Consider the following 114,576-nt stretch of genomic DNA (forward strand, 5'->3'; position numbering starts at 1 on the left):
CGTAGGGCGACATTTCAATCGTGACCCGGTCGCCGGCCAGCGTCTTGATGCGGTTCTTCTTCATCTTGCCGGCCGTGTAGGCGACAATCTCGTGTCCGGTGTCGAGTTGCACGCGATAGCGTGCGTCGGGAAGGATTTCGGTCACCAGCCCTTCGAACTGGATCAGCTCTTCCTTAGCCATGTGGTTCTCCAGAATCGATGACGGCTAGTGCTGCGTTTGGTTGTTGCGGTTGGGTTTCGGTTTGGCTCGGCTTTCGCGATGCAAAAAAGCGACGCCTTGAATGCCGCCTTGGTTGCCCTCGCTCTTGCCGATCTGCGGCGGACGCGGCGACTCGCCACGGCCCACCTGCGGCGCGCCACTATTACCACCTCGACGGCGGCGGCGGCGAGGCCCTTTTGCAGCCGGCGGCGATTCATTTCCCCTGGCCGTATGGGCCCGCGGCGCCGATCGTCCAGCCCGGTGGTGCGGAGCGGCGGCAGCGGCAGGCGCCTGTTCGCGGCTGCCCGGTGTGCGGCGGTCTTCCCGCGGCAGCGCCATACGGATCAAACGCTCGATGTCGCGTAAGTATCCCATCTCTTCTGCGCCCGCGACGAGCGAGATCGCGACGCCGTCGGCGCCGGCGCGTGCCGTGCGGCCGATGCGGTGCACGTAGGTCTCCGGCACGTTCGGCAGGTCGTAATTGACGACATGGCTGATGCCGTCGACGTCGATGCCGCGCGCGGCGATGTCGGTCGCGACCAAAGTGCGGATTTCGCCGGAACGAAATGCCGCCAGTGTGCGTTCGCGGTGATTCTGCGACTTGTTGCCGTGGATCGCGTTGGCCGCGATGCCGGCCTTCTCCAGCCCCTTCACCACTTTATCGGCACCGTGCTTGGTGCGGGTGAACACCAGCGCGCGGTCAACCGGCTCCTGCTTCAGCAGTTGCGCCAGCACGGCGGGCTTGGCGGCGAAATCGACCTGGAGGATGCGCTGGCTGACCCGCTCGGCCGTCGATGAGACCGGCGTCACCGCCACGCGGGCGGGATCGCGCAGCATCGCCTCCGCGAGTTCGGCGATGTCCTTCGGCATCGTCGCCGAGAAGAACAGCGTCTGCCGCTTCACCGGCAGCTTGGCGACGATCTTCCGGATGTCATTGATGAAGCCCATGTCGAGCATGCGGTCGGCTTCGTCGAGCACCAGGAACTCGACCTGGTTGAGCTTCAGGCCATTGCTCTGCACGAGATCGAGCAGGCGGCCGGGAGTCGCCACCATGACTTCGACGCCCTGCATCACCGAGCGGACCTGCCGGCCCATCGGCACGCCGCCGATCGCCAGCGCGGAAGAAAGGCGGATGTGGCGGCCATAGGCATTGAAGCTGTCGAGGATCTGGCCCGACAATTCGCGGGTGGGCGAGAGCACCAGCACGCGGCATGACTTCGGCTGCACCTTGGTGCGGTGCTGCAGCAGCCGGTTGAGGATCGGCAGCGCAAACGAGGCGGTCTTGCCGGTGCCGGTCTGCGCAATGCCGATCACGTCGCGGCCTTCGAGCGCGAGCGGGATGGTCTGGGCCTGGATGGGGGTAGGGGTGACGTAGTTCTCTTCCCGAAGTGCGCGGGCGATGGGATCGGCAAGGCCGAAATCCTGAAAGGAGGTCAAAAGGGAGGTCTTTCCATCAAAACGTCAAGCGCGCCGGCGATGTCGGCCGGGCGCGTGAGGGCATCAGTGATACCCGCGTGTCTGGGGCATCGGTGCTGTTGGCTGATCAAGGGCAAGCCAAAAGCCGCCGTGGCCGGTTGGAACCAAGGCGGCTTAGAACACGCAAGCTTGCGCCGACCCGGCGATTCGCGCGGGTCACACCCCTCATATGGAACATGAACGCGGCGCTTTCAAGGTAAACTGTCGCTGCGTCCCCTTTTCCGCTTGCGGGGGAGGGGCTGGGCGGGGGTATCTCCACGATTCACCCTGTCACCACGTGCGGAGAGAGCCCCCACCGGCGCTGTGCGCCAACCTCCCCCGCAAGCAAGCGGGAGAGGTGAACCCGGATGTCGCGACGTCGTCACAATTCAATGCCGGAAATTTAGCCAAACTAGGTTATTTGCTTATAAACTAGACTGATTGCCACTTTGGCATACATCTTTGATGCTCAATAATTAGGCGGTCATTCCATTTGTTCTCCTCAGAACGCCAAATTTCCCTTCGCCAGCAGTGACTTAAAGGGTGCCTCGACCGTGGCATGGTTCTTGCGATTCCTTTTGTCGCAGGCGGCCGTGGGGCCGTTTCGCATGCGTTCACGCCTGCGTCAGGGAGATGACATTTCATGCTTACACAGCTTACTCACGATAGAGCGACGCTGAGCCGCCGCGGCTGGCTCGCGGCCGCCGCAGGCCTGGTTTTGGGCCTGGCGTCCTCGCCATTTTCTCCGGCCAAAGCCGCCGACGACACCATCAAGGTCGGCGTCCTGCATTCCCTCTCCGGCACCATGGCCATCAGCGAGACCACGCTGAAGGATACGATTCTCTTCCTGATCGACGAGCAGAACAAGAAAGGCGGCGTGCTCGGCAAGAAGCTCGAGGCTGTCGTCGTCGACCCCGCATCGAACTGGCCGCTGTTCGCGGAAAAGGCGCGCGAGCTCATCACCAAGGACAAGGTCGCGGTCGTGTTCGGCTGCTGGACCTCGGTGTCGCGCAAGTCCGTGCTCCCGGTGTTCAAGGAGCTGAACAACATCCTGTTCTACCCCGTGCAGTATGAGGGCGAAGAGTCCGAGCGCAACGTGTTCTACACCGGCGCGGCGCCAAACCAGCAGGCGATCCCGGCCGTCGACTACCTGATGAAGGACGAAAAGGTGAAGCGTTGGGTGCTGGCGGGCACCGACTACGTCTATCCGCGCACCACCAACAAGATCCTGGAAGCCTACTTGAAGTCGAAGGGCGTCAAGCAGGAAGACATCATGATCAACTACACGCCGTTCGGTCATAGCGACTGGCAGACCATCGTGGCCGACATCAAGAAGTTCGGCTCGGCCGGCAAGAAGACGGCGGTGGTCTCCACCATCAACGGCGACGCCAACGTTCCCTTCTACAAGGAGCTCGGCAACCAGGGCATCAAGGCGACCGACATCCCGGTGGTCGCGTTCTCGGTCGGTGAGGAAGAGCTCGCCGGCATCGACACCAAGCCGCTGGTCGGCCATCTCGCCGCCTGGAACTACTTCGAGTCGATCAAGACGCCGGCCAACGAGAAGTTCATCAAGGACTGGCAGGCCTACACCAAGAATCCGAAGCGCGTGACCAACGACCCGATGGAAGCGCACTACATCGGCTTCAACATGTGGGTGAAGGCGGTCGAGAAGGTGAAGTCGACCGACCCGGACAAGGTGATCGACGCGCTGCCCGGCATCGAGGCGCCGAACCTGACCGGCGGCGTCTCCAAGATGCTGCCGAACCACCACATCACCAAGCCGGTGTTCATCGGCGAGATCAAGGGCAACGGCCAGTTCGACGTGGTGTGGAAGACCCCCGGCCTCGTCGCGGGCGATGCCTGGTCGAAGGAGCTCGAAGGCTCCAAGGACCTGATCGGCGACTGGGTCGGCAAGAAGTGTGGCAACTGGAACACCAAGACCAACAAGTGCGGCGGTCAGGGCTCCTGATCTGATCCGTTCATCCAGAAGAACTTCCAAGAGACTGGAGAAGGCGGCGGACCTTGCCGCCTTCTCCTCACCACTCCTGCCGGGGTCGTCACGTGTTTGGCCATTTTCCTAAGCGTTTTTGCGCGCTCGTTCTTTCAGTGTTGCTGATTGCCTGCTTCGCGCTGCCGGCCTTCGCTGGAACGTTCGAGGACGCGGTCGCCAAATTCGCCAATGACGAATTTTCCGACACCGCGGAAGCGATCGAGGCGGTCGCAAGCTCGGGCAATCCGCTCGCTTTCCCGATCATCTCGGCGCTCCAGGAAGAGCGGCTGTCAGCCGATCCCGAGAGCAAGAAAGTCTTCATCACCCAGGCAGACGGCAAGATCATCGATGCCGCCACCGGCGCTGCCGTCGACAAGCTGCCGGACAGTGCTGCCTCCGTCCGTCTCAACAATCGCCTGCGCCGGACGGTGGAGGCTGCGCTCGGCAGCCTGACGCTGCTTTCGCCGGATCCGGCGAAGCGCGTCGCCGCCGCGCAATCCGTCTTCAAGAGCCATGATGAGAACGCGCTCTCCGTGGTCGAGGGCGCGCTCGCAAAGGAGACCGACAAGGCGGCAAAGCAGGCGTTCACCGAGGCGCGTGCGGCGATCATCCTGTTCAAGTCTGACGCCTCCGACAACGACAAGATCGAGGCCGTCTCGGTCATCAAGTCGCGCGGCGACCAGGAAGCGCTGGCGCTACTCACCAGCGCCGGCCCCGATCAGCCGCCGCTGGTGGCGCAAGCCATCACGGGCGCGATCTCCTCGATCCAGAGCAATCTGGCGATGTGGTCGGCGGTGCAGAATGCCTGGTACGGCCTGTCGCTCGGTTCGGTGCTGCTGCTGGCGGCGATCGGGCTTGCCATCACCTTCGGCGTGATGGGCGTCATCAACATGGCCCATGGCGAGATGGTGATGCTGGGCGCCTACACCACCTTCGTGGTGCAGGAGGTGATCCGCACCCGCTATCCCGGCCTGTTCGACTATTCGCTGCTGATCGCCGTGCCGCTCGCCTTCCTGGTTGCCGGCGGGGTCGGCGTTGCGATCGAGCGCAGCATCATCCGCTTCCTCTACGGCCGCCCGCTGGAAACGCTGCTGGCGACCTGGGGCCTGTCGCTGGTGCTGCAGCAGGCGGTGCGTACCGTGTTCGGCCCGACCAACCGCGAAGTCGGCAATCCCTCCTGGATGAGCGGCGCCTTCGAGCTCGGCCAGATCACCATCACCTATAACCGGCTCTGGATCCTCTGCTTCACGCTGGCGGTGTTCGCGATCCTGCTGGCGATGCTGCGCTACACGGCGCTCGGGCTCGAGATGCGCGCGGTGACGCAGAACCGCCGCATGGCGGCCTCAATGGGGATTGCCACCTCCCGCGTCGACGCGTTGACCTTCGGCCTCGGCTCGGGGATTGCCGGCATCGCGGGCGTCGCGCTGTCGCAGATCGACAATGTCAGCCCCAATCTCGGCCAGAGCTATATCATCGACAGTTTCATGGTCGTCGTGTTCGGCGGCGTCGGCAATCTCTGGGGCACGCTGGTCGGCGCCTTCACCCTCGGCATCGCCAACAAGTTCCTAGAGCCCGTTGCTGGCGCCGTGCTCGGCAAGATCGCCATCCTGGTCCTGATCATCCTTTTCATCCAGAAGCGGCCGCGCGGCCTGTTCGCGCTAAAGGGGCGGGCGGTGGAAGCATGAGCGCGCATATCCTCACCCGCTCGCTGGACCGCGCCGCGACCGCCTTCATCCTGATCGTCGCGGCCGTCGGCATCCTGATCCCGCTGTCGAACCTCTTGCTGCCTCAGGGCTCGTTCCTGCAGGTGCCGACCTATCTGGTCGCGCTGTGGGGCAAATATGTCTGCTACGCCATCCTGGCGCTCTCGATCGATTTGATCTGGGGCTATTGCGGCATCCTCTCGCTCGGCCATGGCGCCTTCTTCGCGCTCGGCGGCTACGCGATGGGCATGTACCTGATGCGCCAGATCGGCAGCCGCGGCGTCTATGGCAACCCGATCCTGCCTGACTTCATGGTGTTCCTGAACTGGGACAAGCTGCCCTGGTACTGGTACGGCTTCGACATGTTCCCCTTCGCGGCGCTGATGGTGCTGCTGGTGCCGGGCCTGCTCGCCTTCTGCTTCGGCTGGCTCGCCTTCCGCTCCCGCGTCACCGGCGTCTATCTCTCGATCATCACGCAGGCGATGACCTATGCGCTGCTGCTGGCGTTCTTCCGCAATGATTTCGGCTTCGGCGGCAACAACGGCCTGACCGACTTCAAGGATATCCTGGGCTTCAACGTCCAGGCCGACGGCACCCGCGCCGCTTTGTTCGCGCTGAGCTGCCTTGCGCTGATCATCGGCTTTTTGATCTGCCGCGCGATCGTGACCTCGAAACTCGGCAAGGTGCTGATCGCGGTGCGCGACGCCGAAAGCCGCACCCGCTTCCTCGGCTACCGCGTGGAATCCTACAAGCTGTTCGTGTTCACGCTGTCGGCCTGCATGGCCGGCGTCGCCGGCGCTCTCTATGTGCCGCAGGTCGGCATCATCAATCCAAGCGAATTCGCGCCGGGCAATTCAATCGAGGCCGTGATCTGGGTCGCGGTCGGCGGTCGCGGCACGCTGGTGGGCGCAGCCCTCGGCGCCATCGTCGTCAACTATGCCAAGACGTTCTTCACCTCAGGGCCGCTCGCGCCGTACTGGCTGTTCATGCTGGGCGCGCTGTTCATCCTGGTGACGCTGCTGCTGCCCAAGGGCATTGTCGGCACCTTCAATGCCTGGTGGGAGCCATGGACGGCGCAGCGCGTCGCGGCCGTGGAAAGCGCCGCACGCGAGGACGGCATCAGCGAACCCAATCCGGCGGAGTAGGCGCAATGAACGTGATGGATACCCGTGCCACTTCAGCGATGCTGTATCTTGACGGCGTGCACGTCTCGTTCGACGGCTTCCACGCCATCAACAATCTCTCGCTCGCGCTCGAGCCGGGGGAGATGCGCGCCATTATCGGCCCGAACGGCGCCGGCAAGACCACGATGATGGACATCATTACCGGCAAGACCAGGCCGGATGAAGGCACGGTGCTGTTCGACGGCGTCACCGACCTGACGCGGCTGGACGAGACCCGGATCGCCGAGCTCGGCATCGGCCGCAAATTCCAGAAGCCGACGGTGTTCGAAAGCCAGACCGTGCAGGACAATCTCCTGCTCGCGCTCAATGTCGATCACTCTGTCCACGGCACGCTGTTCTGGCGCGAGAGCAAGGCGGAGACCGAGCGCATCCAGAAGGTGCTGGAGACCATCCGCCTCACCGACGCGCGCAACCGGCTCGCCGGCAGCCTGTCCCACGGCCAGAAGCAGTGGCTCGAGATCGGCATGCTGCTGGCGCAGGATCCGAAACTGCTGCTGGTCGACGAGCCCGTGGCCGGAATGACCGATGTCGAGACCCACCAGACCGCGGAGTTGCTCAAGGAGATCAACAAGGACCACACCATCATGGTGGTCGAGCACGACATGACTTTCGTGCGCGAGCTCGGCGTCAAGGTGACCTGCCTGCACGAAGGCGCGGTGCTGGCGGAGGGGAGCATCGACCAGGTCTCGTCGAACGAGCGGGTCGTCGAAGTATATCTGGGGCGATAGGCGATGCTGAAGGTCGAGAACATCAACCTCTTCTACGGTGCGGCGCAGGCGCTGCGCGGCGTCTCGCTGTCGGCGGAACCCGGCAAGGTCACCTGCGTGCTCGGCCGCAACGGCGTCGGCAAGACTTCGCTGCTCCGCGCCATGGTCGGCCAGTATCCGATCGCGTCAGGCTCGATCGAGTTCGACGGCAGCGACATCACCGGCCTGAAGCCGTATGAGCGCGCGCGACGCGGCATCGGCTTCGTGCCGCAGGGCCGCGAGATCTTTCCGCTGCTCACGGTGGAGGAGAATCTCAAGACCGGCTTCGGCCCGCTCAAGCGCGAGAATCGCTTCATTCCCGACGACGTATTCTCGCTGTTTCCGGTGCTGCAATCGATGCTCGGCCGCCGCGGCGGCGACCTCTCCGGCGGACAACAACAGCAACTCGCGATCGGCCGCGCGCTGGTGATGCGGCCGAAACTTCTGCTTTTGGACGAGCCGACCGAGGGCATCCAGCCCTCGATCATCAAGGATATCGGCCGCGCCATCTCCTATTTGCGCAATCTCGGCAACATCGCGATCGTGCTGGTCGAGCAATATCTCGATTTCGCCTGCGAGCTCGGCGACAGTTTTGCGGTGATGGACCGTGGCGCGGTGAAATATGCCTGCGACCGTTCCAGCCTCGATCCCGCTGAAATCTCCCGCCAGATGGCGCTATAAGGGACGCAACCGACCAGACGGGGGGACGGATGCGCACCGAGATTGCACGCGCTGATGCAGCGACCTTTGCGGCCAACCGTGCCCGTGGCGCGGTGAGGTTCGGCGTGCATATGCAGGACGGCGTCACGCGCCGCGGTGACTTGCACGAATCCGGCTCGCTGCGCGTGCGTTTCCCTTCGCCGGAGGGCGAGGGGCTTTCGGCCGTGTTCGTCAATACCGCCGGTGGTGTGGCCGGCGGCGACCGTTTTGACATCGATATCGCGGCCCGAGAGGGTGCGCGGCTGACGCTGACGACAGCGGCCGCGGAGAAAGTCTATCGCGCGGCCGGCCCCGCCGCCCAGCTCAACATCGCGTTGAAGGCCGAAGCCGGCTCGCATCTGTCCTGGCTGCCGCAGGAGACCATCCTGTTCGACCGTGCCCGGATTTCGCGGCGGATCGACATCGATCTGGCGGAGAGCGCTTCGCTGCTGCTGTGTGAGATCGTGGTGTTCGGTCGCTCGGCTATGGGCGAGACCATGCGCCATGGCGAATTCGTCGACCGCTGGCGGATGCGCCGCGCCGGCAGATTGGTGTTTGCCGAGACCATCCGGCTCGACGGCAATATCGGCGAGAAGCTCGCCCAGCCTGCGGTCGCCAATGGCGGCGTCGCTATCGGCACCGCGCTGATCGTGCCCGGCGATGACGCCCTTGTGGAGCGGATACGCGAGGCGCACGACTCCTTCGGCGGCGAAGTCGGCATCTCCTGCTGGAATGGGTTTGCAATGGCGCGCTTCTGTGCCCAAGATGCGATGAGGCTGCGCGCCGACATGATGACGGTGCTCGGCCGCGCCTCCGCCGTCCCGCTGCCGAGGCTGTGGCTCAACTAGAATCCTTTAGAACCATCAGAGTGCTCGCATGAATTTGTCTCCCCGCGAAAAGGACAAGCTCCTGGTCTCGATGGCCGCCATGGTGGCGCGCCGCCGGCTCGAGCGCGGCGTCAAGCTGAACCATCCCGAGGCCATCGCCCTCATCACCGACTTCATCGTCGAGGGAGCGCGCGATGGCCGCACCGTTGCCGACCTGATGCAGGCCGGCGCCCAGGTCCTGACCCGGGCGCAGGTGATGGAGGGGATTGCCGAGATGATCCACGATATCCAGGTGGAGGCGACGTTTCCGGACGGGACCAAACTCGTCACCGTGCACGAGCCGATCCGGTAAGGAGCGCAACATGATCCCCGGCGAACTCTTCATTCAGGACGGCGAGATCGAGCTCAATGCCGGCCGCAAGACCGTGACGCTCACGGTCGCCAACACCGGCGACCGCCCGATCCAGGTCGGCTCGCATTACCATTTCTTCGAGACCAACCCGGCGCTCAAATTCGACCGCAAGAAAGCCCGCGGCATGCGCCTCGACATCGCCGCCGGCACCGCGGTCCGCTTCGAACCGGGCCAGACCCGCGACGTTCAGCTCGTCGCCCTCGCAGGAAAACGTGTCATCCACGGCTTCCGCGGCGAGGTGAAGGGCAAGCTGTGATCCTTGGTGCCACGATCGCGCTCGCCCGGCCATCGTCTCTTTCGCGGGACAGGAACGGAGCGCGCGGCAGCGCGGTTGAGGCGAAAGGGAGTTTTCTGCCATGCTGCAGCCGATCCGCCTCATCTCCGAAGCCGCCGAACTCGCCGCCCGCCGCCACAACGGCATGGCGCGCAAGGGCCGTGGCGATGAGCCCTACATCAACCACCTCGCCGAGGTCGCAAACCTGCTCGCAACAGCGACCGATGACGCCGACGCCGAGCTCGTGGCGGCCGGTTGGCTGCATGACATCGTCGAGGACACCGACACCACGCGCGAGGAGCTGGCGCAGAAATTCGGCGAGCGCGTCGCCGCGCTCGTGGTCGAGGTGACCGACGACATGTCGCTTCCCAAGCCACAGCGCTGGCAAAAGCAGATCGAGGACGCCCCGCACAAATCGCCCGGCGCCAGGATGATCAAGATCGCCGACAAGATCAGCAACACCCGCGCCCGTATCGGGTCGAACCTGAGCGAAGACGAACGCGAGGATCTCGCCGCCTACGTCATATGGGCCGAAAAAGTTGTCGCTGGATGTCGGGGCGTCAACCCGACGCTCGATGCAAAATTCGATGAAGCCGTCAAAGCCGCGAAAAGCGTCTTTGGAGGCAAGTGAAATGGGGGGCCTGCGGTGTCCGTGACAATCAAACGTTCCGTCTATGCCGACATGTTCGGGCCCACCACCGGCGATCGTGTGCGGCTCGCCGACACCGATCTCATCATCGAGGTGGAGAAGGATTTCACCACCTATGGCGAGGAGGTGAAGTTCGGTGGCGGCAAAGTGATCCGCGACGGCATGGGGCAATCCCAAGTCACCAACGCGCAAGGGGCGGCAGATACCGTCATCACCAACGCGCTGATCGTCGACCATTGGGGTATCGTGAAAGCCGACGTCGCGATCAAGGAGGGCATGATCTCCGCGATCGGCAAGGCCGGCAATCCCGACATCCAGCCCAATGTGGACATCATCATCGGCCCCGGCACCGACGTGATCGCGGGCGAGGGCAAGATCCTCACCGCAGGCGGATTCGACAGCCACATCCATTTCATCTGCCCGCAGCAGATCGAGCACGCGCTGATGTCCGGCGTCACCTCGATGCTGGGCGGCGGCACCGGCCCTTCGCACGGCACGTATGCTACCACCTGCACGCCGGGGCCGTGGCACATGGGCCGGATGATCCAGTCGTTCGACGCGTTCCCGGTCAATCTCGGCATTTCCGGCAAGGGCAACGCCTCGCGTCCCGCCGCGCTGGTCGAGATGATCAAGGCCGGCGCCTGTGCGCTGAAGCTGCATGAGGATTGGGGCACGACGCCGGCGGCGATCGACAACTGTCTTTCGGTCGCCGACGATCACGACATCCAGGTGATGATCCACACCGACACGCTGAACGAATCCGGCTTCGTCGAGGACACCGTGAAGGCGTTCAAGGGCCGCACCATCCACGCCTTCCACACCGAGGGCGCCGGCGGCGGGCATGCGCCTGACATCATCAAGATCGCCGGCTTGAAGAACGTGCTGCCGTCCTCGACCAATCCGACGCGCCCCTTCACGCGCAACACGATCGACGAGCATCTGGACATGCTGATGGTGTGCCACCACCTCGATCCCTCGATCGCCGAGGATCTCGCGTTCGCCGAAAGCCGCATCCGCAAGGAGACGATCGCGGCGGAAGATATCCTGCACGATCTCGGCGCGCTCTCGATGATGTCCTCGGATTCCCAGGCCATGGGCCGGCTCGGCGAAGTCATCATCCGCACCTGGCAGACCGCGGACAAGATGAAGAAGCAGCGCGGATCGCTGCCGCAGGACAAGGGGAAGGATAACGACAATTTCCGCGTCAAGCGCTACATCGCCAAATACACCATCAACCCCGCGATCGCGCATGGCGTCTCGAAGCTGATCGGCTCGGTGGAGAAGGGCAAGCTCGCCGACCTCGTGCTGTGGTCGCCGGCCTTCTTCGGCGCCAAACCGGACCTGATCATCAAGGGCGGCTCGATCGTGGCCGCCCCGATGGGCGATCCCAACGCCTCGATCCCGACCCCGCAGCCGGTGCACTATCAGCCGATGTTTGCGGCGTACGGAAAATCGCTCACCGCGTCCTCGATGGTCTTCACGTCCAAGGCGGCGGTGGCCGGCGGGCTGGCGCGCAAGCTCGGGATCACCAAGAAGCTCTATGCAGTCCAGAACACCCGCGGCAAGATCTCCAAGAAGAGCATGATCCACAATGACGCGACGCCCAAGATCGAGGTTGACCCCGAAACCTATGAGGTGCGCGCCGACGGCGAACTCCTGACCTGCGCGCCGGCCGAGGTGCTGCCGCTGGCGCAGCGCTATTTCATGTTCTAAAACCTCTCCCGGCAAATACGCCCAGAACCAAAGCCGGGAGGAAATTCCGTGATTTACGTCGTTGCTACGCTGACCGTGAAACCTGAAACGCGCGCCGAATTCATTGCGGCCGCCACCGCCTGCATCAAGGAGACGCGGAAGGAGCCCGGCAATATCGCCTATGATCTCCATGAGAGCGTCACCGATCCGACCAGGATGGTGTTCGTCGAGCAGTGGGAGAATGCCGAGGCGCTGGTGCCGCATCGCACCGCCGATCACATGAAGGCCTTCGGCCGCGTCGCGGTGAAGTGCTTCTCGGCCCCGCCGAAGATCGAGGTGATCACGCCGGAAAAGGTTGAAGTCCGCTGACCGAAGGAAGGTAGACTCGCATGATCCGCGCGACGTCCGTCAAGCCGCAGCATCGCTGGAACGAGCAGCCGGCCGATACCGTCGTGCTCGACTTCGACGACCGCCACCGCCGGCGGATGGCGATGACGGGCACGCGCGGATTGGAATTCCTGCTCGATCTCGAGAACGCGATCGCCCTGCGCGGCGGCGACGCGCTGGTGCTGGAGGACGGCCGGCTGGTCGAGGTGGTCGCCGCGCCCGAGCCGCTTCTCGAGATCCGGGGCGCCGACCCGCACCATCTGATCCGCGTCGCCTGGCATCTCGGCAACCGCCATCTGCCGACGCAGATCATGAAGAAGGGGCTGCGCATCCGCCGCGACCACGTCATCGAGGCGATGGTGAAGGGGCTTGGTGCGCGCGTGATCGAGATCGAGGCGCCGTTCGATCCCGAAGGCGGCGCCTATGCCGGCCATGCGCATGAAGGCGAGGCGGCTGCGCATCACCACACCGGCCATGACCATGCGCACGCGCACGGCCACGACCATCACGATCACCACCATCACGGTGATCACGATCACGATAGTGATCACCATCACCATGACGAGCATTGCGACCACGATCATCACCACCATCACGACCATTCCCATGCTCATGACCACAAATGAGCCGCCGCGAAGCGAGGCGTGGGGCGGGATGACGGAGAGCGAGGCCGCCTCGCTCTACCGCTTGATGACATGGCTGTCGCCGTCGTTCCCGGTCGGCGCGTTCTCCTATTCCAGCGGCATCGAATGGGCGGTGGAGGCCGGCGACATCAGGGATGCCGCCTCGCTGCGCGACTGGCTCGCCGCTGTCCTCAGCGAGGGCTCTGGCTTCTGCGACGGCGTGTTCCTCGCGCACACGCATCAGGCGACAACGGCGCGCGACCTTGCACGGCTGCGCGAGATCGCCGAGCTCGCCGCGGCCTTCGTGCCCTCGCGCGAGCGTCAGCTTGAAACCACGACGCAGGGCCGCGCCTTCGTCGATACCGCACGCGCGGCTTGGTCTTCACCCGGCCTCGACGAAATCATCGCGGCCTGCGACGGCGCCATCGTCTATCCCGTCGCGGTCGGCCTGGTGAGCGCCGCGCACAACATTCCGCTTGCGCCAGTGCTGCACGCGTTCTTCCATGCGGTGGTCTCGAACTGGATCTCCGCCGGCGCCCGCCTGATCCCGCTCGGCCAGACCGACAGCCAGCGCGTGCTCGCCGCTCTCGAACCGGTGGTCAGTGCGACCGCAACGCGTGCGGGCGCCGCTTCGCTCGATGATCTCGGCAGCGCCACCTTCCGCGCCGATCTCGCAAGCCTGCGCCACGAGACGCAATATACGAGGCTGTTCCGGTCATGATGTCTTTGTCGTCTCAGCTCTCCCCGTCGTCCCTGCGAAAGCAGGGACCCATAACCACAGGCGTTCGTGGTTATGCTGGGCTTGGGCCACGGCGCGTCGCAACAATCAACTCCGGTGGTTATGGGTCCCTGCGTTCGCAGGGACGACGAGGGCATTGATATGGCATCTTCTCACGGCCCGCTTCGCGTCGGCGTCGGTGGTCCGGTCGGATCCGGCAAGACCGCGCTGATGGACCTGCTCTGCAAGTCGATGCGCGAGCGTTATGACATCGCGGCGATCACCAACGACATCTACACCAAATGGGATGCCGAGTTCCTGGTGCGCTCGGGCTCACTGACGCCGGACCGCATCGCCGGCGTCGAGACCGGCGGCTGTCCGCACACCGCGATCCGCGAGGACGCCTCGATGAATCTGGCTGCTGTCGCCGACATGCGCGCGAAATTCCCCGGTCTCGATCTGGTGCTGATCGAGTCCGGCGGTGACAACCTGGCCGCAACTTTTTCGCCTGAGCTCGCCGACCTCACGATCTATGTCATCGACGTCGCCGCCGGCGACAAGATCCCGTCCAAGGGCGGCCCCGGCATCACCCGTTCCGACCTGCTCGTGATCAACAAGATCGACCTCGCGCCCTATGTCGGCGCGTCGCTGGAGAAGATGGAGACCGATGCGAAACGGATGCGCGGTGAGCGTCCCTTCGTCATGACCAACCTGAAGACGAGCGACGGGCTGGAGCGCATCATCGCCTTCATCGAGGCCAAGGGCGGCCTCCGCCCGAACGCCTCTGCCAAGAACAGGGCGGAGGACAAGGCGAAAGCGGACTGAACGATTTGTTAATATGATATCCCGTTCGTTAATATTTTAACGGCGGCGAGACCCGCTCTGTCCAAGGCTTGATGTCCCGTCACGCGGGAGAGGCAAGGCAAATGGCGGGGTGCGACGAAATATTCCATGCCGCAATGGGAACAAAATCCAGCCACTCCCATTAGCCAACTCTGACGCTGCTTTCGCCTGACGGCTGTCGGCGCCAGCCGTCGTTCACGTTAATTGCCGCCTTCCGTTGCGTACCGATGATCTCCACTCCATATTTCGCCGCGGTTGGCGTTCACCTCGTATCCAATCGTTGCCGGTCACGCAGACGTCAGATGTCCGCTCATCTTCGCCAACCCGCCGTCTCAGAGTAACAGCGTGGTCCGGCTGGGTTTTATTATCGCCTTCATCGCGCTGATCGGGGTGCTGCTCTCCGGTCTCGCGGCCTATCGCGTGCACGAGCAGGAGCTGACGCTCGACGGCATCGCGCTGGCGCGGGCGATCGATGTCCACGCCAGCCTGGTGCAGGACCGCCTGACCGAGCGCGAACTGCTCGCCCGCGTCTCCTCGGGCCTGTTTCGCGCGCCGTCGGTGGTGAAGGCCGACATGCTGCAGCCGCTGCGCTCCTCGATCTATGCCTTCAAGACCGATTTCGTGATTGCCGCCTGGATCGCGCGGCTCAGGCCCGACGAGCTCAATGCGGCACAGCAGGAGCTGAAGAAGGCAGGCTTCCCCAACCCGACGATCCGGGATTTCGACGATCAGCCGCTCGACCTCAAGGCGATCGACAAGCCCATCAACGTGATGATGGATCTCGAGCCGCGGACGCCGGAGACCATCATCCTGCCGGGCCGCAGCTTCGACCACCATTCCGTGATCGGGCCGATGCTGGCGCGGGCGATGGCGGATGGCAAGCCGGTGGCCTCGGATCCGATTCCGCTGTTGCGCCAGAACGGGCCGATCGGGGTCGCGCTCGCCGCGCCGGTGTTTCAGCAGGGCACCTCCGAGCCCGCGGGATTCGTCACATTTTCGTACGAGCTCGGGCCGTTGATGTTGACGAATGACGATCTGTCGCTGTTCTCGGTGGTGCTGAAGGACCCGCGCGATTCCAACGACGAGCTGGTCGCCAACGACCAGGGCGTCATCACCTCGCGCGCGGTGCGGCCGGATGGACCGGCGCCCTCGATGGTCCGGACGGTGACGTTCGGCGGCCGCGACTGGTCGCTCGCCTATTACGCCAAGACCTCCGCCGCCGCCCGGGCGAACCAGACCGCCGCGATCGTGGCGGCGATCGGCCTGGCGCTGACCGGCATCGTCTGCGGCCTGTTCGGCTATGTCGCCTACAACAACCTTCGGCTCAGCCGCGAGATCGAGGTGCGGATCGGCTTCGAGCGGCGGCTGACGGCGGTGATCGACGAGCTCAACCACCGCGTCAAGAACATCCTGGCCGTGATCCAGTCGATCGTCACCCGCACACTGCGCCATGGCTCGGATATCGATGCCGCGCGCGATCTCTTGATCGGCCGCATCCACGCGATGTCGAACGTGGTCACGCTGCTCAGCGAGAGCCAGTGGCAGGGCGTGAAGCTGAAGGGATTGTTCGAGGCCCGCGCGATCCCGCATGCCGAGCGCATCGCGATCTCCGGCCCCGACATCGCGGTCTCAGCGCGCGCCGCGCAGTCGCTGTCGCTGTTGTTCTTCGAACTCGCCTCGCATTCCGACGAGGGCCTGTCCCTGGTCGGCAAGCATCCGCACATCGTCGCGAACTGGGAAGTCAACGGCAAGGATCCGGAAGCGATCTTTCATTTCCGCTGGGAGGAGTTCAACACCAGCGAAGCCACCCGCCGTCCCGATTCCGACTTCGGCCTGATCCTGCTCGACCGCGTCGCCCCCGAGGCGCTCGGCGGCACCGCCAAGCGCTACTTCACCGACATCAGCTACGTCTACGAATTGACCGCGCCGATGGAAACCGTCGTCGACATGAACGAGCGCGACCGCACCGAGAAATTCTCGGCGCCGGTCAGGCCAGCGCGGTGATTGCAGGCACATGGCCTACGGCGCCGCGCTGTTTCCCCTCATGGTGAGGAGCGCGCAGCGCGTCTCGAGACGATGCTGCGCATCGCTCGGAGAACCATGAGGCCCCCGCCGGTGGCCTCGCCCTTCGAGACGGTCGCTGGGCGACCTCCTCAGAGGGTGAGGGGATAAGTTGGAGCGCGCGGCAGGAATAGATCGGTAGGCTGGGCAAAGCTGCTCACCTGCCGTGCTCCAGCCACACGTCACGACGGAAGCGTGCCCATCATCACGAGCAGAACGCTGAAGGTGGGCACGGCGCTGGCGCGCCTTTGCCCACCTTACAACGACGCTGCAGCATCAGCCGCCATTGCCGCCGATCACGGCGCGCACGGTATCATCGGGGCCGAAATCTTCCGCGCCTTCGACATAGAGCAATGCGCTCAATTTCGATCGCGCGCGGTTGACGCGGCTCTTGATGGTGCCGACCGCACAGCCGCAGATCGCAGCCGCATCCTCGTACGAGAAGCCGGAAGCGCCGACCAGGATCAGGGCTTCACGCTGGTCTTGCGGCAGCTTGTCGAGTGCTGCGCGAAACTCCTCGAACTCCAGATGCGCGTTCTGCGCCGGCTGCGTCTTCAGCGTCTTGGCATAGTTGCCCTCCGCGTCCTCCACCTCGCGCCGCCGCTTGCGATAGTCGGAGCGAAACAGGTTGCGCAGGATGGTGAACAACCATGCCGGCAGGTTCGAGCCGGGCTGGAACGAGTCGATGTTGGCGATTGCGCGCAACAAGGTCTCCTGCACCAGATCGTCGGCGCGGTCACCATTGCCGGAGAGCGAAATCGCGAACGCGCGTAGGCTTGGCACCGACGCCAAAATATCGTCGCGAAGTTGGTCGGTGAGAGGCATTAGTCCCTCCCGTCATTTTTTGCTGCTTGCTGGTCGTCAGTTTCTGCCAAATGCTTGGCGGCCTCCGCGGGATCATCGAGCTTGCGGATAAGCTCCGCAAAGCGGTCCGGCACCCCCTGTCGCACCACGTCATCGTACATGGCGCGAAGCTGGTGGCCGATTCTCGATTGGATCTCAGCGTTGAGACCGCCCTGCTTCTTGGTTTCCTTCATGATCTGATCCACGTTTCCCCGAGAGGTTAAGTCCCTGTGTTTCAAGCAGTTTCCTCGAAATTTCGGTCTTGGCCGCGTTTGCTGTCGGTCGTACGCTAATGCGAAGTTCGACCGAAAGTTCCGAATGTCCGGAACTTTTTATGGAACTTTATCCACGCTCGGGCGTAGTCCGGCATAGCAGGGAAGGCGGGTCGCCCCACGGACGAATGTCCCGACCCGAGAGATGAAGGCGTTTCAGGCAGTTGCCTCAAACACAAGGATGGAGTGGGAATGTCCCGATCGCAGCTCGTTGCTGAACACTTGCCATTGTTGCGGCGCTACGCCCGCGCACTGACCGGAAACCAGGCGTCGGGCGACGCCTATGTCGCGGCCATGCTGGAGGCCCTGCTTCAGGACCCCTCGCTTCTGGACGAAGCGCATGGGCCGCGCGCCGGCATGTTCCGGCTGTTCACCCAAATCTGGAATTCGGTCTCCATCAACGACAATGCCGACGTTGCGACGTTGGCGCTGCCGCCGGAGCGCCGGCTTTCCAACATCACGCCGCTGCCGCGGCAGGCCTTCCTCCTGCTGTCGCTGGAGGGCTTCTCGGAAGAGGAGGTGGCCTACATCCTCAACACCGATATCGCTGAGACGCGGAAGCTCACGGATGTCGCCGGCCGCGAGATGGCCGCCGAGATCGCGACCGATGTCCTGATCATCGAGGACGAGACCTTCATCGCGATGGATCTGGAAAGCCTTGTGCGAAATCTCGGCCACAACGTGATCGGCGTCGCCCGCACCCACTCGGATGCGGTGGCGCTGGCCAAGAACAAGAAGCCCGGCCTGATCCTCGCCGACATCCAACTCGCCGACGGCTCGTCGGGCCTGGACGCGGTGAACGAGTTGCTGCGCGTGTTCGAGGTGCCGGTGGTGTTCATCACCGCCTATCCCGAACGCTTCCTGACCGGCGAGCGTCCGGAGCCGGCGTTCCTGATCTCAAAACCATTCCAGCCGGCAATGGTCTCGGCCGTTGCGAGCCAGGCCCTGTTCTTCCAGCGCAATTCGCGCAACCGTGCGCCACGCGCCGCCTCGGCGTGAACTGGCTCTCTGGTTAGGTCGACTGATCCGGCGTGCCGCACGGCGCGCCGGTTTTTTCACCGAGACATCCTCCTTTCATGTGAGCCTTGCTCCGGATGAGGTGGAGCCGCCGTTGCGTAGCTGTTAAGCGAAAGCATGAATGCTGCGCGGCGCGACAGACAACTCGGTTTTCTCTGCCTCGGCGTAACGGCGGCCGGATGGGCGCTCAACTGGCCGCTCATCAAGCTCTTGCTGCAGCAATGGCCGCCGCTGTTCGCCCGGGGTCTTGCCGGCGTCTGCGCCTCGCTCATCCTTGGTCTCATCGCCGTTGGAAGCCGCCAATCGCTCAAGGTGCCGCGCGAAGCCGTCCCGCGGCTGTTGTTCGCATCCTTCACCAATGTGTTCGCCTGGATGGGCTTTGGCACCATCGCCATGAAATTCGTGACCGTCGGCGAGGGTGCGCTGATCATCTACACGATGCCGATCTGGGCGATGCTGTTCGCCTGGCCTTTCCTGCATCAGCGCCCGACCCTCCGGGATGTCGCCGCACTGGTACTGGGCGTGGCTGGCGTTGCCCTGCTTCTCGGCGGCAATGGTTATGCCTTCGATCTGGGCAAGCTGATCGGGATCGCCCTGTCGCTGTCGTGCGCGATCCTGTTCGCGCTCGGCAACGTCCTCAACCGCAAACCGCTGCCGATGCCTCCGCTCGCGCTCGTTGCCTGGCAGGTCGGCCTCGGCTGCCTGGCGATGCTGATCCTCGGCATCCTGTTCGAGCGCCCGAACTATGCGGCAATATCGCCGGGCGGAATTGCCTCCTTCGTCTACATGACGCTGGTGCCGATGGGGATCTGCTATCTCACCTGGTTCGAGACCCTGCGCCGCCTGCCGCCGGTGTCGGCTTCGACCGGCATGCTGCTCGTCCCCGTGCTTGCCGTGATCGCGGCGGCCGCGATCCTCGGCGAGCCGCTGGGTCTTAGGGAAGTCGTCGCAATGGCGCTGACGCTCGGCGGTGTCACGCTCGCGTTGCAGAAAGCGTGACCGGCACAAAAAAGTAGAGCGCGACCGGCATCACCACGATCGCGCCCTACGTCGCCGGTCAATGGGGCAGGGGGAATAACCGGCTGCCACAACGACGCGGCGCGCGAAGAAACGTTCCGAGATTTCGAAAATAATTTTGAACACGGTTAAGTGATCCGAAGACATACGAACTGGGGGCGTTTCGTTCGAGTTGTGTTCGTGATCGCCATGGGGCGAGGGATGAATCGCCATGTCACAGATATTGAAGGGAATTTTAGGTACGCTCGCGGTCTCTTTGACCTTCGGCGCCGTGCAGTTTGCCTCCGGGCATGATCTCATCGGGGGCCAGAGCCTGACCACCCCCACCAAGGCGGAACATGACGTCAACCGTACCGCGAAGGCCGACCGGGCAACAGTTCCGGCAGCCACCGGCAAGACCGAAACCATTTCGCTGAAGCTGGACAGCCTGGCCGAGACCTCGGTCGTGATCCGCGTGCCCGTCGTCAGGGAAGAAGCGCGCAGCCGCCCGAAACCGCCCGAACTGATCAAATCCGGCGAGCGCAGGATGACGGTCGCCTGCGAGCCCGTGGTGAGCGTGCTGACCGAAGTGGCAAAGCGCCTGCAGCCCGGCCGCTGCGTCACCTGAGCTGATCGCTCTCTCTCTTCTCCACTCGTCATTCCGGGGCGCGCCTCTTGGCGCGAGCCCGGAACCCATCGGGCCACATGCACGCGCGGGGAGAAATGGATTCCGGGCTCGTCCTTCGGACGCCCCGGAATGACGGAGAAAAATTCGCAAGCGATTCCAACGCGGTTTTCTCTGTCCCGCGACTGCTGCGGTCACTCGTCTCGTGCCGTCTCGCTCGCCGCGCTTCGGCTGGCCATCAGCCCCAGCGCCAGCCCGCCGATCGCCAAAATCGGGACCAGCCGTTTCACGCCGATGGCGCGTACAAGCTGCAGGCCGGTTGCGATCACGGCCGGGTTGGTGAGGATGGATTGGCGCGCGGCGCGGGCCATCTCCTCGGCGCGCAGCCGCATCTGCCGCTTGCGCGTGACATAGAAGGCGGCGGCGATCAGCGCGACCACCACGAAGAGCGCGGCGCAGGCAAGGCATGCCCATATCGGCCCATAGGTCTGCTGCACCCAGACAAAGAATGCCGCGCACAGAAAGGCGAGCGCGATCAGCGCGGTTGCGCCGATCACGACCGCAAGCGACGTCAGCCGCACGGCATTGCCGGCCTGCTCCTTGACGTCACTGACCAGTCGCTGCAGCATGGGGACGCGTCCGCCGCTACCTCCGCCAGGCCATGCCGATCAGGAAGCCGAGGCCGAGCGCCAGCCCGACGGTTGCCAGCGGGCGCTGGGTGATGACGTCCTCCAGCGTCTCCTCGACCGAGGAGTACGCGTCCTGCGCGGCGTCCATCATCGCGCTGCCGCGCTCGGACATATCGTCGACCGTGGATTCGGCGCGGTCGCGCGCCTGGTCATATCCGCGGCGCGCCTGCTTTCGGGCGCTGCCGGCGAACGAGTTGAGCGCCTCGGTGATCTGGTCTGTCAGCGCCGCGATGTCGTTCTTCACGGCGGCGACGTCCTTCTGCAAGCGTTCATAGGTTGCTTTGTCTGTCATGTTCTTCAATCCGAAATCGCTGGTCGCCGACATCGAAGAGCTCCCGAACCAATGTTGCTAATTGGCAAAACGCCGCGTCGGGAGCGAAGTTCCCGAGGCGAGATCTGGTTCACTCCTCCGGCAGATGCGGCGAATTGACAGGCATCAGATGCTCCTTGAGGATCAGCGCGACGATCAAGAGCGGCGAGGCCAGGAAGGCGCCCATCGGGCCCCACAGCCAGGTCCAGAACGCCAGCGCGATGAAAATGGCGAGCGCATTCAGGGCAAGCCTTCGGCCGACGATGGTCGGGGTGATGAAATGCCCCTCGAGGAAGGTCAGCACCGTGAAGCAGGCCGGCGCGATCAACCCGGCGCTGATCGTTGAAAAGCTGACGAGACCGACCAGCACCAGCACCACGAACATCGCAACCGGCCCGATGATCGGGATGAAGTTCAGTGTGGCGGCGAGCGCGCCGAGGCCGGCCGGGCTGGGCATGCCGGTGACGGCACAGATGAGCCCGGTCGCGATCCCGACGCCGATATTGATCATGGTCACCATCAGCAGGTAGTTGCCGAGATGCTCCTCGATCTCGTTGAGGATCCGCAAGGTGCGGAGCCGCCAATCGCGATCGCCGAAGGCCATGACGAGCGCCCGCCGCAGATCCTTCCAGCTTGCGATGAACAGGATCAGGGTTGCGATGAACAGCAGGAATTCGGCAAAGGTCGGCGACAGGAATTCCACCGTCGGCTGCACCCATTCGATTTTCGGCAATTGCAACGGAGTAAGCGTCTCGGAGCCGCCGAGCATGCCCTGCAATTCCTGCCACAGCGCGAGCGGCCGGTCGAAGATGTGCATCTTCTCCTTCAGCGCCGCTGCGAGCTCCGGCAGCCGCGCGCTCCATTCGAGCGCCGGGGCGGAGATAAGCCCGATGACGAAAGTAGCGGCAGCGCTGACGGCGGCCACGATCAGCACCGCACCGACCGGTCGCGGAACGCGGTAGCGCTCCAGGAAGCTTGCCGCCGGCGACAGCATGGTGCCGACGATGAAGGCCATCGTGATCGGCAGGAAGAACGCCTTGGCCAGATAGAGCACCGCGACGACGGCGATGACCAGGAGCCCGACCAGCGACAAGGCGACGAGTTCGGTGCGGCGGATGATCGGCGGCAGCTCGGCGTGGCCATTGGGTGCGGGCGTGCTTGCGGCGCCATTGGCGAGGAGACGCTCACTGGGAAGGACACGCACGCTGGTTCTCTCCCGCACGGGCGCTCATCAAGGTGACGCACAACGGTGGGCGCGTCCCACGACCGCAAATTGTATGGCCCAACTCCCGGTCAGCCTGTGGGTTCCATCGCGTGATCGTGAGCGCTTGTGTTCTTGACTGATGCGACTCGGTCACGGCGGGGGCGGAACCGCGACGCGTCGGCGCGCGTTTGTTCGGGCACAGCATCAGCGTGATGCGTATCCAATGGGGCAGCACATGACACCGTCATCCGCCTTATCCCGCCGATCGTCGCGCGCGGCGAACGCGCTTGTCTTCGCCAGCCTGCTCGTGGCGCCAATCATCCTCTCGAACTCGGCAAGTGCCCAGTCGCTGGGCTATGCCTCCACCCAGCAGAACGCCTTTCCGTCCGATGAGGCGTTGACGCCGGAGGCAAGGGACGCGGAAGCCGGCGTGCTGCCGGAGCGTCTGCGCCGCGCCGTGGTGCCGTTTGCGAGCAGCGAGGCCCCGGGCACGATCATCATCGATACCGGCAACACCGCGCTCTATTACGTGCTCGGGCAGGGCCGCGCGATCCGCTACGGCGTCGGCGTTGGCCGCCAGGGTTTCACCTGGTCGGGCGTGGAGACCATCAGCCGCAAGGCGGAATGGCCGGACTGGTATCCGCCGGCCGAGATGATCAGGCGCCAGCCCTATCTGCCGCGCTTCATTGCCGGCGGTCCGGGCAATCCGCTCGGCGCGCGTGCGATGTATCTCGGCTCGAGCCAATATCGCATCCACGGCACCAACGACCCCTCGACCATCGGCAAGTTCGTGTCTTCCGGCTGCATCCGGATGACCAATGAGGACGTCACCGATCTGTTTGGCCGCGTCAATGTCGGCACCAAGGTCGTGGTGCTGCCCAAGAGTGCGCCGGTGCTCGCCCGCGGTTCGGATACCAGGACCACGATCAGCGTGCGCCCGGCGCCGCCGCGCCCGCAGCCGGCGGCGACCACGCTGCCGTCCGGCCAGCACGCGATGCGACTGAACGTGTCGTCGGTGAATTGAGGCGAAGATGGCCCTGATCCCGCACAGGCGATGGGTGTTCGGTGCGACGGCGCTCTTCTTCGCCGTCGCCGCGCCGGCGGCGCAGGCCCAGGATTTCTTCTCGCTTCTGTTCGGCGGCTTCGGCCGGCCCCCGATGATCCGCCCGCCGTTCGATGACGGCCCGCCTGTCGTGCGGCAACGGGTTGAGCGGCCGCGCGCCTATGACCGCGCTTACAGTGGCGACGGTCAGGCGTTTTGCGTGCGTACCTGCGACGGGCGCTACTTCCCGCTCCCGGGCTCCGACAATGCCAGTCGCGCGCAGAGCTGCAACAGTTTCTGCCCGGCGAGCGCGACCAAGCTGGTCTATGGCAGCAGCATCGACAGCGCCGAGACGGAGGACGGAAAGGCGTATTCGGAGCTGCCGAACGCGTTCCGCTTCCGCAACGAGCTCGTGGCGGGCTGCACCTGCAACGGCAAGGATCCCGGCGGACTGGCGCAGGTCAAGATCGAGGACGATCCTACCTTACGCAAGGGTGACATCGTCGCCAGCGACAATGGCCTGATGGTCGCGGGCCGCCCCGACAAACGCGGCGCGTCGCTGCAGTTCTCGCCCGCGCCAGACCGCATCCGTGCCAAGTATGAGCGCGTGCCGGTGATGGCGCGGGAGTGAAGGTCAGGCGGCGCGGATCTTGCCGAGGAAGTCGGTGACCTGGTCGCCGAGCTCGCGGCTCTGCGTCTCCAGCGTCTCCGAGGCGAGGCGAACGTCATCGGCGGCGACCGCCGCGGTATCGGCATCGGCCTTCACGCCGGTGATGTTCTCGGACACGTTTTTGGTGCCCTGCGCGGCAAACTGCGTGCTGCGCGTGATCTCCTGGGTCGCGGCGCCCTGCTCCTGGACGGCGGCGGCAATCGCGGTCGCGACTTCGTTGACCTCGCCGATAATGCTGCCGATGCCCTTGATGGCGTCGATGGCCTCGCCCGCGACTTTCTGGATGTCGGCGATCTGCTCGGAAATCTCCTCTGTCGCCTTCGCGGTCTGGCTCGCCAGCGACTTGACCTCGGAGGCGACCACGGCGAAGCCGCGTCCGGCCTCGCCGGCGCGGGCGGCCTCGATGGTGGCATTCAGCGCGAGCAGGTTGGTCTGCGCCGCGATGGTGTTGATCAGGCCGATCACCTCGCCGATGCGGCCGGCGGATTTTGCAAGTCCCTGCACGGTGCCATCGGTGTTGCGGGCCTCGTTGACGGCACGGCTGGCAATGCCGGCCGCATGCGCCGCCTGCTGGCTGATGTCGTTGATCGAAGCGCTGAGTTCTTCGGAAGCCGCGGCGACCGTCTCCACGCTCATCGACGCCTCGCCGGAGGCCTTCTCGGCGACCTCGACCCGCTCATTGGTCTGGCGCGACACGGCGGAAAGATTGGCGGACGTCGCCCGCATCTTGCCCGAGGCATCGCCGAGCTGTTCGAGCGTCTGGCGCACCAGATGCTCGAACTCGCCGACATGGTTTTCGATCGCCTGCTGGCGGGCGACCGCGCCGGCATTGCGCTCGCGCTCCTGCGCTTCGATGCGAAGCTTGTCCTTGGCCTGTTGCTTGAAGGTTTCGAGGGCACCGGCAAGCGCGCCGATTTCGTCCCTGCGCCCGGCACAGCCGCTATCGACATCGAGGTCGCCGGAGGCAACCTTCAGCATGGCATCGCGGATGTTGTGCAGCGGCGTGATGACGCGGCGGCCGATCGCGATCATGGCGCCGACGGTCAGCGCGATCGCGCCGGCGAGCAGCGTTAGCTGTATGATCAACGAACGCTGCGCCAGCCCATGCTGGGCCGTGGCGTGATCCTTTGCGGCATCGAGCGCTGCTTCCGCGACCGCCACCGCCGTTCCCATCCGGCCCACGGTGACCGGGCTCCACTGGTTCGCGGTCATCTCGGGCTTCTCGCCATTGGCCAGCGTCGTCATCAGCCGGTCGCGCAGGCTTTGATATTCCGGATCGAAATAGGCGGTCTTGGAGGCGGGGATCGCGGCCGCGAGCTTCGCCGGCAATTGCATGCCTGAGGTTGCCACCTCGAGCGCCTTCCAGGCGGCATCGATGCCGCCGACGAATTTGGTGTAGCTGTGGCGGGCTTCCGGCGTGACGCGGCCGGCGGCCAGCGCATTCGACACCAGCACCGAGGCTTCGCCGGCGGTGTTGCGCAGCAGCCAGGCGGTCTGCTTGATGCTGAGCAATTGGTCGATTACGGCGTCCTGATGATTGACATCGGCGGCAAGCGTTGCCGACAATTTGTCGAGCACGTCGAGCAGCGCCTGTGTCGTTGCCAGATACTCCTTCGGCAGTTCGGCGCGGCGCGCCTCTTTCGGCTTGGCCATCTCCTGCCAGAATTCCTTCTGCTCGGCTGTCAGCAACGCGAACAGCCGCTCGAATTCCGCCACCAGGGTCTTCTGCTGGGTCAAGTCCATGGTCTTGAGCTGGGCGAGGCCGTTTGCCATCGCCGGCATTTCGGTATCGCGAAGATCGCGCAGGTATTTTTCGATCTCGGCGTCCATGGGAGCCGCGCCGGTCAGCAGGCGATTGGTGGAGGCGCGATCGGTCCGCAGACTGTGCATCGCCTTGAAAAGGTTGGCCGAGACATCGGCAATCGTCGAAATCCGGCTCGCCACCTGCAGCCGGCCCCAGCTATCCCACGCATTCAGCGAGAAACCGACAACGATGCAAAAGGCAGTGGATAGAATAACAATCTTCAGTAATGCGGATACGGAAAGACGATTCAGCATGTGGCTCCCCCAAAGCTGTCGCCATTTGGAACAATAAGGGTAAAAACTTCCGGAAATGCTGCTGCCGTATATTTACGGGGCACGTTGAAATAACTGAGCTTTCGCAGGCGCCGCTGGGTTCCCTGTCAGGAACCACGCGGCCTTCCAGTCGTTAAGAAAAGGCTAACACGCCATTCACGACGTCCCTGGGGGCCGCATGCTCGTCAGCATACTCATCACGTTTCTTGTCGTTATCCTCGTCCTTTACCTGATCAACCTGCTGCCGCTCGACGGCCGCGCCAAGCAGATCGCACGTGTCGTCGTGATCATCCTCGGCGTGATCTCGCTGTTGAAATACATCGCGGTGTTCTGAGAGCGCACAGAACAAAAAGCCCCGGCGTTGGCCGGGGCGTTTTTGGATGAGTGCCTATCGCAAGCTTCGGAACCAGTCGTCCACATCCTTGTGGATCTGGTCCTTGGCGAAGCCGTAGCGCTGCTGCAGCTTGCCTTCGAGCTGCTCGCGGCGGCCTTCGATCACGTTGAGATCGTCATCGGTGAGCTTGCCCCATTTCTCCTTGGCCGCGCCCTTGAACTGCTTCCAGTTGCCCTCGATCCGGTTCCAATCCATTGCCATCTCTCCGATGCTTCAGTTGAGATGGCCTTCAAACGGATTGATGCCGCACGGGTTCCCTGGAAATCGTGCGGCATCGTGACGGAGAGCCCAAGGATGTCAGTTCAGCCGGCGGCCTTTGCTTCGCGGCGGCGCGCGGTGAGGATGAATTCGGTGTAGCCGTTCGGCTGATCGCGGCCCTTGAAGATCAGGTCGCAGGCCGCCTTGAAGGCGACGCCGTCGAACGAGGGTGCCATCGGCTTGTAGAGCGGATCGCCCTTGTTCTGGCCGTCCACGACCACAGCCATGCGCTTCAGCGACTCCATCACCTGATCCCTGGTGATGACGCCCTGGTGCAGCCAGTTCGCGAGATGTTGGCTCGAAATGCGCAGCGTGGCGCGGTCTTCCATCAGGCCGACGTCGTGAATGTCAGGCACCTTGGAGCAGCCGACGCCCTGATCGATCCAGCGCACGACATAGCCCAGGATGCCCTGGCAGTTGTTGTCGATCTCCTGCTTCACGTCATCCGGCGCCCAGTTCGACTGCGACACCGGAATGGTGAGAATGTCGGAGAGTTTTGCGCGCGGCCCGCCCTTGGCCAGCTCCTGCTGCCGCGCGATCACGTTGACCTGGTGATAGTGCAGCGCGTGCAGCGTCGCGGCGGTTGGCGACGGCACCCAGGCGGTGGTGGCGCCGGCCTGCGGATGGCCGATCTTCTGCGCCAGCATGTCGGCCATCTTGTCGGGCGCCGCCCACATGCCCTTGCCGATCTGCGCATGGCCGGGCAGGCCGTCGATCAGGCCGATGTCGACATTCCAGTCCTCATAGGCCTTGATCCAGGGCTGCGCCTTCATGTCGTTCTTGCGGATCATCGGACCCGCTTCGATCGAGGTGTGGATCTCGTCGCCGGTGCGGTCGAGGAAGCCGGTATTGATGAACATGACGCGCTTGCCCGCATTCTGGATGCAGGCCTTGAGGTTGACCGTGGTGCGGCGCTCCTCGTCCATGATGCCGACCTTGAGCGTGTTCTCCGGCAGCGCGAGCAATTTCTCGACCTCGCCGAACAGTTCACAGGTCAGCGCGACTTCGTCGGGACCATGCATCTTTGGCTTGACAATGTAGGCCGAGCCGGTGCGGCTGTTCTTCACCTTCGACTTGCCCTTGAGATCATGGATCGCGAGCAGGCCTGACACCGCGGCGTCCAGGATGCCTTCCGGGATTTCCTCGCCCTTCGCATCGAGCACGGCGTCGGTGAACATGTGATGGCCGACATTGCGCATCAGGAGCAGGCTGCGGCCGTGCAGCGTCAGATCCTTGCCATCGGGCGTCTTGTAGACGCGGTCGGCATTGAGCGAGCGCGTCATCGTCTTGCCGCCCTTCTCGAAATCGGCCGACAGCGTGCCGGTCATGAGACCAAGCGTGTTGCGATAGACCAGCACCTTGTCCTCGGCATCGACAGCGGCGACGCTGTCCTCCATGTCGAGGATGGTGGAGACCGCCGCTTCGAGGATCATGTCGGCGACCCCAGGCGGATCGTCCTTGCCGATCGGATGATTGCGGTCGATCGTGATATCGACATGCAGGCCATTGTTGACGAGCAGCACCGAGCTCGGCGCTGCCGGATCGCCCTGATAGCCCGCGAATTGTGCGGCTGATTTCAGCGCGGTGGTGTTGCCGTTCTTCAGTTTCACCGCGAGCTGCCCACCGCTGACGCTGTAGGAGCTCGCGTCGGCGTGGCTTCCAGTTGCAAGCGGTGCGGCGGAATCCAGGAATGCCTTGGCTTTCGCGATCACCTTGTCGCCGCGCGCCTTGTTGTAGCCCTTGCCACTCTCGCTCGGGTCATGCGGAATCGCGTCGGTGCCGTAGAAGGCGTCATAGAGACTGCCCCAGCGCGCATTCGCCGCATTCAGCGCGTAGCGCGCATTGGTCAGGGGCACCACGAGTTGCGGACCGCAGATCTTGCCGATCTCTTCGTCGACATTGGCGGTCTCGACCTGCCTGGTCGGCGGCTCCGGGAGCAGATAGCCGATTTCCTTCAGGAAGGCGGTATAGGCGTTGAGGTCGAACTTCTTGCCCTTGTGGGCACGGTGCCAATCGTCGATCTTGGCCTGCAGCGTGTCGCGGAAGGCGAGCAGTTCGCGGTTCTTCGGCCCCAGCTTGGCGATGATGGCGGCGAGCCCCGCCCAGAAGGCATCGGGTGCGATCCCGGTGTTGGGGGTCGCCTCCTTGGCGATGAAATCGAACAGGACAGGGGCGATCTTCAATCCGTGGGCTTCGACACGCGTCATGCTGGGCTTTCCAAGAGAAATGGCGTTTACGGACTGTTTTCGGGACGAAAACAGCAAAAAACGCGCCAAAAGGCGGGCGGTTCAGCGCCCTTTTAGCGCTAAAGCCACGGCCATGAGAAGGGCCCTCCGGCGGGGCCGTTTTAGCCACGCCTGTCATGCCCCGCGCAGGCGGGGCATCCAGTACGCCGCGGCCTCCCGGCTCAAGTAACCGCCCTCTCTGGAATACTGGATCGCCCGGTCGAGCCGGGCGATGACGGCGAGTAGAGCTCGCGGCCTAAATATTCGCCGCGAGGTCGGCGACTTCCTCGAACAGGATGCCGGTCTGGGCCAGCATCCGCTCGATCGCGTCGACTGCGTCCGCGACTGTCCGGCTGGACGTATCGATCGTCAGTTCGCTCGCGCTTGGCGGCTCGTAATCATTGGTGATGCCGGTGAAGGAGGGCAGGCCGCCGGCGCGGGCCTTGGCGTAATGACCCTTGGGATCGCGGCTCTCGCAGATTTCCGCTGGCGTCGCGACATAGATTTCGCGGAACGCGCTGTCGGCGATGCGGCGCGCCGCAGCGCGGTCGGATGCGGCGGGCGAGACCGCGGCGACGATCGCGATATGGCCGTTACGTGCCAGATGCGTAGCGATCTCGGCGAGGCGGCGGATGTTTTCGCTGCGATCCGCCTGCGAGAAGCCGAGATCGCTGTTGAGGCCGGCCCGCAAGGTGTCGCCATCAAGCAGGATCGGCGAGCCGCCACTCGTGAACAGCCGCCGCTCCAGCGCCAGCGCCAGCGTCGATTTGCCCGAGCCGGGCAGCCCCGTGAACCAGAGCACTGCGCCGCTGTGACGATACCGGGCCGAACGCTCGTCGGCGCGCAGGGCGGATGCCACCGGCACGATGTCGACCGGGACGGCGCGCTGGCCGGCATCGACCGACAGCACGAGGCCGCCGCCGGCGATCCGGCCGTTGACCTCGATCACCAGCCGCCCGGTGCGCGGGCTTTCATGATAGGGATCGGCGGCGATCGGTTGCGCCAGCGCGACGTCGATCTCGCCGACGTGGTTGCGTGCGATCGAATTGGTCTCCTCGTTGGAGAGCGCACCGGGATCAACCGCCTTGTCGATCGCGACCACGCTGGCGCGGGTCTCGCGTGTGCCGAGCCGGATCAGGATCTGGTCGCCCTTCGACAACGGCTTGTCGTGCAGCCAGAATATCCGGGCGTGAATGCGGCGGGTGTCGCGCGGGCTCTGGTTTACATGGCCGATGACGTCGCCGCGCTCGATGAAGAGCTCGCGATCGAGTGTGATGCCGACCGAGCGGCCGGCCGTTTGCGGCGTGGTCAGCGGTGTCGCCGGCCAGCTCTCGACCGTCTTGATCTTGGCGATCTTGCCGGCCGGCATGATCACGATCTCGTCGCCGGCCTTCAGGCCGCCGGATTCGATGCGGCCTGCGATGATGCGGCGGTCGTCGAACTTGTAGATCGCCTGCACCGGCAGCCGCAGCGGCAAAGTTTCCGCCGGCCGGGCCGGCTCCAGCGCATCCAGCGCCTCGACCACGCTCGGCCCCTTGTACCAGCCGCTCCGCGGCGTGTGCGCGGCGACGCCGTCACCGTCGCGCGCGGAAATCGGGATCACCGCCGATGGCTTGACGCCAAGGCCAACCAGATGCGCCGATATCTCGTCGCTGATTTCGTTGAAGCGCTCGGCGCTGAAATCGACCCGGTCCATCTTGTTGACGACGACCGCGACCTGCTTGATGCCGAGCAGATGCAGGAGATAGCCGTGTCGCCGCGTCTGGTCGCGCACGCCTTCGAGCGCGTCGATGATCAGTACGGCGCCGTCGGCCTGCGAGGCGCCGGTGATCATGTTGCGCAGGAATTCGGCGTGGCCGGGCGCGTCGATCAGCACCACGTCGCGCGAGCGGGTACGGAAGCGGATTTGCGTGGTGTCGATGGTGATGCCTTGGTCACGCTCGGTCTGCAGCGCGTCCAAGAGGAACGACCATTCGAAGGGCATGCCGCGCCGCGCGCTGACGGCTTTCAGCATTTCGAGCTTGCCGTCGGGCAGGCTGCCGGTCTCGTGCAGGAGGCGGCCGACGAGGGTGGATTTGCCGTGATCGACATGGCCGACGATGACGATGCGGACCTGCGGACGCGTGGTGCCGTTCGGGGTTGCGGAAATCGCGCTGGGAAGAACCATATTCATGGAGGAACGCCTTAGCTCGCTTCTCAGAGATAACCGGCGACACGCAGCCGCTCGAACGCATCCTCGGTCTCATGATCGAGCGCACGGCCGGCGCGCTCCGGCACCTTGGTGTTTTCGAGCTCGGTCAGGATTTCATCGATATCAGAGGCGGTCGACGCGACGGGGAAGGTGATATCGGCATCGCCAAGCGAACGATAGCGCTTGCCGTCCTTCGCCAGATAAAGCGGGATGATCGGGATGTTCTCGCGCCTTGTGTAGGCCCAGATGTCAGCCTCGGTCCAATGCAGGATCGGGTGGATGCGCAAATGCGCGCCTTGCGGTGGCGAAGCGTTGAAATGATCCCAGAATTCCGGCGGCTGGTCGCGCACGTCCCATTCGCCCTCGAGGCCACGCGGCGAGAACACGCGCTCCTTGGCGCGCGTGGCTTCCTCGTCGCGGCGGATGCCGGCGATCAGTCCGTCGAAGCCGTGCTTGACCAGCGCGAGCTTCAGGCCCTCGGTCTTGCGCGCAGCGGAGCGCGCGGCGGGCGGCAGCGTCGGGTCGACACTGTCGATCGGCGGGCAGGGCTCGAGGCGGAGATCGAGATCCCATTCCTTGGCGTAGCGATCGCGGAAGGCATACATCTCCGGAAATTTCTTGCCGGTATCGACATGCATGGCAGGGAAGGGCACGCGGCCGAAGAAGGCCTTGCGCGCCAGCCAGATCATCACGTTGGAGTCCTTGCCGAGCGACCACAACAGCGCGAGCTTCTTCAGTCGCGCGAACGCCTCGCGCAAGATGTAGATGCTTTGTGCTTCGAGCTCGTCGAGATGATCCATCGAGGAGACTGTCGCGGGTGCTTCGACGAGGATTTTGCGCGACGCCTTTATTCCCTCTTGAGGCTCGGAAGCGCGCAAGCGTGCTGTGCCGGATTCATTGTCGAGAAGATGCATCTCTATGCCTTGGCGTTTAGAGGCGAAAATTCTACAGTCGCGAGGCAATAGAGAAGTAATAAATTTCTCTTTGCGGGCGCTTGTCGACACATATATAGAATAAAATTCCAGTCAACCTATAAGTTGAGGAAGCGAGTGGCGCATGCGGTTCTTGCCGGTGTTCCTCGATCTGCAAACGGGCGTGGTGCTATTGATCGGCGCCGGCGATCTCGTGCGCGCGAAATTGCGGCTGCTCGCTGCAGCCGGTGCGCGCATCCGCTGGTTCGCGACCGACGGCAATCATGATGTGAGCGGCATCGATGCGACGCGCGTCGAACTCGCGAAAGGCGATCCGCTTGCTGCCGATCTCAGCGGCGTCATCGCGGTGCTCTGCGCGGGCGCTGGCGATATCGGTGCTGCGATGGCGGCCCGTGCCAAGGCTGTCGGCCTGCCCGTCAATGTGATGGACGATCTCGACCATTCCACCTTCATCTTTCCGGCGATCGTCGATCGCGGCGATGTCGTGGTCGCCGTCGGCACCGGTGGCGCGTCGCCGGTGGTGGCACGCCGCGTGCGCGAGCGGATCGAGGCGGTGCTGCCCGCCCGCATCGGCGATCTCGCGTCTTTCATCGGCCAATTCCGCAAATCTATCCACGCGCGCATCGGCGAATTCGCGCTGCGCCGCCGCTTCTGGGAGCGCATCGTCGACGGCCCGATCGGCGCGCTGGTGCTGGCCGGCAAAAGGGGCGAAGCGGAAAAGGCCTTGCTGCAGATTTCCGATCCCTCCGGCTATGCCGGCGCGACTGCGCTTGGCAAGGCAAAGGGTCATGTGACGCTGGTCGGCGCTGGACCTGGCGATCCGGATCTTCTCACCATCAAGGCACTGCGCGCGCTGCAGGACGCCGATGTCGTGTTCTACGACGAACTCGTATCGCCGGAGATTCTCGATCGCGTGCGCCGCGATGCCTCGCGCATTCCGGTCGGCCGCCGCGTCGGCAAACCGGGCATCGGCCAGGACGCGATCAACAAACTGATGATCGAGGCTGCGAAATCAGGACAGCGCGCGGTGCGGCTGAAGGGCGGCGATCCCTTCGTTTTCGGCCGTGGCGGCGAAGAGATCGAGGCACTGCGCCAGGCCGCCGTTGCCTATTCGGTGATCCCCGGCGTCACGGCGGGCCTAGGTGCCGCCGCGCAATTCGAGACGCCGCTCACCTTCCGCCACGAGGCGCTGCGCATCACCTTCCTCACCGCGCACAAGGCGCGCGACGCCGAGAATGTCGACTGGTCGGCGCTGACAGACAAGAAGATGACTGTCGTCGTCTACATGGGTATGACCGCGGCGCCGACGATCCGCGCCGGCCTGCTGGCCGCCGGCCGCTCGCCGCAAACGCCGGTCGGCGTGTTCGCGCGGGTGACGCGACCGGATGCCAAGGCCGCGGTCGGAACGCTCGAACATCTTCCGTCGCTGGTCGAGAAGATCGATGGCGGCCCCGCAATCCTCATCATCGGTGACGTCGTCTCCCACTCCGCGCCGTGGCGTCATGCCAACCTGAACCAAGTGATCTCGGAACTTTTGGAAGCTGCCGAATGACCTCTCCGCTTGAACAGAAGAAAATCAGAATTACCGGGCCTTCGGTAGTGACCGCCAATCGCACTCATGACGGCGTGGTGATCTATCGCACGCCGCAGCATGGCTGGTCATCGCGGCTAGCGGATGCCGCGATCGTCCGCACTTCCGATGATGCGCGAGCGCTGCTTGCCGAAGCCGTTGCCGACGATGTCGGTGCGATCGGCGCCTACATCGCGCCTGTCGAAATCAAGGACAGCGGAGAGATTGCGCCCGGCAATCTCCGCGAACACATCCGGTCGGAAGGCCTCACCATCGAGCTTCCGGTTCCGGCTTAAGGTTTTCTCTCATGTACGCATATGACGAACTTGACCGCACGCTCCTTCACGAACGTGTCGAAGAATTCCGCGACCAGGTGAAGCGCCGCCTCTCCGGCGAACTCACCGAGGACGAATTCAAGATGTTGCGGCTGCAGAACGGCGTTTATCTGCAGCTCCACGCCTACATGTTCCGCGTCGCGATCCCCTATGGCACGCTGTCAACGAAGCAATTGCGCGCGCTTGCTCACGTCGCGCGCCGCTACGACCGCGGCTACGGCCATTTCACGACGCGGCAGAACATCCAGTTCAACTGGATCAAGCTTGCCGAGCTTCCGGATGCGCTCGCCGATCTTGCGGAAGTCGGCATCCACGCGATGCAGACCTCCGGCAACAACATGCGCAACGTCACCTCCGACCAGTGGGCCGGCGTTGCGCCCGGCGAGGTCGAGGATCCCCGCATCTGGTCGGAGTTGCTCAGGCAGCACACCACGCTGCATCCGGAATTCTCGTTCCTGCCGCGCAAATTCAAGATCGCGATCACCGCGTCCGAGCACGACCGTGCCGCGATCAGGATCCACGACATCGGTCTGCGACTGCACAAGAACGCCGATGGCGAGACCGGCTTCGAGGTGCTGGTCGGTGGCGGGCTCGGTCGCACGCCGTTCATCGGCAAGACCATCAAGCCGTTCGTCCACGGCCGCGACATCCTGAGCTATGTCGAGGCGATCCTGCGCGTCTACAACCAGTATGGCCGCCGCGACAACATCTACAAGGCGCGCATCAAGATCCTCGTGCACGAGCTCGGCATCGAGAAGTTCGGCAAGGAGGTCGAGGAAGAGTGGCAGCAACTGCGCGACAGCGCGCTGACGCTCGATGACGGTGCGATCGAGGAAGTGCGCTCGCGCTTTTCCTATCCTGCCTACGAGAAGCTGCCGCATATGCCTGATGAGCTGAAGCAGGCGGCGCATGATCCGCTGTTCGAGCGCTGGCGCAAGAACTCGGTGTTTCCGCACAAGGTGCAGGGCTATTCGATCGTGACGCTGTCGCTGAAGCCGGTCGGCGGCCCGCCGGGCGATGCCACCGCCGAGCAGATGGATGTGATCGCCGATCTCGCCGATCGCTATTCCTTCGGCGAGATCCGCGTCGGCCATGAGCAGAACCTGGCGCTGCCGCATGTCGCCAAGCGCGACCTGCCGGCGCTGTGGAAGGCGCTCGACAAGGCCGGTCTGGCGACGCCGAATGTGAACCTGGTCTCCGACATCATCGCCTGCCCGGGGCTCGACTACTGCTCGCTCGCGAACGCACGTTCGATCCCGATCGCGCAGGAGTTGACGCGGCGCTTTGCCAATCATGACACCGCGGGCCTGATCGGCCGGCTGCACATCAATATCTCCGGCTGCATCAACGCCTGCGGCCACCACCATGTCGGCCATATCGGCATCCTCGGTGTCGAGAAGAACGGCGAGGAGTTCTATCAGATCACGATCGGCGGCCGTGCCGACGAGAGTGCCGCGCTCGGCACGCTGATCGGCCCCTCGGTGCCCTATGCCGAGGTCGCCGACGTCGTCGAGGACATCGTCGAAGCCTATCTGGCGCTGCGTGACTCCCCCGATGAACTCTTCATCGACACGGTCAAGCGGCTCGGCGTCGAACCTTTCAGGGAGCGGGTCTATGCCACTCGTTAAGAACGGAAAAATTGCGACCGACATCTACACCCACGTCGCCGATGGCGCGGAGATTCCGGCCGACGGCGCGATCCTTGTGCCGGCGGCACGCTTCCTTGAGGATCCCGAGGCGCTGCTGCGCCGGCCGGGCAAGGTCGGCGTGGTCTGGCCGAACAACCGCGATCTCGACGATCTCGTGCCGTATCTCGACCGGCTCGCTGCGGTCGCACTGGTGTTTCCGTCGTTCCGCGACGGCCGCGCCTACAGCCAGGCACGGCTGCTCCGCGAGCGCTATCGCTTCCACGGCGAATTGCGCGCTACCGGCCAGGTGCTGCGCGACCAGTTCGTGTTCATGCTGCGCGCCGGCTTCGACGCGCTCGACGTGAAGAAGGAAAAGGATGCAGACGCCTTCGCGGAGACGGTGAAGCGCTACACCGTGTTCTATCAGCCGACCGGCGACGGCCGAACCACGGCGCTGAGCCGCCGCACGCAATTGCGCCATTCCGAAAGCGCCAGCCCATGAACGCGCTCGCGCCCGAGATGCCGGTGGAGGCGCGAGCGGCGTTGCCGTCGGCGCAGGAGCTCAATCGCGTTCTGCGCGCAGCGACGCCTTACGAAATCATCGAGACGGCGCTGAAGGCGGTCGGCCGCGGGCGCTTGGCACTGGTCTCGTCCTTTGGCACGGAATCGGCGGCGCTGCTGAAGGTGATGGCCGATGTCGATGCGGCCATCCCCGTGATCTTCCTCGATACCGGCTGGCTGTTTGCGGAGACGCTCGCCTATCGCGACACGCTGACCGATGCCTTGGGCCTGCGTGATGTTCGCTCGATCAAGCCGCTCGAGGAGACGCTGAGCCGCGAAGATCCCGAGCGCGATCTCTGGTTCTCTGATCCCGACGCCTGCTGCCGCATCCGCAAGGTCGAGCCGTTGGCGCGCGCGCTGGCGCCGTTCGCAGCGTGGCTCAACGGGCGCAAGCGCTTCCAGGGCGGCGCCCGCGCCGACATTCCCGCGGTCGAGGAAGATGGCGTCCGCCTGAAATTCAATCCCTTCGCCAATGCGACTCGCGAAGAGATCGAGGCGATCTACCGGGACGGCAAGCTGCCGCCGCATCCGCTTGTTACCTCCGGGTACATGTCGGTCGGCTGCATGCCCTGCACCAGCCGCACCGCGCCCGATGAGGATGCGCGCGCCGGCCGCTGGCGCGGCCGCGCCAAGACAGAATGCGGCATTCATACGATGAAGACTTCTTAGGACAATGACGCTGCCGCGCCGCAAACAATGAAATGCGGTTCCGTTGACTAAAGCGCTCTCCGCCGCGAGTTATGTTCCGCGTGCTCCGGTGCTGCTTCATCCGATTTGAATGGAGATAGAGATGGTCCGTCGTATCCTGCCGCTCGTCGCGGGCTTGCTGTGGGCGGGTTCGGCCTTCGCTGCCGATTACTCGATCCTCAACGTGTCCTATGATCCGACGCGTGAGCTCTATGCCGATTTCAACAAGGCGTTTGCCGCCGCCTATCAGAAGGAGACCGGCAAGACCGTCGAGATCAAGCAGTCGCATGGCGGCTCCGGCTCGCAGGCGCGCGCCGTGATCGACGGCCTGCAGGCCGACGTGGTCACGCTCGCGCTCGCTTACGACATCGACGCGGTCGCGGCCAAAGGCCTGATCGCGCCGGATTGGCAGAAGCGGCTGCCGCAGAACGCCGCGCCCTATACCTCGACCATCGTCTTCCTGGTGCGCAAGGGCAATCCCAAGCGCATCAAGGATTGGGACGATTTGATCAAGCCGGGCGTTGCCGTCATCACGCCGAACCCGAAGACCTCGGGCGGCGCGCGCTGGAATTATCTCGCAGCCTGGGGCTACGCACAGAAGAAGTTCGGCTCCGCCGACAAGGCCAAGAAGTTCGTCGCCGATCTCTATCAGAACGTGCCGGTGCTCGACACCGGCGCACGCGGCTCGACCGTCACCTTCGTGGAGCGCGGCGTCGGCGACGTGCTGCTGGCCTGGGAGAACGAGGCGTTCCTGGCCCAGCGCGAATTCGGCAAGGACAAGTTCGAGATCGTCTCGCCGCCGCTGTCGATCCTTGCCGAACCGCCGGTCGCGGTCGTCGATGCGGTCGCGGACAAGAAGGGCACCAAGGCGGTCGCCGAGGCCTATCTGAAGTATTGGTATACCAGGGAAGGTCAGGAAATCGCCGCGCGCAATTCTTACCGTCCGCACGATCCGGAGATCGCCAAGGAGTACGAGAAATCCTTCGCCAGGGTTGAACTTTTCACCATCGACGACGTTTTCGGTGGTTGGACCAAGGCGCAGAAGGAGCACTTCGCCGAGGGCGGCATTTTCGATCAGATATACAAGAATTGATCTGGAGCATGATCCGGAAAGCAGGTTTGCCGCTTGGCGGTTGGAAGCAGGGGGATAGGTGAGCACAGCGGTTGCACGGCGCAGCACTTTGCCGGGATTCGGTCTCACCATGGGACTGACCCTGACATGGCTTTCCGTTATCGTCCTGATTCCGCTCGCCGGCCTCTTTCTCAAGACGCTTGACCTGAGCCTTGACCAGTTCTGGGGCATCGTCACCAGCCGCCGCACCCTGAGCGCGCTCAGGATTTCGTTCGGCCTGTCCTTTGCCGCGGCCTGCGTCAATCTGGTGATGGGCACGATCATCGTCTGGGCGCTGGTGCGCTACCGCTTTCCGGGAAGGCGGCTGTTCGACGCGATCGTCGACATCCCCTTCGCGCTGCCGACAGCGGTTGCCGGCGTCGCGCTCACCCAGCTTTTTGCGCAGAAGGGCTGGCTGGGGGCGCCGCTTGCCGAGCTGGGCATCAAGGTCGCGTTCACGCCGATCGGCATTTTCGTCGCCATGGTCTTCATCGGCATTCCCTTCGTGGTGCGGACGGTGCAGCCGGTGCTGATCGATCTCGATCCCGAGATCGAGGAGGCCGCGGCAAGCCTCGGCGCCAACCGCTGGCACACGGTGTTCCGCGTGATCCTGCCGAGCCTGATCCCGGCGCTGCTCACCGGCTTTGCGCTCGCCTTCGCACGCGCCGTCGGTGAATACGGCTCGGTGATCTTCATTGCCGGCAATCTGCCGAATGTCTCCGAGATCGCGCCGCTGTTGATCGTGATCCGGCTCTCCGAATTCCGCTATGCGGATGCCACCGCGATCGCGGTGGTCATGCTGCTGGCCTCCTTCGTCATCATCTTCGCGGTCAATCGCCTGCAGCGCTGGGCGCAGACCCGCATTCCAACCCATTGAGGGCCGGATCGATGTCGCTGCAATCGAATCTGGCTTCCTCCACCACGCAGTTGCGGGCCTATGCCCCGACGGCCGACCTCAATGTCGCCTCGCCGCCGTCGCAGCGGGAGAAGGTGCGCCCGCACACGGCGGCCTCGAAGCGGGATCTGCGCACCGAGCCCCGGCCGATCCGCTTCCTGATCGTCGCGCTGGCGGTGATCTTTCTGACCGTGTTCGTGGTGCTGCCACTGGTCGTGGTGTTCGCGTCGGCGTTTTCGCGCGGCGTCACGGCCTATTTCGCCGCGCTCGCCGAGCCGGAGGCGCTCTCGGCCATCCAGTTGACGCTTCTGATCGCGGCGATCTCCGTCAGCCTCAACCTGATCTTCGGCGTGATCGCGGCCTGGGCGATCTCGAAATTCGACTTCGCGGGCAAGACTTTCCTGATCACGCTGATCGACCTGCCGTTCTCGGTCAGTCCCGTGATTTCGGGCCTGGTGTTCGTGCTCCTGTTCGGCGCGCAGGGCTTCTTCGGGACCTGGCTGCAGGCGCACAACATCCACATCCTGTTTGCGGTGCCCGGCATTGCGCTCGCCACCATTTTCGTGACCTTCCCCTTCGTTGCACGCTCGCTGATCCCGCTGATGCAGGAGCAGGGCACGCAGGAGGAGGAAGCGGCGATCTCGTTGGGCGCGTCAGGATTGCAGACCTTTTTCCGCGTCACTTTGCCCAACATCAAATGGGGCCTGCTCTACGGCGTGCTTCTGTGCAATGCGCGCGCGATGGGCGAGTTCGGCGCGGTGTCGGTGGTCTCGGGCCATATCCGCGGCGAGACCAACACCATGCCGCTCCTGGTCGAAATCCTCTATAATGAATACCAGTTCGTGGCGTCATTCGCGATCGCGTCGCTGCTTGCGATGCTGGCGTTGATCACGCTGATCGTGAAGACGATCCTCGAACGGCGTCTGGACGAAGGGCAGATAGTCAGTGACGATTGAAGTCAAAAACATCGTAAAGAAGTTCGGCGATTTCACAGCGCTCGACAATGTCAGCCTGAAGGTCGGCGACGGCGAGCTGTTGGCGCTGCTCGGGCCGTCCGGCTCCGGCAAGACCACGCTGCTGCGGATCATTGCCGGCCTCGACTGGCCTGAGGCGGGCGAAGTCACGATCGACGGCGAGGATGCGCTTGGCCGCGGCGCCAGCGAGCGTCATGTCGGCTTCGTGTTTCAGCACTACGCGCTGTTTCGCCACATGACGGTGTTCGAGAACGTCGCCTTCGGCCTGCGCGTGCAGCCGCGCACGATCCGCAAGGACGAGAAGGCAATCCGCGCCCGCGTCAAGGAGCTGCTCGATCTCGTGCAGCTCGATTGGCTGTCCGACCGCTATCCCAGCCAGCTATCCGGCGGCCAGCGCCAGCGCATCGCGCTCGCCCGTGCGCTTGCGATCGAGCCGCGCATCCTGCTGCTCGACGAGCCCTTCGGCGCGCTGGATGCCAAGGTGCGCAAGGAGCTCAGGCAATGGCTGCGCTCGCTGCATCAGGAGATCCACGTCACCTCGATCTTCGTTACCCACGACCAGGAAGAGGCACTCGAGGTCGCCAACCGTGTGGTGGTGATGGACAAGGGCCGCATCGAGCAGATCGGCACCCCCGGCGAGGTTTATGACAATCCGGCGACGGCCTTCGTCCACGGCTTCATCGGCGAATCCATCGTGCTACCGGTCGATGTCAGCGACGGCGCGGTGCGGCTCGGCGGCAAGCCGCTCAACATCGCCGCCAACGGCGCGGCGCCCGGCGCCTCCAAACTGTTCGTGCGCCGCCATGACATGCAGATCGCCCCGGCGGGAGGAGGCTCGCTGGAAGGGGCGGTGCGTCGCGTCCGCTCATTCGGGCCGATCCAGCGTGCCGAGGTCGCGCTTGCGGACAGCGAAGGCAAGACCGTGATCGAGATCGATGCGCCGCGCGATCGGGAACTGCAGGCCGGCGAAATCATCTCGCTGGAGCCCCGTCGCTACCGCATTTTCGCGGAGTAGGATCGGCCGCCTTACCGTTGTCGTCCCGGCCTTGAGCCGGGACCCATAACAACAGGTGCTTGTTGTTGCAGCAGACTTTGGCAACAGCTCTACTCCTTCCAAACGGCGGTGGTTATGGGTCTCGGATCGGCGTTCGCTGGCGCTCGCTTGTCCGGGACGACGGGGAGCAAGAAACGGCAAAAAATCGTCCCCTGTTCACCATTCAGCCACGGTTGGTATGCAACAACGGCAGACCAACCTTGGGGGAATCCTTTCAGTGAAACGGACGACCGTCGCCCTTCTTGGGCTTCTGGTGCTGGGCGGCTGCGCGACAGACACTCCACTTCCGGAACAGCCAGCCATGTATGTCAACATGGCCGCACCCGGCGCCGTCCTGGACACCCAGGCCGCCGCGACCATGATCTCGCAGTATCGCCGGAACAACGGCCTCGGCGCCGTGGTGGTGGACCCTGCGCTCACGAAGCTCGCCGAGCAGCAGTCGCAGGCCATGGCGGCCCGCAACAAGATGGATCACGACGTGAAGGCCCCGCTCGGCAAACGCCTGGAAGGCTCCGGCTATCCGGCGACGGTGGCGGTCGAGAATGTGTCCGCCGGCTATCACACGCTGGCGGAAGCGTTTTCCGGCTGGCGCGATTCGCCGCCACACCGGGCCAATATGCTGAAGGGCGGTGTCACAAAATTGGGCATCGCGGCGAGCTATGCGCCGAACACCAAGTACAAGGTGTTCTGGACGCTCATCCTGGCGTCAACCTAACTCTGCGTGATCGCCAGTCTCGATCAGACCGATTGACGCGGCCCTGAACTGCGGCCACGGTGCGCGACATTATGCTCCACTGATTGACGGTCACGATGGATACTTCCGATCCCGCGCCCGCCACGACGCCCGCGAAGGCGCAGCGCGTATTGGTCCTGCAGGGCGGCGGCGCGCTTGGCTCCTATCAGGCCGGCGCGTTTCAGGCGCTCTGTCACGCCGGCTTCGAGCCCGAATGGATTGCCGGCATCTCGATCGGCGCCATCAATGCCGCGATCATCGCCGGCAACGAGCCGGTCAAGCGCGTACCGCGCTTAAAGGAATTCTGGGAGATGGCATCGTCTCCGGTATCCTGGAATCCGGTAACGCCCGGCGACCGCGCCCGCACATTGTTCAATGAGACCAGCGCCGCCATCATCGCGACGTTCGGCGTCCCCGGCTTCTTCAGCCCGCGGATTCCGCCGGCGCCGTTCTGGCCCATGGGCAGCTCTGAGTCGCAAAGCTATTACGACACCGCGCCGCTGAAGAAGACGCTGGAGCGGCTGGTCGATTTCGACCGCATCAACGACCTCAAGACCCGGCTTTCGGTCGGCGCGGTCGGCGTCACTTCGGGCAATTTCAAATATTTCGACAATTACGCGTTCAAGAAGCTCGGCAAGAAGATCGGTCCCGAGCACATCATGGCCTCCGGCGCGCTGCCGCCGGGCTTTCCGTCCGTGCTCATCGAGGGCGAGCATTACTGGGACGGCGGCATCGCCTGCAACACCCCGCTCGACTTCGTGCTGGACGAGGAGACAAGCCGCGATCTCCTGATCTTCCAGGTCGACCTGTTCAGTGCTCGCGGGCCGTTGCCGGTATCCTTGCTGGAAGCCGCCGAGCGCGAAAAGGACATCCGCTATTCCAGCCGCACCCGGATGAACACCGACAAGAACAGGCAGATCCACAATGCGCGCATGGCGGTGCGTGACCTCATCGGCAAGCTGCCGGATTACCTGAAGAACGATCCCTCCGTTGAATTGCTGCGGCAGGCCTCGAAGGAGAACACCGTCACGGTGGTGCATCTGATCTACCGGAGCAAGAACTACGAGACGTCGTCGAAGGATTACGACTTCTCCCACGTCGCCATGGTCGAGCACTGGGACGCGGGGGTCCGCGATGTGCATTTGTCGATGCGTCACAAAGAATGGCTAGAACGGCCGCAGTCCGGGCAAACCATGGTGACTTACGATCTCACGGGGGACGTCGATCCGTTCCCCGCAGGCAAGAAGGAGTGAAGCAGATATGGCAACGTTGACAGGCAAGACCGCCGTCGTAACCGGCTCTACCAGCGGCATCGGATTGGCGATTGCGCGCAAATTCGCCAGCGCCGGGGCCAATGTCGTCATCAACGGCATGGGCGTGCCCGCCGATATCGAGCGTGAGCGCTCCGGCATCGAGACCGACTTCAAGGTCAAGGCCGCCTATTCGCCGGCCGACATGACCAAGCCCGCCGAGATCGCCGAAATGATCGCGCTCGGCGAAAAGACCTTCGGCTCGGTCGACATCCTCGTCAACAATGCCGGCATCCAGTTCGTGTCCCCGATCGAGGAATTTCCGATCGAGAAGTGGGATGCGATCATCGCGATCAACCTGTCGTCGGCGTTTCACGGCATCCGTGCCGCGGTGCCGGGGATGAAGAAGCGCGGCTGGGGCCGCATCATCAACACCGCGTCCGCGCATTCGCTGGTTGCTTCGCCCTTCAAGTCCGCCTACGTCTCGGCCAAGCATGGCATTGCCGGCCTCACCAAGACGGTGGCGCTCGAGCTTGCGACCTTCAAGATCACCTGCAACTGCATCAGCCCCGGCTATGTCTGGACACCGCTGGTCGAGCACCAGATTCCGGAGACCATGAAGGCGCGCAACATGACCAAAGAACAGGTCATCAGGGACGTGCTGCTCGAGGCACAGCCGACCAAGGAATTCGTCACCTCGGACCAGGTCGCCTCGCTCGCCCTGTTCCTGTGCAGCGACGACGCCGCGCAGATCACCGGCTCCAATTACTCCATCGACGGCGGCTGGACCGCGGAGTAGGGCGTCACGCATCGCTAAACGTACTCGTCATGCCCCGCGAAGGCGGGGCATCCAGTACGCCGAGACCTTCCGGCTAATTTCTGACAGCAGTGGTTACTGGATCACCCGCCTTCGCGGGTGATGACGGCGGAGGCGGGTGATGACGGCGGAGTATGTAGCTGCTTCCCGAACGCCAGCACGTGCAGTCCGAGCCGCCGGCGGACGATCCAGAACAACAGCACGCTCTCGAAGCTCAGCGCGATCGACATCGCTATGGCGGCGCCATGGCCGCCGAAGCGCGGCACCAGCGCGACGCACAACACCAGGTTCGTGATGAAGGCGAGCGCGTAGGCCAGCGCGCAGATCTTCTGGTGTCCGAGCATGTTGAGGAGCCGCTCGACTGGGCCGATCGCGGCGCGCACCACGAGGCCGATGGCTGCCAGGAACATGATGTCGTAGCCGACCACGAATTGCGGCCCGAACAGCCACAGTAGGGGCTTGCCGAAAGCGAGCAGCAGGACGGTCGCGGCCAGCGAAGGCCAGAACGTCCACTGGATCGCATGCGCGACATAGGCCGACAGCCGCGCCTTGTCGCCGATCGCGTTGTATTCGGCAAAGCGATGCGCCGTTGTTGCCGACATCGCGTAGTGGATGAAGGACACCAGCGCCAGCGTCTTCACCACGGCGAAATAGACGCCGACCTCGTCGGAGGAGCGGAACTGCTGCAGCACCAGCACATCGGTATAGGAGAGCAGGAGATAAAAGCTTTCGACCAGCAGGATCGGCAGCGAGACCGCAAGCCAGCCGGTGACATCGTAGGCCTTCTCGCCCGGCTCGACATGGGCCGCGAGCCTGCGATTGAGCACCAGCATCTGACCGATCATGGCGATCCACACCGCCGCGGCGCTGGCAAGCATGGCGGCGGTGGCGCCGAGATGGAAGCCAAGCACGACCGCGCCGGCGGTGAAGCCGATGATCAGCGCCTGGCGCACGATGAATTGCGGCATCAGTCCGAGCCGCATCCAGTCATGCGAACGAGCGATGCCGTCCTGGGTATTGGCGACCACGAAGGCCGGCAGCGTCAGGCAGCCGATATAGAGCGGCACGACCGTGTCTATGCCAATCCATGGCGACAGCAGCTTTACGAGGCCTGCGAGCAGCAGCGAGACCACGCTCGACACCGCAAGAGTCAGCCAGCGGCTGCCAGAGAGAAAACCGCGCAGCAGCGCGTGCTCGCCTGCCGTGCGATATTCCGGAATGAGCTTCTGCGCGGAGGCCGAAATGCCGAAATCCATCATGCTGCCGAGCAGCAGCACCCAGGTCCAGACATAGACATAGACGCCATAATCCGAGCTGCCCATCCAGCGCGCGAGCAGGATCTGCGAGAGATAGGCGACGACGGCGCTGATGACGCGGATGACGAAGATCGTGCCCGCCAGCCGCCGCGTGACGGACGCCTCGCCCGAGCCGCCAACGAGGCCGCGCAGCCGCGCAATCCTGCCCATGGGCGAAGCGGTTGCGGATTGGGTGTCCATCACGGCCAAGGCGAAGTTCCGGAAAGCGGGGCGAGGGCCGTGGAGTATCAACGAAACGTTAAGAATGGGTTGGGTGTAAACCCCACCACCCGCGTCGTCCCGGCGAACGCCGGGACCCATACCGCGTGATCTATCGATAAGGCGCGGTGGTAATCACCTTCCGCAAAACCAAATCCTGTGGTTATGGGTCCCGGGTCAAGCCCGGGACGACACAGTCACTCCAGATTGGTGTTGAATTCGTAGGCGCGGTCGCCACCGACCAGGGTGAATTTCAGCGCGGCGCCGTCCGGATTGGCGCCGGGTGGCAGGCCGTCGAGCTCGAAGGAGAACCGCTTCACCCCGGGCGGGGAGTTCGGCTCGAGCTTCGGCACCGGCAGGGCCCAGTCCGGCGTCGGTCCCTCGACGAACAGGCTGACGTCCTTGCCTTCGGGCGCGGCGACGTCGACTAGGACGGTCGACTTGCCGCTGCGCTTGACGTCGCGGATCGTGACCGGATTGGGATCGCCGATATTGGCCGGCTTCGGCACCGTGTCGAGCGCGGATGACAGCGCGCCGTCCTCGGTGGAGGCGACGCTCGCAAAGGCGAGCTCGACGCTGGTCTCGACGGGAATGCAGAGCTTCTCGCACACCGCATAATTGATGTTGGCGCGCAGCATCAGCGGCTTGTCGGCATTCTTGGCGACGATCCGAAGCGGCAGCACCACCTGCTGCTTGTAGCCGAGCGAGGTGCCGCCGGCGCCGTCGTCAAATTTCATCGGCGCCGGCCACAACACCGTCACCGCGTCGACATTTTCGGACTTCGAGAAATCGAAGCGCGGCGGTACGCCGGAATCGCCGGGGGTACGCCAATAGGTTTTCCAACCCGGCTCAAGCTGGATGGCTATTCCGCCAAGCAAAACCGCACCGCTGCGCGAGCCTGCGAGCAGCCGCACCGCCGAATGGGCGTCCCGCTGCCAGGGCGAGGAATCCTCGGCGCGCAGCTCCGTCGCAGGCCAGACGACGGAAAGAGTGGCTAGCAGGCCGAGCGCAACCCGCATGGGAACTATGGCGATCATGGAACGTCTTTACCGGCTGGTTCGTTCGTAAACCATTGAATTGCGTGTGATGGATGGCGCGAATGCGGCGCTCTGCTTGATTGACAGAAGCCTCACCCAATATCAGGATGTCAAATCAGCATGGAGGCCTTTCAGATGACTCCTGAAGGCAAAGCACCAAAGTCCGCCCGCGGCAAGGTTGCCGGTGTCGGCGACAATTCGTCGGGCAGCGGTTATCTCGACGGCCAGATCCTGATCGCCATGCCGGTTATGAGCGATCCCCGTTTCGAGCGCTCTGTCATTTACATGTGTGCGCATTCCGCCGAGGGGGCGATGGGCATCATCGTCAACCGTCCGGCCGGAAGCATCGATTTCCCCGGGCTCTTGGTGCAGCTCGACATCATCCAGAAGGCCGACCAGATCAAGCTGCCGGAAAATGCCGAGACCATGAAGGTGATGAAGGGCGGCCCGGTCGATACCGGCCGCGGCTTCGTGCTGCATTCCAGCGATTTCTTCATCCAGGATGCGACGCTCAATATCGACGACGATATCTGCCTGACCGCGACCGTCGATATCCTGAAGGCGATCGCCAAGGGCTCCGGCCCCAAGCATGCGATCCTGGCCTTGGGCTATGCCGGCTGGGCTCCGGGGCAATTGGAAAACGAGATCCAGCACAATGGCTGGCTGCATTGCGACGCCGATCCGGATCTGATCTTCGGCGACGATGTCGAGGACAAATACTCGCGCGCCCTGCGCAAGATCGGCATCGACGTCGGCATGCTCTCGAACGAAGCCGGGCACGCGTAAATCTCCCGCGCTCTCCACGTCGTCCCCGCGAAAAGCGGGGACCCGTAACCACACGGCTTTGTGGCTATACTCGATCGTCGCCAGAGTCCTCACAACAGCGCAGATCGGTGGTTATCGGTCCCGGCTCAAGGCCGGGACGACAGGACTACTCCGCAGCCTGCTGCGCGACGGTCGGCTCGGTGCCGGCCACGGTGGCGCGGCGCATGTCGCGCGGCTGCGACTGGTCGTAGCGGCGGACGCGGTGCATGGTCTGGCGATTGTCCCACATCACGAGGTCGTGGACCTTCCACTTGTGGACGTAGACGAATTCCGCCTGGGTCGCGTGTTCGGTGAGGTCGCGCAGCAGCAGACGGCCCTCCGGCATGCTCATGCCGCGCACCGCGCCGGCATGCGATGAAAGATAGAGCGACTTGCGGCGATGCGCCGGATGGGTGCGCACCAGGCGCTGCAGCACCGGCTTGAACATCTCCTTCTCCTCGTCGCTATAGTCGAGGAAGCCGAGCGAGCCGCGCGAATACATCAGCGAGTGCTCGCAGATCCGGTCCTCGATCTCCGCCTTGGTCTCCTCGTCAAGCGCGTCGTAGGCCGCGCGCATGTCGGCGAATTCGGTGTTGCCGCCCTTCGGGTTCACCACCCGCGCCGACAATAGCGAGAATTTCGCCGGGATCGGCCGGAACGAACTGTCGGAATGCCACAGGCAGTTGCCGAGATTGAACAGATGGGTGCGGTGATCCTTGGGCAGCGGCTTGCCGTCCTTGCCGAGATTGGAGACATCGTTCAGCCCGGAGGAGAGGCGATAATCCTCCTTCTTGGTCACGGTGCCGCCGCGCGCGTTCTCGCGCTCGCCGAAGTTCAGCGCAAAGGCGAGTTGCTGCTCGTCCGAGATGTCCTGGTCGTGGAAGATGAGCACGGCGTATTTGTCCATCGCCGCCTCGACCTCGATCGCTTCCTGCCTGGTCAGCGGCCTTCGCAGATCGAGGCCTGTGACCTCACCGACAAAATGCGGGTGAAGCTGCCGGATTGCGATAGCCATGGCGTTCTCTCCTCGTGTCCAGGCGGGTTTTTCCGCTTCGTTTGGGGAAAGGCTATCCTGTGACGGTGCCGTGTCAACGCGGCGCCGGCGCATGGCCCCTTGCGCGAGGCGGCGTGAAGACGCTGCACGCATCACGCATTCCGCGCCATCAGCCCGCCATCCACCGGGATCACCGCACCGGTCAGGAAAGACGCTGCCGGCAGGCACAGGCTCAAGGTCATGTGCGCGACCTCCTCCGGCTCGCCATAGCGGCCGAGCGCGGTGCGGCGCTTGGCATAGATCGTCTTGTGCTCTTCCGGAATCCGGTCGGTAATGCCGGTGCGGATCGGGCCCGGGCAGATGCAGTTCACGGTGATGCCCTCGCGTCCCAGTTCCACGGCAAGCGAGCGTGTCAGCCCGGTGACGCCAGCCTTCGCCGCGGAATACGGACTGTGCAATGCGGTAGCGCCGAGCGCTTCGGTGGAAGCGATGTTGACGATGCGCGGGCATGTCGATTTTCGCAAATGCGGCAAAGCGGCGCGGATGATGCGCTGGTGCGCAGTCAGCATCACCGCGATCGCCTTGGCCCAGGCCTCGTCATAGCCGTCGTCGTCGATCGCAACCCGCACGGAGATACCGGCATTGTTGACGAGGATGTCGAGCCCGCCGAAATGCGCGGCGACGTCGTTGACCACAGAAGAGATTGCGTTGCGATCGGCGACGTCGAGCACCCACGCCTTGGCCTTTCCGCCGTTGCTGCTGATCTCCTGCGCAACCGCCTCGGTGCCTTCGGCGGTGATGTCGGTGACGGCGACATTTGCGCCCTCAGTGGCGAATACCAGCGCGGTGGCGCGGCCCATGCCGCTGGCGGCGCCGGTGACGAGAACGGTCAAGCCTTGCACCGAGCGGCTGAGCTGTTTGAAGTCGGACATCGCGTGACTCGTGGAATGGAGGGAATAGGTTGCAGGATTGACAAGGCTGGCATCGATCCGCAGACAGGTCAAACAAGCAAGAAGCAAGGGAGGAACGCGCGATGAACGAACTGGATTTCAGCGGCAGGCAGGTTCTCGTGGTGGGCGGCTCCAGCGGCATCGGCAACGGGATCGCACAGGTATTTCGCGCCAAGGGCGCGCGCGTGCATGTCTGCGGCACGCGCGGCCAGGCGAGTGACTATTCAGCCGAAGAAGGTTCGCATCTGGAAGGGTTGGAATACTCGCAACTCGACGTCGGCGACGCTCGCGCGATCGAGCAATTCAAACCGACCTTCGACCGGCTCGATGTGCTGGTGCTGGCGCAGGGCGCGGTGATCTATCGCCGCGGTGAGTTCGAGATGGAAGGCTTTCGCAAGGTCGTCGAGGTCAACCTCATGAGCTTGATGGCATGCGCGACCAAATTCCAGGCGATGCTGAGCGCGAGCAGGGGCTCGCTCATCATCGTCAGTTCGACGGCCGCCTATCATTCGACGATGGGCAATCCCGCCTACAACGCCTCGAAGACCGGCGCGGTCGGATTGACGCGGACGCTTGCCGAGGCCTGGGCCGAGGATGGCATCCGCGTCAATGGCATCGCGCCGGGCCTGGTCGACACCAAGATGACCAAGGTGACGACGGCAAATCCGAAGCGGCTCGAAGGTGCGTTGGAGCGTATCCCGCTGAAGCGCCTCGGCACGCCAGAGGACATGGCGGGTGCCGCACTGTTCCTGGCCTCGCCGCTCGCCGCCTACATCATCGGCCAGACCATCGTCGTCGACGGCGGACTGATCCTCTGACCACAGGAACCGCCGCCCGGCTCGCCAGTTACCTTCTCCGACCAAGGAGAGGAGTGAGGCGATGGACACGGATCGGATCGCTGGTGCCACCAAGGATTTCGCCGGCAAGGCGGAAGGCGCCGTTGGTGAAATGACCGGTGACAGCACGACGGAAGCATCAGGTCGCGCGCGCGAAGCGGCCGGCACGGTGCAGAATCTCTACGGCCAGGCCAAGGATGCCGCGCGTGAAGCCGCGGACACCGCGGTCAACTATGCCAAGGATGCTTACGAGAATCGCGGCGAGAGCATCCGCAGCGGCCAGCAGGCGCTGACCAAGACCGTGCAGGAGAATCCGCTCGGCGCCTTGCTGGTTGCCGGCGGCATCGGTTTGGCGCTCGGGCTGTTGCTGACGCGCCCGCCGCGCCGTCCACCACCGCGCTGGCGCTACTAGGGCAATCGCCCATCAGCGGCGTAGGGTGGGCAAAGCGAAGCGTGCCCACCATTAAACATTCCGCTCGCGATGGTGGGCACGCTTCGCTTTGCCCACCCTCATATGGGGCTTTGTGAGTCAAGGCTCTTGAACCGGTGCGGGTTGGGTTTTTGCAGTGAGAGGGCGGCGCGCGGAGCCATGCGTAGCGCAGCGCGACGACCGGGCCCCGGGCGAGGATTGGCTTCCGAAGATTTCTGCAGCTCACTGCATCACCTCATATCCGGTCGGATCGGCTGATCCGTACCCACATTCCGCATGCTTGCGGCGAGGAAGCCAAGAGGATGAGACCCATCTACAAAGCGGCCTGGTTGGGCCCCTGGGTGGCACGGTCATCATCCATCCTGTACGGGGCGCGCGGCGCGGAGCCGCCTCGCCCTGGTGGCGTGGTCCGGTGCTAGGCCTTCATCACGGCCTGCTCCGGAACAAGGCCGGTGGTGAGATAGCGCCACAGCGCCACGATCAGCTTGCGCGCCAGCGCGACGATGGCGATGCGCTTGGCGCGCTTGCCGGCGTTTTCGGTGCGGGTGCGGAACCAGCGGCTGAGCGCGCTGTCCGGCTGATGGCGCAGCCAGAGCCAGGCCAGTTCGATCGTCTTGTGGCGGGCGCGCCGGTTGCCGGCCTTGCTGATCCCCTGCTCGCGATCGATGCTGCCGCTTTGCCAGGGACTGGGCGCCAATCCGCAATAGCTGGCGACCTCGCGCCGGTTGCGGAAGTCCTTGTAGAACACCTCGTTCACCAGCGTCGCGGCAAACGCCGGGCCGAGCGCCTTGAGCTGCTGCAACTGATCCCGTCGCTTCGCCATCGGCGCCGGCGCCGCGGCGGCTTCCGCCGCGACTTCTGCCGCGACTTCTGTAGCGACTTGGGCCTGCTCCAGCGCCTTGAGCTGGTCGCGCACCAGCATCAGCCGGGCATGCTCGCGCTTCACTTCGGCCAGAAGCTGCGGCGGCAGCGGCTGCCCTTGCCAGTCCCGCTGCTGCTCCAGCCAGGCGAGCCAGGTCCGTCGTCGCAAGGTGCCGGCCGCCATGCCCAACAGGCGCAGCAGCGCCTTGATCCGGTTGGTGTGCCCCGTCTGCTCCTTCACCAGTCGTTCGCGTTCGCGGCTGGCGCGCCGGGCGTCCTCCTCGGCCACGCTCGGCACCCGGACGATCCGCACCACCCGCGGCTCGCCTCGCAAATGAGCCATCAAGGTGCGCAGCAGAAGCTCGCCATCGATCCGGTCTGTCTTCGCCCGCCGCGCCCGTTGCTCCACCGCGATGCTCGCCGGGTCGAAGATGAAGTTGGTGATCCCAGCCGCCGCGAGCAGCCGGTGCAGCCAGAAGCCGTCATAGCCAGCCTCGTAGCAGCTCACCACCCGCGGCGCCGCTCCAAGCTTCGCAGTCGCCCGGGCCTTGACCTGCTCGATCAGCGCCAGCAGCCCGGCGTGATCGCCGCCTTCCAGCTTGTGGCGCGATATCCGGTCCCGATCCGGACTGTGCAGCGTCACCAGCCACGTCTTCTGACTCAGTTCGATCGCAACGAAAATCGTGCCACAATGCCCGGCGGTGGGCGTGTTCTTGGTCAATGCTTGCATCAGACTCTCCGATGGTTCGAGTGTGGAAACCCAAACCTACCGGAAAGGGCGCGCTCACCGCCCCATGGAATCTACCGCTCTGCTGTCTTCACCATCGCAGGAAATTGCCGAAGGGCGCTTCGGCCGAGCGTCCGACATTCGCCGGCGGACGCGGCACGATTGGCGTCGGCGGACGCGGCGGCGCCGCCTGCTGACGTGGCCCGGGGGCAGGCGGCTGGCCAAAGCCGAAGAAATCGCCAGAGGTCGAGGCGGGCGGATTGGTCTGCGCCGGCCGGAACAGGCGCTTCTGCGGTGCCGGCTTCGGCGGCGCGGGAGCTGCGGCCGTCGGCGCCGGCGCTGCGCCAGCTCCTGTGCCTGTTCCCTCGGGAGTGGTGGCGGCAACCGGCGTTTCACCCTTGGCCTGCTCGCGACCGATTTCGCGGCGCGGCCAGGCGAAATCGTCGGCGCGGCCCGCGGGCGGTGCGAGCGGTTCGCCCTTCACCAGGGTGCGTGCCGCGAGCGGATCGACCGCGGCTGGACGCGAGCCGGGGCCGCCGAGCAGTTGATCGGTGCCGACGGAGGAGGCGACCAGCGGCACGATTGGTCCGGCCAATGGCCGCGCTGGCTGGCCTGGCGGCGCACTGGCGTCAGGTGTCGCCGGCTCGGTCGGCAGCGCGATCGGCGTGGACCGCGCGAGCAGCCGCGTCACCTCGCGCTCCACATAATGCGCCAGCTTGCGCGCGCCGGGCTTGGTGAAGAAGACGCCGTCCGAGGTGCGGAGCTGGCGGATCTGGCCTTCGAAATCCGGGCCCTTCTGCATGAAGCGACCGGCCTCGTCGACGAAGCCGTCCCAGACATCGACATAGGTGATGCCGGCCTTGGCCGCGCTTTCCCGGTATAGCGAATCCAGGAACAGCATGTCGGACGTGCCCTTCTGGCCGCGGATCGCCGGCAGGCCGACCCACAACACGGGCACGCCCTTGCTCTTCAGCACGCCGATCAATTCATCGATCTTCTTGTTGTAGAGCTCGACCCAGCGTTCGTCGCGGAATTCATAGACGCCGTTCGCGGAACGCGCACTCCGCTCGGGCGTCGCGGCCTGCGGCGCATCGGCGGCATCGTCTGGCGACAACTCGGTATCGACCGGCTTGTCGTCCGGCTTGGCGGCGCCATCCGAAGGCTTGGTGTCCGAAGGCTTGGTGTCCGAAGGTTTGGCGTCCTTGGCGCGAGCGTTCTTATCGTCTTTCTTCTCGGTTTTCTTGTCGTCCTTCTTGTCGACGACGGGCTCGCGGATCGAGACGCGGTCGTTGAGGCCGAGCATCACCACAATGGCATCCGCCTTCTCGGTGGCGATGATGCTCCGCGCGGCGGCGGCCCAATCGGAGGGCTCGCCCTTGGGCTGGTATTTGATCAGACCGGAGACCGTCTTGTGCTTGCGGATCACGCCCATGTCGGGCTGTTCGGAATAGGTGTCCTCGAGGCCGTAGGCGAGCCAGTCCGCCATGGCATCGCCAAGCACCAGCACGTTGCGCTCCGGCACCGTGTCGCGCTTTGCCGGCGGCGGCGCCCGCGAAAAGTCCTGACGCGGCGCCTGTTGCTGCTGTTGTTGCGGCGGCGCCTGCTGGTAGGGGGCGAAGAAATCCGAGCCGAACCAACCGCCGCCGCCCCGCGGCGCCGGCCGCTGCTGTTGCGGCGGACCGCCGAAGCCCGGAAAGCCGAAGAACTGCGCCGAGGCGGGACCGGCGATCCCGACCAGGAGCGCGATCGCAACCGCGAGCGCGACCAGGGGGCCGGTCTCGGTGAATACCCGCAGGAAGGACTTTGGCTTCGGCATCAAAGCTCGGTCGAAATGGATTTTGAAGACAACGCCATACTAGCGGAATCGGGCCGCAAGCGGGCATATTTTCCAGCATGGATCGGCCATCCGCCGCAGTCGTCAAGGCGGCGGCGAAATAGCGGTATTTAGGTCGTTTTTGGAGCCTTATCGCCCTCTCAGCCGTTCCAGCATGTCGGAGGTGGCAAATCCGTCGGCCGGCGTGCCGATCGAGGCCTGGAAACTGCGCAGCGCTTCCCTCGTCTGGCCGCCGATCTGGCCGTCCGGCGTGCCGCGATAGAAGCCGCGCTGGGCGAGGAGCTGCTGCAGTTCCAGCCGCTCGGCGCGCGACAGCACCCGTTCCTGGCGTGGCCAGGTCTGCACGAAGGGCGGCCCGCCGCGCAACCGGTCGGCGAAATGGCCGATCGCCAGCGCATAGGCCTCCGCCGGGTTGTACTTCATGATCACCCGGAAATTCTGCAGCATCAAGAAGCCCGGACCTTCGGCGCCGGCGGGCGCGAGCAGATAGGCCTTGTCGGCCGGGTGCGGGAACGGCTGGTTGTTGGCGCGGCGGAGCCCCTGTTGCTGCCATTGCGTGAGTGTCATCGCCTTGGCGCGGTCGGCCAGCATGTAGTTGAAGTCCTTGGGAACGACGACCTCGTAGCCCCAGCTCTGGCCGGTCTGCCAGCCGTCTTTCCTAAGGTTGTTGGCGGTCGAGGCGATCAGGTCGGCCGGGTCGTCGACGACGTCGCGCCTGCCATCGCCGTCACCATCGACTGCATAGCGCTTGAAGGCGGTGGGCATGAACTGCGTCGGCCCGAAGGCGCCGGCCCAGGAGCCGCGGAGCTGCTCGGGGCGGAGATCGCCGCGATTGAGGATCTCCAGCGCCGAGAGGAATTCGTCCTTGAAGTAGGCCTGGCGGCGGCCGATGCAGGCAAGCGTGGCGGTCGACTGCACCACGCTGCGGTCGCCCATCTGGGTCGAATAATTGGATTCGATGCCCCAGATCGCCGCGACCGCGTAGCGGTCGACGCCATAGGCTTCTTCCGCAGCGTCGAATTGCGTCTTGTATTTGGCGAGGATCTCGCGGCCCTTGGCCAGACGATTGTCGTTCACGAGGATGTCGAGATAGTCCCAGATCGCCTTGGTGAATTCGGGCTGCGAGTCCAGCAGATCCATGATGCGCAGGTCGGGCGTGAGCCCCGCCGTGAAGCGCTCGAAATTCTCGCGTGTGACGTTGCGTCGCGCCGCATCGGGCCACATCGAGGCGACACAATTGTCGAAATTGGCCGCCGCCTGCCGGATCGCGGCCGCCGTCATCAGCGGATGGCCGGAAGCGCCGTCCTCGCCGCTCCATGGCGGGGCCGAGCCGTCGCCGGTGGCGGCTGCCGGCGGGGGTGAGGAGTTCGATCCCGGGAACAGGTTGCCGAACAGATCCGCGAGCCCGCCCTGCGACTGGGCCAACGCCTGAGTGGAAACAAGCAGAACCGCCGCGATTATCATCGCGCTGGTTCGGCTCCTGGTCGCTGTTCCCGTCCGCCGCATGGCTCGATCTGCCCGTTCCAACGATTGGTTCAGAAGGCCTTGTGACGGTTTCCAACAGCTTAACAAAGGCGAGATTTTGTTTTGATCTGTCACAACGACAAAAGCGACGCGGCATCACACATCCGCCTTTGTTCCCGGCTGCAAACCAGATAGCAAGGTGGGATGCCCGTCTCACACATTTCAAGGCGCCCGACATTCCCATGAAAATCCGTAAAGCCGTCTTCCCCGTCGCCGGTCTCGGTACCCGCGTGCTGCCCGCCACCAAGGCAATGCCGAAGGAAATGCTGACCATCGTCGACAAGCCGCTCATTCAATACGTGTATGACGAGGCGAAGGAGGCCGGGATCGAGCATTTCGTCTTCGTCACCGGACGCAACAAGGCCGTCATCGAGGACCATTTCGACCGGATGTTCGAGCTCGACACCACGCTTGTCGCGCGCGGCAAGAAGGCGGAGATGGACGTTCTGGCGCAGAACCAGCCCGAAGCGGGCGCCGTCAGCTTCACCCGCCAGCAGGCGCCGCACGGGCTCGGCCACGCGGTGTGGTGCGCGCGCGACATTATCGGCAATGAGCCGTTTGCCGTGGTGTTGCCGGACGAACTGGTGCTGAACACGCCGGGCTGCCTCGCGCAGATGATCGAAGCCGCGGGCAAGCTCGGCGAGAAGTCAAACCTGATCGCGGTCGAGGCCGTGCCCGACCATCTCACTCACCAATACGGCATCTGCGGCGTCGGGCCGCGCCACGCCCATCCCACGATGTTCGAGATCAACGGCATGGTCGAGAAGCCGCCGAAGGGCACGGCGCCGTCCAACCTCTCGATCACCGGCCGCTATATTTTGCAGCCCGAAATTTTCGAGATTCTCGAAACGCAGGAGCGCGGCGCCGGCGGCGAGATCCAGCTCACCGACGCCATGATCGGGCTGGCGAAGACGCAGAAATTCTACGGCGTGGAGTTCGAAGGCGAGCGGCACGATTGCGGCTCCAAAGCCGGCTTCCTGCGCGCCAACATCGCCTACGGCCTGCGACGCCCCGAGCTGCGCGACGGCCTGCTCGCGGAGATGAGGAAGTATTTGGAGAAGTGACGGCGAGGAGTTCACTCGCGCTGTCATCATCCGCGAAAGCGGATGAACCAGTATTCGGCGACGCTAGCGATTGATCTCTGAAAGTCGGGCGTACTGGATGCCCCGCCTTTCGCAGGGCATGACGGCTGTGGCGTCTCACGCCACCAGCGACAGCGCCTGCAGGCTTGCGACCACGCTCTGGTTGCGGCCATTGGCCTTGGCGGCATAGAGCGCCCTGTCCGCGGCTTCCACCAGATCGGCCCAGTTCTGGCCGGCCAAAGGCGTGAGACTCGCGATCCCAATGCTGACGGTGGTGATGGTCTCGCCGTCAGACCATTGCTCGACCTTGCGGCGGATCATCTCGGCCACGGTGAACGCTTCCACGGCGGAGTGGCCGGGCAGCAGCACCGCGAATTCCTCGCCGCCCAGGCGTGCCGCGCAATCGCCGGCCCGCCGGACCGAATCCGAGATGCAGATCGCGATGCCGACCAGCACCTGGTCGCCGGCCTGGTGACCATAGGTGTCGTTGAACGCCTTGAAATGGTCGGCGTCGATGATCAGCAGCGCGAGCGGTGTCTCATGGCGGCCGGCGCGTCGCCATTCCGTGTCGATCTCGGCATCGAACTTGCGCCGGTTTCGCAAGCCGGTGAGGGAGTCGGTGGTCGCGAGTTCCTCGAGCTTCTCCTCGGCCTCGGCGCGGCGTCCGATCTCGCGCGCCAGGAACGCCGTGGTGCCGAGCACGAACAGGACCAGTGCCGCCATGATGGCGCCGATCCGGATCGCTTCCTTGCGCCAGAGACTGAAGACTCCGTCCAACGGCTTCCCGACCACGGTGAACAGCGGGCCGTTTCCGCTGCGGCGAACGTAGAGCCGCGGCGTCGGGTCGATCGGGCCGGCACCGGAATAGGAGCCGTTCTCCTTCAGATTGTTCGGCGTCCAGTTGCGACGCTCCGCCAGATTGGTGCCGATGACATCGAGATCGAACGGCGTGCGCATGATGATCGTGCGGTCGCGACGCAGAACGGTGATGGTGTCGCCGGGGTCAAGCGTCAGCCGGCCGAACAGTTCGTGGAAATAGCTGAAGCGGATCGAGCCTGCGACGACGCCCAGAAAGCTCCCGTCCTCGCCGCTGATGCGCCGGCTCAGCACGATCGCATAGGCGCTGCGGTGGAGCATCGGCTTCGAGATGTAGAGGCCGGTGTAGGGCTGGTCGCGATGTATGGAGAAATATTCTTCGTCGCTGCGGTTCTCCGGCAGGGGATCGAGCGTCGACGCATCGACCACCAACTGCCCCGTGCTGTCGAACGCCTGGATTGCGCCAAAGTGCTTTGCGGTGGCGGCGTGGTCGAACAGGATCAGGTGCCGGACCTCCTTGCTGACTTGCTTGATCTCCGGCATCACCATGGCGCCGGCGACCGCGCGCAGCGACAGGTCGAACAATTCGATGTTGCGGCTGATATCGGCGTCGATGCCGGCGGCGAGGTTTTCCAGCGTCTGCCGCGCCAGCTCTTCCTCGCCGCGGCGCATGTCGAGCATGACGCTGGTGCAGACGGTGGAAAAGCCGATCACGGTCGCGACCGAGGAAGCGATCAGGAGCTTCGTCGATAGCCGCCAGCGTCGCCTTGCTTGTTGTCGCCGTTCGTGTGGCATGTTTGGTCCCGGGCCACCCTTCATGCACCGGAAACATTGTTGCTGCCTTAAACGGCGACAGCGAACCGCGAATGGGTTAACGGTTGGTTGGTTCGACTGACGATTTTCGGCAATGGTGTGAGTTTTTGAGGACCTGACGTGAACGATTACGGCCCGTTGCGGGATTACCTGAAGAAGCAGACGCTGCCCGAACTGGTTCTCAGCTTCGAGGAGATCGAGGCTATCATCGACGCGCCGCTGCCGCGCGCGGCGCAGCGCGCCTCCTGGTGGGACAGCCTCCGCAGCCCGCAGGAAAGGATGCCGCAGCGCGAAGCCTGTCTCGAGGCCGGTTATGTCGCCACGCGCCAGGCTGACGGCAACGGCGTGAAGTTCAAGCGGCTGCCGCGCGATACCCGTCGTCCCCGCGAAAGTGGGGACTCATAACCGACGACGGCGGCGCTACGAGGTGCGGGAGTGAGGCGTCAACCATCTCTACCTCGTCGTCCCGGCCTTGAGCCGGGACCCATAACCACAGGGCATTATTGTTACACTGAGCCGTCGTTCCGGAGTGCTCAACAACTCCATCCTGTGGTTATGGGTCCCGGGTCAAGCCCGGGACGACGGCGGAAGATCAGCTCGCGGCTTCGAGCCGTTCCTCGGTGAGCAGTCGCATCGCGGCCTCGGCGTCCATCGGCTCGCCGAAGGCGAAGCCTTGCGCGTATTCGCAGCCGAGCTGGTAGAGCTCGACCGCATCCGAATCCGTTTCCGCGCCTTCCGCCACCACGTCCATGCCGAGATCATGGGCGAGCGCGATGATCGATTTCAGGATCACGGGCCGCGTGCCGCGGCTCGTGGTGCGGACGAAGGACTGGTCGATCTTGATGGTGTCGAACGGGAAACGCTGCAGGTAGGACAGCGAGGAGTGGCCGGTGCCGAAATCGTCCAGTGACAGGCCGGTGCCGAGCTCGCGGATGCGTGCCAGCATCTGCGCGGCGTGCTCCGGATTCTCCATGACAAGCGATTCCGTCAATTCCAGCTTCAGCGTGCCGCGCGCGACCGAGGAGCGCGACAGCACGGTCCTGATGTCGTGGATCAGATCGTGGCGCAGCAATTGCCGCGAGGAGACGTTGACGGAGGCAAAGATCGGCTCGCGCGCGCGCATCGCGCGTTGCCAGATCGAAAGCTGGCGCGCCGTCTGGTCCATCACGAACGTGCCGAGATCGACGATCAGGCCGATCTCCTCCGCGATGGAGATGAATTCGGACGGCGACATCCGCCCAAGTTTTGGATGGTCCCAGCGCGCCAGGGCCTCGAAGCCGGCGATCGAGCGGTCTTCGAGCCGCACGATCGGCTGGTAGAGGATCGTGATCTCCTGCCGCTCGATGGCGCGGCGCAGCTCGCTCTCCAGCGTCAGCCGGTCGGTCTTGCGCGCGCGCATCGCCGGCTTGTAGACGTCGATGCGGTCGCCGCCGATGCGCTTGGAATGATACATCGCAAGCTCGGCGTCCTTGATGATCTCGTCGGTGAGCTGCGTCTGCGGGTCGGAGAGCGCGAGCCCGATCGAGGCGGTCAGGAAGATCTCGCGGTCGTTGAAGGCGATCGGCGCGCGGATGGTCTTGCGGATGGTCTCGGCAAAGGCGGTGATCCGCGCCGGATCCTGCTCCGACAACAGGATCAGGCCGAACTGGTCGCCGGCCAGTCGCGCCAGCGTATCCTGGGGTTTGAGGATGCGGGTCAGGCGGCGCGCCAGCGTCAGCAGGATGGAATCGCCGACCGCCATGCCGACGGAGTCGTTGACCTGCTTGAAGCGGTCGAGGTCGATCACCATCAAGGTCGGCCGCAGCGTCGGCACCGTCTTTGCGAGATTGGCGACCGCGTTGAGCCGGTCCATGAACAATTTGCGGTTCGGCAGGCCGGTCAGATTGTCATGGACCGAGTCATGCAGCATCCGCTCTTCGGAATTCTTGATGTCGGTGACATCGGTGAGCGTGCCGACCACGCGCGAGACCTCGCCGTCGGAGCCCACGACAGGTCGCGCCTTCAGCGCAAACCACATGAAATGGCCGTCCGGCGTGCGCAGCCGGAAATCCTGCACCAGGCGGCCGCGGCGCTGGTCGAGCACGCTGTCGAGCGCGGCGCGGAAACGGTCCTGGTCGAGCGGATGCAGCACCTCCAGCCATTTCGCCGCCGGCCCTTCCAGGGTGCCGCGCTTCAGGCCGAGCAGGGCCTCGGTCTCGGGGCTGGTGAACACCTTGTCGGCGGAGACGTCCCAGTCCCAGATCAGGTCGCCCGAGCCGGTCAGCGCCAAGGCCCGCCGCTCGACGTCGGAGACGACGCCCGTGGTGGCGCCGCCGCCGGCAAAGGCATGCTGCATCACCGTGAAGCCGATCAGCATCACGATCAGCACGAGGCCGCCGAGCAGGGCAGGGCCGACAATGTCGTTGGTAACGCTGCCCGCCACCGTCATGCCCGCCGCGACCACCCAGACCACCAGCAGGAACCAGGTCGGGATCAACAGCACCGCACGGTCGAAGCCGTGGGTCGAGAGATAGACGATCAGTGCGAAGCCCGCGAAGGCGATCATGACAAGCGACATGCGCGCGATGCCGGAAGCCACCGCCGGATCGAACAGCGCGAGCGCCACCAGCGATCCCAGGAACAGCAGCCAGCCGATGGTGATGTGGGAATAGCGCACATGCCAGCGGCTCAGATTGAGATAGGCGAACAGGAACACGAGCAGCGTCGCTGCGAGGATCGCCTCGCCCGCCGCGCGCCAGACGCGCTCGGCGTTGTTCGACATGTCCAGCACCTTGGCCCAGAAGCCGAAATCGACGCCGATATAGACCAGCACCGCCCAGGCGAGCGCGGCGGCTGCCGGAAACATGATGCTGCCCTTGACCACGAACAGGATCGTCAGCACCAGCGCAAGCAGGCCGGAAATACCGATCACGATGCCCTGGTAGAGCGTGAACGAGTTGACCTTGTCCTTGTAGGATTCCGGCTCCCAGAGATAGAGCTGCGGCAGCTTGTCGGTGCGCAATTCCGCGACATAGGTGACGACCGCGCCCGGATCGAGCGTGATGCGGAAGACATCCGCAGTCGGGCTTTCCTGCCGCTCCGGGCGGTCGCCGACCGACGGCGTGATGGTGGCGATGCGCGACAGGCCGAGATCCGGCCAGAACAGGCCTGACGACACGATGCGGTAATGCGGCGCGACGATCAGGCGGTCGAGCTGGTCGTCGGTGTTGTTGGCGAGCGCGAACACCACCCAATATTGTCCGCCCTCGCGGGCGCGCACCTCGATGCGGCGGACGATGCCGTCGGTGCCGGGTGCGGTCGAGACCTGGATGCGGTCGGTGTCGCTGCGCTGGTGATCGAGAACGGCGGTGAGATCGATCGCGGGCGCGTCGCTGCGGACGCTGACGGCGTCAACTGCGCGCGCCGGGGACGCGCCGACAACCATCATGAGGGCCAGCGCAAGCGGCGCAAGCCACCTGATCAGACGCAATGTCAGTACTCCGCGCTTTCACGATTCATGCGGGCGAACCGGCGCCCCGCCGCTCCCGGATAAATGCCACGAAAGCGAAGGAAATCAAAGGGTTTCCGGTTGAACTGGGCAGTGGAAGCGTTAGACGACCAACACAATTTTGCCAATATGCGCGCTGGTTTCCATCCGCCGGTGGGCGTCGGCAGCCTTTTCCAGCGGGAAAGTGCTGTCCATCAGCGGTTTTACGCGCCCTTCGCGGAGTAGCGGCATCACCTTGGCCTCGATCGCCGCGACCATTGCCGCCTTGTCCGCATGACTACGGGGGCGGAGCGTGGAGCCGGTATGGTGCAAGCGCTTCACCATCAACTTTGCGAAATTGGCGCTCGCTTTCGGCGCCCCGGCCAGGAAGGCGATCTGCACGATTCGCCCTTCGACGGCGGCCGCGTCGTAGTTGCGGTCGATGTAATCGCCGCCGACCATGTCGAGGATGACGTTGGCGCCGGCGCCGTCGGTTGACGCCTTCACCTCGGCAACGAAATCCTCGCTCTTGTAGTTGATCGCGCGATCGGCGCCGAGCTTGAGACAGGCCTCCGCCTTGTCCTGTGAGCCGACGGTGACGATCACCTTGGCACCGAATGCCTTGGCGAGCTGGATCGCCATGGTGCCGATGCCGGAGGAGCCGCCATGGATCAACAGCGTCTCGCCCTTCTGCAGAGCGCCGCGCTCGAACACGTTGTGCCACACCGTCATCAGCGTCTCGGGAAGCGCGCCGGCTTCCTCGATCGACAGCGACGGCGGCACCGCCATCGCCTGCGCATCCTGCGCGATGCAATATTGCGCATAGCCGCCGCCTGCGACCAGCGACATCACGGTGTCGCCGACCTTGTGCCTGGTGGCGCCGGGCCCGACCGCAACCACTTCGCCTGATATCTCGAGCCCGGGCAGGTCGCTCGCGCCGGGCGGCGGGGGGTAGGAACCGGAACGCTGCGCCACGTCAGGCCGGTTGACGCCAGCCGCCTTCACCTTGACCAGGATCTCGCCTTGCCCCGGCACCGGAACCGGGCGGTTCTCCGGCAGCAGGACTTCCGGCCCGCCGGGCTTGCTGATGCCGATGACGGTCATTTGCGCGGGCAGCTTTTCCATGGTTTTTCCTTGGCAGAATGCGAGGATTCCAGACGCGGCACGTTGATTACCGAGCCCCGATCGGGCTGGCAACTGCCGCAACGGGATCGTGACAGAGCTGAAGCAAAGCACGGAGGACGCGCATGGCGATGGAAGATGACGACCGGCCGCGGAAGAAGATTTCGCACGAGATCGGGCAGGACCTGTCGCTGCTCTCGGTCGAGGAATTGACCGACCGCATCGCGATGCTCTCGGCCGAAGTCGAGCGCTTGCGCGAGGCGGTCACCAAGAAGCGTGCCACCAAGGAAGCCGCCAACAGCTTCTTCAAGTCGTAGCGCTTACGCAACGATGCTTCCATCCGTCGTCCCGGACAAGTGAGCGAAGCGAACGCCGATCCGGGACCCATAACCACCACTGGTCGGGAGGGGCCGAGCTTGGCCCCAGCCTGCCGCAACAACGAGCGCCTGTGGTTATGGGTCCCCGGGTCAAGCCCGGGACGACAGCGCTATTGTCCCAAACTAGGCCAATGGCCGATATGGCAAACGAAGCTTAAACAAAATCGCTCATTTACGATCAATTAAGCTTTCTCGTTTATGACTGCATCGTCCTCGTTTGGACACCGAGTGGCTCCTGTCCACTCTGTTTGACGCCTCCCTGTTATCAACTTCAAAGCCGCCGGAAACGGCGGCTCTTTTTTGACTTTGTCACAGGCTTGTCGTCTCGCCATGCGGCCGGAAACCATAAATCCGGATGCGTCTGGACTCTTCGTCCCACAAGCGCAATGATTTGTTCACCATAGGCTGGCGCAAAGGCCGGCGGCGGGGAAAGGCATGATCCAAAAAAGATCATGCTCAAACAAAGATTAAAAGTGGCGTGAGGGCGTTAACCATGCTGGAGCGGTCGCAAAGCGATTCCGCACTTGTTCTGTTCAGTGAGCGGCTGACCAATTCTGCGGCGTTCGGAACCTTGTTCCGCGAGGGCATGGACCTGGTCGAGGAGACCGCGGCCTATCTCGATGGCGACGGCCGCAGCCAGGCCAAGGCGCTGGAACGTTCCGTCAGTCTGACCTATGCGACCGAAAGCATGCGCCTGACCACCCGCCTGATGCAGCTTGCCTCATGGCTGCTGCTGCATCGCGCGGTGAAGGAAGGCGAGATGACGCTGACCCAGGCCAATCGCGAAAAGACCAAGGTCAAGCTCTCCGCGGCCGATCCGGGCCCGGCGGAACTGATCGAGAAACTGCCGCAACCATTGCAGGAGCTGATCGCCCGCTCGATGAGCCTGCAGGCGCGCGTACGCCGGCTCGACAGCTCGATCCACGCGCCGCCCTCCGACCGAGCCGCGATCGGCAACCCGCTGGTGCCGCAGCTCAACCGCCTGAAGGCCGCGTTCGAGCAGTAAGCAGAAACTTCATCCACATGTCATTGCGACCCGTTGGCTCGCAATGACGGATGGAAACAAAAAACGCCCCTGAACGAGCAGGGGCGTTTTTGTTGGACTCGGAAAGGAGCGGGCGAAGCCGCTCACTCCTTTTTCAAAAAGCCCGAAAACTTCTTGTGGAACCGCGACACACGGCCGCCACGGTCGAGGATCTGCTGCGAGCCGCCGGTCCAGGCCGGATGCGACCTGGGGTCGATATCGAGCTGCAGCTTGTCGCCTTCCTTGCCCCAGGTGGAGCGGGTCTGGTACTCGGTGCCGTCGGTCATCACGACCGTAATCGTATGATAATTCGGGTGAATATCGGCTTTCATGGTAGTTCCTTCGGGGCGCCGGCGCCCGTCGCAAGTGGTCCAAAGATACGGGATTTGGGCGGCTCTATAGCGTAAGGGGACCCCTAAAACAAGCCATCGGAGGTTACCGGATTAGGACTCTTCCGGATTTGCCAGCCGCTGCGGCGGGGCCTATCTGGAAAAAGTAAAAACTGGTCCTTGTCCCGATGAGCGCAGCCGAACAGCTTGACCACCCGCCCAACACGATACCGCCGCGGCGCGACGCGCTGCTCGAAGGCGAAGCGCTGGTCGAATCCACCTTGACCGAGACGGAAACGAAGAGCCGCGCCAGGCTGAAGCCGCTGCTGGCGCTGGCGCCCTATGTGGCGCGCTACCGCGGACGGGCAATCCTCGCTCTGATCTCCCTGACCGTTGCGGCGATCACCACGCTGATCGTGCCGGTCGCGGTCCGCCGCATGATCGACTTCGGCTTCACGGCCGAAGGCATCGCAATGATCAACAGCTATTTCAGCGTGATGATCGCGGTGGTGGCGGTGCTCGCCGGCGCCAGCGCCTCGCGCTACTATCTGGTCATGACCATCGGCGAGCGCATCGTCGCCGATCTCCGGCGTGACGTGTTCGCGCATCTGATCTCGTTGTCGCCTTCCTTCTTCGATTCCGCGCGCAGCGGCGAGCTGGTGTCGCGCCTCACCGCCGATACCACCCAGATCAAGTCAGCGGTCGGCGCCTCCGTGTCGATCGCGCTCCGCAACATGATGCTGTTCCTCGGTGCCGCCGCGATGATGGTGGTGACCAGCCCGAAACTTTCCGGCTTCGTGCTCCTGGCGATCCCGATCATCGTGATCCCGCTGGTCGCGTTCGGGCGCTGGGTGCGGCGGTTGTCGCGCAATGCCCAGGACACGCTCGCCGAAGCCAGCGCCTATGCGTCCGAGCTGGTCGGCGCCATCAGGACCGTGCAGGCCTTCACCAGCGAGCGGCTCGCCGCCACGCGCTTCGGCCGCGAGGTCGAGCAGGCCTATGAGGCCGCGCGCAATTCCACTCGCGCTCGGGCCGTGCTTACGCTGATCATCATCTTCATCGTGTTCTCGAGCGTGGTCGCGATCCTCTGGGTCGGTTCGCACGACGTGCTCGCGGGGGCGATGACGCCGGGACGGTTGAGCCAGTTCATCCTCTACACCGCGTTTGCCGCCAGCGCCCTCGGCCAGCTCAGCGAGGTCTGGGGCGAGATTTCCGCCGCTTCCGGTGCGGCCGAGCGGCTGTTCGAGATCCTGCGGGTCAAGCCGGAGATCACGGCGCCGGCTACGCCGCGCGCGCTGCCGCAGCCCGCCCGCGGCGACGTCGCGTTCGACAATATCAGCTTCGCCTATCCGATGCGGCCGAAGGTGAAGGCGGTCGACGGCGTCTCGTTCGCCGTGCGCTCGGGCGAGAAGGTCGCGATCGTCGGTCCCTCCGGCGCCGGCAAGAGCACGCTGTTCCATCTCCTGCTGCGCTTCTACGATCCCGCCTCGGGCACGATCTCGTTCGACGGCGTGCCGATCCGGCAGGCGAACCCGAACGACGTGCGCTCGCGCATGGCGCTGGTGCCGCAGGATACCGTGGTGTTTGCGACGTCGGCGCGCGAGAACATCCGCTTCGGCCGGCCTGATGCGTCAGATGCCGAAGTCGAGCGCGCCGCCGACCTTGCGCATGCGACCGAGTTCCTGCGCCGCCTGCCCGGCGGTTTCGAGGCCCAGCTCGGCGAACGCGGCGTGACATTGTCGGGCGGCCAGCGCCAGCGCATCGCGATCGCGCGCGCGATCCTGCGCGACGCACCGCTGCTCTTGCTCGACGAAGCGACCTCCGCGCTCGATGCCGAAAGCGAGACGCTGGTGCAGACCGCGCTGGAGGAATTGATGCGCCACCGCACCACGCTCGTCATCGCGCACCGCCTTGCGACCGTGCTGTCCTGCGACCGCATCCTGGTGATGGAGCACGGCAGGATCGTCGAGCAGGGCACCCACGCCGAGCTGGTCGCCGCGAACGGGCTCTACGCCAGGTTGGCAAGATTGCAGTTTGAAGGCGCGTAAACTCGCCTCGTTCTCCAACCACAGGTGTTATCACCCGCGAAGGCGGGTGATCCAGTATTCCAGAGACAGTCGTGGGACACGGAGAAGCTGCGGCATACTGGATGCCCCGGCCAAGCCGGGGCATGACGGCGACGTTTGTGGAAAGCAATTGCCCGTTACGGCTTCCATTCCAACTTCAGCACAGGGCGTCCTGACGTCGGGTTGACGTCCTCGCCGGCATGCACAAAGCCGTTTCGTTCATAAAAACGGATGGCGCGCGCATTGTCCTTGTTCACGAGCAGCGTCACGCCATCAGGCGAAAGGCGCTTGGCTTCATCGACCAGAGCCGACGCGAGCTTCGAGCCCCAATGCACCGGATCGACCACGAGCTGGTCGAGATAGCCGCTTCCATCGATGGTCACGAAGCCGACCAGCGCATTCGCCTCTTCGGCGACGATGATGGTTGCCTTTGGCACCAGTTCGCCGCGCCAGCGCTCGCGCCACCACGCCACACGCGCATCGAAATCGATCGAGGGATAGGCCTGCTGCCAGGTGCGCCGCCAAAGCTCGATTGCTGCGTCCTCGTCCTCGGCGCGGTAGGGGCGGAGATTAAAAGGATCGCTCAAGCGGCCACCATCGCCGTCATGCCCGGGCTTGTCCCGGGCATCCACGTCCCTCCTGCTCGCGGCGCCAAAGAACGTGGATGGCCGGGACAGGCCCGGCCATGACGCTGTGGCGGCAGCCACGCCAACATTGCCGTTACCGTTCCGTCAGCTTCAGTTCGATGCGGCGGTTGCGCTTGTAGGCTTCCTCGGTCTGCGCGGCGTCGAGCGGCTGGAATTCGCCAAAGCCGGCGGCGACGAGCCGCTGCGCTGGCACCCCGAGCGAGACCAGATATTGCACCACCGAGATCGCGCGAGCGGCGGAGAGATCCCAGTTCGACTTGAACACCGGGCTGTTGATCGGCCGCACGTCGGTGTGGCCGTCGACGCGGAGCACCCAGGGGATCTCGCTTGGGATCTGCTTGTCGAGGTCGATCAGGGCGGCCGCGAGCTTGTCGAGTTCGGCGCGGCCTTCGGGCAACAGCGTGGCTTGTCCGGTGTCGAAGAAGACTTCCGACTGGAACACGAAGCGGTCGCCGACGATGCGGATGTCCGGCCGGTTGCCCAGGATGGCGCGCAGGCGGCCGAAGAACTCCGAGCGGTATCTCGACAGCTCCTGCACCCGCTGCGCCAGCGCCACGTTCAATCGCTGGCCGAGATCGGCGATGCGGCCCTGCGATTCCTTGTCGCGTTTCTCGGAGGCATCGAGCGCTTCCTCGAGCGCAGCGAGCTGGCGGCGCAATGCGCTGATCTGCTGGTTCAGCACCTCGATCTGCGCCAGTGCCCGCGAGGAGACCTGTTTCTCGGAATCGAGCGCCTTGGTGAGCTCGGTGGCACGGCCCTGCGCATCGCTGCCGGCATTGGCGAGGCCCTCATAGAGTCCCTTGATGCGGTCGCGCTCGCCTTCGGCCGACGCAAGCCCGGCGCGGAGCTGGGCTATCTGTTCGCCGAGGCTGAGCTTGCCGAGCTTTTCCAGCGACAGCATATCGTTGAGCTGAGCGATCTTGGCGTTGAGCTGCTCCAGCGCCTTGTCCTTGCCGGAGACTTCCTGCGACAGGAAGAACTGCACCACCAGGAACACCGAGAGCAGGAACACGATCGACAGCACCAGAGTCGACAGCGCGTCCACAAAGCCCGGCCAGTAGTTGAAGCCGGATTCACCGCGGCGGGCACGGGCAAGGGCCATTTTGACTCTCTTCTAGCCAGTAATTGTACTTCGACAGCAGCCCCGGGTTACACCTCTCCCGGAGGGAGAGGTCGGATCGCATTGGCGATCCGGGTGGCTCTCGTCCGTCTTCAAATCGGCACCGTCTCTCTAACTCTTCTCGGGCTGGCGCGCGAGGCGTTCGAGCAGGCGCTTGATCTCCCGGTTCTGCTCGCCCTGGCCGTCGGCCCATTCCCGGATCATCTGTTGCTCGGTGCGCATATGCGCAACCAGCCCCTGGATCGCTTCAGCGAGATTGGCCATCGCCGCCGTGGTGCCGCGGGTTCCGGCGCCTTCCTCCACCGCGACGCGCAGCCGCTCGATCGCGTGCTGCAGGTTGCCGCCGGCACCTGCGACTGCGACGCCGTCACCGCCGCCATATTCGCGCACGGTGGTGGCGAGCCAGTCCTCGAGGTCGGTGTAGAAACGGTTCTGCGCCTGGCTCGATTGCAGGTCGAGGAAGCCGAGGATCAGGGAACCGGCGAGGCCGAACAGCGAGGACGAGAACGAGATGCCCATGCCGCCGAGCGGCGCGGCCAGGCCTTCTTTCAGTGTGTCGAACAGTGCGCCGGCGTCACCGCCGACCTTCAGCCCGTCGATCACCTTGCCGACGGAACCGACGGTTTCGATCAGGCCCCAGAAGGTGCCGAGCAGGCCGAGGAACACTAGCAGGCCGGTCATGTAGCGCGAGATGTCGCGCGCCTCGTCCAGGCGGGTCGCGATGGAATCGAGCAGATGCCGCATCGTCTGCTGCGAGATCGACATTCGCCCGCTTCGCTCGCCGCCGAGGATCGCCGCCATCGGCGCCAGCAATGTCGGTCGCCGATCAATCGCGAGCCCTGGATCGGCAATCCGGAAATTGTTGACCCATCGCACCTCGGGATAGAGCCGGATCACCTGGCGGAACGACAGGATGATGCCGATCAACAGCACCGCGCCGATCAGCGCGTTCAGCCCCGGATTGGCGAAGAAGGCGACGACGATCTGCTTGTAGAGGACGATGCCGATCAGCGCGCACAGCACCAGAAATACCAGCATCCGCACCAGGAAGATCCGTGGAGAGGACAATTTGCTGAGTTCGGTCTCCATGTCGGAGCGGGGAGAGGAGGGCATTGCCGGCATGTCCGTTGCGAAAAGCCGCGTTGGGCAGCCAATATGGCACAGCGGCCATGGGAAGAAAGATCGGAAACCGGAGTGTCACCAGAACTCCGACTGATGTGGCGTGATCGGCTGCTTCAATGCGACCGGAAATGCTGCCCTGGATGCGAGGTTGCGGAACCTAGGCTCGTGGTTGGGGCTCTCGGAATGGAGTAGGCCCGTCATGGGGCACGAACTCGCGTGGTGAGTCGGTAGTCGGCGCAGCTCTCGATCGGCGTAATAAAATACCTACAAGCTTCGATAGAATTGATGTCACAATCCGGTGAATCGAAGAAAGCTTTTCTAACTCAAGGTGTTCCCGTATGTGACATTGAGCCGCCCGCCCGATGTATTGCGTCGCAGCACCCTGCTCTTATCCTAATCACCGTGGATGGCGTGGAGTCGGCAGCGACGCCGCGCTTGGACTTGTGTTCAACAACTCAAACTCGGGGCGACGCTTTCAATGTCCGGACTACGCGCGCGAACGGCATGCATTCTCCTGATGCTGGCCGCCACGGCGCCACTACTAGCCGGCTGTGACGAGCCGACTGCCGCGACCGCTGCGGCGGAGGCTCCCTTACCCGAGGTCAGCATTGTCGTCGCCAAGCCGCAGCCGCGGGCGGTGCTGCGCGAGTTGCCCGGTCGCGTCGCGCCGACGCGAGTCGCCGAAGTCCGCCCGCGCGTTTCCGGCATCGTCGTCGAGCGCCTCTTCCACCAGGGCACCGAAGTCAAGGCCGGCGATCCCCTGTATCGTATCGATCCGCGGCCGTTCGAGGTCGAGGTGCAGTCGAATCAGGCCGCGCTCGCGCGGGCCAAGGCCGTGCTCGATCAGGCGGTTCAGCACGCGCATCGCGTCACCACGCTGTACAGCCAGAAGGCGATGCCCGAAGCCGAAAACGAGAAGGCGATCGCCGCGCAGCGCCAGGCCGAAGCCGATGTTGCGGCGCGTGAGGCCGATCTCGCGCGCGCCAAGCTCAATCTGGATTATGCAACCATCCGCGCGCCGATCGACGGCATTGTCGGCGCCGCCCTGGTCAGCGAAGGCGCGCTGGTGGTGCAGAACGATCCCACTTCGCTTGCGACCATCCAGCAGATCGACCCGATCTATGCCGACTTCACCCAGTCGGTCACCGAGCTCAACCAACTGCGCCGCGCATTCGAGACCGGCGAGCTTGACCGCATCGCGGCCGACGCGATGAAGGTGCGCCTCGTGCAGGACGATGGTGCGCTCTATCCAATTTCAGGCAAGCTCCTGTTCTCGGACGCCAAGGTCGACGCCTATACCGGGCAGGTGACGCTTCGCGGTGAGTTCCCGAATCCCAGGCGCGAATTGCTGCCGGGAATGTATGTGCGTGTGCTGATCGAGCAGGGCATCGACTCTGACGCGATCGCCGTGCCGCAGCAGGCGATCCAGCGCAACGGCGGCGGCGGCAGCGAGGTTTTCCTGGTCAAGGACGATGGGCACGTCGCGGTGCAGGCTGTGCGCACCGGTTCGCTGCAGAACGGACAGGTGTTCGTGACCGAAGGTCTGAAGTCCGGCGACCGTGTCGTGGTCGAGGGCTTCCAGAAATTCGCGGCAGGCGACAAGGTCCGGCCGCAGGCGTTCACCGAGTCGGCGGATGCTTCGATCGGTGGGCAGGGTGAAAATAAAGCCGCGCAAGCGCTGCGGTGATCGGAGATGCCGAGCTTCTTCATCGACAGGCCGATCTTTGCCTGGGTCGTCGCGCTCTTCATATGCCTGATCGGCGCGATCTCGATTCCGCTGCTGGCGATCGCGCAATATCCGATCATCGCGCCGCCCTCGATCTCGATCTCGACCAGCTATCCCGGCGCCTCACCGGAAAACCTCTATAACAGCGTCACCCGGCTGATCGAGGAGGAACTGAACGGCGCCAACGGCATCTTGAATTTCGAATCGACCAGCGACTCGCTGGGCCAAGTCGAAATCATCGCCAATTTCGTGCCGGGCACCGAAACCAGCCAGGCCTCCGTCGAGGTGCAGAACCGCCTCAAGCGCATCGAGGCGCGCCTGCCGCGCGCCGTGATCCAGCAGGGCATCCTGGTCGAGGAAGCCTCCAGCGCCGTGCTGCAGATCATCACACTGAACTCGACCGACGGCAGCCTCGACGAGGTCGGCCTCGGCGATTTCATGATCCGCAACGTGCTCGGCGAAATCCGCCGCATTCCCGGCGTCGGCCGCGCCACGCTCTATTCGACCGAGCGCTCCTTACGCATCTGGCTCGACCCGGCAAAGCTGGTCGGCTATCGGTTGACCGCCGATGACGTCAACAAGGCGATATCAGCGCAGAACGCGCAGGTCGCATCGGGCAGCATCGGCGCCGAGCCGGCGACGGACGCGCAGCGGGTCTCGGCGCTCGTTCTGGTGAAGGGGCAGCTCTCCTCGCCGGACGAGTTCGGCGCCATCATCCTGCGCGCCAACCCGGACGGCTCGACGGTGCGCCTGCGCGACGTCGCACGGATCGAGATCGGCGGCCTCAGCTACCAGTTCCAGACGCGCCTCAACGGCAAGCCGACGGCGGGCCTCTCGGTGCTGCTGTCGCCGACGGGCAACGCGCTGGCGACCGCAAGCGCGGTGGAAGCCAAGATGAAGGAGCTGTCGCGCTTCTTCCCGGCCAACATCTCCTACGAGATCCCCTACAACATCACGCCCGTGGTCGAGGCGGCGATCGAGAAGGTGCTGTCGACGCTGGTCGAAGCCGTGGTGCTGGTCTTCATCGTGATGTTCCTGTTCCTGCAGAACATCCGCTACACCATCATTCCGACCATCGTGGTGCCCGTCGCGCTGCTTGGGGCCTGCGCAACGCTGATGATCCTCGGCTACTCCATCAACATGCTGACCATGTTCGGCATGGTGCTCGCGGTCGGCATCCTCGTCGACGACGCCATCGTCGTGGTGGAGAACGTCGAGCGCATCATGGCCGAAGAGGGGCTGTCGCCGAAGGAGGCGACGCGCAAGGCGATGTCGCAGATCACCGGCGCCATCATCGGCATCACGCTGGTGCTGGTCGCCGTGTTCATCCCGATGGCCTTCTTCCCGGGATCTGTCGGCATCATCTATCGGCAGTTCTCGGTCACCATGGTCGCCGCCATCTCGTTCTCCGCGCTGCTTGCGATGTCGCTGACGCCGGCGCTGTGCGCGACGTTGCTCAAGCCCGTGACTGCCGGGCACGGCCATGCCCGCAGGGGCGTGTTCGGCTGGTTCAACCGTGGGCTCGATGCAACCCGCGGCGGCTACACACGCACGGTCGGCGCGACGCTGAAGCGTACCGGGCGCCTGATGCTGATCTATGTCGCGCTCCTGGTCGGGTTGGGCTGGGGTTTCGTGCGGCTGCCCGGCGGCTTCCTGCCGGTCGACGACCAGGGCTTCATCACGACCGACGTGCAGACGCCGTCCGATTCGTCCTACGCCCGCACCGAGGCCGCGATCGAGAAGGTCGAGAAATATCTCCTGGCGCGCTCCGCCGTCGAGAACGTCACGTTCCTCACCGGCTTCAGCTTTCTCGGCCAGGGCTTCAACACCGCGCAGGCCTTCATCACGCTGAAGGACTGGTCGGAGCGTGGTCCGAAGGATTCGGCGGCCGCGATCGTCGCGGACATCAACCGCGACCTGTCATCGATCCGCGACGCCAGGATCTCGGCGCTGCAGCCGCCGCCGATCGACAATCTCGGCAACTCCTCCGGCTTCTCGTTCCGCCTGCAGGACCGCGGGCAGAAGGGCTATGCCGCGCTCACTGCCGCCGCCGACCGCCTCGTCGCGGACGCCAATGCCAGCCCGGTGCTGCAAAAGGTCTATATCGAAGGCCTGCCGCCGGCGCCGCAGGTCAATCTGGTGATCGACCGCGAAAAGGCCGGCGCGTTCGGCGTCACCTTCGAGGACATCAACAATACGATCTCGACCAATCTTGGCTCGAACTACATCAACGATTTCCCGAACCGCGGCCGCATGCAGCGCGTCGTGGTGCAGGCGGACAAGTTCACCCGCATGAATGCGGATGACATCCTGAACTACAACGTCAAGAACAACCGCGGCCAGCTCGTGCCGTTCTCATCGTTCGCCTCGATCGAATGGCAGAAGGGGCCGACCCAGATCGCGGGCTTCAACTATTATCCCGCGGTGCGCATCTCAGGCGAGGCGCGCCCAGGTTACACCTCGGGCGATGCCCTGAACGAGATGGAGCGGCTCGCCGGCCTGTTGCCGCGCGGTTTCGGCTACGAGTGGACCGGCCAGTCGCTGCAGGAAAAACTCTCGGGCTCGCAGGCGCCGTTCCTGCTGGCCTTGTCGGTGCTGGTGGTCTTCCTGCTGCTCGCTGCACTCTATGAAAGCTGGACGATTCCACTCGCGGTGCTCTTGACCATCCCGCTCGGTGTTACCGGCGCTGTGATAGCCGCCACGATGCGGGGACTACCGAACGACGTCTATTTCACCGTCGGCCTGATCACCATCATCGGCCTTGCCGCCAAGGACGCCATCCTGATCATCGAATTCGCGAAGGATTTGCGTGCCCATGGCAAGCCGCTGATCGAGGCGACTATCGAAGCCTGTTCGTTGCGCTTCCGCCCGATCCTGATGACCGGCCTCGCCTTCGTGTTCGGCGTGTTCCCGATGGCGATCGCCACCGGCGCCGGCGGCGCCAGCCAGCAGGCGCTCGGCACCGTCGTGATGGGCGGCATGATCGCGGTCGTGATCCTGGCGCTGCTGATGGTCCCGGTGTTCTTCGTCAGCGTCCAGCGTGTGCTCGCCGGCGACCGCGAGCCGAAGGACGCCAAGGCACAGCAGCCGCACGGACCGCCGGCACCGGCTCCCCAGAAGCCATAAGCACAATCGATGTCATGCCCCGCGCAGGCAGGGCATCCAGTACTCACCGGATCGGAGAAGGCGCACCACTGGCGCCGCGGATTACTGGATCATCCGCCTTCGCGGATGATGACGGCGAGTGTGGTGGTGCGAGCGGAAGCGCCGGTTACCCCAGCGGCTTCAGAATCTTCACAAGCTCGCCGTGCACGAATTCGTTGCCGCACACCACGTGCCCCGTTTTCAGCGGATCGTCATTGCCCGCGATCCCGCTCACGGTGCCGCCGGCTTCGCGCACCATGATCTGGCCGGCGGCGATGTCCCAGGGCTGCAGGTTGCGTTCCCAATAGCCGTCGAGGCGGCCGGCGGCGACGAAGGCGAGGTCGAGTGAGGCGGCGCCGAAGCGGCGGAAGCCGGCGACCCTGTTCTGCAGCGCGGTCATCTCCTTCAGTGCCAGTCCATGGTCGCCGCGGCCGATATGGGGCAGCCCGCAGGCAACCACGCATTCGTCGAGCTTGCGGCGGCCGGCGACGCGCAGCCGCTGGTCGTTGAGGAAGGCGCCCTTGCCGCGCTCGGCGATATAGAGCTCGTCATTGGCGGGGTTGTAGATCACCCCGGCAATCACCGTGCCCTCGCGCGCCAGCGCGATCGAGATCGCGAATTGCGGGATGCCGTGCAGGAAGTTGGTGGTGCCGTCGAGCGGATCGACGATCCAGCTATGGCTCTTGTCGCTGCCCTCGCGGGTGCCGCCTTCCTCGCCGATAAAGGCATAGCCCGGGCGGGCTTTGGCGAGGTCGGTGTAGAGCATCTCCTCGGCGCGCTTGTCGGCCAGCGAGACGAAATTCGCCGGCCCCTTCAGTGACACCTGCAGGTGCTCGATCTCGCCGAGATCGCGCTTGAGGCTGCGGCCGGCGCGGCGCGCGGCCTTGACCATGACGTTGATGAGGGCGGAATAGAGCATGATGGAGGCTTGTCGGGTGGGGGGACGGCCCAATGTCGTCGGAGATTTCCGATCTGCGTGCCCTCTCGGAATGGCGCCGTCAAGGCGTCATTTGCCGGTGCCGAGCCATTTGCGCGCGGCCTCCTCGGCCTTGGCGCGGTCCTGCGGGCTCATGTCCAGCAATATCTCGTCCAATTCCGGATCGCCCTTGCCGGCGGTCTTGGCGACGGTGTGCCATTTCAGCGCCTCGACCTTGTCCTGCGGCACGCCCTGGCCGGTGGCGAGCAGGCGGGCGAGGCGGTTCTGCGCGATCGGCGAGTTCTGTCGGGCGGCCTTTCGTAACAGCGCCACCGCCGCCGGCTGGTTCCGCGGCGTGCCGGAGCCGTTGTAAAGCGCGATCGCATATTCGACCTCGGCATCGACATTGTCGGCGAGCGAGGCCGCCTGCAACAGCCGCACCGATTTCTCGAGATCCTTGGGCACGCCGGTGCCCTCCTTGTAGAACGTCGCGAGCGCGTATTGCGCTTCGGGACTGCCGGCGTCGGCCGCCATGCGCAACAATTCGGCACAGCGCTTGAGGTCCTGCGGCAGCGTCTGGCCGTCGAGATAGAGCAGCGCCAGGTTATAGGCCGCCTTGGGATTGCCGAGCTTGGCCGAGGACGCCAGCAGCTTCACCGCCTCGTCTTTGTTCACGGGGGCGCCGCGGCCCGCAAGCCGCATCATCGCGAGCGCGAACATCGCCTCGCGGTCGCCGGCATCGGACGCACGCTGGTACCATTCGATGGCCTTGCCATAATCGCGCTTGATGCCAAGCCCGTTGGCATAGAGCTCGCCCAGCATGGTCATCGCCTTGGGGTCGCGGGCGTAGTTCGCGCGGTTGGTGGCGAGGTCGAAGGTGGTCTTGTAGAGGCCGCGCTGATAGGCGCCGTAGACGAGATCGACGTTGGGATCGTCGAACGGGTGCGTCGGACTCGGCGATGGTGTCGGCGAGGGCGCCGGCTTCGGCGCAGCCTGCTTCTTCTCTGCAGCGGCCTTCGGCTTTGGCGTGTGCTTCGGCTCTTCCTTCTTCGGAGCCGGCTTGCTGGCCGGCGCCTGCGCCGCGGGCGGCGTCAGCGAAACCTGCGCGACCGCGCCCGTCGTCGTCAGCACAGCGCAGCCGAGCACCACCGCTATCGGACGCAGGAGGCTCATTCCGGCGTCAGTCCTGCCCGTGCTTTCTCGGACGCGCTGGCATGCGCTTCCTGGATGGTCGCGCCGACCTCGGCGAGCGCTGTGCCGGCGCCGCGCGGATCGGCGAAGATGAAGTCGCCGACCAGGACGAAGTCTGCGCCGGCGGATGCAAATTCAAAAGCCTCTTCGCGCGAGGTGGCGTAGCCGACGCAGGGCGGCTCGAACAACTCTTCCCACCAGCTCAGCCGCTCGGCAATTGCCTGCGCCGACGGCCGCTGCCCGCGCGCGTCGGGCTCGCCGAACAGCACGTAATCGGCGCCGAGCTCGCCCGCGGCCATCGATTCGTGCCGCGTCGGCAGTCCGCCGACGCCGGCGATGCGGTCCGGCTTCAGCGACGGCAGCGCCTCCTCCAGCGCGGCAAGGCCGGTGAGATGCGCGCCGTCGGCGCCGGCACGTGCGACGAGCTCGACATGGCCGTCGATCAGGAGCGCGGCGCCGGAGTTCTGGATCACCGGCGCCAGCGCCTTCACGCGCGAGATCATCGTGCGCTGGTCGGTCTCGCGCAGCCGCACCAGCACGGCCGCGACGTCGGCCGCGGCAAGCAGGAGAGGCAGGCTTGCGACGAGTTCAGAGGGATCGTCCACTATCGGCGTCGCGAGATAAAGGCGCGGCGCCGGGCGCGGCGGAACGGGCTTTGCGGCCAACTATGCCACCTTCTTTTCCAGGCCGGTCTCCCACTCACCCTTGCTCGCGAGCGCGTTCATGCGCGCGCGGTGGGTGAAGGCGCGCTGGCCGGCCGCGACATTCTCGGCCTTGCCGGACCATGCCTTTTGCGGCGCCGCCTGCAGCGCGCGACCGTAGGAGAAGGTGAGCTTCCAGGGCAGGCCGCCGATCCGGTTCATCGCGTCAAGATGCGCGGTCGCCTCTTCATCGCTCTGGCCGCCGGAGAGGAAGGCGATGCCCGGCACGGCCGCGGGCACGCAGGCTTTCAGCAGGCGGATGGTCTTTTCCGCGACCTCCTGCACCGGTGCCTGCTTCGGGCTCTTCTTGCCGGATATAGCCATGTTCGGCTTCAGCACCATGCCTTCGAGTTCGACGCGCTGCGCGAACAATTCCTGGAATACGGTGTGGAGCACGTGTTGCGTCACCTCATAGCAGCGGTCGATGTCGTGGCCGCCGTCCATCAGCACTTCCGGCTCGACGATCGGCACGATCTGTGCAGCCTGGCACAGCGCGGCGTAGCGCGCCAGCGCATGCGCATTGACATGGATCGCGGTCGTGGTGGGGATACCCTGGCCGTCAGTGCCGCTGCCGATGTCGATCACCGCGCGCCATTTCGCGAAGCGCGCGCCGCGCTCGTAATATTTCTTCAGGCGCTCGGCGAGCTTGTCGAGGCCGACGGTCACCAGTTCGCCGGGGCAGCCGGGCAGGGCTTGCGTGCCTTCGTCCACCTTGATGCCGGGGATGCTGCCGGCCTGCTCGATCAGCTTGACCAGCGGCGTGCCGTCCTTCGCGTTCTGCCAGATCGTCTCGTCATAGAGGATGACGCCGGAGACATATTTGGTCATTGCCTCCGTCGAGCGAAACAGCATCTCGCGGTAGTCGCGACGGTTCTCCTCGGTCGATTCCACGCCGATCGCGTCGAAGCGCTTCTTGATGGTCCCTGAGGATTCGTCGGCGGCCAAAATGCCCTTGCCCGGGGTGACCATGGCAAGCGCGATCTTGTTGAGGTCAGCGAGATTCATGGAACGTCCTCCAGATGGTTTCATGCCCTTGCAAACCAAAATAGGCGGTTATCGGGCAATTGCCTAGAAAACGTTCGCCGCGGCGGATGGTTTGCGGCCGGTCAAAACAGGACGAGATTAACGCAAGTAGTACCACAACGTGCGCTGCCCTCCCTCTCCCGCTTGCGGGGGAGGGAGGGGTGGGGGTGCTTCCGCAATGAACACTCCCGGTGGGGAGAGAGCCCTCACCCGCTGCGCCAAGGGCGCAGCGACCTCTCCCGCAAGCGGGAGAGGTGAAACGAGCCACGCGGCCTCACGCCACCTTCGGATCGAGCTCGCCCTTTGCGTAGCGCTTGGCCATTTCCGCCGTGGTCAGCACCTTCTTGATCTTGCTGGCCTGGCCGGCGGTATTGAACTCCTGCAGCCGCTGCTTGCACAGCTTGGTCATCGCTTCCATCGCGGGCTTCAAATATTTGCGCGGATCGAACTCTTCCGGGTGCTCCTTGAACACCTTGCGGATCTGCCCGGTCATCGCCATGCGATTGTCGGTATCGATGTTGATCTTGCGCACGCCGTTCTTGATGCCGCGCTGGATCTCGGAGACAGGCACGCCCCAGGTCGGCTTCATCTTGCCGCCAAACTCGTTGATGATGTCCTGCAGATCCTGCGGCACCGAGGAGGAGCCGTGCATGACCAGATGCGTGTTCGGCAGCTTGCGGTGGATCTCCTCGATCACGTTCATGGCGAGGATGTCGCCGTCCGGCTTGCGGGTGAACTTGTAGGCGCCGTGCGAGGTGCCCATCGCGATCGCGAGCGCATCGACGTTGGTCTCCTTCACGAACTTCACGGCTTCGTCAGGATTGGTGAGGAGCTGGTCGTGGGAGAGCTTGCCTTCGGCGCCGTGGCCATCTTCCTTGTCGCCCATGCCGGTCTCGAGCGAGCCGAGCACGCCGAGTTCGCCTTCCACCGAAATGCCGCCGAGATGGGCCATGTTGGTGACCGTCCTGGTCACCCCGACATTGTAGTCCCAGTCGCCGGGCGTCTTGCCGTCGGCTTTCAGCGAACCGTCCATCATCACGGAGGTGAAGCCGGCCTGGATCGCGGTCATGCAGGTGGCGGGCTCGTTGCCGTGGTCGAGATGCACGCAGACCGGAATCTGCGGATAGATCTCGGTGAGGGCGTCCATCATGTGCTTGAGCATGACGTCATTGGCATAGGCGCGGGCGCCGCGGGAGGCCTGGATGATGACGGGCGCGTCGACGCTCGAGGCTGCCTCCATGATCGACAGCGCCTGCTCCATATTGTTGATGTTGAAGGCCGGCACCCCGTAATCGTGCTCAGCCGCATGGTCGAGCAGTTGCCGCAAGGTAATGCGAGCCATCCGGATTCTCCCTGTATTTACAGCGCGTTCGCGCTTCAGCTGGTCTCAATTGCGCATGATCTGATCGGAAAACCGGTATCCACTTTTCCGGATCATGCGTTAGCGGATCTTCAAGACTTCGACGCCCGGCAGCGGCTTGCCTTCCATCCATTCAAGAAACGCGCCGCCGGCGGTCGAGACATAGGTGAAATCTTGCGCGACGCCGGCCTGGTTCAGCGCCGCGACGGTGTCGCCGCCGCCCGCGACCGAAAGCAGTTTCTTGGCCTTGGTGCGCTCGGCGGCGTGCTTGGCTGCCACCATGGTGCCGCGGTCGAACGGCGTCAGCTCGAAGGCGCCGAGCGGGCCGTTCCACACCAGCGTCGCCGCATCGTCGATCGCGGCATGGATGCGGGCGATCGATTGTGGGCCGACGTCGAGGATCATGCCCTCGGCCGGGATCGCGTCCAGGCCGTAAGCATGCGACGGCGAATTGGCCGCGAAGTGGAAGGCGACGACAGCGTCGACCGGAAGGATGATAGCGCAGTTGGAGGCCGCGGCCTTGTCCAGGATGCGTAGCGCCGTCGCGGCGAGATCCTTCTCGGCAAGCGACTTGCCGATGCCGACGCCCTGCGCGTGCAGGAAGGTGTTGGCCATGCCGCCGCCGATCACGAGCGCGTCGACCTTGGTCACGAGATTTTCGAGAAGGTCGATCTTGGTGGAAACCTTGGCGCCGCCGATGATCGCGATGACAGGCTTGGTCGGCGCTTCCAATGCCTTGCCGAGCGCATCGAGCTCGGCCTGCATGGTGCGTCCGGCATAGGCCGGCAGCTTGTGGCCGAGGCCTTCGGTCGAGGCATGGGCGCGGTGCGCCGCCGAGAACGCGTCATTGACCCAGATGTCGCCGAGCTTTGCCAATTCAGCGACGAAGGCCGGATCGTTCTTCTCTTCCTCCTTGTGGAAGCGCGTGTTCTCCAGACAGAGGATATCGCCGTCCTTCAGCGCCGCCACGGCCTTTGCCGCGGCCTCGCCGATGCAGTCGTCGGCGAAAGCAACCGGCTTCTTGATCACCTTCGACAGCGCTTCGGCGACCGGCTTCAGCGACTCCTTGGGATCGCGTCCCTTGGGACGCCCGAAATGCGCAAGCAGGATGACCTTGCCGCCCTTGTCGGAAAGCTCGGCAATCGTCGGCGCAACGCGCTCGAGCCGCGTGGTATCGGTGACGCGGCCACTTTCCATGGGCACGTTGAGGTCGACGCGGAGCAGCACGCGTTTGCCCTTCACGTCGACGTCGTCGAGGGTGCGGAATGATTTTGTCATTGGAGTGTCCTCTGCGGCCATCCCTCAAGACGCCGCACCAGGCGCGGCTCCTTAAGGATGAGGTCTCTCCCTCATGGTGAAGGCGCGCGCTTTCGCGCGCGTCCCGAACCAAGAGGCCGAGAAATCAGAGCAGCTTCCCGATCGCGACCGCGGTGTCGGCCATGCGGTTGGAGAAGCCCCACTCGTTGTCGTACCAGGACATCACCCGCACCAGGGTGCCGTTCAGCACCTTGGTCTGGTCCATGTGGAAGGTCGACGAATGCGGGTCGTGGTTGAAGTCGATCGAGACATTGGGCGCGGTGGTGTAGCCCAGGATGCCCTTGAGCTGCTGCTCCGAGGCGCGCTTCATCGCCTCGTTGATTTCCTTGGCGTCGGTCGCACGCTTGGCGACGATCTTCAGGTCCACCACCGAGACGTTCGGGGTCGGCACGCGGATCGCGACACCGTCGAGCTTGCCTTTCAGTTCCGGCAGGACCAGGCCGATCGCCTTGGCCGCACCGGTCGAGGTCGGGATCATCGACATCGCCGCCGCGCGGCCGCGGTAGAGATCCTTGTGCAGCGTGTCCAGCGTCGGCTGGTCGCCGGTATAGGCGTGGATCGTCGTCATGAAGCCGGTCTCGATGCCCACAGTGTCGTTCAGCACCTTCGCCACCGGCGCGAGACAGTTGGTGGTGCAGGAGCCGTTGGAGATGACCAGGTGATCCTTGGTCAGCGTGTCATGGTTGACGCCATAGACGATAGTGGCATCGGCGCCATCGGCAGGCGCGGAGACCAGCACGCGCTTGGCGCCGGCCGTCAGATGCGCGGACGCCTTGTCCTTCGCCGTGAAGATGCCGGTGCATTCCAGCGCGACGTCGACGCCGAGTTCCTTCCAGGGCAGCTTGGACGGATCGCGCTCGGCCGACACCTTGATCTTGCCGCTGCCGAGATTGATCGTATCGCCATCGACGGTGACGGTGCCCGGGAAACGGCCGTGCACGGAGTCGAAACGGAGCAGATGGGCATTGGTCTCGACTGGGCCGAGATCGTTGATCCCGACCACTTCGATATCCTTGCGGCCGGCCTCGGCGATGGCTCGAAGCACATTGCGGCCGATGCGGCCGAACCCGTTGATCGCGACCCGGACTGCCATGCTGTTTCACTCCTCTAATAGCTGTTGCCGTCCCCGCTGGCGCGTGCTCCAGCGAGGGTGTTACGGCGGATCGCCCGGTTCGGCCGGACGAGGACGGATTAGATAGAGGTTACCTAGTCCTTTTTCGGGGCAAGCTCAACCGCTAGCCAACGCGCTTCAGGGCAGCGTTAACGGCGGCCTCGGCGGTAATTCCGAAGTGCTTGAAAAGGTCCTTGGCCGGTGCGCTGGCGCCGAAACCGTGCATGCCGATGAATTCGCCGTCCTGGCCGATGACGGCATCCCAGCCCCACCGCACGGCTGCCTCGATCGCGATCTTGACCGGCGCATTGCCGATGATGGCCTTTTTCCGGTCATCCGGCTGCGCCAGCAACAATTCGAGCGAGGGTACCGACACCACCCGCGACGGGATGCCGCGCTCGCTGAGCTGTTTCTGCGCGTCGACGGCGATCTGGACCTCGGAACCTGACGCGAAGAATGACACTTTTGCGTCACCTTGCGCCGCGACCAGCTCATAGGCGCCGTGGCTGCACGGACTATCGGCAGGCGCGGTGGTTCGAAGCTGCGGCAGGTTCTGTCGTGTCAGCGCCAGCACGGTCGGGCCGTCGATCCGGTTCAGCGCGAGCTCCCAGCATTCTGCAACCTCGACGGCATCGCAGGGGCGGAACACGCGCATGTTGGGAATGGCGCGCAGCGCGGAGAGATGTTCGACCGGCTGGTGCGTCGGGCCGTCTTCGCCGAGCCCGATCGAGTCGTGAGTCATGACATAGACGACGCCGGTACCCATCAACGCCGCAAGCCGCATCGCCGGCCGCGCATAGTCGGTGAACACCAGGAAGGTGGCGCCGTTCGGCGCAAAGCCGCCATGCAGGAAGATGCCGTTCATCGCCGCCGCCATGCCGTGCTCGCGGATGCCGTAATGGATGAAGCGGCCCTTCGGCGTCTTGGCGGAGAAGTTGGTCGCCGATTTCGCCTTGTTGTTGTTGGAGCCGGTGAGGTCGGCCGAGCCGGCCAGAAACTCCATCGGCATCGCAGCCGCGATCACCTCGATCGCGGCCTCCGATGATTTTCGGGTCGCGACGTTGAGCGGGTTTTCGAGCAGCGCCTTCTTGTGCCCCTTCAGCGCCTTTGCCAGCGAAGCCGGCCGCTCGTGCCGCAGCCGGCGCTCGAATTCGGCACGCTTGCGGCTGCCGAGTTCGGCATAGCGTGCTTCCCACTCCTGGCGCTCCGCGGCGCCGCGCGCGCCGGCTTCGCGCCAGGCCTGCAGTACATCATCCGGCACCGAGAACGGTTCGAGCGAGATGCCGAGCTTTTCCTTGGCGCCCTTCAGTTCGTCGGCGCCGAGCGCTTCGCCGTGGACTTTGTTGGTGCCGGCCTTGGTCGGCGCGCCATAGCCGATCGTGGTCTTGCAGGCGATCAGCGTCGGCTTGCTCGATTTCTGCGCGCGCGCGATCGCGTCCGCGATCGCTTTCTGATCCTGGCCGTTGATGTGCTCGGCCGCCCAGCCCGCCGACTTGAATCGCTTCACCTGGTCGACGGAGTCGGCGAGCGATGTCGGGCCGTCGATCGAGATGCCGTTGTCGTCATAGAGCACGATCATCTTGTTGAGCCGCCAGTGGCCGGCGAGCGCGATCGCTTCCTGCGATACGCCTTCCATCAAGTCGCCGTCGGAGGCGAGCACGTAGGTGTGATGGTTGACGATCTTCTTGCCGAATTCGGCGGCGAGCATCTTCTCCGCCACCGCCATGCCGACCGCGGTCGAGATGCCCTGGCCGAGCGGGCCGGTGGTGGTCTCGATGCCCTTGGTGTGGAAATTCTCGGGATGCCCCGGCGTCAGCGAGCCCAGTTGACGGAAGTGCTTGAGCTGGTCGAGCGTCATGTCCTTGTTGCTGCCAGTAAGGTACAGCAGCGAATAGAGCAGCATCGAGCCGTGGCCAGCCGAGAGCACGAAACGGTCGCGGTCCGGCCAGGCGGGGTCGGCCGCATCGAATTTCAGAAACTGTGTAAACAGGACCGTCGCAACGTCCGCCGCACCCATCGGCAGCCCGGGATGGCCGGATTTCGCCTTCTCGACCGCATCCATTGCGAGCCCGCGAATGGCGTTGGCCATACGGGTGTGATCGACCTGCGTCATGATGAAAATCCGTCTGAAATGAGAGGCTTGGCTTGCATGTGCGCCGCCCGGAGGGCCGCCATATGCGGGTGGTAGGTACGGGATGAGGGGGCTGGATAGCACCTGAATCCCGGAAGTCCAAGGGAGGTCCAAGGCACGGAAACGCGCTTTCGGCCGCAAAAGTTGCCTTCGGCGTGGCCTGGCCGAAGGTGCATGAACCCGGTTTTCCGAGGGGAAGGGGCCTGGGTAAACCGACAGGTGCGGCCGCCGGACCAACTCCATCTATCGGTGCATAGTTTTGCGGCGGCGTTGCGCCGGCCTCGCTCAGCACGTAAATTTCGACGCCTAAGCGCTTGCCGAACCGCAAGGATTCGCGGACGGCCACGCCATCGAGGATCTACCTTGTCTCGTATGAGCGATCGTTCCACCAACGCGGCCGCCAGTGCCGAGCCCGCTATCGCCGACGTCGATGCCGCCACGCGGCGGCTGATGGCGGCGCTGGATGCGCTGGAAAGCGCCGTCGAGCGGCGGCGCGAGGCTGACCGCGACGAGAACGAACTCGCGAGCCGGATCCAGGCGCTTGGCGCCGATCGCTCACGGCTTGCAGACGAACTCGATAACTCGCTCGTGAAGACGCGCAAGCTCGAGCGCACCAATCGCGAGATTGCTGAGAAGCTGGATACCGCAATCGGCACCATCCGCGCCGTGCTCGATGGCGGGGAGGATACGCGATGAGCCACATCAACGTCACCATCAACGGCCGGCAATACCGGATGGCGTGCGAAGAGGGGCAGGAGGTTCGTCTCTTGAAGCTCGCGGAGAACCTGGAATCGCGCATCGAATCGCTGCGCGGTAAGTTCGGCGAGATCGGCGATGCCCGCCTCACCGTGATGGCCGCGCTCACCGCCTGCGACGAACTGGTCGATGCCGGTGCACGCATTCGCAGCCTGGAGCAGGAAATCGAATCCCTGCGCAACTCTGACGCCGCCGCGGTTGATCGCGCCCGCGCCACGCAAGTCGCGATCTCAAACGCACTCAACGCCGCCGCCGAGCGGATCGAGAAAACCACGCAAGTGCTCAACCGCACCATCGGCGGTGGTATCGCGATCGGCTGACTCGCTATTTACCCTCCCCTGAAAGGGGAGGGTCGGTTCGCATGCAGCGAAGCGGAATGCGAATCGGGGAGGGGTCAACTCTCTCCATTCGGGCAGTGTCGCTGGCGGAGAGACCTGACCCCTCCCCGCCGCTCATTTCATTCGCGTCGACCCTCCCCTTTCAGGGGAGGGTATAAGCGCGGCCTGAAATCCCTTCCCGCTGGCGAAACCCTGCGCTCATCGCTACATTACCCCCTGCGAAGCTGCGTCGCGCGTCAGGAGCTATATATCCCCGGGGCCTTATCGATCCTTTAGGGAACTGTCCCTGGCCGGGTCCGTGGACCCGGACATATGGTGCCCACCTACTTTCGTAGGGAACTCCGGGATCGAACGCTTCAACGGCCTCTGCGGCTTCGCGCTCTGTTTTTTGTGCGGTGTTCACGGGCACCCGCGCGTCGGTCATACCCCGCGAAAGCGGGGTATCCAGTACGCCGCGGCTTCGCAGTTTGATCACCAACGGCTCTGGAATACTGGATCACCCGCCTTCGCGGGTGATGACCGTGGAGCAAGACATGATGCGCGCCATCTCTCCGAAGGCTGAGCTCCGCAGCGCCGCGCTCACCCGACGTGATGCGCTGAGCGATGAGCAGCGCACTGCTGCCGCCGCGAAGATCGCCAAGCGCGGCCTGCCGTTTGAGATCGCGCGCGGCACGATCGTCTCCGGCTATTCCCCGATCCGCAGCGAGATCGATCCGATGCCGCTGATGCTGGAGCTTGCGGCGCAGGGCGCGCAGCTTGCGCTGCCGGCGGTCACCGCGCGCGGCCACTCCCTGGTCTTTCGCGCCTTCGCCAAAGGCGATCGGCTGACGCTTGGTGCGCTCGGCATCCCCGAGCCGTCGCCGGCCGCGGCCGAGCTGATCCCCGACATCATGCTGGTGCCACTCGCCGCCTTCGACCGGGTCGGTCATCGGATCGGCTATGGCGCCGGCTATTACGACTTCACCTTCACCCATCTGCGCAAAGCCAAGCACGTGATCGGCATCGGGCTTGCCTTCGCGGTGCAAGAAATCAAGGCGGTTCCGGCTTTGTCGCACGACGTCGCGCTTGATTATGTGCTAACGGAGCGCAAGACGTTCGATTTCCGGGAGTAGCTGAATTTGCGTATCCTCTTCGTCGGTGATGTCGTCGGCAGGACCGGCCGCACCGCCATCTCAGAACATCTTCCCCGCATGATCCGTGACTGGTCGCTCGATCTCGTCATCGTCAATGGCGAGAACGCCGCCGGCGGCTTCGGCATCACCGAGGCGATCTACCAGGAATTCCTGGACGCCGGCGCGGACGCGATCACGCTCGGCAACCACGCGTGGAATCAGAAGGAAGCGCTGGTCTTCATCGAGCGCGCGCCGCGGCTGATCCGCCCGCTCAACTTTCCGCGCCACGCGCCGGGCCGTGGCGCCACGCTCGTCGACACCAAGAACGGCAAACGCGCGCTCGTCCTCAACGCGATCGGCCGCGTCTTCATGGAGCCTTCCAACGATCCCTTCACCGCGGTCGAGCGCGAGCTCGAGGCCTGTCCGCTGCGGCAGGCGGCGGACGCGATCGTGGTGGATTTCCACGGCGAGGCCACCTCCGAGAAGCAGGGCATGGGCTTCTTCTGCGACGGCCGCGTCAGCCTGGTGGTCGGCACCCACACCCATGTGCCCACCGCCGATCATCAGGTGCTGCCGGGCGGCACCGCCTATATGACCGACGCCGGCATGACCGGCGATTACGATTCCATCATCGGCATGCAGAAGGAAGAGCCGCTGCAGCGCTTCCAGACCGGCATCCCCTCGGGCCGTTTCGAGCCGGCCGCCGGCGAAGCGACGCTGAGTGGTGTGGCGGTCGAGACCGACGATGCCACCGGCCTCGCGCTCCGCATCGCGCCGGTACGCGCCGGTGGACGTCTCGAACCGGCGGTGCCGGGATTTTGGGTGGGCTAGGCCGTGTACCCGTAAACCCGTTGATGACGCGACGAAGGCTATGTCCGCTTCGCCCCCGTTAGCGACCAGGCTCGCGCGGTCGCGAAGAGCGAACAACGGATGTGACGGCCCTCGCACGCGATTGGAGGGGATCGGCTGGCCGACGTGCCTTCAATCGGGTAGCCATTCCGTCTTGTAACAAACCCCACCACAGAAGGATTACGGTGCTTCGGGCCTCTCGTGAGCATTGCGCGCGGAAAAAGGAATCCGGCCTCGCCCCGATTCGGGCGGCCACCAAGCAACGCGCGCGCCTCCCTAATCGGCGGCGATGAGCGCGGCGGCAAGCTCCAGCGGCCGGTCAATCATCACGTCGTGGCCGCAGGCGAAGCTGACGAACTTCCAGCCAGGATCATCCTTGAAGCGTGCGCCGAATTGCTGGAACGGCGACGGCTCCCAGCCGGCGGCAAGCATGTACACGCGCTTCGGCACCTGCCGGCCACCGACTTCGAGCTTCTGCTCGAATGTCGCGAGCGGCTGCTTGACGCACATCGCGTCGACCCAAGCGGCGTCCTGGGCGTTGACGGCGAAAGCAGCCGCCGGAATGGGCGTGATCTTGTAACCTTCGCCTTTCTGCGCGGCGTCGTCACGCATCTGTCCCGATTGCTCGGCCGGCAGATAGTCGAACAGAGACTTGCCGTTCTCCGGCACGAAGGCGTCGAGATAGACTAGGGAACGGATCTTCGCCGCGATCTGCTCGGCGACGCCGGTGATGACCATGCCGCCGTAGGAATGGCCACACAGCACTACGTCCGACAATTCCTCGCAGCGGATGACACCGACGATGTCCTGAACGTGCGTGTCGAGATCGATCGCGCGGTTCATCAGATGAGCGCGCTCGCCGAGGCCGGTCAAAGTCGGCGTATAGACCTCGTGCCCGGCCTGGCGCAACAGCCGCGCCACCCGCTGGTAGCACCAGCCGCCATGCCAGGCCCCGTGGACGAGAACGAAGGCGGTCACGGTCGTCCTCCCTCCATCGCTACTGCGTCTTCGGACGCGGATCGTCCTTGGGATTGACGTAGTTGATGCCCCACGGACCGGTGCTGTTGAGCTGAATCACCGTGTCTTCGTCGGCGAAGAAAGAGTGCGCCGAACCAGGGGACAGCGCAAAGAAGCTACCCGCGGGAAGAATTTGAGCCTGGTCGTGATCGGCCGTCGTTCCCATCCCCAAGCGCGCTATCCCCGAGAGAACGGTGACGATCTCTGGCTTGGGATGGGAGTGCGGAGCAACGTGATAGCCCTGTGGCACTTTCAGACGAAACGCAAACAGGCCTTCCTTGCCCGGGTCGCCATAAAGCACCACCGCCTGCGCACCGGGTGGGAGGGAGGGGGGCGCCGGTCCCCATTTGATGTCCTGTGGCGAGATCAGCTTGTGCTCGCCTGTTTCCTGACCAACGGCGCTGCCAGACAGCGCTGCGAGTCCGATCGCCGTCATCGCAGCCATGTTGAGAAGGGTATGCCGCTTCATTGTGGTTTCTCCTTTGACTTAAGCACCTCCGCGCGCGAACCCGCGCGTTATAAATGGTGGAAAATCAGCGGTAAGATGGTTGGCTGAGATGGCGGTGCCCGCTTACGGCAGTGTCGCTGCCCATTCGCCGAACGGAACGTTCGGCGCGGCCCGTCTCTAGCGCAGCCGCTTACAATCTACCCGACCTTGCGACTGCGAGAGAGAGCACTTGTTGACGCAGGATACGAGCGACAATGTCGGGTTCGGGTCGTTTTCGACGGACTTAGCGCGGGTTGTTGGCTGGTTGGTGTCCCGCCGAAAAGCCAACTACCTCGCATTCGTTCGGCTTGTGTCGGTCCGGATGTGGCTCTGCGTTAATGAGTCCGCGCCTCAGTTCAAAAACGCGTGTCAACTGCGCGAGGGTCGCGCTGGCATACAGCCTCTTCGACCTGATTTCGTTTGTACAATCTCACTCGAAATGTTGCATCCGAATTGATGGCTCGGCTTTTCACGCATCCGGCGTGACATTGCCTCACGGTGGGGAGCGGTCCGTCGCGTTGCGCGGAGCGATCCCGGCCAGGGAGGCGACCATGAAGTTCGAGCAGATGTCGGACAGCATCTGGCTGCATCATCAGCCGCCCCATTATCCCTGGGACGATGGCGATGCCAGTTATGGTACGAAGTTCTCGCCGGCTCGTTTGCATCATCTTGCGACCGATAGCCATGATGATGTTGGCGGCTCCTCGTTGAGCTCGCCCTCTCACGCTTCCGTCACACCTTTCGATTCGACTGGAGATGGAGGCGGTGGCCTTCATGGCATTGCGGATATCCACCAATCCAACAAGGCGCAGGCCGATCAGCTCGGTGGAAATGGCGGAGGCGGCAACGCGGCGGGCGGGGGTCCTTCCGCACACCAATCCAGTTCCGGCAAGGGCGATACCGGGACGATCGATACGGGGGCAAACGCAGCCGGCAGCGGCGGCGACGGATTTTTCTATGGGGGCATCATTCACGCCTCGCTGGTGATCTATCAGCCGATCAACATCGCAGTATCCGTGGGATATGGTTCAATCGCCATCGCGAAGCAGACCAACGATGTGACTATCGACCAGTCGGCCCTTCAGATGGCCGGCATCGGAGGAGATGGCGGCAGCGGCGACATTGCCGCCGGCGGAGACGTCGACGTCTCTTCGTCCGGCTCCAACGCGATCACGACAGGCGACAATCACGCCGGCAACGGCGGCGACGGTCATTTCCTTGGCACGCTGCTGCATGCGCCTGTCGTCATCTATCATCCCGTCAACTTCGCGTTTGCGGCCCCCGGTGGTACCGCGTACGCCAGCCAGTCGAACACGGTCGAGATCGATCAGTCCGCCGTGCAGATCGCAGGGGTCGGCGGGCAGGGCGGAAATGGTAATGCCGCAATCGGCGGCGACGTATCCGTTCACAGTTCTGGTGCTGATTCCGGCAACGGCGGAAGCGGAGCGAACCAGATCGACACCGGCGGCAATCAGGCTGGCAACGGCGGCGACGGCCAATTTCATGGCGACCTCGTCCACAAGTCTGTCGTCGTCTATGATCCCGTCAACATCTCGGTGGCCGGATACAATTCCACCAGCCAATCCTACCAGCTCAACGACGTGCATCTGGATCAGTCCTCGTTCCAGATGGCCGGTCTCGGGGGCGACGGCGGCAGCAGCAATGTCGCGGGGGGCGGCAGCGCAGCGATCATCTCTGCGCTCCTCGGCGGCGGCTCGGATGCGATCGCTACCGGACACAACAGCGCGGGCAATGGCGGCAGCGGCCACTTCTCCGGCAATCTCATCGACGTCAGCGTTGCGATCTATGCGCCCATCAACATCGCCATCGCCGGACCGCATTCGACGGCCGAGGCGGATCAGATCAACAATGTCCATATCGATCAGAGCGCGGTTCAGATCGCCGGAATTGGCGGTAACGGCGGCCATGACAATCTTGCGCTGGGCGGCGACGTCGCGATGCATCTGTTGTCCGATCTTCATCTGATCGGATAGCGCAGAAATTCTCTGCCAACCACTCGAGCCGATGACAAGCGCATGGTCGCTTCGTGGCCAGGGCGGCGCCAACCCGCCGAATTTCGACAGGGCATGTAATCCTTTCGGGCGTAGTCCGTCGAGCCGAATGACATCCCATTTGGCATCTATCGTGCGCACATCGACGAGGGACAAACTCGCTCTGCGCATCCGCTTCCAGGACAGGGAGGAATGTCGCGCGAGGCAAACTCACCACGGAGGCTCAAATGTCGAAAGGCAAGGGATTTATCAAGGTTTCCGATTCGATCGAGTTCAAGTCAATCGATACGGGCGGTCAGAGCGTCGGAAACGGCGGCGACGGCTATTTCAAGGGAAGCGTCAGCAACACACCAACCATCAAGTTCGATCCGTCGAACAAGGCTGAAGGCTCCGACGTACACGTCAAGACCGGCGATTACGTCAGTCAAAAGGCATCCTGGGATGCCGACGGCGGCGACGCCAAGGCGTGGAAGCACTCGAAGGCTGAGGGCGGCGACGCCAAGTCGAACGGCGATCAGAGCTCGTCCAGCGGATACGACACCTCCAAGGTGTATGCCAACACGACAGCCGAGCAGAGCAACTACCTGAAGGCAGACATGCACCAGGAAGTCGCTGCGGGCATCGGCGGCGATGGCGGCAATGACAACCTTGGCATGGGCGGAGACGTCGACGTCCATATCGATACCTTCTGATCGGCCTCATTAAGGCGACGGAGACCGGCGGTCCGTGCCGCCGGTCTCCGACTCTCCGCGAAATAATCCGCGCAAAAGGGCAAGCCGAGAAGCTTTGGCGGTGACGATGATGCTGGTGCCGCAGCTCCGGTTGAATCTGCTGCAGACGCCGTGGACGCCGTTGCAGGCGGCGCTGCGGACCTGCGCAGGCTCGCTTGGGATCGTGTTCGCCTATAGCTGCAGCTACAATCTGCTGCTGTTCGCTCCCTCGATCTATCTGCTCCAGATCTACGATCGCGTGCTGCCGAGCCGGAGCAACGAAACGCTCCTGATGCTCACCCTGATCGTTGCGCTCACGGTCGTGGTGGGCGGGGTGCTTGACGCGCTGCGTCGGTCTGTGTTGGCCCGCCTGGGTGGCTGGCTGGAAGACCGGCTGCGTCCCACCGTGCTCTCCGCCTGCCTCGACCATGCTTTCCGCAGCGATTCGGCGCGCGCTTCGGATGCCTATCGCGATCTCACCGCCGTGCGCCAGTTCGTCGAGTCCGGCGCGTCCCTGACGCTGCTGGATGCGCTCTGGATCCCGCCGTTCCTCGCCGTGCTGTTTCTGGTGCATCCCCTGCTTGGAGCCATTGGCGCCTGCAGCGTGCTGTTTCTGTTCGGCCTCACGGTTGCAGGCGATCTTCTCACCGAGAACGCGCTGGCGAAATCCGCCGCTGCCCTGTCCAGAAGCTATGGCCGTCTTGCAACGGTGATCGGCAGCGCTCACCTGATCCGCAGCATGGGAATGCTCGACGACGTGGCGCGCCGCGTCTACCTGGATGCGCGCAACGCGCAAAGCGAGTCCAACCTGGCGCAGCGGCGCTACGAGGTCATCATGCTGATCGCCAAGCCGACGCGTGCGCTGGCGCAGGTCCTCATCATGGGCGCAGCCGCGTGGCTCGTCCTCGATCACGGCAAGAGCGCGGCCATCATCTTTGTCACGATGCTGATGTTCAGCCGTGCACTGGCGCCGGTCGAAGGCGCCGTTGCAAGCTGGAAGGCGTTGAGGAGAGCGCTGGATGCCTGCCAGCGGCTGACCGCCGTCCTTGCTGCCGTTCCACCTGCAGCCGAGCACGCGGACAGTCCGTCGGAACAGCCGACGGGCGATCTCGTCGTCGACAATATCGGCGCGAGGGTTTCGGAAGGCACCTGGTTTCCCGTCAAGACTGTCTCGTTCCGTCTCGCGCCGGGAGAATGCCTCGGCATCATCGGTCCATCGGGCTCCGGCAAGTCCACACTCGCGGGCATCATTGCGGGGATCCTGTTGCCGGGGCAGGGGCGCGTCCTCCTCGGCGAGACCGACATTTCGAGCCTGCGCGGCGCGCGGCAAGGCCGTTACCTCGGCTATTTGCCCCAGGACATCGATCTCGTCGGAGAAACGATCAAGGATATCATCGCGCGGCTGGATGATGCCGATCTGCCAAAGGTCATGCATGCGGCGAAGCTCGCCGGGATCCATGAGAGCATCCTGCGGCTGCCGCTGGGGTACGATACCCTTGTCACCAATGGCGGGGGCGCATTCTCGCGCGGATTTCGCCAGCGCCTCGGGCTGGCGCGGGCATTTTTCGGCGAGCCGCGGCTGGTCGTGCTGGACGAGCCGAATGCCAGCCTGGACTATACCGGCGAGCGCGTGCTGCTGGACGCCATCGAACAACTGAAGATTTCAAGCGTCACTGTGGTCATCGTCACGCACCGCATGGGCATCCTCGCGGCGACGAACAAGATCGCGATCATGCAGGACGGTGCGGTCACGGCGTTCGGCGAGAGCGAGGACATCTTCGAGCGGTATTTGAGCCGGCCGCAAGTGGCGTCTCAAGTGGCTTCTCAGGAGACGGCTGTCCCGTGATCGCAAACCTACGAGCCCTCGTGCGGCTGCCGCCAGCCATCCTGCCGAAGCGCGAGAGATCCGTCGTGATCACCGCGATTGACGAATTCGAGCCACGGCAGCTTCCGTGGTGCCCGGCACCGACGCAGGCCTCGCCGCGCGGCAGGCTCCGCCGCGTCACCCTGGCAGGCAATCTCTTGGTTGTCGGTTTTGTGCTGGGTCTGGGAATCTGGTCGGCCTTTGCGCCGCTTGAAAGCGCCGCGATCGCTTCCGGCGTGGTCGAATCGGAGTCGAGCCGGAAGACGATCCAGCACCTCGAGGGCGGCATCATCAGGAAAATCTTGGTCGCCGATGGCGATGTCGTGAGTGCCGGACAGACACTGATCGCGCTCGATGACACCAGGGCCCGCGCCGAGGTGCAGAGCCTGCAGGGGCAATTGTGGGATGCGGCCGCACGTGAGGCAAGGCTTCTGGCCGAGCAGCAGGGGCAGGAGCTGATCTCGTTTCCGGTCTGGCTCGACAGGATCCGAAGCACGAGCGGTTCGGTCGAGTCCGTGCTGGGGGCGCAGCAGAACATCTTTGAAACACGCCGGCAGGTGTTCCAATCCCAGGCCACCATCCTCAGGGAAAAAAGGCTTCAGGTCGCAAAGGAGATCGAGGGGCTCAAGGCGCAGGAGGACGCGGTGGCGCAGCGGGCGACCATCGTGCGCGAAGAGCTGGATATGGTAGCTATCCTGGTCAACAAGGGACTGGAGCGCCGTCCGCGGCTCTTGAACCTCGAACGGGAGCTGGCCGATATCGAAGGGCGGCGGGGCGAGATCGTCGCGCATATCTCGCGCGCCAAGCAGGTGATCAGCGAGTCGCAGGCGACGCTCCTGAAGCTGGAAAGCGACCGGCAGAACGAGATCGCACAGTCATTGCGCGAGGCGCAGAATCAGGGCTTTCAACTGCGCGAAAAATTGCTGGCGGCGCAGGACCAATTGTCCCGAACGGAGGTCAAGGCGCCGGAGGACGGGGTGATAACCGACCTGCGAGTTCACACGCCGGGCGGCGTGATCGGGGCCGGCGCTCCGCTGATGGATCTGGTCCCCCGGCAGGACAGGCTTGTGGTGATCGCACGCCTCAAGCCGGAGGATATCGACGTGGTTCATCCGGGGCTGAACGCTGACGTGCACCTGCTGCCGTACAATCAGCGTCGCGTCCCGCGCCTGACGGGAACGGTGATGCACGTCTCGGCCGACCGCCTGCTCGACAAGCGCACCGACCAGCCATATTACGCGACGAAAATCCGGGTCCAGGATAGCAGGATCGTCGAGAATGGCTTGAAGATCATTCCCGGGATGCCGGCCCAGGTGTTCATCACGACCGGGCGCGGCACCGTGGCGATCTACGCTTTGAGGCCTCTGCTCGACAGCTTCCACACCGCCTTCAGCGAAGACTAAACATGATGATATTGGATTGCATCCGCGATCGATGCTGCGCTCCCCTCTCCCGCTTGCGGGAGAGGGTCGGGGTGAGGGCTCTCTCCACATCGGGGCTCTCGCAAGTGGAGAGAGCCCTCACCCGGCGCTTCGCGCCGACCTCTCCCGCAAGCGGGAGAGGTAAGTGAAACAGCCAGATCAGGATGACGAGAATGCACCGGGCTCCGGTCCACGGTGACCGGTCGATCTTGCGCGCCAGCGCAGCACTGCCTCGGTGCGATTGCGAGCGGCACACTTTCGCATGATGTGGTGAATGTGCATCTTCACCGTGTTTTCCGAAAGCTTCAGCTTGGCGGCGATCAGCTTGTTGGGCAGGCCGAGCTCCAATTGCGCAAGCACGTGTTGCTCGCGGGGCGTAAACTCGATCTGGTCCTTGTTTGCCAGATATATCGGTGCCAACGGGCGCGGATAGATCGCTTCGCAGCCCGAAGACCCATTCTGTCCTTCAATTGAAAGCGGCCTGTAGACGCCGCCGGCGAGAACAAGACGCAAGCCGGCGACGGCGAGCTCGACCGGGATCGAGGTCGGGAAAAAGCCTCGAATTCCGCGATGCAGGGCCGCAAGCGCCGTGGCTTCATCATCCCGATTACAGAACAGGGCGATCGCGGCGTTGGGGCAGCAATCGGCGAGAAGCGCGAGATCACCGGCCACGGCGGGATCGGCGACCGATTTGTCCCCGATGCTGAGCGTTGCCAGCCGAACATCTCGTCCCGTGGCGCAACCCAGATTGTCGGTCGTGGCCATTTCGACGAGTTCGAAGCCGATCAGCTCCTGCCTGAGAATGTGCAGAATACAGGTCCGCGCAAGCGTGAGCGGATCGATGATGAGCAGGACCGGCAACGGCAACGATCCGTTGAGCCGCTCTGCAGCACTGACAAGGTCGTCCATAATATCCCCAATTGAAGGAATTGCTGACCTACCCCAATCACTTCCATGCCAATGAATAACGTCGCGCAACCGGCCTATGGCGCGAGCCCTTTGCCGATCGAACGCGCAGGTTGCTCACCGGTATCCGCTTTCCCGGTGTCACTCTTCAGTTGCAAATATTCCGATACGCGATCGCCGCGGCTGAATCTGCTTTGCCGTCGACGACATAGACGTCATCCTCCTTCACAAGATACAGAAACGGCTTCTCCCCGGTGTCCTCGCCCGACGCCTTCTTTCCCCTGACATGACCACAGATCGTGTCGACCGGCCGCCCGAACGTATTCTTCCTGATTGCCCGCTTCGCGTCGGTGAACTCGGCCGACGCCGGATCCTCCATTTTTGCGGCGACCGACATCTTCGCCTTGCTCAGGACAGCCTCTGATGTTTCAGCATTGGAGGCACGGTCCGCCATCGCCCTCGACGCCGGGTTTTTCCCACGCGCGACCTGTGTCTCCCGACGCGGCGTTGATCGCTTCTCGGGCTTTGCCGCTGTTGCCGCCTTCGTTGTCTTCGCCACAGGATTGCGCGTGGGTTCGCTCGCCTTCGGCTCCGTCGGAGGTGGCGCGCTTCCATCGAAGCAGATTTTCGACCCGCACATCTGCAAGCTCGCCTGGGTGGATACAGGCATGCCATAGCCGATCAGCATTCCTGCCACCAAGCCAATGAGAAGCAGTCCCATGCAATCCCCTCCCCCGGGGTGGGCAGACTTCCACTCGCACTTCTTGCGACTTGATTTTGCGCTGATCCTCTATGTGTCCCGCAAAAGCGTTAAGCGCGCATTAAGCGTCGAACCGTTGTTCAGCCACGCTCCTGCATGGTTAACGCGGAGAGGAAAAAGGACTTCCCCGACCTTGGCGCGGTCGCTGTGGAACAGCCAGCATCTGCCTGGGCGCTGGGCCTGTGATGCTGTAAAGCTCATCGTCATGCCAGACCTGACCCAACTCGCGCTCTACTTTGCGGCAGCTTTGGTGCTCGCCGTCACGCCCGGTCCGGGCATCTTTTACGTCGCTGCACGCACGCTCGCCGGCGGTCGTGCGGAAGGCGTAGCCTCCAGCCTGGGCACCGGGCTGGGCGGAGTGGTCCACGTCCTCGCGGGCAGCTTGGGCGTTTCCGCCATCGTGCTCGCAAGCGCGGAATTATTCACCGCGCTGAAGCTGATCGGTGCGGCCTATCTGATTTGGATAGGCCTTCGCACGTTCCAGTCGGCCCGCCGGGACGCGTCGGCAGGTATGAATGGCGGATCCGCGGCACCGCCGATCGGGCCGCGACGGGCGTTTCGTGAAGGGGTGCTGGTCGAGGCGCTGAACCCGAAGACAGCAGCCTTCTTCCTGGCCTTTGTCCCGCAGTTCGTGGACCCGAGCGCGGGCCCCGTCGCATTGCAATTCGTGGTGCTTGGCTTCGTTTCGGTCGCGCTCAACACCCTCGCCGATATCGTCGTTGCCTTTGCGGCGAGCCGCATCCGCGAAGGCGCAGCAGCACGTCCCGCGTTGATCCGCCGCCTGCGCGAGGCGTCGGGCGCCGCGATGATCGCACTAGGCATCGGCCTCGTCCTGGCGAAGCGCCCTGCCAACTGATTTCTGGCCTATGCTGCTTTCACGACCCGTCTTCGCAACCCGGCAACCGCGTCGTGAAGAACACCGGCGACGGGTTCTTGGCGGAGTTTCCGAGGTCAATCCGCCGGCACATGATCAATCCGATTGATCTGCAACACTTGGACGTTGACCTGCGGCAATCGCGGAATTTCAACCACCAACATGCTGATGCCTAAACAGACCGAAAGACATAGCTCCAATCGCGGCCATCTAAAGAAACCCTGATCAATATAGGGTCTGCTCGAGAACGAGGAGGTCTACTATGCTGTTGTCTAAAGTCGTTGCTTCGGCGCTTATCGTTGGAGCTACAGGCTCAATGCCCGTGTCTGCCGCGATGGCCGCTTCTGACTGTCCAAAGCTACTGGAAGTAGCGGATTGGGGCGAGAATTCGACCGGCGACATTAGCGTCGCGTCCGGAGCAAGCTGCCTGTTTCCGATCACGATGCGCGGCACGGTGAGTAGCTCAGACATTTTACAAAAGCCGGCGCACGGCAGGTTGAAGAAGATCAACACAACTACCTACGAATACAAGGCGAAGGCCAAGTATAAGGGAAGCGATACTTTTGCCATCAAGGCAACGGGACAAGGGCCGACGGCCTCCGGTACAACGGTGATTACAGTGAACGCGACAATCAAATAGCGTTCCTCGTGCACATAGCATGGTGGAGGCGTCGAATTGGCGCAAACTCGAACGCGGCGAGGTCGGGTCGCGTAAGGGCGCTGGATAGTTGGCTGTGGGTAGAAGTGAGCTGTACCCCGAAGAGCCAACATTCTGGCGGAAGCCTGGGAGCGTCCAGCCGCTTACGCTTAGCGAAGCCGGGTGTTGTCACACGTTCAATTTTCGCAACTCTTCGGTCAGAAGTATCTCGTCGCTGCGACGTTTGAAGGGCCAGCAACGCCTGATGTAGTCCCGCCGAAAATCCGGCTTGAGTGCCAACAGGCTTTTCCGAGCCCTCTGTGCGCCTTGCATATCGCCGTTCTTGGCGAGAGCGATCACCAGCAGCATGTGAGCAATGAAATGCGACGATACCTGCCGAGTTGCGATCTGGGCCCACTCCACTGATTTTGCCGGGTTATCCAGCAGAAGATAGGCCGTTGCCAACACCGTACCGTAGGAGGCCAGATTCGGGTCCCGTGGACTGAGCTCAACCGCCTTTAGAAGTGGCCCGATCGCTTCTCTTGGCTGACCCGCGACCACAAGGGCGAACCCCAATCCATAGTGGGCTTGCGGGGAGTGGGGGTTCAACTCGATTGCCTCATGCGTCTTTTCGACCGCCAGCTCGTGCTCTCGCCCCATCATGTAAAGCCTACCGAGAATGGCGTGAGCAAAAGAGTCGCGCCCGTCAAGCTCGATAGCGCGTTTGGCGGCCTTAAGGCCCTCACGGAGGGTCCCGGAACGATTGCTGACGTAGTCGAATATCAAGGACAAGTGGCAAGCATATCCAAGCATGGCATACGCCTGTGCAAACTGACCGTCCGAGGCGATCGCTGCGCGACAGTGCTTCTTTGCAGCACGAATGTCGTCTGAACCGAAGCGGTAAAGGTGCCAAGTCCCGCGTCGGTACTGATCCCACGCGTCGAGATTGTTGGCGGGTCTTGAGCGCGCGCGCTCCCATTCGGCAGCGGTCATCTCGGGCTCGACTGCTCCGAGGACAGTCTGCACAATCTCGTCTTGAACGTTGAAGATGTCTTGGAGCAGGCGATCGTAGTGACGAGACCAGAGTTGAATCCCATTCGATCCATCTACCAGCTCAACGCCTATTCGTACCCGGTTTCCGGCCCGCCGGATGCTGCCGCCAACGATGTAACGGACCCCGAGGTCGTTTGCGACCTGTTTTGGATCAGCCTGCTTGCCCTTAAAACTGAAACTGGAGCTGCGAGAGATGACGCGCAGCCATCGGACCCTCGATAGGCCGGAAATCAGGTCTTCCGTAACACCATCTGCAAAGTATTCTTGTGACGTTTCGCCGCCCAGGTCGGCCAATGGGAGTACAGCCACACCGGGCTTTTCGGCGCGCACCTCCATCGCGCTATCGCGGGTTACCGAGCCCACCGGGAATCCAGCGGTCGTTCCAATCTTGATCGCGTAGGCACGCACCGGCCTGGCTATGTTCTTGAGGCGTTGCTCGCCTGCGTCCTCGAAAGCAATCGCGAATTGGCCTCGTACGTACTCCTGAACGCGATCCGAAACGCAGATGCCGCCAGGCTCCGCAATCCCTTCCAGGCGCACCGCCACGTTCACTCCATCGCCGAAGATGTCATCGTCATCGATGATGACGTCGCCAACATTGATGCCGATGCGGAACTCGATCCTCCTCTCTCTTGGCAGCGCGCTGTTGCGTTCAACCATGCCGCGTTGCACGTCGACGGCGCAGCGAACGGCATCCACGACGCTGCTGAACTCGGCCAGGATGCCGTCGCCGGTGTTCTTAACGACGTGTCCGCGGTGTTCACCAATCTTGGGATTGACGAGGGCACGCAAATGTTCCTTTAACCGGACATGCGTGCCCTCCTCGTCGAGGCCGGTCAGCCTACTGTAGCCAGCGACATCGGCGGCGAGGATAGCGGTGAGCCGTCGCTCCAGGTGCGCCGTGGCCACGCTTACCTCCGGGATGGATTGAGAACAGCTTACTCGTATTGGGTAGCGGCGACCAGCAGTCCGTCGTCAAGCAGGGCCGATGCCGCCGAGCCGGTCATGCCGAGTGACCCTCGTAAGAGAGACGAGAGCGTCGTGCCCTCCGATGGTCTTGTGGAGCATCCTGGTCTAGCATGAAGCCGGGGCGGAACTTCACCCCGTGTGGACGGCGATCGTGCGGCCCGACCACGAAACTCCAGTGCGTACAAGGAGCGGAGCCACCTGCTGGGGCGGCGTAGGGTCGCCGTGGCGGCCATGGGCCGTGGTGGCGTGGGCCACGCTGCTCTTGGCAATTCTCGTCTCGTTCAGGCCGGCGGTCCCGGTCATCTGGGGCGACACGCCGCCCTTTGTGGAATCCGCGCTTCGCACGCTCGAGGCAGGACGGCCGACCGTGGCGGGTGGGCGCGATCCGGGCTACCCGACGTTTCTGGCCGTGATGTTTGCGTTGGGAGGTGACCTCGGAACGGTGGTGCGCGTGCAGCAGGCGGCGTGGGTCGTTTTGATGCTGGCGCTTGCAGCATCCGCGCAGGCGGCGACGCGCAACGCCGGTGGGCTCGTGCCGATCATCCTCGTCGCGACATATCCGGGCCTGCTGCTGTTCAGGAGCGTCCTCACCGCAGAGCTTCTCTTTGCGGTCTTCCTCAATCTGGCGATGGTTGGATTGCTCATTGCCACCTGCGTCAACGGGGCGGTGCGATGCTGCATGGTCGTTGCCTCCATCCTGTGCGCGGCGTTTGCGGCGTGCCTGAGATCGCAGGGATTCCTTGTCCTGATCGCGGCCATCCTGGTGGGCGCCTACCTTGCCCGGCCGGCAACGCCCGCGCGCCTTGCCGTGCTGGCCGCTTCCGTCGCGACGGCGCTGGCGCTCCTCCTCGTCGGCTCTCGGTTCGGAGCTTTGAACTCCGACCAGGCCTCGGCGGTGTTCGTCCCCAAGACGCTGTTCTGCAATCACCTGAACATCGTACTTGCAAGCGATGCAGCACGACGCGAGATCGTATCGGCGGCGGGCGACCGCGCTGATGCCACGATGGCGCGGCTTGCCGCCGACTTCGCTGCGGAGCCGGGCCGCTGGCCCGTGCTCGGGTTCTTCGGCGATGCGTGCCTGTTCGACACCGAATTGGATCGAGATCTCGCCGACGATACCGGACATGTCGTCAGTGCGGCGTCAGTCTATCGGCGCATCTTTCTGGCCGCCGTGCACGACCGACCGCTGGCCTACGCAGGCAAGTTCGTCCGTCAGATGGCTTATGGCCTCTCGCTGGCATGGCCGCCTTACGGACTCGAGCCTGCCATACCGGTGTCCAGCGACGACGTGCCGCATGTGTCCGAGATCATGACACGGCATGGCCGAGCGGCTCAGGCGATCGATCTAAAAGGCGGACCAGTTCGGATCGGCCTATTGTCGGATTTCCCGGGCATGTCAGCCTATCTGTTCAAGGCATTGTCCGCGACCTTCGTTATCGCTGTGATATTTTGGACGGTGGCCGCTGTGCGGCGTCGGCGCCGCGCTTTCGTGACGCGTGCAGGCATCGTGATCGCGATGTGGGTGGCTTCGATCGCAACCGCCGCCGGCGCCCATACCCTCGATGTCTCGCGATATCTGATTCCCGCAGTGCCGATGGTGGGCCTCATGCTGTCCCTTTTCGTCGTCGAACTGACTGAGATGATAGCGGCTGATCACGCGGCTCTATCCGCGACGATCAGACGTGCGATGCGTTTCGGCCCAAGGAGCGGCAGTCTTCGAAATCAAATCGGAACAGAGTAACGGTGATCTGCGAAGAATGACGTCGGCAGATGCGCCGAAGCTAACATATGATTGGTCGGCCTGCCTACTTTACAACACTTTGCGGTTGTTTAAGGCAACATGAGCGCCGTCGGCGTTGCCAGTGCCTCATCGCCGCTGGCGGCCAGAGTAGATCCTTAACGCCTCATGGAGGATCTCATGTCCACAGCGTTCCGCGTGGTTCTCGAAGGCAGCCAGGAAGTCCCCCCGAACGACTCGACGGCAAGCGGCCTAGGAACTGTCATCTTTGACAGTGCGGCAGTAGCTGCGACCTATTCGTTTCGGATTGAAGGCGTCGACTATGGCCCGGCTATCGGTGGGCCCGCGCAGACCCCGACAACCCTCGACGATGTCACCAGCACGCATTTTCACAATCAGGTGCGAGGCGTAAACGGGCCCGTTGTGTTCGGGCAGATCAATCCGGCCCAGGATAACGACGATCTTGCCATCACGCTGAACGCGGATGGCTCCTGGATGGTGAGCGGCCGCTGGGAGACCACGGACCCGGCCAACGTTTCTATCGCCGACTTCGCCGCCACACTCGGTTCGGCCCCGGTGGGATCCGAAGTTCCGCTCTATTTCAACGTGCATACCAACCAGTTTATGGGTGGCGAAATCCGGGGCCAACTGGTCGCCATCGCGGATGACAACGCGAACGTCGTGGAAGGCACGGCAGGGAACGACCTGCTCCCTGGACTAGGCGGCGATGATGTCATCCTGGGCCGTGCGGGGGATGACACGATCGAAGGCGGTGATGGCAACGATTTCCTGTCCGGTGGACGGGGGAACGACAACATCAACACCGGTGCAGGCAACGACGTCGTGCTCGGCGGAGCAGGCGACGACCGGATCGGCGGCATGGCCGGCAGGGATATTGTACAGGCCGGTGCCGGCGACGACTTTATCGCGTGGAACGATCCGACGGGTGATGTCGTGTTCGGTGGTCGCGGTAATGATACCATTCTCGGCGGCAACGTTGCGGCCGACGAGATCCACGGTGGCGCCGGAGACGACCTCATTCGGGCATTCGCGACATCGCCGGAGGACGCTACCGCAAGCGACAAGCTGTTTGGCGATAGGGGCGACGATGTCGTGATCGGCGGAAACGCCGCCGATACCATCGAAGGCGGACGCGGCAATGACTTCCTGACCGGCAACGATGGCGCCGATGTCTTCGTGTTCCGGGACAACGGGGCCGGCGACGACATCATCACCGATTTCGATCCGTCTGAAGACGTTGTCCAGTTGGAGGGGTTCGGTGCAAGTTTCGACCCCCTGGCAGCGCTGACCGCGCAGCCGCTCGGCACCGAGCTGGATCTGGGCGGCGGCAATAGCGTGCTGTTTCTGGGCCGCACCTTGGCCGAGTTCAGCGCCGACGACTTTCAACTCATGTAACAGCGGCGTCTCGTAGCCCGGGTTCTTTGTGCGAGGCAGGCGCGGCAGGGCGCCGGCAGGTCGGCCAAGGTCGCCACGCTCGATGTAAATCCTGTCTAGATATCTGTTAGGCGCGCGGGCTTGAGGTTTCTTATGCCCAGCCATTGAATTTTGAAGCGTCAAGAATTCTACGGATAATTTTCGCGCCGCCGTCATCAAAGCTTCACTGCCCAGCGGTTAGGGTCAGCCAACATGTACAGACAAGTTGTCGATGAATCGCGACAACAACTATGTCGAAGCCTGGCATTGGAGGTGGATCTCGATGGACGTTTCTCGGCAATTCCCGACTGTCCAGCGTCTCGCTCCGACATTCGTAGGTGAGCTTCAGGACCTCCTGATTTCCGAAGCGTCGGTCGTCGAGCATCGCGACGTCATCCGTCGCGCTTACCTCGATCACAAGGTGATCGTGCTGCGAAATCAGAACATTACGCCCGCGGCATTCGCTGCTTTCGGTGCGATCTTCGGAGAGGCAGAGCCGCATCACGTGATTTCGATGCGTCATCCCCAGCAGCCCGAACTTACGATCCTGTCCAACCAGGACGAGGTTGGACGCAATCCGCAAATGAAGACGTTTGGTGCCGGTTGGCACTCGGATTATTCGTACAAGGCGGTCCCTGCGGCCGCTACCATCCTGCTCGGTACAGAGGTGCCGAGCGAAGGCGGTGATACGATCTTTGCGGATACGGCGGCGGCGTTTGCCGATCTTGCCGAGGCGCGCAAGGCCGAACTGCGAAGGCTGCGCGTCCGCCACGAATACCGGTGGTCTCCCGACCGTTCACATCCGGGCGCTCGCTGGAACGCGCTGACCGAAAGCGAGCAGAGGGCGACTCCGGAAGTGATCCATCCGTTGGTCCGTCGCCATCCCGAAACAGGAGCGGAGTCTCTATTTATCGCGCCAAGTCTCATCTCCGGCCTCAAGGGGATCGAAGGCATGGAAGAACAGGAAGGCTTGGCGCTGATTGAGGAGCTTGGCGCCCACATCCTCAGCCCGAAATATGTCTATCGGCACGTCTGGAAGCCGTTCGATGTCGTGGTCTGGGACAATCGCTGCACCAATCATTGTGCGACGACCGACGAGCTTCCCGCTACTGCGGTGAGGCGGATGTTCCGCATCACGACCAAGGGCACGGTACCTGTTCCAGCGTAAGCCGCCTCGCGCTCTTTCCACTATGTCTGCGGTCCAGAACCGCGACGACGCGACTTCGGGCCAATTCCTCATGCTGATCCATCGCTCCGCGAGCTGCCGCTATGTCTGACGTCATTGTCTCAGGTGCACTTGCTCGCTCACGGGCCGATCGCCGTCACCTCCGGTCTGGTCTCATTCGCCTTGCGATTGGCGGCTGCATCGTCGCCGTCTACTGGTACAGCCTGAATCTCGTCGACTTCGATCTGCGGCGCCTTGTCGAAGGCACGCCACAGATGTTGTCGTGGATCGCCAAGGCATGGCCGCCGGACATCAAGGGACTTGATCTGCTGCTGTTGCGCGCGGCAGAAACCGTCGCGATGGCTTTGGTCGGCACAACCATTGGCGCCGCGATCGCGGCTCCGCTTTGTGTCCTGGCTGCGCGCAACCTGAACCCGTTCGATTGGCTATACCTCGCGGCGCGCTGGCTGCTCAATGGATTGCGCGGGATCGACTCGTTCATTTTCGCCATTCTGTTTGTCGTCGCTGTGGGGTTAGGTCCCTTTGCTGGTGTCCTTGGTGTGAGCGTTCACACCGCTGGCATTATCGCCAAGCTCTGGTCCGAAGCGATCGAAGAGGTCGATCAGGGGCCGCTCGATGCCGCCATGCTGACGGGCGCGACGCGTCTCAAGGTCATGTCCTACGCGCTGTTGCCGGATATCATGCCGGCCCTCACCTCGGTCGCGCTCTACGCACTTGAGCTCAACATCCGCTCATCGACCGTCCTCGGTCTCGTCGGAGCCGGGGGAATCGGTCAGGAGCTGAAGAATAGCGTCGATCTTCTGTTCTTCCCACGGATTCTGACCATCCTGGTGATCATCCTTGTCATGGTCACCATCGTCGATCAGCTAAGTGCCGCGATCAGGCGGAGGATGATATGACAGCCAGCGGCCTTCCCGCGGGCGACAAGCCCATCCTGAAGGTTGAACATCTTTCGAAGCGCTACGGCGACAAGCCAATTATTGACGATCTGAATTTCAGCGTTGCGGCAGGCGAGTTCGTGGCGTTGATAGGCTCGAGCGGTGCAGGCAAGACAACCCTGTTCAAGGTTATTACCGGTCTGGTGTCGCCGAATTCGGGGGCTGTCACTTTCGATGGCGAGCGGCGCCTCGATCGGCTGAATGGCCGGGCGCTCCGCGAAGCGCGGCGCGAGATGGGATTTGTCTTCCAGCAGTTCAATCTGATCAAGCGGATGACCGCGCTCCAGAACGTGCTTGTCGGACGACTGGGTCATGCACCGACATGGCGCGTTCTGCTTCGAAAGTTTGCGCGGGAGGACATTGCGCGCGCGGAGGCCGCGCTGGAGCAGGTTGGCCTTGCCGATCTGCTCCATCAGCGAGTCGACCGGCTGAGCGGCGGACAGCAGCAGCGGGTGGCCATTGCGCGCGCGATCACGCAGGAATGCCGCTTCATTCTTGCTGATGAACCTGTTGCGAGCCTCGACCCTGAATCCGCTTCTGGCGTGATGGAAACCTTACAGGAGGTTGCCCACGATCAGGGGCTTGGAGTCCTGTGCAGCCTGCATCAGACCGATCTTGCGCTGAACTTTGCCGATCGCGTGATCGGCTTGCGGGCTGGGCGGATCGTTATCGACGCTGCAGTCGGCGAGGTCGACAGCAAATCGCTCGAAACAATCTACGGTCAATCGCGCCAGCGCCGATCTCGCGCCCGGCCGGAAAATGCTGGAGCCCGCTCCGGCCATCTCCTTCTGAATATCAATCATGGAAACTGCCGATGAATAAACTGTCGTCCGCATTCGGAAATGGTGCATCGATCACGCGTCGCACAGCCTGCGTCGGCGCCGTTGCGACCGCGGCTCTTCTGATGTCCGGAGGAAGCAGAGCAGCCGCCCAAGGCGAGCCAATCCGTTTTGGCGTGGGTCCGACGCTGCCGACGCCTGACGATTCCCGCCGCGCTTGGGAGCCCTTGTTCAAGCAGATCGCTGAAAAGCTCGGGCGTCCGTACACGCTGGTCGCGACGACCGACTGGGCGGGGATATCTGTTGCACTCGCCAGCGGAAAGATCGACGTCTCATTTATCGGCGCGTGGGGCTACATTCTGGCCAAGCGCGAAGGCCGCGTGATTCCCATGGCGGTGGCGAAGCTGGATGGCCTGACGACGTACCGCGCGATCGTGGTGGCACGGAAGGAACTGGCCAATGCCAAGTGGCCGCAGGATGCGAAGGGGTTGCGCGTTTCCTTTGCCGATGTCGGCTCTACATCGGGCTGGCTGATTCCGAGCTATTGGTTCAAGCAACAGGGCATCGACCCGAAAACCTACTTCCGGTATAGGGACGGCGCAACGCACGCCGCCAATGAAACGGCCGTTGCGAACGGCCAGGTAGATTTCGCCACCGACAACGACCGCAACCGGCAGCTTATGATCGACAACGGAACACTGAAAGCCGAAGCGTCCAACATCGTCTGGCAGTCCGATCCCATTCCAAACAGCCTGATCGCCGCCCGCGGGGATCTCGATCAGCACACGTTTGACACCGTCAAGCGCGTGCTGCTCGATCTGAGCGAGGATGAGGCCAGGAAGCTCATGCCAAAACACTATACCGGCTTCGCGGCCACCCAGGACAGCGATTACCGTCTCATTGAGGATGCGGGTGTTACGCTGGGGCTACTCAAGGCGCCGTAAGATTTTGCTATGAAGAACAACGGCCGTGCAACCTCACCGACGGCCGAAGGACAGGTGCGCAGTATCATCGGCGCAGACTGAAAACTATTTAAGGTCTAGGGAATGTCGTTCGCAACCAATCGCGCAAGTCTCGCGAACAGCAACCGCTGGCAGGATATCAAGGAGAAACTCGAAGAGGCCGTCATCTCCGGCGACATCGCGGTGGATGGCCGCCTGCCGAGCGAGAGCGTGCTCGCGACCTCGTTTGGTGTCCACCGCCATACGATCCGGCGTGCGCTGGCAGAACTTGCGGCGGATGGTTTGGTTCGGATCGAGAAGGGCCGGGGCAGCTTCATCGAAGAGGAGACGCTCGAATATCGCATCGGACGGCGGACACGATTCAGCGAGAACGCGGAACGGTCCGGCCTGGAGCACCATGCGCAACTCCTGGACTCGGCGGAAGAAAAGGCCAGTGAGGATGTCGCCGATGCGCTCGGTCTGCGACGCGGCCAGCATGTGATTGTGCTGACCACGCTGCGTCATGTAAGCGGCCGTCCCATGAGCCTCGCCTCTCACTATGTCGCGAGAGATCGTTTCCGGGGAATGCGGGATGCCTTCCTTAAGACGGGGTCGATCTCCCTGGCACTCAAGGAATTTGGAGTTTCGGATTATCTCCGGAAATCCAGCCGGGTTATTGCACGCCTGCCGTCCGAAGAAGAGGCCAAGCGTTTAAGTCAGCCACGGAGCCAGCCGATTCTCGTCATCAACAGTGTCAATGTTGTGCCCGACGGGCCGCCGGTGCTTTTCACCATCGCGAGGATGTCCGCGCTACGTGTACAGTTGATGTTCGAGGTCTCGGACCCGTAAATGGCGTGGGCAAGCTTCGGTTCTGATTCGATCGGAACTGACTGAGACGATGATGGCCGATCACGCGGCTCCCTTCGCGTCGGCCAAGCGTGCGATGCGTTCCTATCTCGGCTTGCGAAAGTCTTTGGATCTGAGCTCACGAGGAAGCGCCGTCAACAAAAGTACTGCGCAGAACACACAAAGACCAGCGATGACGTACAGCGCCGGCGTCGTGCTGCCTGTCAGATCCTTGACTGAACCGACCATGACCGGACTCACAATGCCGCCAACCTGACCCAACGTGTTGATAAGGGCGATCCCGCTCGCGGCTCCGGCGCCCGTCAGTATCTTCGGAGGCAATGTCCAAAATGTCGGGATTGATGCGACCACGCCGCCCCCGAGCACGGCAAGCGCACCAACCAGGAAGGGAACGCTCTTGTCGAAAATGCCGGTAGCAAGGAAGCCGAACGCTGCGGCCAAGACAAGCCCGGCAACAAACTTCGGACGTTCACCGGATGCGTCAGAGAGCCGCCCGACGATCAACATGCAGATGGCGCCGCAAATATAAGGAATAGCGGTCAGGAAGCCGATTGCGCTCGCGCTTCCCCCGCCAGCCGTCTTTATGAGATCCGGCGCCCAGAAATTGAGTCCATAGGACGCGATCTGAATCAGAAAGTAGATAAACCCAAGCAGCAGCACGCCAGGCATGAGCAACGCCTGCCAAGCTGAACGCTCGCCAATTTCGCTCTTCTGGCGGTCCAATTGCGCCGAGATAAGACGACGCTCGTCGTTGCTCAGCCATTTCGCATGATCAATGCTGTCGTCAAATCGAAGCAGGACAACCAGTCCCAGAACGACGCACGGAAGACCACCGGCCAGGAACAACCATTGCCAGCCGGCCAAACCGTGCAGCCCGTTCATATAGTTGAGAATGAGGCCCGAAATCGGCGCTCCGATGATTCCCGAAAATGCAGTCGCGAGAAAAAAGACCGAGGTCATGCGTCCGCGATGGGATTTTGGGAACCAAAGAGTCAGATAGTAGAGAATGCCGGGAGCGAATCCGGCTTCCATGGCGCCGATCACGAAGCGCAGTGCGTAGAACTGCCATTCGGTATGGACGAAGACCATGGCTGCTGTCGCGAGCCCCCAAGAGATCATAATGCGGGCGATCCAGCGTCGGGCGCCGAAGCGATACAAAAGCATGTTGCTCGGTACCTCAAGCAGGACATAGCCGACGACAAACAGGCTCGCGCCGAACCCATAAGCTGTGTTGCTTAGACCGAGATCCGCCTGCAGCGGTGCTTTGGCGAAGCTGATGTTCACACGATCGAAGAATGCAAAAAAATAGCAGACGATGATCAGCGGCATCAGGCGCCAACCTATCTTGCTGATGACCTGCTGCTCGCTGATCGTCGCATCGAGGCCCGCATCAGGCGCCGTGGTGACCGTCATGATTTCCTCCGTTATTTTTTGATGTGATTGCAGGTTGCTCAGGCGGGCTGCTGCCGTAACCGTTCTGGAATGGGGTGCAGATCCAGCGGACGCCCGGCCTTTGCGACTTGGCCCGGCACGTCATGTCCGACCAATGCGGGCAATCGCTTCGAAAGATCGATCAAGCGATCGAGGTCGAGGCCGGTCCTCAGGCCGATTTCATGGCAGAGATTGACCAGGTCTTCGGTGCAAACATTCCCGGTCGCGCCCGGCGCAAATGGGCAACCACCCAATCCGCCCAGCGCCGCATCGAAGCGGCGTGCACCGCTGTTGTAGGCCGCGAGCACATTGACCAGCCCGAGGCCCCGCGTGTTGTGGAAATGGAGCGTGAGCTTGTCCGAGGGAAGAACAGTCAGGACCTCGGCCACCAATCGCGAGACCTGATTGGGGTTGGCCATGCCCGTGGTATCCGCGAGCGTTATGCCGTCGGCACCGAGATCGAGGTACCGTTTGACGATGTCCAGGACCTTTCCGGAGGGCTGTACTCCCTCGAATGGGCAGCCGAACGCCGTCGCGATCGTGGCATTGACCAAAGCGCCAGCCGTGCAAGCCGGGTCAACGATTTCGGCAAGGGACGCGAGTGAGCGATCATGCGTCATGTTCATGTTGGCGCGATTGTGTGTCTCACTTGCCGACATCACAAAATTGAGCTCGTCGGCACGCGCTGCCAAAGCGAGCTCAGCGCCTTTCCGATTCGGAATCAGCGCCGTGTAGATCGTTCCGGGGCGCCGCCTGATGCTGGCAAATACGTCTCCTGCGTCCCGAAGCGCAGGGACAGCCTTTGGCGAGACGAATGATGAGACTTCGATGCGCCGAAAACCGATTGCCGACAAGGAATCGATCAGCCGTACCTTATCGTCCGTCTCGATCCATCGCGTCTCGATCTGCAACCCGTCGCGTGGCGCCACTTCCTGGATCAGAATGTCCGGCAGCTCGGCGGTCATTGCACCGCTCCGATGCGGCGCAGTTGCACGATGTCGGCCTCATCCATGCCGAGCGACTTCAACACCTCGTCGGTGTGTTGCCCGAGTGTCGGACCTGGCCACCTTACGCCGCCAGGCGTATCCGATAGCTTCGGCGCGATGCCCGGCATCTTCACGGTGACGCCGCCGGGAAGCTCGGTCGGCCGGATCATGTCTCTGGCAGCGTAGTGGGGGTCGTCCACGATATCGGCGACCGAATAGATTCGAGCCGCGGGGACGTCGGCCGCATCAAGGCGAGACAGGATCTCGTCGATGGTTCGTTGCGAGGTCCATGCGCTGATGGCGGCATCGAGGACCGCATTCCTGCGCACGCGTCCGTCGTTGTTGCCGAGCATCGGATCTTCACCGAGATCCGGCCGGTCGATGACGCGCATCAGACGCTTGAATATCGTGTCGCTGTTACCGGCGATGACAACATGACTTCCATCTGAGCTTGGATAGGTGTTGGAGGGACTTATGCCGGGTAGTGCTCCGCCGGTGCGGGTCCTGACATGGCCCATGAGATCATACTCGGGAACCAGACTTTCCATGAGGTTGAACACGCTCTCGTAGAGAGAGACGTCGACGATCTGCCCCTTGCCCTGGCCTGTCTTGACCCGCAGCAGCGACATGAGCGCCCCAATCACACCGTGCAGCGAAGCGAGACTATCGCCGATGCTGATGCCGACGCGTGCCGGCGGATTCTCCGGATCACCGGTGGTGAATCGCAATCCGCCCATGGCTTCGCCGATGGCGCCGAACCCCGATCGATCGCGGTAAGGACCGGTCTGCCCGTAGCCGGAGATACGCACCAGGGTCAGGTTGGGATTGAGCGCCGAGAGCACGTCCCAGCCGAGGCCGAGCTTCTCAAGGTTGCCCGGCTTGAAGTTCTCGATCACGACATCGGCTTGAACAGCCAGGCGGCGAACAACGGCACGCCCTTCCGCTGACTTCAGATCAATCGCGATCGACTTCTTGTTGCGGGATTGCAGATACCACCAGAGCGATGTCCCTTGATGGAGCTTTCGCCACTTGCGCAGGGGATCTCCAATCCCGGGCTGTTCAACCTTGATGACGTCCGCGCCGAATTCGGCAAACAACCGCGCGGCAAATGGTGCCGCAATCAGTGTTCCCAGTTCGACAACTCGAATACCGGATAGTGGCCCGTCCACCTCTGGCGCTCCTCGACACGTTGTTTTGTCGAGGTGTCGCCGAGCAGGCGGGCCTAAGTCCAATATCCGTTGATGAACGCGCGTTCGCAGATGACGAACGCGCGCGACGCGCGATTAGTGCACGGAACTGCCGGAATGTCTGAGGTGATTGAGCATCAATCGACTGGTGGCCGACAGCCCTGCGGGATCTCTGGCAATCAGCACCAGCTCACGGTCCGCCCATTCGTCGCTCAGCTCCACGGCGGACAAATCCATGCCGTGGCTCAAGACGTCAAATGCGCGGTTCGGGATCAAGCCGATGCCCATTCCAGCCTGCACCATCCGGCAGACAGCATCGAAACCGGGGACGTGGACTCTTAGCCTGATCGACTTGCCGATCTGTTGCGCCGTGTATTGCGAGCGAAGATAGATCGAGCTTGTAGCGAAAAGGCCCACATGATCGTAGTCCAGCGTATCGGCGAAGGAGACTTTCGTTGCGCGCGCCAGCGGATGATCGGACCTTACCACGATAACGAGGCGATCCCTTCGGTACGAATACCGCTCCAGTCCGCGCGTAGAGACGTCCGCAGAGCAGATGCCGATATCCGCGACGCCTTCCTCGACACCGCGAACGACCTCGGCGCTGGGGCGCTCCTGAAGATCGAGCCGCACCAACTCATGAGAGCGAAAGAATCCGGGCAGATCGTCCGGCAGGAACTCGACGATTGACGACAGGTTTGCCAGCATTCGCACATGTCCACGCACGCCGCGCGCGTGCTCCGCCATGTCGACCGCGATCTTCTCGATGTTGAGCAGCGTGACGCGCGCGTGATGCAACAGCGATTCGCCGGCCGGCGTCAGTGTCATTCCGTTTGGGTGTCTCTCGAACAGGGCGACCTGAAGCGCCTGCTCAAGGTCGTGCATGCGTTTGCTGACTGCGGAAGGTGCTATCGCCTCTCTTTGCGATGCACGCGTCAAATTACCTTCTTCGCAGATTGCGATGAATAACCGCAAAGTCGTCAGGTCAATGCGTCGAACGAGATCGATCTTGTACGGTACGCTTGACGGAACCGGCTGTGTCTTTTGCATCACCAATGTCCCAGGCTGCGCAACCGTATCGCAACAGAAGACCGGCAATTTCTCAAATATTGAAGAGGAATCGAGTGATATCAGAATCTCATACCAACTGGTGCAGCATTGCGCCGAGAATCTTCTAACACCAAAATGTGAGCGCAACTTTGCGCAGCCTCTCCCCGCGAGAGCCAGGGCCTATCGCATGTGAAACAAAACTTGGTGGGCGGTCCCTTCGCGGCCCATCCTTCGAGACGCCGCTTCGCGGCTCCTCAGGATGAGGTCGAATTTCTCGGCGCAATCTTAGACCCTCATGGTGAGGAGCGCCGCTTGCGGCGCGTCTCGAACCATGAGGCCCCCCTCGTTCACAGCCACCAAAACAGCTATATGCGATAGCCCTACCGCAAGAGCGGGGAGAGGCGATCCCGAACACTTATTGCGCCGTCTGTTGCCGCAGCTCCGCGACATCCTTGGCCGTGAGCTTCGAGCCCTTGGCGCCGAAGCGCGCGGTGACGTAGTTGGCGACCGCCGCGATCTCGTCATCCGAATAGGCGTTGCCGAATGCCGGCATCGAGAGCGCGCCGTCGGGCGTAAAACGCTTGGTGCCGGATATGACGATCTGCGCGACATTGGTGGCGGCAGGATCGTTCACGGACCATGCGCCGGTCAGTGTGGCCATTGGCGACACCAGGCTCTCGCCGGTCCAACCGTGGCAGCTCACGCAGGCGCCTTCGAACACGATCTTGCCGCGGGCATCCGACGTGACGCCTTCCTTGTGCGAGGCAGGCGCGGCGGGTGCCGTGGTCGCCGGCAGGTCGGGCGAGGGCTGCGGCGGCACGCTGCGCAGGTAGACGGCGATGGCGCGGACGTCTTCCGGCGCGAACTGGCTCAGGCTGTGGTCGACCGCTTCGCCCATCGGCCCGGAAGCGGTGCCGTGGCCGAGCGCGTGGCCGGTCGAGAGGTAGGAGACGAGCGCCTCATCGCTCCAATTGCCGAGGCCGGTCGCCTTATCGGAGGAGATGTTGAAGGCGCGCCAGCCGGCGGTCACCGCGCCGGAAAATTTCTTGCGGTTGTCGAGCGCGAAGCCGAGATTGCGTGGCGTATGGCACTCGCCGCAATGGGCGAGTGCTTCGGCGAGGTAGGCGCCCCTGTTCCATTCCGGGCTCTTCGAGGTGTCAGGCGCAAAGCGCGTGTCCGGGTTGAACACCGCCGACCAGAACAGCATGGCCCAGCGCTGGTTGAACGGGAACGCCAGCGTGTTCTCCGGCGCCGGCGCGCGCACCGGCGGCAGGCTGAACAGATAGGCCTTCACCGCCAGCACGTCCTCATCCGTCATATAGGTGTAGGACGGATAGGGCATCGCCGGGTAGAGCATCGCTCCGTCATGGCGCTTGCCCCGCTGGACCGCGTTCAGGAAATCCTGGTCGCTGTAATTGCCGATGCCGGTGTCCCTGTCGGGGGTGATGTTGGTCGAATAGAGCGTGCCGAACGGCAGCTTGAACGCCAGCCCGCCGGCGAATTCGCGTCCGCCCGGCTTGGTGTGGCAGACCATGCAGTCCGCCGCCTTGGCGAGATATTCGCCGCGTTCGACCAGGCTCGCTTTCTCCAGCGCCACTGGTGCGCCGGTCGGCTTGCCGGCGCGGTAGTCGGCGACGGCCGCCTTGGTGCCACCGGAGAAATCAAGCGGGCCTGGACCGCGGACGACCCAGACGCCGATCGCCACCGCCGCGATGACGATCACGGCAAGGCTCAACAGGATACGCATTGGCGGCCTCATGCCTTCTTCCCCACGGCGATCAGTGAACGGTCAATCGGCATCCGCCGCAGCGCCACGCCGGTTGCGGCAAGAATCGCGTTGCGCAGCGCCGGCGGTCCGGCATTGACGCCGGCCTCGCCGATGCCGCCGGGCGGCTCGCCGCTTTTGACCACGTGCACCTCGATCTTCGGCGTCTGGTCGATGCGCAGCATGCGGTAGTCATGGAAGTTGGACTGCTGCACGCGGCCCTTGTGAATGGTGATCTCGCCGTAGAGCGCCGCCGTCAGGCCAAAGATCAATCCGCCCTCGATCTGAGCCTTCACGGTGTCAGGATTGACGGCGATGCCGGTATCGACCACCGAGACGACACGGCGTACCGCCACTTCGCCCATCTCGTCGATCTCGGCCTCGACCACGGTCGCAATGAAGGTCTCGAACGAGGGCTGCAGGCAGACGCCGCGGCCGACACGCGGCGGCAGCGGCTGACCCCAATTGGCCTTCTCCGCGGCGGAGTTGAGCACTGCAAGCGCCCGCGGCTTGCTCGCCAGCATGTTGCGACGGAATTCCACCGGGTCCTTGCCGGCCTTGCGCGCCAGCTCA

The 114,576-nt window shown here is 63.7% G+C and carries 105 protein-coding genes and 1 other RNA gene (2 of these 106 running past the window's edge); 61 read left to right on the top strand and 45 right to left on the bottom strand.

Going from position 1 to position 114,576, the window contains the following annotated elements:
* Both infA and ACVJGD_RS33395 read right to left on the bottom strand, forming a co-directional pair.
* Positions 1-181, bottom strand: partial view of a translation initiation factor IF-1 gene (gene infA, locus ACVJGD_RS33390; RefSeq protein ID WP_027579226.1) — the 5' portion only. It extends 110 nt beyond the left edge of the window; only the first 181 of its 291 coding nucleotides appear in the window; the start codon lies at positions 179-181; its stop codon lies beyond the left edge, outside the window.
* Between the two features lie 24 nt (positions 182-205).
* Positions 206-1,636, bottom strand: coding sequence for a DEAD/DEAH box helicase (locus ACVJGD_RS33395; protein WP_456638192.1), 1,431 nt, complete (start codon positions 1,634-1,636; stop codon positions 206-208).
* 661 nt (positions 1,637-2,297) lie between these two features.
* On the opposite strand from ACVJGD_RS33395, the gene urtA reads away from it, so the two are divergent.
* The 15 genes from urtA (at position 2,298) to ACVJGD_RS33470 (ending at position 16,405) form a co-directional block, all read left to right on the top strand.
* The gene (gene urtA, locus ACVJGD_RS33400) at positions 2,298-3,623 is read left to right on the top strand and encodes an urea ABC transporter substrate-binding protein (protein WP_456638193.1); all 1,326 of its coding nucleotides are present in this window, start codon (positions 2,298-2,300) and stop codon (positions 3,621-3,623) included.
* Positions 3,624-3,760: 137 nt separating this feature from the next.
* Complete coding sequence (gene urtB, locus ACVJGD_RS33405) at positions 3,761-5,329, top strand: urea ABC transporter permease subunit UrtB (protein WP_456638194.1); 1,569 nt, start codon at positions 3,761-3,763, stop codon at positions 5,327-5,329.
* Positions 5,326-6,492 (top strand): urea ABC transporter permease subunit UrtC, encoded by a 1,167-nt coding sequence (gene urtC / locus ACVJGD_RS33410; RefSeq protein WP_456638195.1) that lies wholly within the window; start codon positions 5,326-5,328, stop codon positions 6,490-6,492. Before urtB ends, urtC begins: the two co-directional genes overlap by 4 nt.
* 5 nt (positions 6,493-6,497) lie before the next feature.
* On the top strand, positions 6,498-7,259 hold the full coding sequence (urtD, locus tag ACVJGD_RS33415; protein WP_456638196.1) for an urea ABC transporter ATP-binding protein UrtD: 762 nt from the start codon (positions 6,498-6,500) through the stop codon (positions 7,257-7,259).
* Between the two features lie 3 nt (positions 7,260-7,262).
* Positions 7,263-7,958, top strand: coding sequence for an urea ABC transporter ATP-binding subunit UrtE (gene urtE / locus ACVJGD_RS33420; RefSeq protein ID WP_456638197.1), 696 nt, complete (start codon positions 7,263-7,265; stop codon positions 7,956-7,958).
* Between the two features lie 29 nt (positions 7,959-7,987).
* Entirely contained in the window at positions 7,988-8,824 is an 837-nt protein-coding gene (locus ACVJGD_RS33425) for an urease accessory protein UreD (protein ID WP_456638198.1), read from the top strand.
* 28 nt (positions 8,825-8,852) lie between these two features.
* Positions 8,853-9,155 carry an urease subunit gamma gene (locus ACVJGD_RS33430; RefSeq protein ID WP_028165118.1) on the top strand — a complete coding sequence of 101 codons (303 nt, stop codon included), beginning with the start codon at positions 8,853-8,855 and terminating at the stop codon, positions 9,153-9,155.
* 10 nt (positions 9,156-9,165) lie between these two features.
* Positions 9,166-9,471, top strand: coding sequence for an urease subunit beta (locus ACVJGD_RS33435; RefSeq protein WP_028165119.1), 306 nt, complete (start codon positions 9,166-9,168; stop codon positions 9,469-9,471).
* A gap of 100 nt (positions 9,472-9,571) precedes the next feature.
* Positions 9,572-10,120: an HD domain-containing protein gene (locus tag ACVJGD_RS33440; protein ID WP_456638199.1), complete on the top strand. Its 549-nt coding sequence runs from the start codon at positions 9,572-9,574 to the stop codon at positions 10,118-10,120.
* A gap of 15 nt (positions 10,121-10,135) precedes the next feature.
* The gene (gene ureC, locus ACVJGD_RS33445) at positions 10,136-11,851 is read left to right on the top strand and encodes an urease subunit alpha (RefSeq protein ID WP_456638200.1); all 1,716 of its coding nucleotides are present in this window, start codon (positions 10,136-10,138) and stop codon (positions 11,849-11,851) included.
* Positions 11,852-11,899: 48 nt separating this feature from the next.
* Positions 11,900-12,199, top strand: coding sequence for a putative quinol monooxygenase (locus tag ACVJGD_RS33450; protein ID WP_456638201.1), 300 nt, complete (start codon positions 11,900-11,902; stop codon positions 12,197-12,199).
* Positions 12,200-12,219: 20 nt separating this feature from the next.
* On the top strand, positions 12,220-12,843 hold the full coding sequence (locus tag ACVJGD_RS33455; protein ID WP_456638202.1) for an urease accessory protein UreE: 624 nt from the start codon (positions 12,220-12,222) through the stop codon (positions 12,841-12,843).
* The gene (locus tag ACVJGD_RS33460) at positions 12,830-13,561 is read left to right on the top strand and encodes an urease accessory protein UreF (RefSeq protein WP_456640454.1); all 732 of its coding nucleotides are present in this window, start codon (positions 12,830-12,832) and stop codon (positions 13,559-13,561) included. Before ACVJGD_RS33455 ends, ACVJGD_RS33460 begins: the two co-directional genes overlap by 14 nt.
* 159 nt (positions 13,562-13,720) lie before the next feature.
* Positions 13,721-14,383 carry an urease accessory protein UreG gene (gene ureG / locus ACVJGD_RS33465; RefSeq protein ID WP_456638203.1) on the top strand — a complete coding sequence of 221 codons (663 nt, stop codon included), beginning with the start codon at positions 13,721-13,723 and terminating at the stop codon, positions 14,381-14,383.
* A gap of 363 nt (positions 14,384-14,746) precedes the next feature.
* Entirely contained in the window at positions 14,747-16,405 is a 1,659-nt protein-coding gene (locus tag ACVJGD_RS33470; RefSeq protein ID WP_456638204.1) for a CHASE domain-containing protein, read from the top strand.
* 333 nt (positions 16,406-16,738) lie between these two features.
* Here ACVJGD_RS33470 and ACVJGD_RS33475 read toward each other — a convergent pair whose 3' ends face one another.
* Positions 16,739-17,287, bottom strand: coding sequence for a sigma-70 family RNA polymerase sigma factor (locus tag ACVJGD_RS33475; protein WP_027579243.1), 549 nt, complete (start codon positions 17,285-17,287; stop codon positions 16,739-16,741).
* A complete protein-coding gene (locus ACVJGD_RS33480) occupies positions 17,287-17,499 on the bottom strand; it encodes a NepR family anti-sigma factor (RefSeq protein ID WP_456638205.1) in 213 nt (70 codons plus the stop codon). The genes ACVJGD_RS33475 and ACVJGD_RS33480 overlap by 1 nt, the downstream gene beginning before the upstream one ends.
* A gap of 270 nt (positions 17,500-17,769) precedes the next feature.
* On the opposite strand from ACVJGD_RS33480, the gene ACVJGD_RS33485 reads away from it, so the two are divergent.
* The 3 genes from ACVJGD_RS33485 (at position 17,770) to ACVJGD_RS33495 (ending at position 20,218) form a co-directional block, all read left to right on the top strand.
* Entirely contained in the window at positions 17,770-18,576 is an 807-nt protein-coding gene (locus tag ACVJGD_RS33485) for a response regulator (protein ID WP_454621463.1), read from the top strand.
* A 135-nt stretch (positions 18,577-18,711) separates the two neighbouring features.
* On the top strand, positions 18,712-19,593 hold the full coding sequence (locus ACVJGD_RS33490; RefSeq protein ID WP_456638206.1) for a DMT family transporter: 882 nt from the start codon (positions 18,712-18,714) through the stop codon (positions 19,591-19,593).
* Positions 19,594-19,822: 229 nt separating this feature from the next.
* On the top strand, positions 19,823-20,218 hold the full coding sequence (locus ACVJGD_RS33495) for a hypothetical protein (RefSeq protein ID WP_456638207.1): 396 nt from the start codon (positions 19,823-19,825) through the stop codon (positions 20,216-20,218).
* A 191-nt stretch (positions 20,219-20,409) separates the two neighbouring features.
* Here ACVJGD_RS33495 and ACVJGD_RS33500 read toward each other — a convergent pair whose 3' ends face one another.
* The 3 genes from ACVJGD_RS33500 to ACVJGD_RS33510 all read right to left on the bottom strand — a co-directional run bounded on the left by ACVJGD_RS33500 (position 20,410) and on the right by ACVJGD_RS33510 (position 22,418).
* A complete protein-coding gene (locus ACVJGD_RS33500) occupies positions 20,410-20,844 on the bottom strand; it encodes a phage holin family protein (RefSeq protein WP_456638208.1) in 435 nt (144 codons plus the stop codon).
* Between the two features lie 16 nt (positions 20,845-20,860).
* Positions 20,861-21,229, bottom strand: a complete 369-nt coding sequence (locus ACVJGD_RS33505; RefSeq protein ID WP_454621459.1) for a DUF883 family protein — start codon at positions 21,227-21,229, stop codon at positions 20,861-20,863.
* 76 nt (positions 21,230-21,305) lie between these two features.
* Positions 21,306-22,418 (bottom strand): AI-2E family transporter, encoded by a 1,113-nt coding sequence (locus ACVJGD_RS33510; protein WP_456638209.1) that lies wholly within the window; start codon positions 22,416-22,418, stop codon positions 21,306-21,308.
* 235 nt (positions 22,419-22,653) lie between these two features.
* Here ACVJGD_RS33510 and ACVJGD_RS33515 point away from each other — a divergent pair, with 235 nt between their 5' ends.
* Both ACVJGD_RS33515 and ACVJGD_RS33520 read left to right on the top strand, forming a co-directional pair.
* Positions 22,654-23,442 carry a L,D-transpeptidase gene (locus ACVJGD_RS33515; RefSeq protein WP_456638210.1) on the top strand — a complete coding sequence of 263 codons (789 nt, stop codon included), beginning with the start codon at positions 22,654-22,656 and terminating at the stop codon, positions 23,440-23,442.
* A gap of 7 nt (positions 23,443-23,449) precedes the next feature.
* Complete coding sequence (locus ACVJGD_RS33520) at positions 23,450-24,091, top strand: DUF2865 domain-containing protein (RefSeq protein ID WP_456638211.1); 642 nt, start codon at positions 23,450-23,452, stop codon at positions 24,089-24,091.
* Between the two features lie 3 nt (positions 24,092-24,094).
* On the opposite strand, the gene ACVJGD_RS33525 is transcribed toward ACVJGD_RS33520, so the two are convergent.
* A complete protein-coding gene (locus tag ACVJGD_RS33525; RefSeq protein ID WP_456638212.1) occupies positions 24,095-26,188 on the bottom strand; it encodes a methyl-accepting chemotaxis protein in 2,094 nt (697 codons plus the stop codon).
* 196 nt (positions 26,189-26,384) lie between these two features.
* Between ACVJGD_RS33525 and ACVJGD_RS33530 the strand changes: the two genes are divergently transcribed.
* On the top strand, positions 26,385-26,540 hold the full coding sequence (locus ACVJGD_RS33530; protein WP_152535447.1) for a Thivi_2564 family membrane protein: 156 nt from the start codon (positions 26,385-26,387) through the stop codon (positions 26,538-26,540).
* Between the two features lie 54 nt (positions 26,541-26,594).
* Here the strand turns inward: ACVJGD_RS33530 and ACVJGD_RS33535 are convergent, their stop codons facing one another.
* The 4 genes from ACVJGD_RS33535 to cysD all read right to left on the bottom strand — a co-directional run bounded on the left by ACVJGD_RS33535 (position 26,595) and on the right by cysD (position 32,074).
* A complete protein-coding gene (locus tag ACVJGD_RS33535; RefSeq protein WP_027579253.1) occupies positions 26,595-26,795 on the bottom strand; it encodes a CsbD family protein in 201 nt (66 codons plus the stop codon).
* 107 nt (positions 26,796-26,902) lie between these two features.
* Complete coding sequence (locus ACVJGD_RS33540) at positions 26,903-29,065, bottom strand: malate synthase G (protein WP_456638213.1); 2,163 nt, start codon at positions 29,063-29,065, stop codon at positions 26,903-26,905.
* 274 nt (positions 29,066-29,339) lie between these two features.
* On the bottom strand, positions 29,340-31,256 hold the full coding sequence (gene cysC, locus ACVJGD_RS33545; RefSeq protein WP_456638214.1) for an adenylyl-sulfate kinase: 1,917 nt from the start codon (positions 31,254-31,256) through the stop codon (positions 29,340-29,342).
* A 23-nt stretch (positions 31,257-31,279) separates the two neighbouring features.
* A complete protein-coding gene (gene cysD / locus ACVJGD_RS33550) occupies positions 31,280-32,074 on the bottom strand; it encodes a sulfate adenylyltransferase subunit CysD (RefSeq protein WP_456638215.1) in 795 nt (264 codons plus the stop codon).
* A gap of 256 nt (positions 32,075-32,330) precedes the next feature.
* Here cysD and cysG point away from each other — a divergent pair, with 256 nt between their 5' ends.
* From cysG to ACVJGD_RS33610, 12 genes are all read left to right on the top strand, one after another.
* Complete coding sequence (cysG, locus tag ACVJGD_RS33555; protein WP_456638216.1) at positions 32,331-33,758, top strand: siroheme synthase CysG; 1,428 nt, start codon at positions 32,331-32,333, stop codon at positions 33,756-33,758.
* A complete protein-coding gene (locus ACVJGD_RS33560) occupies positions 33,755-34,072 on the top strand; it encodes a DUF2849 domain-containing protein (RefSeq protein WP_456638217.1) in 318 nt (105 codons plus the stop codon). The genes cysG and ACVJGD_RS33560 overlap by 4 nt, the downstream gene beginning before the upstream one ends.
* An 11-nt stretch (positions 34,073-34,083) precedes the next feature.
* A complete protein-coding gene (locus ACVJGD_RS33565) occupies positions 34,084-35,739 on the top strand; it encodes a nitrite/sulfite reductase (RefSeq protein WP_456638218.1) in 1,656 nt (551 codons plus the stop codon).
* Positions 35,726-36,241 carry a DUF934 domain-containing protein gene (locus tag ACVJGD_RS33570; RefSeq protein WP_456638219.1) on the top strand — a complete coding sequence of 172 codons (516 nt, stop codon included), beginning with the start codon at positions 35,726-35,728 and terminating at the stop codon, positions 36,239-36,241. The genes ACVJGD_RS33565 and ACVJGD_RS33570 overlap by 14 nt, the downstream gene beginning before the upstream one ends.
* The gene (locus ACVJGD_RS33575) at positions 36,238-36,969 is read left to right on the top strand and encodes a phosphoadenylyl-sulfate reductase (protein ID WP_456638220.1); all 732 of its coding nucleotides are present in this window, start codon (positions 36,238-36,240) and stop codon (positions 36,967-36,969) included. The genes ACVJGD_RS33570 and ACVJGD_RS33575 overlap by 4 nt, the downstream gene beginning before the upstream one ends.
* Before the next feature lie 109 nt (positions 36,970-37,078).
* On the top strand, positions 37,079-38,080 hold the full coding sequence (locus tag ACVJGD_RS33580; RefSeq protein WP_456638221.1) for a sulfate ABC transporter substrate-binding protein: 1,002 nt from the start codon (positions 37,079-37,081) through the stop codon (positions 38,078-38,080).
* Between the two features lie 88 nt (positions 38,081-38,168).
* Positions 38,169-38,975 carry a sulfate ABC transporter permease subunit CysT gene (gene cysT, locus ACVJGD_RS33585; RefSeq protein WP_456640455.1) on the top strand — a complete coding sequence of 269 codons (807 nt, stop codon included), beginning with the start codon at positions 38,169-38,171 and terminating at the stop codon, positions 38,973-38,975.
* A gap of 11 nt (positions 38,976-38,986) precedes the next feature.
* A complete protein-coding gene (cysW, locus tag ACVJGD_RS33590; protein WP_456638222.1) occupies positions 38,987-39,949 on the top strand; it encodes a sulfate ABC transporter permease subunit CysW in 963 nt (320 codons plus the stop codon).
* The gene (locus ACVJGD_RS33595; RefSeq protein WP_456638223.1) at positions 39,939-40,982 is read left to right on the top strand and encodes a sulfate/molybdate ABC transporter ATP-binding protein; all 1,044 of its coding nucleotides are present in this window, start codon (positions 39,939-39,941) and stop codon (positions 40,980-40,982) included. The genes cysW and ACVJGD_RS33595 overlap by 11 nt, the downstream gene beginning before the upstream one ends.
* A gap of 217 nt (positions 40,983-41,199) precedes the next feature.
* Entirely contained in the window at positions 41,200-41,736 is a 537-nt protein-coding gene (locus ACVJGD_RS33600) for a CAP domain-containing protein (RefSeq protein WP_456638224.1), read from the top strand.
* Positions 41,737-41,831: 95 nt separating this feature from the next.
* Complete coding sequence (locus ACVJGD_RS33605; protein WP_456638225.1) at positions 41,832-43,007, top strand: DUF3734 domain-containing protein; 1,176 nt, start codon at positions 41,832-41,834, stop codon at positions 43,005-43,007.
* A 7-nt stretch (positions 43,008-43,014) separates the two neighbouring features.
* On the top strand, positions 43,015-43,803 hold the full coding sequence (locus ACVJGD_RS33610) for a 3-hydroxybutyrate dehydrogenase (protein ID WP_456638226.1): 789 nt from the start codon (positions 43,015-43,017) through the stop codon (positions 43,801-43,803).
* Between the two features lie 101 nt (positions 43,804-43,904).
* Here the strand turns inward: ACVJGD_RS33610 and ACVJGD_RS33615 are convergent, their stop codons facing one another.
* Complete coding sequence (locus tag ACVJGD_RS33615; protein ID WP_456638227.1) at positions 43,905-45,326, bottom strand: lipopolysaccharide biosynthesis protein; 1,422 nt, start codon at positions 45,324-45,326, stop codon at positions 43,905-43,907.
* A gap of 206 nt (positions 45,327-45,532) precedes the next feature.
* A complete protein-coding gene (locus tag ACVJGD_RS33620) occupies positions 45,533-46,372 on the bottom strand; it encodes a protein-disulfide reductase DsbD domain-containing protein (RefSeq protein WP_456638228.1) in 840 nt (279 codons plus the stop codon).
* A gap of 135 nt (positions 46,373-46,507) precedes the next feature.
* Between ACVJGD_RS33620 and ACVJGD_RS33625 the strand changes: the two genes are divergently transcribed.
* Positions 46,508-47,158 (top strand): YqgE/AlgH family protein, encoded by a 651-nt coding sequence (locus tag ACVJGD_RS33625; RefSeq protein ID WP_456638229.1) that lies wholly within the window; start codon positions 46,508-46,510, stop codon positions 47,156-47,158.
* A 145-nt stretch (positions 47,159-47,303) separates the two neighbouring features.
* On the opposite strand, the gene ACVJGD_RS33630 is transcribed toward ACVJGD_RS33625, so the two are convergent.
* Both ACVJGD_RS33630 and ACVJGD_RS33635 read right to left on the bottom strand, forming a co-directional pair.
* Complete coding sequence (locus tag ACVJGD_RS33630) at positions 47,304-48,191, bottom strand: TauD/TfdA dioxygenase family protein (protein ID WP_456638230.1); 888 nt, start codon at positions 48,189-48,191, stop codon at positions 47,304-47,306.
* A 131-nt stretch (positions 48,192-48,322) separates the two neighbouring features.
* The gene (locus tag ACVJGD_RS33635; RefSeq protein ID WP_456638231.1) at positions 48,323-49,102 is read right to left on the bottom strand and encodes an SDR family NAD(P)-dependent oxidoreductase; all 780 of its coding nucleotides are present in this window, start codon (positions 49,100-49,102) and stop codon (positions 48,323-48,325) included.
* 101 nt (positions 49,103-49,203) lie between these two features.
* Between ACVJGD_RS33635 and ACVJGD_RS33640 the strand changes: the two genes are divergently transcribed.
* On the top strand, positions 49,204-49,938 hold the full coding sequence (locus tag ACVJGD_RS33640) for an SDR family NAD(P)-dependent oxidoreductase (protein ID WP_456638232.1): 735 nt from the start codon (positions 49,204-49,206) through the stop codon (positions 49,936-49,938).
* Between the two features lie 61 nt (positions 49,939-49,999).
* Complete coding sequence (locus ACVJGD_RS33645) at positions 50,000-50,368, top strand: CsbD family protein (RefSeq protein WP_456638233.1); 369 nt, start codon at positions 50,000-50,002, stop codon at positions 50,366-50,368.
* A gap of 433 nt (positions 50,369-50,801) precedes the next feature.
* Here ACVJGD_RS33645 and ACVJGD_RS33650 read toward each other — a convergent pair whose 3' ends face one another.
* The 3 genes from ACVJGD_RS33650 to ACVJGD_RS33660 all read right to left on the bottom strand — a co-directional run bounded on the left by ACVJGD_RS33650 (position 50,802) and on the right by ACVJGD_RS33660 (position 55,272).
* Positions 50,802-51,977, bottom strand: coding sequence for an IS110 family RNA-guided transposase (locus ACVJGD_RS33650; RefSeq protein ID WP_456632918.1), 1,176 nt, complete (start codon positions 51,975-51,977; stop codon positions 50,802-50,804).
* 88 nt (positions 51,978-52,065) lie between these two features.
* Complete coding sequence (locus ACVJGD_RS33655; RefSeq protein WP_456638234.1) at positions 52,066-53,790, bottom strand: SGNH/GDSL hydrolase family protein; 1,725 nt, start codon at positions 53,788-53,790, stop codon at positions 52,066-52,068.
* A gap of 147 nt (positions 53,791-53,937) precedes the next feature.
* The gene (locus ACVJGD_RS33660) at positions 53,938-55,272 is read right to left on the bottom strand and encodes a lytic murein transglycosylase (RefSeq protein WP_456638235.1); all 1,335 of its coding nucleotides are present in this window, start codon (positions 55,270-55,272) and stop codon (positions 53,938-53,940) included.
* A gap of 242 nt (positions 55,273-55,514) precedes the next feature.
* On the opposite strand from ACVJGD_RS33660, the gene ACVJGD_RS33665 reads away from it, so the two are divergent.
* Positions 55,515-56,396, top strand: a complete 882-nt coding sequence (locus ACVJGD_RS33665) for a UTP--glucose-1-phosphate uridylyltransferase (RefSeq protein ID WP_456638236.1) — start codon at positions 55,515-55,517, stop codon at positions 56,394-56,396.
* A 135-nt stretch (positions 56,397-56,531) separates the two neighbouring features.
* On the opposite strand, the gene ACVJGD_RS33670 is transcribed toward ACVJGD_RS33665, so the two are convergent.
* Complete coding sequence (locus tag ACVJGD_RS33670; protein WP_456638237.1) at positions 56,532-58,025, bottom strand: diguanylate cyclase; 1,494 nt, start codon at positions 58,023-58,025, stop codon at positions 56,532-56,534.
* Positions 58,026-58,163: 138 nt separating this feature from the next.
* On the opposite strand from ACVJGD_RS33670, the gene ACVJGD_RS33675 reads away from it, so the two are divergent.
* Positions 58,164-58,448 (top strand): DUF7662 domain-containing protein, encoded by a 285-nt coding sequence (locus ACVJGD_RS33675; RefSeq protein WP_456638238.1) that lies wholly within the window; start codon positions 58,164-58,166, stop codon positions 58,446-58,448.
* A gap of 187 nt (positions 58,449-58,635) precedes the next feature.
* Here ACVJGD_RS33675 and ACVJGD_RS33680 read toward each other — a convergent pair whose 3' ends face one another.
* The gene (locus tag ACVJGD_RS33680) at positions 58,636-61,512 is read right to left on the bottom strand and encodes an EAL domain-containing protein (RefSeq protein WP_456638239.1); all 2,877 of its coding nucleotides are present in this window, start codon (positions 61,510-61,512) and stop codon (positions 58,636-58,638) included.
* Between the two features lie 120 nt (positions 61,513-61,632).
* A complete protein-coding gene (locus tag ACVJGD_RS33685) occupies positions 61,633-62,634 on the bottom strand; it encodes an NAD(P)H-quinone oxidoreductase (RefSeq protein ID WP_456638240.1) in 1,002 nt (333 codons plus the stop codon).
* A gap of 122 nt (positions 62,635-62,756) precedes the next feature.
* Between ACVJGD_RS33685 and ACVJGD_RS33690 the strand changes: the two genes are divergently transcribed.
* Positions 62,757-62,948 (top strand): DUF1192 domain-containing protein, encoded by a 192-nt coding sequence (locus tag ACVJGD_RS33690; RefSeq protein WP_456638241.1) that lies wholly within the window; start codon positions 62,757-62,759, stop codon positions 62,946-62,948.
* Between the two features lie 553 nt (positions 62,949-63,501).
* On the top strand, positions 63,502-64,014 hold the full coding sequence (gene rcdA / locus ACVJGD_RS33695) for a protease adaptor protein RcdA (RefSeq protein ID WP_456638242.1): 513 nt from the start codon (positions 63,502-63,504) through the stop codon (positions 64,012-64,014).
* A gap of 122 nt (positions 64,015-64,136) precedes the next feature.
* Here the strand turns inward: rcdA and rpmE are convergent, their stop codons facing one another.
* The gene (gene rpmE, locus ACVJGD_RS33700; RefSeq protein WP_456638243.1) at positions 64,137-64,364 is read right to left on the bottom strand and encodes a 50S ribosomal protein L31; all 228 of its coding nucleotides are present in this window, start codon (positions 64,362-64,364) and stop codon (positions 64,137-64,139) included.
* 185 nt (positions 64,365-64,549) lie between these two features.
* Between rpmE and ACVJGD_RS33705 the strand changes: the two genes are divergently transcribed.
* The gene (locus ACVJGD_RS33705; RefSeq protein ID WP_456638244.1) at positions 64,550-66,409 is read left to right on the top strand and encodes an ABC transporter ATP-binding protein/permease; all 1,860 of its coding nucleotides are present in this window, start codon (positions 64,550-64,552) and stop codon (positions 66,407-66,409) included.
* A 155-nt stretch (positions 66,410-66,564) separates the two neighbouring features.
* On the opposite strand, the gene ACVJGD_RS33710 is transcribed toward ACVJGD_RS33705, so the two are convergent.
* The 3 genes from ACVJGD_RS33710 to ACVJGD_RS33720 form a co-directional block, all read right to left on the bottom strand.
* The gene (locus tag ACVJGD_RS33710) at positions 66,565-67,059 is read right to left on the bottom strand and encodes a GNAT family N-acetyltransferase (protein WP_456638245.1); all 495 of its coding nucleotides are present in this window, start codon (positions 67,057-67,059) and stop codon (positions 66,565-66,567) included.
* An 88-nt stretch (positions 67,060-67,147) separates the two neighbouring features.
* Positions 67,148-68,176, bottom strand: a complete 1,029-nt coding sequence (locus ACVJGD_RS33715; RefSeq protein ID WP_456638246.1) for a peptidoglycan -binding protein — start codon at positions 68,174-68,176, stop codon at positions 67,148-67,150.
* A gap of 129 nt (positions 68,177-68,305) precedes the next feature.
* Positions 68,306-69,307, bottom strand: coding sequence for a flagellar motor protein MotA (locus tag ACVJGD_RS33720; protein WP_456638247.1), 1,002 nt, complete (start codon positions 69,305-69,307; stop codon positions 68,306-68,308).
* Between the two features lie 487 nt (positions 69,308-69,794).
* Here ACVJGD_RS33720 and ACVJGD_RS33725 point away from each other — a divergent pair, with 487 nt between their 5' ends.
* Together ACVJGD_RS33725 and ACVJGD_RS33730 are read left to right on the top strand one after the other, a co-directional pair.
* Positions 69,795-71,003 carry an efflux RND transporter periplasmic adaptor subunit gene (locus ACVJGD_RS33725; RefSeq protein ID WP_456638248.1) on the top strand — a complete coding sequence of 403 codons (1,209 nt, stop codon included), beginning with the start codon at positions 69,795-69,797 and terminating at the stop codon, positions 71,001-71,003.
* Positions 71,004-71,009: 6 nt separating this feature from the next.
* On the top strand, positions 71,010-74,168 hold the full coding sequence (locus tag ACVJGD_RS33730; protein WP_456638249.1) for a multidrug efflux RND transporter permease subunit: 3,159 nt from the start codon (positions 71,010-71,012) through the stop codon (positions 74,166-74,168).
* A 145-nt stretch (positions 74,169-74,313) separates the two neighbouring features.
* On the opposite strand, the gene ACVJGD_RS33735 is transcribed toward ACVJGD_RS33730, so the two are convergent.
* From ACVJGD_RS33735 to tkt, 8 genes are all read right to left on the bottom strand, one after another.
* Positions 74,314-75,105, bottom strand: coding sequence for an inositol monophosphatase family protein (locus tag ACVJGD_RS33735; protein ID WP_456638250.1), 792 nt, complete (start codon positions 75,103-75,105; stop codon positions 74,314-74,316).
* 87 nt (positions 75,106-75,192) lie between these two features.
* Positions 75,193-76,275, bottom strand: coding sequence for an SEL1-like repeat protein (locus ACVJGD_RS33740; RefSeq protein ID WP_456638251.1), 1,083 nt, complete (start codon positions 76,273-76,275; stop codon positions 75,193-75,195).
* Positions 76,272-76,958 carry a thiamine phosphate synthase gene (locus ACVJGD_RS33745; RefSeq protein WP_456638252.1) on the bottom strand — a complete coding sequence of 229 codons (687 nt, stop codon included), beginning with the start codon at positions 76,956-76,958 and terminating at the stop codon, positions 76,272-76,274. Before ACVJGD_RS33745 ends, ACVJGD_RS33740 begins: the two co-directional genes overlap by 4 nt.
* Positions 76,959-77,999: a class I fructose-bisphosphate aldolase gene (locus tag ACVJGD_RS33750; RefSeq protein ID WP_456638253.1), complete on the bottom strand. Its 1,041-nt coding sequence runs from the start codon at positions 77,997-77,999 to the stop codon at positions 76,959-76,961. It lies immediately after the preceding gene.
* Positions 78,000-78,291: 292 nt separating this feature from the next.
* Positions 78,292-79,359: a class II fructose-bisphosphate aldolase gene (gene fba / locus ACVJGD_RS33755; RefSeq protein ID WP_456638254.1), complete on the bottom strand. Its 1,068-nt coding sequence runs from the start codon at positions 79,357-79,359 to the stop codon at positions 78,292-78,294.
* Positions 79,360-79,458: 99 nt separating this feature from the next.
* Positions 79,459-80,655, bottom strand: a complete 1,197-nt coding sequence (locus ACVJGD_RS33760; RefSeq protein ID WP_456638255.1) for a phosphoglycerate kinase — start codon at positions 80,653-80,655, stop codon at positions 79,459-79,461.
* A gap of 124 nt (positions 80,656-80,779) precedes the next feature.
* Positions 80,780-81,787 carry a type I glyceraldehyde-3-phosphate dehydrogenase gene (gap, locus tag ACVJGD_RS33765; RefSeq protein WP_456638256.1) on the bottom strand — a complete coding sequence of 336 codons (1,008 nt, stop codon included), beginning with the start codon at positions 81,785-81,787 and terminating at the stop codon, positions 80,780-80,782.
* 142 nt (positions 81,788-81,929) lie between these two features.
* Entirely contained in the window at positions 81,930-83,918 is a 1,989-nt protein-coding gene (tkt, locus tag ACVJGD_RS33770; RefSeq protein ID WP_456638257.1) for a transketolase, read from the bottom strand.
* 390 nt (positions 83,919-84,308) lie between these two features.
* Here tkt and ACVJGD_RS33775 point away from each other — a divergent pair, with 390 nt between their 5' ends.
* The 5 genes from ACVJGD_RS33775 (at position 84,309) to ACVJGD_RS33795 (ending at position 86,973) form a co-directional block, all read left to right on the top strand.
* Complete coding sequence (locus ACVJGD_RS33775) at positions 84,309-84,632, top strand: DUF4164 domain-containing protein (RefSeq protein ID WP_456638258.1); 324 nt, start codon at positions 84,309-84,311, stop codon at positions 84,630-84,632.
* The gene (locus ACVJGD_RS33780) at positions 84,629-85,012 is read left to right on the top strand and encodes a cell division protein ZapA (RefSeq protein ID WP_456638259.1); all 384 of its coding nucleotides are present in this window, start codon (positions 84,629-84,631) and stop codon (positions 85,010-85,012) included. The genes ACVJGD_RS33775 and ACVJGD_RS33780 overlap by 4 nt, the downstream gene beginning before the upstream one ends.
* Positions 85,013-85,248: 236 nt before the next feature.
* Positions 85,249-85,409: non-coding RNA, 6S RNA (gene ssrS, locus ACVJGD_RS33785), on the top strand.
* 157 nt (positions 85,410-85,566) lie between these two features.
* Entirely contained in the window at positions 85,567-86,142 is a 576-nt protein-coding gene (locus ACVJGD_RS33790) for a 5-formyltetrahydrofolate cyclo-ligase (RefSeq protein WP_456640456.1), read from the top strand.
* A 6-nt stretch (positions 86,143-86,148) separates the two neighbouring features.
* A complete protein-coding gene (locus ACVJGD_RS33795; RefSeq protein WP_456638260.1) occupies positions 86,149-86,973 on the top strand; it encodes a TIGR00282 family metallophosphoesterase in 825 nt (274 codons plus the stop codon).
* Positions 86,974-87,267: 294 nt separating this feature from the next.
* Here ACVJGD_RS33795 and ACVJGD_RS33800 read toward each other — a convergent pair whose 3' ends face one another.
* A complete protein-coding gene (locus ACVJGD_RS33800; protein WP_456638261.1) occupies positions 87,268-87,969 on the bottom strand; it encodes an alpha/beta hydrolase in 702 nt (233 codons plus the stop codon).
* Between the two features lie 19 nt (positions 87,970-87,988).
* On the bottom strand, positions 87,989-88,477 hold the full coding sequence (locus ACVJGD_RS33805; protein ID WP_456638262.1) for a cupin domain-containing protein: 489 nt from the start codon (positions 88,475-88,477) through the stop codon (positions 87,989-87,991).
* 569 nt (positions 88,478-89,046) lie between these two features.
* Between ACVJGD_RS33805 and ACVJGD_RS33810 the strand changes: the two genes are divergently transcribed.
* The 4 genes from ACVJGD_RS33810 (at position 89,047) to ACVJGD_RS33825 (ending at position 94,484) form a co-directional block, all read left to right on the top strand.
* A complete protein-coding gene (locus tag ACVJGD_RS33810) occupies positions 89,047-90,489 on the top strand; it encodes a hypothetical protein (RefSeq protein ID WP_456638263.1) in 1,443 nt (480 codons plus the stop codon).
* Positions 90,490-90,734: 245 nt separating this feature from the next.
* Complete coding sequence (locus tag ACVJGD_RS33815) at positions 90,735-91,199, top strand: hypothetical protein (protein WP_456638264.1); 465 nt, start codon at positions 90,735-90,737, stop codon at positions 91,197-91,199.
* A 109-nt stretch (positions 91,200-91,308) separates the two neighbouring features.
* Entirely contained in the window at positions 91,309-93,063 is a 1,755-nt protein-coding gene (locus ACVJGD_RS33820) for a type I secretion system permease/ATPase (RefSeq protein WP_456640457.1), read from the top strand.
* On the top strand, positions 93,060-94,484 hold the full coding sequence (locus ACVJGD_RS33825; protein WP_456638265.1) for an HlyD family type I secretion periplasmic adaptor subunit: 1,425 nt from the start codon (positions 93,060-93,062) through the stop codon (positions 94,482-94,484). The genes ACVJGD_RS33820 and ACVJGD_RS33825 overlap by 4 nt, the downstream gene beginning before the upstream one ends.
* Positions 94,485-94,661: 177 nt before the next feature.
* On the opposite strand, the gene ACVJGD_RS33830 is transcribed toward ACVJGD_RS33825, so the two are convergent.
* Together ACVJGD_RS33830 and ACVJGD_RS33835 are read right to left on the bottom strand one after the other, a co-directional pair.
* A complete protein-coding gene (locus ACVJGD_RS33830; protein ID WP_456638266.1) occupies positions 94,662-95,411 on the bottom strand; it encodes a LuxR C-terminal-related transcriptional regulator in 750 nt (249 codons plus the stop codon).
* Positions 95,412-95,556: 145 nt separating this feature from the next.
* The gene (locus ACVJGD_RS33835; RefSeq protein ID WP_456638267.1) at positions 95,557-96,096 is read right to left on the bottom strand and encodes a hypothetical protein; all 540 of its coding nucleotides are present in this window, start codon (positions 96,094-96,096) and stop codon (positions 95,557-95,559) included.
* 277 nt (positions 96,097-96,373) lie between these two features.
* Between ACVJGD_RS33835 and ACVJGD_RS33840 the strand changes: the two genes are divergently transcribed.
* Together ACVJGD_RS33840 and ACVJGD_RS33845 are read left to right on the top strand one after the other, a co-directional pair.
* Positions 96,374-97,024: a LysE family translocator gene (locus ACVJGD_RS33840; RefSeq protein WP_456640458.1), complete on the top strand. Its 651-nt coding sequence runs from the start codon at positions 96,374-96,376 to the stop codon at positions 97,022-97,024.
* A 280-nt stretch (positions 97,025-97,304) separates the two neighbouring features.
* A complete protein-coding gene (locus ACVJGD_RS33845; RefSeq protein WP_456638268.1) occupies positions 97,305-97,682 on the top strand; it encodes a hypothetical protein in 378 nt (125 codons plus the stop codon).
* A gap of 186 nt (positions 97,683-97,868) precedes the next feature.
* Here the strand turns inward: ACVJGD_RS33845 and ACVJGD_RS33850 are convergent, their stop codons facing one another.
* Positions 97,869-99,641, bottom strand: coding sequence for an adenylate/guanylate cyclase domain-containing protein (locus ACVJGD_RS33850; RefSeq protein ID WP_456638269.1), 1,773 nt, complete (start codon positions 99,639-99,641; stop codon positions 97,869-97,871).
* A 235-nt stretch (positions 99,642-99,876) separates the two neighbouring features.
* Here ACVJGD_RS33850 and ACVJGD_RS33855 point away from each other — a divergent pair, with 235 nt between their 5' ends.
* The 7 genes from ACVJGD_RS33855 (at position 99,877) to phnF (ending at position 107,566) form a co-directional block, all read left to right on the top strand.
* The gene (locus ACVJGD_RS33855) at positions 99,877-101,442 is read left to right on the top strand and encodes a hypothetical protein (RefSeq protein ID WP_456638270.1); all 1,566 of its coding nucleotides are present in this window, start codon (positions 99,877-99,879) and stop codon (positions 101,440-101,442) included.
* Positions 101,443-101,619: 177 nt separating this feature from the next.
* Positions 101,620-102,855, top strand: coding sequence for a CHRD domain-containing protein (locus ACVJGD_RS33860; RefSeq protein ID WP_456638271.1), 1,236 nt, complete (start codon positions 101,620-101,622; stop codon positions 102,853-102,855).
* A gap of 250 nt (positions 102,856-103,105) precedes the next feature.
* Complete coding sequence (locus ACVJGD_RS33865; RefSeq protein WP_456638272.1) at positions 103,106-104,041, top strand: TauD/TfdA dioxygenase family protein; 936 nt, start codon at positions 103,106-103,108, stop codon at positions 104,039-104,041.
* A gap of 101 nt (positions 104,042-104,142) precedes the next feature.
* Positions 104,143-104,958, top strand: coding sequence for a phosphonate ABC transporter, permease protein PhnE (phnE, locus tag ACVJGD_RS33870; RefSeq protein WP_456638273.1), 816 nt, complete (start codon positions 104,143-104,145; stop codon positions 104,956-104,958).
* A complete protein-coding gene (gene phnC / locus ACVJGD_RS33875) occupies positions 104,955-105,815 on the top strand; it encodes a phosphonate ABC transporter ATP-binding protein (RefSeq protein ID WP_456638274.1) in 861 nt (286 codons plus the stop codon). Before phnE ends, phnC begins: the two co-directional genes overlap by 4 nt.
* Positions 105,812-106,720, top strand: coding sequence for a phosphate/phosphite/phosphonate ABC transporter substrate-binding protein (locus tag ACVJGD_RS33880; protein ID WP_456638275.1), 909 nt, complete (start codon positions 105,812-105,814; stop codon positions 106,718-106,720). The genes phnC and ACVJGD_RS33880 overlap by 4 nt, the downstream gene beginning before the upstream one ends.
* A gap of 102 nt (positions 106,721-106,822) precedes the next feature.
* A complete protein-coding gene (phnF, locus tag ACVJGD_RS33885) occupies positions 106,823-107,566 on the top strand; it encodes a phosphonate metabolism transcriptional regulator PhnF (RefSeq protein WP_456638276.1) in 744 nt (247 codons plus the stop codon).
* 102 nt (positions 107,567-107,668) lie between these two features.
* Here phnF and ACVJGD_RS33890 read toward each other — a convergent pair whose 3' ends face one another.
* The 6 genes from ACVJGD_RS33890 to ACVJGD_RS33915 form a co-directional block, all read right to left on the bottom strand.
* Complete coding sequence (locus ACVJGD_RS33890) at positions 107,669-108,997, bottom strand: MFS transporter (RefSeq protein WP_456638277.1); 1,329 nt, start codon at positions 108,995-108,997, stop codon at positions 107,669-107,671.
* A 38-nt stretch (positions 108,998-109,035) separates the two neighbouring features.
* Positions 109,036-109,980 carry a hydroxymethylglutaryl-CoA lyase gene (locus tag ACVJGD_RS33895; protein ID WP_456638278.1) on the bottom strand — a complete coding sequence of 315 codons (945 nt, stop codon included), beginning with the start codon at positions 109,978-109,980 and terminating at the stop codon, positions 109,036-109,038.
* Positions 109,977-111,170 carry a CaiB/BaiF CoA transferase family protein gene (locus ACVJGD_RS33900; RefSeq protein ID WP_456638279.1) on the bottom strand — a complete coding sequence of 398 codons (1,194 nt, stop codon included), beginning with the start codon at positions 111,168-111,170 and terminating at the stop codon, positions 109,977-109,979. Before ACVJGD_RS33900 ends, ACVJGD_RS33895 begins: the two co-directional genes overlap by 4 nt.
* Positions 111,171-111,284: 114 nt before the next feature.
* Entirely contained in the window at positions 111,285-112,238 is a 954-nt protein-coding gene (locus ACVJGD_RS33905; protein ID WP_456640459.1) for a LysR family transcriptional regulator, read from the bottom strand.
* 415 nt (positions 112,239-112,653) lie between these two features.
* Positions 112,654-113,997, bottom strand: a complete 1,344-nt coding sequence (locus ACVJGD_RS33910; protein WP_456638280.1) for a c-type cytochrome — start codon at positions 113,995-113,997, stop codon at positions 112,654-112,656.
* Positions 113,994-114,576, bottom strand: the 3' end of a protein-coding gene (locus tag ACVJGD_RS33915; RefSeq protein WP_456638281.1) for a molybdopterin cofactor-binding domain-containing protein. The gene runs 1,607 nt beyond the window's last position; only the last 583 of its 2,190 coding nucleotides appear in the window; its start codon lies beyond the right edge, outside the window; its stop codon occupies positions 113,994-113,996. The genes ACVJGD_RS33910 and ACVJGD_RS33915 overlap by 4 nt, the downstream gene beginning before the upstream one ends.

The sequence above is a fragment of the Bradyrhizobium sp. USDA 10063 genome (genome assembly GCF_054063735.1).

Coding starts and splice junctions, on each gene's coding strand:
- cysG (WP_456638216.1), top strand. CDS start 32,331: ATGCGGTTCTTGCCGGTGTTCCTCGATCTGCAAACGGGCGTGGTGCTA.
- ACVJGD_RS33910 (WP_456638280.1), bottom strand. CDS start 113,997: ATGAGGCCGCCAATGCGTATCCTGTTGAGCCTTGCCGTGATCGTCATC.
- ACVJGD_RS33535 (WP_027579253.1), bottom strand. CDS start 26,795: ATGGATTGGAACCGGATCGAGGGCAACTGGAAGCAGTTCAAGGGCGCG.
- ACVJGD_RS33425 (WP_456638198.1), top strand. CDS start 7,988: ATGCGCACCGAGATTGCACGCGCTGATGCAGCGACCTTTGCGGCCAAC.
- rcdA (WP_456638242.1), top strand. CDS start 63,502: ATGCTGGAGCGGTCGCAAAGCGATTCCGCACTTGTTCTGTTCAGTGAG.
- ACVJGD_RS33495 (WP_456638207.1), top strand. CDS start 19,823: ATGTCACAGATATTGAAGGGAATTTTAGGTACGCTCGCGGTCTCTTTG.
- ACVJGD_RS33790 (WP_456640456.1), top strand. CDS start 85,567: ATGCGCGCCATCTCTCCGAAGGCTGAGCTCCGCAGCGCCGCGCTCACC.
- ACVJGD_RS33775 (WP_456638258.1), top strand. CDS start 84,309: ATGAGCGATCGTTCCACCAACGCGGCCGCCAGTGCCGAGCCCGCTATC.
- ureG (WP_456638203.1), top strand. CDS start 13,721: ATGGCATCTTCTCACGGCCCGCTTCGCGTCGGCGTCGGTGGTCCGGTC.
- ACVJGD_RS33715 (WP_456638246.1), bottom strand. CDS start 68,176: ATGGCCCTTGCCCGTGCCCGCCGCGGTGAATCCGGCTTCAACTACTGG.
- cysC (WP_456638214.1), bottom strand. CDS start 31,256: ATGAATATGGTTCTTCCCAGCGCGATTTCCGCAACCCCGAACGGCACC.
- ACVJGD_RS33610 (WP_456638226.1), top strand. CDS start 43,015: ATGGCAACGTTGACAGGCAAGACCGCCGTCGTAACCGGCTCTACCAGC.
- cysW (WP_456638222.1), top strand. CDS start 38,987: ATGTCGCTGCAATCGAATCTGGCTTCCTCCACCACGCAGTTGCGGGCC.
- ACVJGD_RS33515 (WP_456638210.1), top strand. CDS start 22,654: ATGACACCGTCATCCGCCTTATCCCGCCGATCGTCGCGCGCGGCGAAC.
- ACVJGD_RS33520 (WP_456638211.1), top strand. CDS start 23,450: ATGGCCCTGATCCCGCACAGGCGATGGGTGTTCGGTGCGACGGCGCTC.
- ACVJGD_RS33455 (WP_456638202.1), top strand. CDS start 12,220: ATGATCCGCGCGACGTCCGTCAAGCCGCAGCATCGCTGGAACGAGCAG.
- ACVJGD_RS33500 (WP_456638208.1), bottom strand. CDS start 20,844: ATGCTGCAGCGACTGGTCAGTGACGTCAAGGAGCAGGCCGGCAATGCC.
- ACVJGD_RS33650 (WP_456632918.1), bottom strand. CDS start 51,977: ATGCAAGCATTGACCAAGAACACGCCCACCGCCGGGCATTGTGGCACG.
- ACVJGD_RS33660 (WP_456638235.1), bottom strand. CDS start 55,272: ATGATAATCGCGGCGGTTCTGCTTGTTTCCACTCAGGCGTTGGCCCAG.
- phnE (WP_456638273.1), top strand. CDS start 104,143: ATGTCTGACGTCATTGTCTCAGGTGCACTTGCTCGCTCACGGGCCGAT.
- ACVJGD_RS33580 (WP_456638221.1), top strand. CDS start 37,079: ATGGAGATAGAGATGGTCCGTCGTATCCTGCCGCTCGTCGCGGGCTTG.
- ACVJGD_RS33905 (WP_456640459.1), bottom strand. CDS start 112,238: ATGCAAAAGACACAGCCGGTTCCGTCAAGCGTACCGTACAAGATCGAT.
- ACVJGD_RS33505 (WP_454621459.1), bottom strand. CDS start 21,229: ATGTCGGCGACCAGCGATTTCGGATTGAAGAACATGACAGACAAAGCA.
- ACVJGD_RS33460 (WP_456640454.1), top strand. CDS start 12,830: ATGACCACAAATGAGCCGCCGCGAAGCGAGGCGTGGGGCGGGATGACG.
- ACVJGD_RS33485 (WP_454621463.1), top strand. CDS start 17,770: ATGTCCCGATCGCAGCTCGTTGCTGAACACTTGCCATTGTTGCGGCGC.
- phnF (WP_456638276.1), top strand. CDS start 106,823: ATGTCGTTCGCAACCAATCGCGCAAGTCTCGCGAACAGCAACCGCTGG.
- tkt (WP_456638257.1), bottom strand. CDS start 83,918: ATGACGCAGGTCGATCACACCCGTATGGCCAACGCCATTCGCGGGCTC.
- ACVJGD_RS33815 (WP_456638264.1), top strand. CDS start 90,735: ATGTCGAAAGGCAAGGGATTTATCAAGGTTTCCGATTCGATCGAGTTC.
- ACVJGD_RS33435 (WP_028165119.1), top strand. CDS start 9,166: ATGATCCCCGGCGAACTCTTCATTCAGGACGGCGAGATCGAGCTCAAT.
- ACVJGD_RS33575 (WP_456638220.1), top strand. CDS start 36,238: ATGAACGCGCTCGCGCCCGAGATGCCGGTGGAGGCGCGAGCGGCGTTG.
- rpmE (WP_456638243.1), bottom strand. CDS start 64,364: ATGAAAGCCGATATTCACCCGAATTATCATACGATTACGGTCGTGATG.
- urtA (WP_456638193.1), top strand. CDS start 2,298: ATGCTTACACAGCTTACTCACGATAGAGCGACGCTGAGCCGCCGCGGC.
- ACVJGD_RS33805 (WP_456638262.1), bottom strand. CDS start 88,477: ATGAAGCGGCATACCCTTCTCAACATGGCTGCGATGACGGCGATCGGA.
- ACVJGD_RS33895 (WP_456638278.1), bottom strand. CDS start 109,980: ATGACCGCCGAGCTGCCGGACATTCTGATCCAGGAAGTGGCGCCACGC.
- urtE (WP_456638197.1), top strand. CDS start 7,263: ATGCTGAAGGTCGAGAACATCAACCTCTTCTACGGTGCGGCGCAGGCG.
- ACVJGD_RS33830 (WP_456638266.1), bottom strand. CDS start 95,411: ATGGACGACCTTGTCAGTGCTGCAGAGCGGCTCAACGGATCGTTGCCG.
- ACVJGD_RS33725 (WP_456638248.1), top strand. CDS start 69,795: ATGTCCGGACTACGCGCGCGAACGGCATGCATTCTCCTGATGCTGGCC.
- ACVJGD_RS33475 (WP_027579243.1), bottom strand. CDS start 17,287: ATGCCTCTCACCGACCAACTTCGCGACGATATTTTGGCGTCGGTGCCA.
- ACVJGD_RS33835 (WP_456638267.1), bottom strand. CDS start 96,096: ATGCTGATCGGCTATGGCATGCCTGTATCCACCCAGGCGAGCTTGCAG.
- ACVJGD_RS33780 (WP_456638259.1), top strand. CDS start 84,629: ATGAGCCACATCAACGTCACCATCAACGGCCGGCAATACCGGATGGCG.
- ACVJGD_RS33760 (WP_456638255.1), bottom strand. CDS start 80,655: ATGACAAAATCATTCCGCACCCTCGACGACGTCGACGTGAAGGGCAAA.
- gap (WP_456638256.1), bottom strand. CDS start 81,787: ATGGCAGTCCGGGTCGCGATCAACGGGTTCGGCCGCATCGGCCGCAAT.
- ACVJGD_RS33670 (WP_456638237.1), bottom strand. CDS start 58,025: ATGCCACACGAACGGCGACAACAAGCAAGGCGACGCTGGCGGCTATCG.
- ACVJGD_RS33740 (WP_456638251.1), bottom strand. CDS start 76,275: ATGAGCCTCCTGCGTCCGATAGCGGTGGTGCTCGGCTGCGCTGTGCTG.
- ACVJGD_RS33480 (WP_456638205.1), bottom strand. CDS start 17,499: ATGAAGGAAACCAAGAAGCAGGGCGGTCTCAACGCTGAGATCCAATCG.
- ACVJGD_RS33625 (WP_456638229.1), top strand. CDS start 46,508: ATGACTCCTGAAGGCAAAGCACCAAAGTCCGCCCGCGGCAAGGTTGCC.
- ACVJGD_RS33640 (WP_456638232.1), top strand. CDS start 49,204: ATGAACGAACTGGATTTCAGCGGCAGGCAGGTTCTCGTGGTGGGCGGC.
- phnC (WP_456638274.1), top strand. CDS start 104,955: ATGACAGCCAGCGGCCTTCCCGCGGGCGACAAGCCCATCCTGAAGGTT.
- ACVJGD_RS33860 (WP_456638271.1), top strand. CDS start 101,620: ATGTCCACAGCGTTCCGCGTGGTTCTCGAAGGCAGCCAGGAAGTCCCC.
- ACVJGD_RS33565 (WP_456638218.1), top strand. CDS start 34,084: ATGTACGCATATGACGAACTTGACCGCACGCTCCTTCACGAACGTGTC.
- ACVJGD_RS33890 (WP_456638277.1), bottom strand. CDS start 108,997: ATGACGGTCACCACGGCGCCTGATGCGGGCCTCGATGCGACGATCAGC.
- ACVJGD_RS33655 (WP_456638234.1), bottom strand. CDS start 53,790: ATGCCGAAGCCAAAGTCCTTCCTGCGGGTATTCACCGAGACCGGCCCC.
- urtC (WP_456638195.1), top strand. CDS start 5,326: ATGAGCGCGCATATCCTCACCCGCTCGCTGGACCGCGCCGCGACCGCC.
- ACVJGD_RS33705 (WP_456638244.1), top strand. CDS start 64,550: ATGAGCGCAGCCGAACAGCTTGACCACCCGCCCAACACGATACCGCCG.
- ACVJGD_RS33440 (WP_456638199.1), top strand. CDS start 9,572: ATGCTGCAGCCGATCCGCCTCATCTCCGAAGCCGCCGAACTCGCCGCC.
- ACVJGD_RS33810 (WP_456638263.1), top strand. CDS start 89,047: ATGAAGTTCGAGCAGATGTCGGACAGCATCTGGCTGCATCATCAGCCG.
- ACVJGD_RS33530 (WP_152535447.1), top strand. CDS start 26,385: ATGCTCGTCAGCATACTCATCACGTTTCTTGTCGTTATCCTCGTCCTT.
- ACVJGD_RS33845 (WP_456638268.1), top strand. CDS start 97,305: ATGCTGTTGTCTAAAGTCGTTGCTTCGGCGCTTATCGTTGGAGCTACA.
- ACVJGD_RS33525 (WP_456638212.1), bottom strand. CDS start 26,188: ATGCTGAATCGTCTTTCCGTATCCGCATTACTGAAGATTGTTATTCTA.
- ACVJGD_RS33840 (WP_456640458.1), top strand. CDS start 96,374: ATGCCAGACCTGACCCAACTCGCGCTCTACTTTGCGGCAGCTTTGGTG.
- ACVJGD_RS33690 (WP_456638241.1), top strand. CDS start 62,757: ATGGCGATGGAAGATGACGACCGGCCGCGGAAGAAGATTTCGCACGAG.
- urtD (WP_456638196.1), top strand. CDS start 6,498: ATGAACGTGATGGATACCCGTGCCACTTCAGCGATGCTGTATCTTGAC.
- ACVJGD_RS33605 (WP_456638225.1), top strand. CDS start 41,832: ATGGATACTTCCGATCCCGCGCCCGCCACGACGCCCGCGAAGGCGCAG.
- ACVJGD_RS33620 (WP_456638228.1), bottom strand. CDS start 46,372: ATGATCGCCATAGTTCCCATGCGGGTTGCGCTCGGCCTGCTAGCCACT.
- ACVJGD_RS33665 (WP_456638236.1), top strand. CDS start 55,515: ATGAAAATCCGTAAAGCCGTCTTCCCCGTCGCCGGTCTCGGTACCCGC.
- ACVJGD_RS33730 (WP_456638249.1), top strand. CDS start 71,010: ATGCCGAGCTTCTTCATCGACAGGCCGATCTTTGCCTGGGTCGTCGCG.
- ACVJGD_RS33735 (WP_456638250.1), bottom strand. CDS start 75,105: ATGCTCTATTCCGCCCTCATCAACGTCATGGTCAAGGCCGCGCGCCGC.
- ACVJGD_RS33750 (WP_456638253.1), bottom strand. CDS start 77,999: ATGAATCTCGCTGACCTCAACAAGATCGCGCTTGCCATGGTCACCCCG.
- ACVJGD_RS33880 (WP_456638275.1), top strand. CDS start 105,812: ATGAATAAACTGTCGTCCGCATTCGGAAATGGTGCATCGATCACGCGT.
- cysD (WP_456638215.1), bottom strand. CDS start 32,074: ATGGATCATCTCGACGAGCTCGAAGCACAAAGCATCTACATCTTGCGC.
- ACVJGD_RS33570 (WP_456638219.1), top strand. CDS start 35,726: ATGCCACTCGTTAAGAACGGAAAAATTGCGACCGACATCTACACCCAC.
- ACVJGD_RS33430 (WP_028165118.1), top strand. CDS start 8,853: ATGAATTTGTCTCCCCGCGAAAAGGACAAGCTCCTGGTCTCGATGGCC.
- ACVJGD_RS33540 (WP_456638213.1), bottom strand. CDS start 29,065: ATGACGCGTGTCGAAGCCCACGGATTGAAGATCGCCCCTGTCCTGTTC.
- fba (WP_456638254.1), bottom strand. CDS start 79,359: ATGGCTCGCATTACCTTGCGGCAACTGCTCGACCATGCGGCTGAGCAC.
- ACVJGD_RS33645 (WP_456638233.1), top strand. CDS start 50,000: ATGGACACGGATCGGATCGCTGGTGCCACCAAGGATTTCGCCGGCAAG.
- ACVJGD_RS33720 (WP_456638247.1), bottom strand. CDS start 69,307: ATGCCCTCCTCTCCCCGCTCCGACATGGAGACCGAACTCAGCAAATTG.
- ACVJGD_RS33600 (WP_456638224.1), top strand. CDS start 41,200: ATGCAACAACGGCAGACCAACCTTGGGGGAATCCTTTCAGTGAAACGG.
- ACVJGD_RS33685 (WP_456638240.1), bottom strand. CDS start 62,634: ATGGAAAAGCTGCCCGCGCAAATGACCGTCATCGGCATCAGCAAGCCC.
- ACVJGD_RS33820 (WP_456640457.1), top strand. CDS start 91,309: ATGCTGGTGCCGCAGCTCCGGTTGAATCTGCTGCAGACGCCGTGGACG.
- ACVJGD_RS33560 (WP_456638217.1), top strand. CDS start 33,755: ATGACCTCTCCGCTTGAACAGAAGAAAATCAGAATTACCGGGCCTTCG.
- ACVJGD_RS33490 (WP_456638206.1), top strand. CDS start 18,712: ATGAATGCTGCGCGGCGCGACAGACAACTCGGTTTTCTCTGCCTCGGC.
- ACVJGD_RS33635 (WP_456638231.1), bottom strand. CDS start 49,102: ATGTCCGACTTCAAACAGCTCAGCCGCTCGGTGCAAGGCTTGACCGTT.
- ACVJGD_RS33630 (WP_456638230.1), bottom strand. CDS start 48,191: ATGGCTATCGCAATCCGGCAGCTTCACCCGCATTTTGTCGGTGAGGTC.
- ACVJGD_RS33865 (WP_456638272.1), top strand. CDS start 103,106: ATGAATCGCGACAACAACTATGTCGAAGCCTGGCATTGGAGGTGGATC.